Source organism: Pedobacter nutrimenti, from assembly GCF_003208655.1.
GTDB classification, from domain to species: domain Bacteria; phylum Bacteroidota; class Bacteroidia; order Sphingobacteriales; family Sphingobacteriaceae; genus Pedobacter; species Pedobacter nutrimenti.
Map to the genome: position 1 here is coordinate 1 of NZ_QKLU01000007.1, position 115,343 is coordinate 115,343.

Here is a 115,343-nt window from a genome sequence, read left to right on the forward strand (position 1 = left end):
ACTTTAAGCTCTAATGTGATGGGCACACTTCAGTGGTACAAAGACGGTGCAAAAATAGTTGGTGCAACTGGCAGTAAATACATAGTGAAGAGTAGTGGTAAGTACTCACTGACGGTGACCGATACAAACACCTGTCCAAGTGACCCTTCCAATGTGATGACCATTCAGGTAAATCCATTGCCAATGGCACCCGTGATTACCGCAGATAAGCTGGTGTTCTGTGAAAAGGATTCGGCCACTTTAAGTTCCAATGTGACGGGCACACTTCAGTGGTACAAAGACGGCTCAAAAATAGTTGGTGCAACTAAGAATACTTATGTGGTCAAGAGCAGTGGCAAGTACTCACTGACGGTGACCGATACAAACACCTGTCCAAGTGATCCTTCCAATGTGATTACCATTCAAGTAAACGCATTGCCAGTGGCACCTGTGATCACCGCAGATAAACTGGTATTCTGTGAAAAGGATTCGGCTACCTTAAGTTCCAGTGTGACGGGCACGCTTCAGTGGTACAAAGACGGTGCAAAAATAGCAGGTGCAACCGACAGTAAATACATAGTGAAAAGCAGTGGCAAGTACTCACTTACAGTGACCGATACAAACACCTGTCCAAGTGATCCTTCCAATGTGATTACCATTCAAGTAAACGCATTACCAACAGCGCCGGTGATCACCGCAGATAAATTGGTGTTCTGTGAAAAGGATTCGGCGACCTTAACTTCCAATGTTCCCGGCAATCTTCAGTGGTACAAAGACGGTGCAAAAATAGCAGGAGCAACTGGCAGTAAATACATAGTGAAAAGCAGTGGCAAGTACTCGCTGACAGTGACTGATACAAACACTTGCCCAAGCGATCCTTCCAATGTGATTACGATTCAAGTAAATCCATTGCCAGTGGCGCCAGTAGTTACAGCAGGTACGACAACTTTCTGCTCGGGAGGTTCGGTAACTTTAACTTCAGATGTCCCGGCTGGTAATCAGTGGTATAAAGAAGGTGTAAAGATCGATGGAGCAACAGGGAAAACCTATATAGCAAATGAATCTGGTCTATACACTGTATCGGTAAAAAATGTAAACACCTGCACCAGCAATCAATCAGACCCCATAAAAGTTACAGTCGTTGCTTTCCCAGAAAAGCCAGTGATATCACCATCTGGTACAACCAGTTTTTGCGAAGGGAGTAGCGTAGTTTTAAGTTCTTCATCAACAAACGGAAATCAGTGGTATAAAAATGGAATTTTAATGCCAGGAGAAATCGGTCAATATCTTAAAGTCGGTGAGGTTGGAATGTATTCTCTGAAGGTCACCAATTCAACCGGTTGCGAAAGTGAAAGGTCAGTACTTACATCTGTTACAGTTAAACCAGTACCAGTGGGTTTTAATGACCAAATAAACTCATTGAATTGCACCCGGTCATCTTTCAGCTATGATCTTCAGCTCAAAAACATAGACAATCTGTCAAAAGGTGGAAATGCAGTTCCGTCTGAATTTACCTGGACGGTCAGTTCATCAGTAAACGGCGCAGTAAACGGTACAGGTAAAACCATAAGTGCAACATTAATTAATACTACCACATCTGAGCAGGAGGTGGTGTATAATGTAGTTCCCAAAGGCATAGACGGGGGTTGTGAAGGAAAGGCATTCACCATTACTGTAAAAGTACCTGTATGTATAGATCTTTCTATAAGTAAAACAGCAGATAAAAACCAGGTCTCCGCTGTTGGAGAAAAAATCAGATATACCATAACCGTACATAATACCGGAAATGCAAGTCATCATCAACTGAGTTTAAATGATCCTTTGCTGGGCGGGATATTGAACAATCCAAAAGGAGATAACGGAAATAAAATTCTGGAAAAAGATGAAAGTTGGGTATACGAAGGGGTTTATGTAGTTACCCAGAAAGATTTCGATCAAAACGGAGCGCCAACGGAAAACCTGGCTAAAATTATAAATACAGCAAGTGTTAGTTCATTAGAGCAGCCTATTGCAAAAAGTGCTGTTGCAGAAGTTGATTTGAAAATCAATCCTTCAATAAGACTAGTAAAGACCGCGGCATTAAATAAAGATTTTAAAACCATTACTTATACATTTAGAATTCGGAATACCGGAAATGTAACCTTGTATGATCTGAAGTTAAGCGATCCGAAAATAATCAGTTCAGTTGTTTTAAAGCCTGATTTTCTTGCGCCTGGAGCTTCAGTTATGATCCAGGCCGATTACACCATTACCGAAGCAGAAAAAATAGCAGGGAACGTAAGCAATACAGCTTTGGTAAAAGGATATACAAAACCAGGATCTCTTGTTGAGGATATTTCCGGAACAAGAGAGGATAATGATGAGCCAACCATCATAGATATTGTCAGATATCCGATAGCCATTGATGATTTTGCAAAAACCAAGGCTGATGCTGAAGTTCCTGTTCCTGTTGTGGATAATGATAAGCCAAGTCTATTCCCATTGGACAGGTCTACTGTCGAATTGAAGAGTATGCCACTCAATGGTTCAGTTTTACTTCATAAAGATGGCAATCTGACCTATATGCCTAATAAGGGTTATTTTGGTACGGAAAAGTTCACCTATAAAATTAAGGATTCAAACGGTATGTCCTCTAATGTGGCAGTGGTGACCATCAATATTGCGCCTCCGGATCTGGAAATTCCAAACACATTTACACCAAACGGTGATGGGAAAAACGACACCTTCAAAATTAAAGGGCGGGAGAATTATGATGTATTGGATCTTTCTGTATACAACAGATGGGGCGATGAGGTGTACAGAAATAAAAATTATAAAGATGAATGGGACGGGTCGGGACTCAATGAAGGAACCTATTTCTATGTTTTAAAATTAAAAAAAGGCGGATTAGAAGAAACGCGCAAAAGTTGGATACTGTTAAAAAGATAATTAAGTGCAGCAGGTTCGAATTGCTCATAAAAGAATTGCTGCATAGGAAAAAAATAAATACAAACTGATGAAAAGGACATTTTTGAAATATGTACTACTGATGACCATAAGTTATGTATGCTGGTCGGGATCAGCCTGTGCACAGCAAAATATTCAGTTTACCCAATATGTTTTTAATAGCTTAAGCATTAATCCAGCTTATGCCGGCTATAAGGAAGAGTGGTTTGCCCAAATGGCACTTAGGGCTCAATGGCTTGGGGTAGAGGGTGCACCAAAAACAGCTGTGTTTTCTATAGATGGTATTCTTGATCCCCGGGATAGGAAAATGGGACTGGGCTTTCAGATTACCTCAGACCGAATTGGTCCGCAATCGGCCAATTCGGCGACCGTAAATTATGCATATCGTTTGCAATTGGATGCTGATGATACCCAGAGGCTTAGCTTTGGGATTGGTGCCGGCTTGGCACAATATACACTAAAAGGAGACCTGCTTCATTCTATTGATGCCGGAGACCAGGCTTTGCCTGTTGGCAATGATAGCAGTCTTAAGCCCGATATACGCCTAGGTGTATACTACAATTCAAATTTCTTATATATTGGAGCATCAGTAACCGATGTGTTTTTCGGACCAAAAGCAGAAAGTTATGCTTCTACTCCAACTTCTCTGAAAATTGATAGAAGCCGTCATGCTTACCTTATTGCCGGAGGACTGGTTAATCTTAATCCAGATCTAAGATTGAGACCAAGTTTGTTGATTAAGGAAGATTTTAAGGGCCCGACAAGTGCTGATTTAAATATGATGATCATTATCAATGATAAAGTGTGGGTTGGTGCATCCTACAGAACTGATTTGGCCTTATGGAAAAAGCAATATGCAGATTTAAGCAAGCAAAATTCAATATCAGGGGTGGCCCAGTTTTTTATCAGTGAACGTTTTCGTTTAGGCTACTCTTATGATTATGTAACCAGTAAATTGGGTAGCAGCCAAAATGGTTCTCATGAACTCACCTTAGGATTGGCATTCGGAAAAGTACCCCGCTCTATGATTTGCCCACGGGTTTTTTAGATCTTTTTAAATGTATGTAAGATGTTTTCTTTTATAGAAGACTATAGGTCATATAATTTAAATGTCATTGATCAGATTTTTCTAAAAGACTTGATTTGATACGCTTAAACATACTTCTTTCGTCAAGTGAGGCCTCCAGTTGGGATAGAATATGTAAGAGATCAAAACTGGCTGTAGCAAGCCATTTTTTGTTTTCTTCTTTAATAACCTGTAAAACGGGGTTAATCTCTTTATGCATTCGTTTTCCTGACTGCGTTAAAGATATCATACGTCGTCTTGCATCTTTAGGGTCAACAGAGGTTTTAATGAGCCCATTGTGCAGCATCTGTTCCACAAACTGAACTACGGCAGCATGACTGATTTCAAGCGCATCCGCTATTTCAGTAATTCCCATAAGATTTTCACGGCTCAGCAATTCCAGGACCAGGAACCATTTTGCTTCAAATTCCAGGTTTGATTCCTTATAAATTTTGCTTACATCTTGCGATAAACGTTCTCCAAGCCTTTTTAATCGTGTAGCTAAGGCCAGCTCCTGCAATTCATTAACTAAGCTCATACACAAATTTAACAATTTTATCCGGCTCTTCGTTTTTCCTCATCAGCACCCCCTGTTTTTCTTTTTGTAGAGGACCCGTTGCCACCAAATTTATAACTTAAACTTAAAGTACCGGTCCTGGTGTCTCTTCTTACAGTAAAATGTTCACTGTAACCTGTTAATTTTGTGCTGGCACTGGTTTTATTGGTATAAAAGGCATCGCTCAGGTTGAATTTAAGAAAAACTTTCTTATTCCACAGCTGTTTTTGGACCCCAATATTTACAAACCATACTCCATCTACAGCCATAAAACCATAATTGGATTTTGTCTGGTAACTTCCAATGAGTTCCATACTTGTATTGTTGTTGATCAAAATTGAATTGCTGGAATTAAAATTAAAGCAGACCTGGCCTTGGTCAAGTTTTGTATTCAACAGATTTCCGGAATAATTTCCGTAATAGGCCAGAGCTGTATTACTGCTATTGAGCCAGGTTCCCAGGTTTAATGGAAAAGTGAAGCTGAGGTTGTAATAATTGTACTTTGCGAGGTTTCTTCCGGTTTGGATAACGGAATTAGGTTCTGTATCAGGTGAAAGAATCGTTAGTATATTATCCCTGGTTTGACTGTATCCAATTTTGGTGATGAATTTTTGTTTAAAAGTATGTGTCAGTTCAAAGGAGTTTGTAATCTCCGGATTTAGAAAAGGATTCCCTGCAGCAGAGGTTAGCGGATCAAGAAAAACCTTAAATGGGTTTAACTGACGATAAGTAGGCCTGTCGATCCGGCGACTAGCTGATATACCGAGATCATGTTGTTTGTTCAGTGCATAGCCTATGTAACCACTAGGGAAAAGCTGGGTATAGTTACGGTCAAACTGATTTTGATTTATTGTTTGAAAACCATTGGTTATTGTATTCTCAAGTCTTAAACCAATTTGCATACTTAACTTTGCCCATCTTTTGGAAGCATTAAGGTAAGCCGCATTGATGTTTTCTTTATAGATGAAATGATTACTTTTTCCAGGATCTAAAATGTTTTTTCCGGTACTGCGATCAAAAAACATAACATCATTGTCTGATTTGACCCAGCTGCTTTTTATACCTGCTTCCAGTTTAACCCCAAGGGGCTTTATTGGGTGTACATAATCAATCTTAAAAGATTTAATATCCAATTTGCCATTCAGGTCCCCAAAAAGCACATAGGGAGTTTTACTTTGGTTCTGATTGGTGTCAAAGTATTGCGTATTGTAATTCTGCAATTCACCATTGTCATAGCGGGCATAATCCAGGTCGGCGTTAAGCTCCTTTCCTAAAGTATCCAGTATATGCCTGTAGTTTAGGTTTATGCTGCTGTTCTTTTGGGAACGCTGAATGTCTCCCATGGTATTGAAGAAACCTGTTGGTTGTTGTTGAGCAGTAACAGAACTGGCCTTACTATCAGATAAAATATCTCCATTTGTAAATAATCCGTTTGCAGCGAATCCAATAATGATATTTGGTGTAATGTTATAATCTGCACCTAATCTTGCATTGTGATTATCAAATTTATAAGTGAAATAATTATTGTAATTATTGCCACCGGTAACCTGGTCATTGGAATCATAAAAATTTCTGAAACTGATCAGCTTGGTGAAATCATTTCGACGGTTGTAATTATAGGATAAAAATACATTTAGTTTTTTGTGTTTTGCATTCAAATTTAATGAGGGATTGAATTTTGAATAAGCGCCCTGGCCATAACTCATAATGACATTTCCATTAAGACCTTCGTTTTTTCCCTTTTTCAGACGGATGTCTATGATGCCTGAATTACCTGAGGCGTCATATTTGGAAGAAGGATTTGTGATCATGTCTATCTTTTCGATTTGACTGGCAGACATTGACCTCAACATATTGGCCAGGTCCTGACCAGACATAGGGACCAGTTTTCCATCTATCATCACAAGAACCCCTTTTCTCCCCCGCATAGAAATGTTATCATTTTGATCAATCGTTATACCGGGAGCTTTCTCCAGAACCTCAAGGGCGGTGCTTCCGGTTGAGGATATGGACCCGGCCACATTTAATACTGTTTTGTCATATTGCTGTTGAATAAATGGTTTGATTGCTGAAATAGAAACTTCCTTAAGCGTATGGTGGAGGGGGGCTAAATTAATGTTGCCCAGATCCGTATTCTTGTCTAAGGTAATCAGACCAGATTCATATTTGGTAAAAGACATGCTCTGGGAGGTTAAGGTATACCTTCCGGTGGGTATACGGTCAAATGAAAAAATACCTGAATCATTGATGTACTCTACTTTGATCAGCTTTTTATCCACGACATTTAACAGATACAGTGTGACATCATCGGCTTTTAACCTTTGGTCGCTTATAAATTTTCCCTTTATTGAAAAATAAACTGATTTTTCTTGAGCTAAAGCCTTATTTATGTAAGTATTTACATAAATAAATATAATAAATAAATAGATTTTAATTTTATTCATTGTTCTGGTTTAGTTTGGTTTAATATATTTTTAGGATCGTTATTTTAAATATTTATGTAATTACTTACATAAATATTTATGAGACATAAAGATGTTTTGAATGTTACATTGTAGTCAAAAAAATATCAATCTGAGCTTGAATTGGGAATCTGAAGATGTTGTTCAATTATGTACATTACTTGTCCATTTATGAACAATCTCCTCTTAGTATCCTTTTGGAAAAGGGATTTAAGCAAGATTTTTATTTTGGCATTTTTTTAGAACTCGATATTTTGAAGTTAGGGTGGACCCACCAGGCTAATGGGTAAAATATTCAAAAAATAAAAATTAACAGTTCATATGTTCAAACTCAATTTGAAGATTGCGCTACGTAATCTCTACAAAAATAAAGTAAGCACGCTGATTAATATTGCCGGGTTATCCGTTGGAATGGCTTGTTGCATACTTATTTATGTGTTTGTCAGTTATGAATTAAGTTTTGATAAAGGTTTTTTAAAAAAGGACCGTATTTACAGGGTAATTAGTTCTTTTAATTACGCCGGTACAATGGATTACTCCGAAGGTGTGCCTGTCCCTTTTGCGAAAAGTTTACGCGAGGGTTTTGCTCAGGTTGAAAAGGCTGTGCCTTTGCAGATGGGTAATGGAATGTTAAGGGTTAGAGATGAAAATGGAAAAGAAATTATAAAAACCGACAGAAAGGTATTTTACACAGAGCCAGATTTTTTTAAAATTTTTGATGCAAAGTGGCTTTCTGGAAACCCGGAATATTCTTTATCCCTTCCTAATACAGTTGTTCTTTCCAGGCGTACCGCTGAGAAATATTTTGGAACTTGGAAAAGTGCTGTAGGTAAAATTATAGGATTTCAGAATAAAACGAATTTGAAAGTGAGTGGTATTATTGAAGATTTACCTGCCAACTCCAGTTTTCCGCTGAAAATTATTCTTAGTTATACGAGTTATCCAAATCACAGCAGTACAAAGTGGAATGCGATCAGCAGTGGTTCCAATTGTTACCTATTGTTAAAGCAGGGCAGTTCGGTTGAAACATTACAGAAATCGCTGCATCAATTTGCTGCAAAGCGATATAAAAATACAGATATGGTGGGGGAATGTGACCACCTGCTTCAACCCTTAACTCAAATGCACCACGACGAAAGAGTTGGCAATCCTGCCCAAAAAACAGTTTCCCTGAAATACATTATCTCCTTAGGAATCCTTGGGCTGTTTTTATTGCTGACCGCTTGTGTCAATTTTATAAATATGTCAACCGCTCAGTCTATTGCCCGCTCTAAAGAGGTCGGTTTGCGTAAAGTAATGGGAGGTTCCAGAATACAACTGATCCGGCAATTCCTTATTGAAACAGCTGTAACTTCACTTGTCGCATTATTACTGGCCTTTGTGTTGGCGGAGCTTGCTATTCCAAAATTATCCGGCCTTTTGCAGTTCGCTGTTAATTTTAGTCTGTTAAATAATTCTTCCATCTGGTTGTTTAGCTTGCTTTTGATGTTTGCGGTCTGTATTCTGGCTGGATTCTATCCGGCGGTGGTCATATCTGGTTTTAGTCCTATGATGGCCATAAAGAATAAAGCATTAAATATGGGAAGGGGACTAAATATAAGAAAAACGCTAATGATTTTTCAATTTGTGGTAACTGCGATTTTGATCATCGGAACGCTTGTTGTGAGCAAACAAATGCGATACATCAGAGAAAAACCTTTAGGCTTTAATACAGATGCCATAGCTATGGTGGATATTCCTTCTGACAGTTTAAGCGCCATCAAATATGTATTATTAAAAGAAAGACTTGGTGGTATTGCAGGAATAAAGAACCTTAGTTTTTGTAGCGCAGCACCGTCTTCTGAAAATAACTATGAGACAGATTTTTCCTATAATAATGGCCCCAAGTCAAACTTTTCAATCAGCATTAAATCTGTTGATGAAAACTATTTCCAGACCTTTAATTTGAAAATGATTTTGGGAAGGGGCTTAAACAAAAATGTCCAGCTCAGGGAATATGTGGTCAACGAAACTTTACTAAAAAAACTTGGGTTAAAGGACTTTGAAAAGGCCTTGGGCAAAAGTGTCACTGTTGAGGGGCAAAAGGGCCTGATTGTTGGTGTAGTCCAAGATTTTGTAGATCAATCTTTACATGAGCAGATCCTTCCAATTGCTATTTCCACTTCAAAAAGTGACTATAAAAACATTGCCATTAAACTGGAAAAACAATCAGTACCAGAAGTAATGAAAGAAGTAGAGCAGGTCTGGAACAGTTTATTTCCTGATCATGTTTACGGGGCTTCTTTTTTTGGAGACCAGATAGATACTTATTATAGAACAGAACAATTGACAGGTACACTTTTTAAAGTTTTTGCAGGCTTGGTTCTTTTTATTTCTTGTATAGGGCTGTTTGGGCTGGTGTCCTTGATCTCCGTTCAGAGAACCAAAGAGATTGCTGTCCGGAAAGTTTTAGGAGCCAGTATTATTGAATTGATTGCCATGCTAAATCATTCATTTTTAAAAATGATCATTGTGGCAAACCTGGTTGCATGGCCACTAGCCTATATTTTTGTTTCCAAATGGCTTTCGGGTTTTGCCTATCGCATCGAACTCGATATTTGGCCTTTTATAACGGCCATGCTGATCTCGGTCGCAATTGCAATTTTAACTGTAAGCACCAGGTCTTATCAATCTGCTTTAAAAAATCCTGTTGATGCCTTAAAATACGAGTAAGAATAACAAGAGAACTAAACTTTCAAAATTTTTTGAAAGTTTAGTTCTCTTGTTACATTTGTATATGGAACTGGCAGAAGCAAAACAAAAGTTTATAGAGGCCTGGGGTAAGCTGGGTTCTGAATGGGGGATTAATCGTACCATGGCACAAGTTCATGCATTGTTGCTGGTTTCTCCTGAACCTTTAACGACCGAAGAGGTCATGGAAAATTTAAACATATCCAGAGGTAATGCCAATATGACCCTAAGGGATTTGATGGGTTGGGGACTGGTCGAAAAACAACACAAAGCAGGGGAGCGCAAGGAGTATTTTTTTGCAGATAAGGATACCTGGAACATCGCCAGACAGGTTGCTAAAGAACGGAGGAAGAGAGAGCTGGATCCGGTATTGAAAATTCTTGGGGAATTGACCAAGGTAGAAGGAGACCAGAAAGATCCGGAATTTAAAACATTTAATCAATCCATTACGGATATCAATAAACTGGCGAAAAATGTGGATAAAACATTAGATACCATGCTTAAAGCAGAAGAGAGCTGGTTTTGGGCTTCTATTTTTAAAATCTTCAGGTAAGATTTTTTAAACTTCTATGTTTCAGTTTTTCTAAAAAAAAGATTAGATAAAAGCAAAAATAAGCAAAACGGCGAAGTCCGTTCAAACACAGTAGTTTATGAAACTCGGGGCTAAAGTTGGAAGTCTCTGTACTTTAGTTTTTGGGCTTAAAAAGACAGGGTTAGGTTACTAAATCGTTACTGGTTACCGCCCAACCCCGACTGATATAACAGATTATATTTCAGTCTTTTGCACTTCTTTTCATCTTCCCTTGTAACTCATTGAAATTTAATTTTAAACATTAAACAATTGAGTTATGGAACAGTCGAAAAGGTCAACGTTTAAGCTACTTTTCTACCTAAAGAAAAACGAGCCTAAGAAGAACGGAGCAGTTGCTATTATGGGGCGCATCACAATTGATGGAAAGCCCGCATCTTTCAGCACCAAGCTGGAAATCCACCCTGATAATTGGGATTTGAAACATGGGCGTGTATTGGGGAAAAGTACCCAAGCACAAAGCACCAATAAGAAATTAGATGATGTACGCCTGCGAATTGACAAGCATTACGAGGAATTGCTCAAATACGATGGCTTTGCTTCTGCACAGAAATTGAAGCTGGCATTTTTAGGCGTGGGCGTTATGGAAGAAGCTATTCTAAAAGTATTCCAAGCCCACAACGATGATTTTGCCAAGATGGTTGCTAAAAAGGAACGTTCCCAAAGCACCTACGACAAATATAAAGTCGTGTACAACCATCTTTCCGAATTTATCCAGCTACGCTATTTAAGAACAGACATGGCTTTCAAAGAGCTTACCTCTGACTTTATCCGTGAGTTTGATTTTTACCTGCGTATAGACAAGGAATGCACCCACAATACAGTTTGGGTTTATACGATGCCTGTATTGCGAATGGTAGAGCTGGCAATGAAAAAGGGTATGATACGCAATAACCCTTTCGAGGATTACGAAATTACCATGAAAGAAACCGACAGGGGGTTCTTACTGAAAGAGGATGTAGAAAAGATTATGCTTTGCAGTCTTCCCAAACCAAAGTATGAACTTGTACGTGACCTGTTTATTTTCAGTTGCTTTACCGGGCTTTCTTATGCAGACATCAAAAAACTGAAACGGAGCAATATTCAGAATTTCTTTGACGGACACCAATGGATTATCAGCCGCAGAAAGAAAACCGATGTTTCTTCCAATGTGAGGTTATTGGAAATACCCAAGAAAATCATTGAAAAGTATTTGGGTACAACTAAGGACGAGTTTGTGTTCCCTATTCCGTCAAACGCTACCTGCAATGCTCATGTACTTAAAATCACGGAAGCCGCAGGAGTTGTAACAGAACAAAAAGTTACTTTCCATACAGCCCGACACACGTTTGCCACTATGATACTGACAGCAGGTGCATCACTTGAAAGCGTACAAAAGATGATGGGGCATACAAACATTACCACTACTCAAATCTATGCCAAGATACTTAACGAAAAAGTAGGTATGGATATGGACATTGTTGCAAGAAACCTAAAGGCAATGGAGGTTTCATTTAGTGCCATGCAAACGGAGCCTGTTTCGCAGGAGGAAATTATTTCTAATGCTGTAATTGTTATGGATAAAGAGGAATTGGAAATTGCCATATAGCAAGAGTTTGTAACGTAATGAAAGAGCAGGATTTTACCGTCCTGCTTTTTTTGTTTCCATATCTGACCCCAAAGCACATTTAATGCCCTCCACACATATCTTTTCACTTAAAAGAACTTTGTTGGGTGTTCGGATAAAGCCTATTGAAAAATAACCCTGCATAAGCCCACACAATTATTTTTCAATACCCTTTATGTGGCTTTCACAACCACGCATTGAAAAACAGTGTTTGAATATTCTGTGAATTGGAAGTAGAATTTTCATCCACCTGGAACCATTGCCAATGCCATCTTCATTGCTTCCACGGTTTTTTATTCAAAGAGCCAGTATGCCGTTTTGTTCCGTTTCAAGAGCAAAGGTATTTCCGTGTTCTTAACGCCGCCAAAAGGTCATGCAAGTTTGGAAAAAAATCTCCACCCTTTGGGTAGTATTTATTTTCCAAAACCTTGTGTCGGCTAAACACTAACCTTTTTCTGCTCGTGAAACGAAACATAGCATACTCCGGCTCTTTAGACGAATAAAAAAAATGTCAGGTATGAAGATTAACAGCATTGGAAATGGTAATAGGGAAACGAAACAGCACCTCCTCTCATTACCGAATAAATCAAAAAAAATCAATTCAAAACAATCATTAAAAAATAAAAATCATGGCACACAATCTAAATTTCAACAACAGAACAGGACGTTATTCATTCTTTAGCGTAAAAGAAAAAGCATGGCATGGATTAGGACAAATCGTACAAGACTACCCCACAAGCGAGGAAGCAATAAAACACGCAGGGCTGGATTATGAAGTAGTAAAAAGTCCACTGTACACCACCGGCTCAAACATCATAGAAACTGCACAGGGTATCGAAATAACAGACAATCAACTCCACGTACCGAACTACTTTGCCAATATCCGAAGCGACAACAATGCCGTATTGGGTGTAGTGGGCAAGGATTACCATATCGTACAGAACCGTGAAGCCTTTGCTTTCTTTGACGCAATTATAGGTGGAGGCGATGGCATATTGTATGAAACAGCCGGAGCATTAGGTAATGGAGAACGCATATTTATCACTGCAAAGTTGCCTGACTACATCCGTGTAGGAAACGGTGATGATGTTACAGAAAAATACATCTTCTTAACAACAAGCCATGACGGTAGCGGAAGTATTACCGCAGCATTTACCCCTATCCGCATCGTTTGCCAAAATACCTTAAATGCTTCACTTCGCAACATGAGTAACGTTGTACGCATTAAACACACCGCAGGAGCTAAACAGCGGTTAGAAAATGCTCACAAGGTTATGGGGCTGGCTAACACTCTAAGCAACCAGTTGCAAGATATTTTCAACACATGGGCTAAAGTAAGGGTAACGGACAGAGAAATAAGAAAGCTAATCGAGTTGGCATTATGCCCTAACAAAGAAACCTTAACTCACTTAGAAAAAGGTAACTACGATGAAATTTCCACTGTGTTTAAAAACACTGTTGAAGATGCTTTTGCGTACGCCATGATTAGCGACACACAACAAATGGACACAACCAAAGGTACATTGTTCGGAGCATATAACGCCGTTACAGGTTACTACCAAAATGTACGCAATTACAAGAGTGGGGAAGCGAAGCTGGAAAGCATTGTAATGGGTGGAACAGCACAACTAAAAACACAAAAGGCTTTTGACTTATGCACAGCCTTTGCACAAAACGGGGCAGATATTTTCAGTTTTAATTAATCAATCACAGGCGACCGCCTTTGCAGGCGGTCGCTTTAAAAAATATACATATATGAAAGCATTAAACAAAATGGACAATCTGGATAAAGGAACGTTACTAAGCAAACTGTTTCCCGAAGCGTTACAGGGCATTCAAAACGCAATAGAAAAGCAATGCGGTTACTTTCTGCAAAATGAAACTGCCTTTCGTGAGGGCTGGCATCAAAAAGGGTTTTTCACCGCAGAATTTTGGTACAGACTTGTAGAAAATGCACACAAGACAATTGAGAAAAACGACCGCCAACTATGGAAACGCCCAAATTGGTTTGCAGACCATTTCTTTGACGGACACAACTCATTGTTTACTGTACACTGTCTTATTGAGTATGCAGACAGCGAAGATTGCAACCCTGATTTAACACAGGCGATACACTTGCTTTTTGGAAGTGAGAAGCTATTAAAAATAATCCCAAACGATAATTAAAAACTACGGGCGACCGTCTGCAATGGCGGTTGCTTTTTAAACTGAACAACGATGAAAGTAAGAGATAAAAACGGACAATGCATTGAAGTTACCAATCTTAAAAAAGCTATTCAGCAGGCAAGTTGGTATAAAACGTATCAACACAACCCTCCAGTAGAAAGTGACAAGGAGCGGCAGGCATATTGGGCTGATATGCATGAGAAACTGTTAGCATTAAAAGTAAAACAGTCTTGTAACACTTAGGTCGTTCCTTGCAGTCACCCACATTTATATTTTGTATTTTTGTTTATAACGGATTGGATAGTTTTTGTTAAATTAAATGGTAGAATTATGGTATCATCATTAGTCATAGGAATAATATTTTTGGTAGCAGGCTTGGCGTTACGTTATTGGATTAACCGCAGGAAATTTTACAGGCGAAGCCCTACCGGAGCCGAAGGATTTTCAAGCTATGAAAAATCATTAGCTATAAAGTTCATCGAACGTGTGGGCAAATGGATAGCTTATGCTTTGATTATTTTCGGGCTATTGTCGCTATGGGTATATTCAAGAGAGAAGAAGGAAATAGCAACCAAAAACACGGAGGTACAGAAGCCACGATAATCAACAACTTACTTTATTCAATGGTATAGGTCTTTACAGGCTTGTACCATTTTTTTGTGCCAAACCTTACCACTCAACGCCAAACACGCCCACATTTATAAGACACCTTAAAACCTTTCCTAATTTCCTTTCCTAACATGAAAAAGTGAGGAAAAGATTATGGAAGTGATAGCAATACCGAAATCAGTTCTTAAAGAACTGACCACAGAGCTGGATGAACTGTTACAGCGTACCACAGATGCGAGCAAAGCCTATGTAGGCATTTTCAACGAAGAAAGATGGCTGGACAATCAGGAGGTGTGCCTCATGCTTGGCATAACCAAACGCACCCTGCAATCATACAAAGACAAAGGGATTTTGTCTTTTTCAAAATTGAACCGAAAAAATTATTACAAACTTTCGGATGTACAGCGTTTGCTTGCTCCTGATACCACACACAAAACAAATGAGTATGGAACTTTTTGATACCGATGCCGAAGAAATAGCAAACTATAAAAGAAAGTTTGAGCAGCTCCGTATCCAAACGGAAATGATACTGGAGAACTTTCGCCCGGTAATGAACGGAGAAATTTATTTGTCAGGGGATGATATTTGCAAACTGCTGCATATCAGTAAACGAACTTTACAACAATACCGTGATGACCAAATTTTGCCGTATATACAAATAGGAGGCAAATTAATCTATAAACAATCAGATTTGGTAACGATATTGGAAAAGCATTATATAAAATAAAATGTGGTTAGTGATGATTTCTAAATTTCCTTTTCAGATGATAATATCGAAAGAGTAAGCGATCATACCACAGCGCAAAAAATAATAATCCCACCGGGAGTAAAAGAGTTTGCAACTTGAAATTCGTATAAACCAGCCCCCCTATGATACATCCTAAAAAGAAACAGCTAATAATAGCTAACTTCAAGAAGATGCTTTTATTTAACTGCATCTTTGCTGGTCGGTCTTTATAAAAGAACAACTGTGAGAGTTCAATTCCGAGGTCAGTAAACAATCCTGTTAAATGCGTAGTTCTTACTACCGATTGAGATACCCTCGTCACTAATGCATTCTGTAATCCCATAGCAAAAAGCAGAGCAGACGATAATATAATCGAAAATTTGGGATATTCGTTTGGTACAAAAAATACTGAAGTACTAATTGCTAAAAATATGAATACTTCAATCAATATAGGTATCACATAAGAAGTTTGTGGTTTATATTTTGATACCAATTCCATAATCAGGCTTGAAACGAAAGCACCAAATAAGAAAAAAAGAATGTAAAATAAATATGCAAGAGCCATTTTGTTATTTCTTAAAATAAGTTCTTCAGAAAAATAAGCGAAATGTCCTGTTACGTTGGTTGTTAATGTATGCAATTCTAAAACACCCGTAATATTTACGATGCCAGCAACGCCTGATAATATGGAAGCTAATTTTAGATTATGTGCATAAGTCCGACCTTTACCCTTATGTCTAAACATTTATAAATTTTTTTTATTGCAAACTTACAAAACTGTTTTTCTAATAAGTTTATAGCCATATAAAAAGCATTTCAGCTTTAAAAATGTGTATTTTGGGCAATCCTGCAAGCAAATTATGTATCATTATATTGTCTCTAATTTTCTATTTGATTGAATAACGTTCAGAGATATTGTTTTCGTACAGCCTTGTGGTGCTGTTAAGGATATTCGGCTAACATAGATATATCAAATTTCAAATTGGGTAAAGCTTTGTATTCAAGATTAAGCCCAATAAGACCTACATTATTGTTGTTAGCAACAATTTCTTAAACTAACCCATAACAATATTTAATGCGGCAACTTTTCTCTGAAATAGCCGTAAACCCAAGTCCCTGCAACAGCACTCAGAAGCGTAACGGCAATGACGGTTGCCCCTGTTCCAATTTGAGCAAACAACGGCCCGGGACAGGCCCCGGTAATTGCCCAACCAAAACCAAAAATTAAACCACCGTAGATTTGCCCTTTATTAAACTCTTTGGGTGCAATTTTAATCGGCTCTCCATAAATGGTTTTGATGTTGAATTTTTTAATCAGAAAAACGGAAATCATTCCTGTTACAACGGCACTTCCTATTATTCCATACATATGAAACGATTGCAAACGAAACATTTCCTGAATACGAAACCAGCTAATGACTTCGGCTTTTACGAACACAATGCCAAATAAAATTCCGACAACTAAGTATTTCAAATTATGATACCATTTGTGCTGTAAATGGCTTTCATTTACGCACATTGCGTCCAGCTCTCTTTGTGCTAAATCTTTTTCTGTATCTATATGTTGCTGCATTTTTGTTTTAGTTAATTTCTGTTTTACTTAAAGTGAAAGAATAAAAGGCAAAATCAGGTTCGCCATAATGAAACCGCCCATCATAAAGCTAATGGTAGCAATCAGGGACGGCAGTTGTAAATTGGACAATCCCATAATAGCGTGTCCGCTGGTACAGCCACCTGCATAGCGAGTTCCGAAACCTACTAAAAAGCCACCGCCTACCATCATTATAAAGCCTCTTAATGTAAACAGCGATTGCCAGCTCATAATGTCTTGTGGAACCAGATTATTAAAATGGGTAATGCCATAACCTGCTAAATCTTGTGCTAATTTAGGACTAACCTCAACCGGATTGGGATTAGCCAAAAGGCTAACTGCCAATGCTCCGCCCAGAAATATACCGAATACAAAGAGTAAATTCCATATTTCTTTTTTCCAGTCATATTTAAAAAACAGAATGTTGGCAGGCACGCACGAGGCACAAATGTGTCGTAGAGATGAGCTGATACCAAAGGATTTATTTCCTAAAATCATCAATGCAGGAACAGTTAAGCCGATTAATGGGCCTGCTATATACCAAGCCCAGGGCTGTTTTAAATATTCTATCATTCTTAGTTTATGTATTTGCTATAATCAGTCTTTCTAACTCGTTTGCGGGCACAACGCTCGATTGTCGCCAAAGCGGTTTCCCGTTTTTAAATAAGATAAGCGTGGGTACGCCACGTACCTGATAAGCTGATGCAGCTTGAGGGTTTTTGTCTACATCAATTTTTATGATGTTTGCATTTTCGCCAACACGTTGCTTTACGTCTTCCAATATTGGCGACATCATTTTGCAGGGGCCACACCAAGTGGCAAAAAAGTCCACCAATACAGGTTTGTCCTGATTTATTATTTCCTGAAATGTCATGCTGTTTTTTTTCTGCTTTTTTGAAACATTGAGAATAGAAGGCCACCCATAACTGAACCGTATAAGCTACTGTTAATAGGATTTGAAGTAATAGCACATTGCCCCGAATTGCAACCGACCGTTTTCCAATAGAGATAACCTGCCAATGCCCCTGCAAATACGCCAACTATTGTGAGCAGATTATTTTTAGCGAACTTCTTCATAGCTTACCTCTTCCACTTTCTTGTTGCTTTTTGAAACAGGCGTAGTGCACCCCGATGTGCCACAACAACCGATATTCAATATTGGCATCAGTGAAAACAAAATACCTGCTCCCATAAAAAGCCAATCTTTTGCAATAACGCTTTGCACGATAATAAGGATGCCCAATGCTAACCGCAGTACTCGCATAAAGCTCCAGTTTTCAAAATGTTTTTTCATTTCTCTTTCTTTTTAAGGGTATTGATGCCAAACGGCAGGTATAAAGGGCAAAAGCTCATAAATGAAGTAAGCACAAATGCTATGGCTAAAATACCCAAGATGATTGCCATTATACCGGAAATGGTATTTGTGAAATATAAAACACCTATCACAATCGCAATGAGTATGCGAATTGCTTTGTCTATTGTTCCCATATTCTTTTTCATATCTGATCTATTTGTTGTTTACTAAGTTATTTACGTTGTGCCAGGTTCCGCCATTGATTACATTTTGAATGCCTTTTCTTTCCAGAATACTTTTTGACTGGCTGCTGCGGTTTCCGCTACGGCAAAATACAATGATGCTTTTTTTGTTTTTGAATTTGGATAACTGACTTTGAACTTTATCCAGCGGTATGTTTACCGCACCTTTTACACTACCTGTCGAAAATTCGGCAGGTGTGCGAACATCCACTAAAAAAGCACCTTCTTTTATCGCTTCTGATAGTTGGGTATTGTCTGTTGACGAGAACATATTTTTGAAAATTCCAAACATTGCTATTGTTGTTATGGTGATATAAATTAGCTCAACATTTTACTTTGACATACAAAATCGGTTTTAGGAATACTGGTCTGTGCAATGGCGTTAAAACCACCCTCTACTTCCGTAAAGTTTCTGTATCCTCTTGCCTGTAAAATACTCGCAGCTATCATACTGCGGTAGCCGCCTGCACAATGCAGGTAAAAATGCTCTTTCGGGTTGAGTTCTTTAACCCAATCATTGATATATGCCAATGGTTTGCTGTAAGCATCTTCAACGTGCTCTGCCGTATATTCGCTTTCTTTGCGAACATCAATGACCTTGCTGTTGTCATAATAATCTTTTGAAAATTGGTCGGCCGTAATCCGATTTATGATGTCAGTTTCTTTTGCTGCTTTTATCCAGGTTTCAAAACCATCTTTTAAATGTCCCAGTACATTGTCAAAACCAACACGGCTCAATCGTGTTACGGCTTCTTCTTCCGTACCGTTGTCGGTAACCAACAAAATCGGTTGTTTCACGTCAACAATCATCGCACCCACCCAAGGTGCAAAATCGCCTTTCAAACCTATATTGATAGATTTCGGAATAAAGCCTTTGGCAAAATCCTTATCGCTTCGTGTGTCTAAAATCAATGCTCCTGTATTTTCTGCCGCCGCTTCAAATTCTTCTGCCGAGAGTGCTTTCATTCCGTGGCTCAACACTTCTTCAAAACTGTCATAACCTTTTTTATTCATGGCTACGTTCATACCGAAATAAGCAGGTGGTGGTAATAATCCATCAGTAACGGCTTTGATAAAACTTTCTTTATCCGGCTGGTTTAGCGCATAGTTGATACTTTTCTGATTACCAAGGCTATCAACCGTTTCTTTCATCATATTTTTTCCGCAAGCCGAACCTGCACCGTGTGCCGGATAAACAGTGATATCATCCGATAGTGGTAAAATCTTATGATACAAACTGTCATAAAGCAAACCTGCCAATTCTTCCTGTGTGAGGTTTGCCGCCTTTTGTGCCAGATCCGGTCTGCCTACATCGCCAAGAAAAAGTGTATCGCCACTAAACAATGCTGTTTCATTGCCATTTTCGTCAATCAACAAAAAACAGGAGCTTTCCATTGTATGCCCCGGGGTATGCAATACTTTAATTTTCACGTTGCCCAATTCAAAAATCTGATTGTCTTCTGCTACGATGGCTTCAAACTCTGGCTTTGCCGTAGGCCCGTAAACAATTGATGCATTTGTTTTTTTACTCAGATCAACGTGTCCGCTTACAAAATCAGCGTGAAAATGCGTTTCAAAAATGTATTTGAGCTTCACATCATCTTTTTCCAAACGGTCTAAATACGGTTGCGTTTCACGTAATGGGTCAATAATGGCAGCTTCACCATTGGAAGTAATATAATATGCACCTTGTGCCAGGCAGCCTGTATAAATTTGTTCTATTTTCATTATCCAAATTTTTCTTGTTTATGATTTGATACTGCGAATTTCCGAATATTGGTTTTTCGGTACAGCTACTTTTGTCACATTAGGCAATTTCAGGCGTTAATGTAATTTCTGTTTTCATTGAGTTGGTTACTAAACAGCCAGCTTTTGCTTTTTCGGCAACACGCATGGCCTTATCCATATCGGTTCCGGGATTAATCAATTTTATTACCGGAAACATTTCTGCCTGCGTGATGAGGTATTTTCCTTCTACCATTTCCAATCTGGCAATTGTTTTACAACTAAAGTTTTCGATTTCTACTTTAAAATTAGAAGCAATTGCCAGGAAGGTTGCCATATAGCAACTGTTAATAGCTGCTACAAAAAGATGTTCTGGCGACCATACACCGGGAACGCCATTAGGAAATTCCGGTGGTGTAGCGCATTCAATAGTTTTGTTTAATACCGGCGATGACAGTTCGCCTGTTCTGCCATCTTTCCATTTGATGTTTACTTCGTAAAAATGTGTTTGTGACATAATTTTTGAATTGAAAAAGGACAGTTGACATTGCCCGCTGTAGTGGGTTATATTATTTGTTACAAATTTCTGAAGATTGATTTTCCTGTACAGCTACTTTAGTCACATAAGGGATTTTATTTCACAATGATTTCTTTGATCATAATGTAAATACCCATTGACAGCACAAACCAACCGAAAGCAGGTTTCAATTTTTTACCATCAATTTTTTTAGAGATAAAGCTTCCTATCAGCACCCCGATAATAGCCAGTGCCAAAATTTTGAGAAGAAAAATCCATTCAACCGTTAGATGTGTAGCCGATACAGCAAATCCAAAAAGTGAATTGACCGCAATAATGACCAGTGAGGTTCCGATTGCTTTCTTAATATCTAAATGTAGCAGATTAACCAGGGCAGGGATTATTAAAAAACCGCCACCTGCACCGATAAGCCCGGTAACTATACCCACAAATAATCCTTGGATAATAACTAATGAAGTGCGCTTAGGGGCTGTTTTGGAAGGCAGGCAATCTTCTCCTTTACACTTTTTTATCATACTGTAAGACGCAAAAAACATCAATACAGCAAAAAGCAACATCAAGAAAATGTTTTTGGTAATGATAAAACTGCCGATGCTAAAAATTTCCTGCGGTATGGCGGGAACAATAAAAGCCCTTGTTAAAAAAACGGCTATAATAGACGGGATGCCAAATGCAACAGCCGTTCTAAAGTTAACCAACCCTTTTTTGAAATAAGAGAATGAGCCTACAACGCTGGTAGTTCCAACAATGAAAAGAGAATAGGCGGTTGCTAAAACTGCATCTATATGAAATAAATAGACTAAAACAGGAACGGTAAGAATGCTGCCGCCACCCCCGATTAGCCCTAATGAAATACCTATTAAAATTGATGCTAAATAACCTGCTATATCCATAAGTTTCTGAAATTTCTGCTGCAAAAATGCACCAACTCCAAAAACTGTACAGCTACTTTGGTCACATAAGGGTTATTTTGTTTCTGCCCAATTTTACTTTTCCGTTTTCTTCCAACTGTTTTAGCAGGCGGGAAACAACTGCTCTTGCTGTTCCCAATTCGGAGGCTACTTGTTCGTGGGTAATGTTCAGTGTTTTGTTTCCTGTAAGTGCTACTTTTTTATCCAGCAAATTCAGCATTCTTTCGTCCACTTTTTTAAAGGAAATGGCATTTACGATTTCCAATAACTCTTCAAACCGTTTGTGGTATAAACGGAAAATATAATCCAACCATTGGGGATATTCTTTGATAAATAATGATACTTTATCAACAGGCAAAAACAGAATTTCAGCATCTTCTTCCACCTCGGCTCTTACTTTGCTTATTTCGTTGTGCAGTCCACCCAAAAAAGACATAATACAACTTTCACCCGCTTTAATATAGTACAGCAAAATTTCTTTTCCATCTTCTTCTGTTCGGATCACTTTTAAAGTTCCTTTCGCTACAATCGGAATAGAACGAATGTGTGCATTTTCGTTTAAAATAATATCACCCGCTTTATAAGTCTTTTGTATACTGTGCTTATACAGTTGCTCCACTAATTCAGGCGATGACTTAAATTCTGTTATCTGTTGCAAATCACTCATAGTGCAAAATTAAAAATTTAATTACAGGAAATTGGCTATGGGAAGTCTAATAATCGTATTAATTACATCTATACTTAAATAGGGGTGATTTTTTAGTATATTTGCTATTGAAGATATAAAAAATTTAAAGTGTTTTTGCTTTAAATCTCGATACTAAAAACTGGTAATTTTTAAAAATCCCGAGATAATAAGTAAGAACGCTCATGCTATGGCGTGGGCGCTCGCTTATTCGGGATTAGGCGTACCAGTGCCTTAGTATCGGTAAGTGTGGTTGCCTGCGCCTCTTTTTGTTGCAGGCTTCCAATACTAAAACGGATATTATGGACACTGCAAACAATACCTACCTTGCCTTTCAATTTTCTGCCTCCGAATTATCGGCTTTTGCAGTTGCCAGTGGCATTTTTACCATATCACTTAAAAACGGGAAGATAGTACACTTTTGCCCCAATGATGTCCAACATTTTCATGATTGGCTGACCGCTCATGAAATCAGAGATATACAAAAAGAAGAAAGGACAAAGCCAACCCCTCCATCTACAAATAAAAGCTGGTGGGGACGGATTAAACGTAACAAATAATATTGCAAGATTATGAACAGTAATGAAAAAGCAATTCGCATAGCCATTATAGATAACAACGAACATCTGGGATATACTTCCATAAATCAACTTGAAAATGCTGGCTATATTGTACAATTTCAAGTGAGTGACAGCGAAAAAGCATTAATGAAAATAGATGAAGACGGCGAGCTGCCCGATGTGTGCATCGTCGAAGAAGATTTTGCGGCAGCAAAATTGTTACTCGAAAAACATCCCGATTTAAAGCTATTAATATCAAGTACCGATGATGCAGAGGAAAGTGTTAGAACTATGCTGAAAGCTGGTGTATCGGGCTATATATTGAAATTCGCCGACCCTGATGAGATAATAACCGCCGTAAAAGCATTGAGCAAAGACAGGAAATATGTCAGTGTTGGAATTAGTGAAATAGCAGCAGAATATTTTAGCAGTCACAGCTTATAACGGCACAAATTAAGAACTGCAATAAAAAAGTCGTCCGACTTTTTAGGTCAGACGACTTCTATTTTCCGATTGGTATAGCCGTTCGCTTAGTCTTTATTATTAAATTGAAAACTTATCTGCTTTTCGTTCCCGAAATTGTCGCTTATCCATACATCAAACGACTGCGATACGGCAGATTGTGAGGTGTAATACAGCCGGAACTGTGTCGCTGGCAATTGGTACAAATCATTAGGCATATACGGCGGTTCGCTGTAATATCGCAATGCGCCTTGCCCGTCATATTGGAAATAGCGGATAAAGTATTTTGCATCGTTGAAATTACCACTCCGTTCAATGGTAAACCTTATTTCAACAGTCTGCCCGTTTGCCACATCTCCCGGAACTGGCATCACTTTGACCTCAAACGGATAGTTCTGCTGTATGTCGAGTTCCTCCTTATTACAGGACGATAACACGGCGGCACTTGTAAAGACCAGGAGAAGCAGCCACAAAAATTTATTTCTATTCAAAAATCGTTTCATTGTTATTCTTTTTAAAAGTTAAACCTTAGCCCAATGCCTGCTGATGGGCGGAACTGTTTTAAATCTGTACCCCATAATACTTTGGTACGACCTTGCAGGAGCAGCACAAACCTGTCGGACAGGTATGTTTCCAAAGACAAACGCCCTCCGGCTCCGTAAATAAAATTGTCTTTGTCGAGGACTTTAGAGCCATCATAGAGCGTTGCATCACTCCGGTTAATGGTTTCGTACCCGGCAACAGCAGTAAGCCCCGCATTAAGGTTTGTAGTCTTTCTTGCATCGCCTAAAAGCTGGAGGCTGTACCCCATTTCACCCGTATAGGTTTCAAGAGGTATTTGTACAGTCCTGTAATCGGCAAATTGGTGGGTATATTCTGCACCCCAAATCCAATAGTTTCCAGCTCTGCTATTTACAGTAAGGGTCAAATTCAAAAAGTAATTATCCTTTACTTTCTTAGATAACAATCCGGCGTTTACTTCCAGTCCTTTTTGTCCGGGTGTCATTCGTTGTGCTTGCGTTGCTGTAATGCTCAACACCGCAAGCATTACAGCAAAAATGTATTTTGTCATTGTTTTTTCTGTTTTGGTTACTTAATCTTTAGGTGCATAGCGTTTACCAGCTTGGCGTGTACGAGGTCGGAATTTTCGACCTGTAAGGCTTGCTGCCTGCCGCCATTCTTTTCAAAGATTTCAATTACCAATACCTTATCATCGGTAATGGTGAACTGGTCGAGTAGGAAGACGTTTTGGTCAGTCGTATTGCCCGCAATTTCGGTAAGCGGTTTATACATACGCAACGGGGTCATTGGCTTTTCCTGCACTACGGTACGCTTCGCCACTTTCTTATCTACTACTTTGAAATTCACAAAGTCAATAGCAAACGGAACGTTGCTTGTATTGCGCAACTCTGTATGAAAATAAAATTTGCCGTTGTGTACATAGATGCCTTTCAGTAGAAACTGTACGCCGTAACTTTTGGAGGCTATATGCTTTACAATCCTTTTGTCCTTTTTATAAATGGTTTCCATGAGCAACCCGGCCAGCGATGGCGAATTGCTCCCCAATTCCTCAAACAGCACATCGTTACCGTTTTCCCTGTCTGATGCTTTTTGCATCGTCAGTAAATCATAATTCAGGGTGGTTGGATAAGCACTGTAAAAAACATTGAAGTTGTAGAAACGACCATCATCGGTAATTACAGAAAAATTGGTTTCTTCTTTAAAATCTTTAACGGTAGCCTTTATACGCAGCACGTTTTCGGCATCATCTGCCTTACCTGCAATCAGGTATTCACTGCCCAAATCCACATACCGGATGGCTGCCGGAAAAATCAAATGGGAGGTCTTATTGTACGTTACCTGCATTTCGTAAGGTTCTACTTTACCCATGCTTAATTTGCTTGTATTAGATGCAACCTGCTGCGCATTGGTATTGGCAGTAAAGGCTATTAAACAAGCCATTGCCAAAAGACTTTTAAATATTGCTTTCATTTTATTGCTGATTTTTAGTGTTGAACATTAGTTTTTTGAAACAAGGAAAAGTTGATGACCGGCTTTAACGGTAACTTTCGGTGTTCTTAGTTTTTTAGAGAAGTAGCCCGATATACCCTGCACCACGCCACGGGAAAGGTCGCCTGCCGCCTGCTGCCCTGCAGAGCGGGTCATCATAATGGACGTGCCGGACGTCTGGCTCATGTTGGAGGCTATTTCCGTTAAGGCATTTACTTCAGGCGAATAAGGCACATATAAGCCTTGTTGTCCGTCCAAATCGTACACGGTTATTTCCATAGGGATAATATTGCCCTCAAATTCAATGGACGTTATTTTCAACTGTAACCTACCGCCTGCAAACTTTGCATTTGCTGTTAGCACCGTTCCCGCCGGAATAGTACGACCGGGCGTTTTCGCAGTTTCCATCAAACGCAAGCGCACACCACTTTCATCGGTTACAGTCTGCGTTTCCTGTACTATCGCCCTGATGCTGTTTTTGGGCTGCTGTACCTGCTTACTGGTTCCGGCTGTATAAAATCCCCTGTTACGGGTTTCGTTCCAGTTGGCAAGAAAAGCACTGTCTGTCGGCTCACGGTACAATGCAGACACCGCAGTTTTCCTCACAGGTGAGAACGCTACAAAATGTTCTTTTTGCGTACCGCCACCCTTTACCGGAACCGTTGTATCTACTTTATTGGATTGTGGAACTGTATTTGTTGGCAAGTACTTTGCCGCCATTTGGTACGACTTCTCCATCAATGCCATTTGGTCTTGCACGGTCGTTGTAGCGGGTACATCCTTTTCCGCCAGTTTCTCTTTCAGTTCATCAACCTGTTTGCGGAGTTCCTGCGTTTGATAATCGTTGTTGTCGTAAAATGAACCTAAAGTACTTTGGGCATTGCGATAACTGCTCAAAGCCGGATTGCCCTTAGCAGGCATACCACCTCCGTAAGCAGATCCGTCTTCGTTAACCTCATCCGGATTAGCAGCTTTCTTGTCGGCGGCACTGTCTTCGCTCCAGTAATCGGAAAGGGACATAAGCGCATTGCGTTTTTCCTGTTCTTTCTGTTCCAGCATTTCCTGTTCATACGCTTTTTGCTTATCCGATTGCATTCCGGCATCGGTAGCCTGTGGTACGGCATCATTCAAACCTATATCTACCGCCTTTTTCTTGTCGGAAGATGGTTTGAAGATTAAATACATACAGCCGAGAAATACCACGCCCATAAGGACAAAAATGATTGGCTTTTTTAGCTTTTCGGCTTTGTTCTGCGCACCGTCTTTCGGTGCATCCTGCTGGTTATTCAGGTCGTCATCTTCGACCAGAATACTCACTTTTTTGTTTTCATTATCTTTCATACATCTTATTTTTTAGGATTTTTGAAATACTGTCCTGCGGCGATACCGGGGACTTGTTTTGTTTGATAAGCGGGTTTTCGATATGCTCTATTTTCAGCTTGCTATCGCTTGCGCCAACATCATAGCAGACTTTTGCTATTACTATAATGGACAACAACACATAGCCAGCGAAAAGCAATAGCGTATAGCGGTGCTGTTTTTTTATGGGCAACTCCCGCCACCTGTCATCGAGCCTGTCAAACCACTTGCTGATTTTTGTTCGTAACTTTTTCATTCCTTGACTGTTTTTAGTGCCTGAAACCTTTGCTTTTGGGAACAACTCTTTGCTTAGGCGCATCACTCACCAAAGCGATTGCCTCCCTTACTTTGGGAGCGGTAACCACTGATAGATTTGTGAGTTCCGAATGCTTCAATAATTGCCCGTATTGGTCTTTTCTTGAAACCTCCATTTTTGAGAGGAAGAATTTTCCGTTCAGGTACTTGACCCACATACTGCATTCCACATGGGGCTTGTCTTCACCTGCCCATTGCAGGTAGCCCGTAACCAACAGTACGGGCTTAGGTGCGCCCTCTGTTCCTTTACGACAACTTTCGAGGTATTCGCCTATGCTATCTTTGAGCTTTCCGGGATATGCCCCCTGCGTATGGAAATAGCCGTTATATCCTTTGTCGGTAAGGATTTTGGCGAACGTGTTTAAATCTGATAATGCTTCCATAAAATTGGTTTTAGCGTTCGATAACCTCCATGTCTTTGTTTTCCAGCACGGCAAATTTTTCGATGTTGAAGCCCTGCGGATTGTTGTCCGAACGGACGGAGTTCACGAGGTAGCAAGAGGTAACAAGGCTGCGCCTGGTTACATTGCTTGAACGGATGATGAATTGCTTGGCGTAGGTACGAACCGCATAAGGATAGGTATCGAAATTGCAGACGACACTATCTACTTCGATGCGCTGTTGTACGTTGCCCGAAATGATACGGTTGTAATAGCCCTTTTCCGAAAGGTCTTTGTAGTAATCAAAAGCCGATTTATCTGCGAGATTAAAAGCCCGCTTCATATTGCTTTCGATAGCATTCTTATCGGGTGCGAGCGTAAAAAACAATTCATGGAAACGCCTAACGTGTTCACGGGCTTCCACTGGTCGGTTAATGCTGGCATCCTGTGATAAAGCAAGCATCAATGATTTGCCGTTATCCAATACATAAATCTTTTGTCTTTGTAACTCCGCAAAGCGGTAGGACTGCCAAAGGGCATATCCTACCACTGCAATGCAGAGAATGGCAAAAACAATAGCGTACAGTCTTATCTGTCTAAAACTGTTTTCGATGTTTCTTAATGTTTTAAATTCCATTTTTACGATGATTAATTTTTGTTCAATAGCCTGCCGCCAATGTTGCCCACTGCGGCTCCCGTTCCGGCTCCGGCAAGATTTCCTGTTTTTGCAGCCGTAGAGTTTACGTTACGCATAAAGTTTCCTGCACCGCCTGCCTGTATTACCCAGCCCGCCACCGTTGGGATAGTGAAGTAGCCCACTATGCCTATCAGCATAAAAATGATATACACGGTATTGGAAGTATCGGGGATGTAAGTAGGGTCTGCCAGCATTTCAATATCCCGCTCCAGTATGAGCGATTGTATTTTCGCCAGTATGGAACTGAACATATCGGATATGGGCAGCCACAGATAAACGCTGATATATCGGGTTAGCCATTGCGTGAGCGTGGACTGAAAACCGTCCCAAACGCTTATCGCAAAGGCTATCGGCCCCAATATAGACAGTACGATGAGGAAGAACGTCCGTATCGTATCTATGACCAATGCCGCTGCCTGAAAGAGTATCTCCAGCAGGTCACGAAACCACTCCTTTATGGCTTTCTCCATTTTATAGGCTTGCCTGTCGAGATACATTCCCGTCATGGTAGCCAAATCGGACGGCGACCAGCCCAATTCGTCCAGCTTCTTATCAAATTCCTCGTCGCTTACGAGGTAAGCGGTTTCGGGATTGCGAAGCATGGCTTCCCGCTCCAACTGGTCTTTTTGCTGTTGTAGCTTGTTCAGGTCAAGTACCTGCCCTTCGAGCATGGAGTGCGTGCCTTTTACTACGGGAGACATTACCGCATTGATGGTTCCTAAAACCATCGTGGGAAAAAACATAATGCAAAGCCCGATGGCGAACGGACGGAGCAAAGGGAACACGTCTATGGGTTCTGCCCGGCTCAACGCCTGCCACACTTTCAGCGCAACGTAGAACAGTGCGCCCAATCCGGCAATTCCTTTGGCTATTGCAGCCATGTCTGCCGTCAATGGCATCATTTCATCGTACAGGCTGCGCAGCATTTCGTGAAGGTTATTCCATTCCATAGCTTACCAATATTTTTGTTCTGCGGTTCCGTACAGTTCCAGCACACGCTTGGTGTTGTTCTGTTTCTTCGCCCTCAAAATGCTTACAGAAATATTTTTATTGGTGTAATAGCGTACAAGGTTATGGTAGTCCTTAACCTCTTTGTACACTTTGTCGATTATATCCATACGCTCCTTATCATTTAAGGAAAGCCCGGTCGAGGTAACGATTTGTTTCAACTCTTTCAGCAACTCGGTACTTTCATTCAGAAGCGTAGAATAACCATTAGCAATTGCCGTCAATTCCTGTGGGGTGAAATTGGGGTCGTTCATCATCTTGCCGAAATTCTTCACGTACATTTCGGACACATCGCCCACCAGCAAAACGGTCTGCTGTACCTTGCGGGCATCTTTAACCAGGTTGTTTACGGCTTTCAGTTTGTCGTAATACTCTTTGCCTTGGTCATACACCTTTTTTACCTCATTGAAATTCTTAACCACATTCGATACGGTGGATGAGGTCTGCACGATTTCGTTTGCACTGTTGAGAATGCCGGAGATAAGATTACCGGGGTCAGTTACTACAAATTGTGCTTTAGCGGATGGTGCAACGGCAAGCATAATTGCCGTACACACCAGTAACATTGCTTTTTTCATTGTTTCTGATTTTTAAAAATTAATAACTGTTTGATTTTTTCTTTTCCTGTTGAAAAGCTGCTTTACATTTTCCGACCCATTTTCCTTTTTGGTTCAGGAGGCTTCTTTTGTTGCAGGTCATTGAGCCGGGTAAAAAAGTCTTGCAGGCTTTGAGGTTGGGATGCTGCTGCTTCCTTGCACAGTTTTGCAAAATCCTGTTCCTCTTTGTTGGTGGGGTCGGCTTCAAATATCAAAGCCTTGTTACCACCAATGGGCAGTGTGATTTTCTCCTTTTCCACTTCTCTTGCTTTTAAAATGATTAGTAACTGTTTGCTTTCTCACGTCTTTGGAGGGCAATGCGTTTAATGGCTTGCTCCACGTTACCATCCAGTTCATGGGCAAGCTGCATCACTTCCATTTTTTCGGTTTCCTCCGTGGTGTAGGCTAAGTATTCTTCGAGCGATACCTCTGTGGCGTAAACTGCGGAATGCGTACCGCCCAGCCCAATCCATACTTCTTTGTAAAGCCTTGACGGGTCGTTGTTCATGTTGATGGAAAGGATTTGTGATTTTTCCTTTTCGGTAAGTCCGAGCATCGCCTGAATGTCATCGAACTTGTTCATGTACTTGCGCTGGTCAAGCAGGATTTTGCAGTCGGAGTTGTTGATGATACTTTCTTTCACGATGGGCGACTGGATGATGTCGTCCACTTCCTGCGTAACCACGATGGCTTCACCAAAGAATTTGCGGACGGTCTTAAACAAATACTTGATGTATTCTGCCATACCCTCTTTAGCAATCGCTTTCCACGCTTCTTCAATCAGTATCAGCTTACGCACACCTTTGAGCCTGCGCATCTTGTTGATGAACACTTCCATAATGATGATTGTGACCACGGGAAAGAGGATTTTGTGGTCTTTTATCGCATCAATTTCAAACACGATAAAACGTTTGGAAAGCAGGTCGAGTTGCTTATCGGAGTTCAACAGGTAATCGTATTCGCCGCCCTTGTAGTAAGGTTCCAGTACGTTCAGGAAATTGGCGAGGTCAAAGTCTTTTTCCCTTACCTGCTTTTCTTCCAGTACCGTTTTGTAATCACCCTTTACATATTCGTAGAATCCGTTGAACGATGGGTATTCATCGTTTTGCTTAATGTGGTCAATGTAACCGCTCACGGCGTTTGACAACGCCACTTCTTCCGAACGCTTCGGCGGTTCGTCATCACGCTTCCAAAGCGTAAGGATGAGGGTTTTGATGCTTTCCCTTTTCTCAATGTCAAATACGCCGTCATCGGTATAAAAGGGATTGAACGCAATCGGGTTCTCTTCGGTGTAAGTAAAGTAAACCCCGTCTTCACCTCTGGTCTTTCCTTTAATCAGTTCGCATAAGCCCTGATAGGAATTACCTGTGTCCACGAGCAGGACGTGTGCGCCCTGTTCGTAATATTGGCGCACCATGTGGTTAGTGAAAAAAGACTTACCCGAACCCGATGGCCCCAAGATGAACTTGTTGCGGTTCGTGATGATGCCTTTTTTCATTGGCAGGTCGGAAATATCCAAATGGATAGGCTTACCCGTAAGCCTGTCTGCCATCTTGATACCGAAAGGCGATGGTGAACTTTGATAATTGGTTTCTTCGGTGAAGAAACACAGGGCGGGTTCAATGAACGTGTAAAAACTTTCCTCGCTTGGAAAGTCGGCCGCATTGCCCGGCATAGCCGCCCAATACAGCGTGGCAACGTCAATGGTATTGTGGCGAGGCTTGCACTCCATTAAAGCCAATGCGCTACCGGTATCGTTCTTTAGCTGTTTGAGTTCGTTTGCATCATCCGACCACGCCATTACATTGAAGTGCGCACGGATAGACGAAAGCCCGAAGCTGTGGGCTTCGTTCAGGTACTTTTCAATCCACTCTTTGTTGATTTGATTTGCACGGCTATACCTTGCCAGCGAGTGCATATTCCTTGCGGATTTTTCAAACTTGCGCAGGTTCTCATCGCTGTTATCCAAAAATAAATACTGGTTGTAGATATGGTTACAGCTAAGGAGCAAGCCCACCGGAGCCGCAAAGGACAACAGGCAGTCGCTTCTATCGGTGGACAGCTTTTCATAACGTGTATTTGCTGATACTGTTCCGGGCAAATCGTCTGTATCTGAAAGCGTGTGCAGGCACAATCGCTTATTACCGATGCGCACATCTTCCGTACCGAGTGCCAAATCCTGCAACGGCGTATTGGCTGTCCGTGATAAGGTCAGGTATTGCTCCAACAATCCCTGTTTTTCATTTGCACCGATGATGTCATCTTCTGTCAACCGTTCCAGTTTCACAAACCCGCTGTCGTTGATGATGCGCTCGAATTGCGCCACCGCTTCCATAAATCGGCGGACGGTTTCTTTATCCCTTATTTCTTTCGGGATAAGAACGCCTTTGCAAAGCGAACTAAAGTTGCTTTGCATCCGCATACGCTCTTTGGTTGTCTTCGTCAAAAAGAGGTAGCAGTAATGGTTGAGAAAAGGACGCTCGTTGAAATGTTGCTGGTAGGATTTCGCTAAGAAACTCAATCCGTCCTGTGCAATATCCGGTGCATAATTTTCCTTGATGAACCAATCCTGTTTGTGGATGATGGAGTAATCCGGTAAGGTTTTGATTGCCTTGTGCCATGCGGAGTGTATGGCATCGTACTCCGGTGATGCTACGGTAAACAGTTCCGGCAGGTGTACCCGAAAGCAGGCGGTAATGTCTGCATCTTTTGAAATGACGCAGTTGTGTTCCACCGCCAGTAATGGAAACTTGCTTTCCAGCGTTGTAGTTTTTGCGGTGTTTCTCATACGGCATCGGATTTAGAGGTGAACCTTAAACTGCGATGTACCGCTTTGCGACTGATGATGTATTTGGGATGCTTTTTCTTTGCGCCCAGCTTCATCAACCCGTGTTCGCCGTACTTGCCATTTAATGAGAATGTTTTCCAAACAATCAGTGATGCACCGCCTGCGCCTATGAACAGGCAGATGTAGGAGTTTACGCCTGCCATGTACATAATCATAACAAGGATAAGCACGCCGAGCAAGCCACCTGCGAAGATGAACAGGTATTGTGCTTTCAGCCCTTTGAACTCTACGGTTCTTCCAATGCCTTTGTTGATGTTGTAATTACTCATAGGGCATTGGATTAAAGGAAGAATGAACGCAGGATGGTTGCTGCAACGATTAAGAAGATACACGCACCGAACCAGCTTGCCGCCGTTTTCGATGTGTCCGGGTCGCCACTGCTGAATTTGTTGTAAACCTTTACACCTCCGATTAACCCAACCACCGCACCGATGGCATAAATCAATTTGGTAGCCGGGTCAAAATATCCCGTTACCATTTGTGTTGCTTCCTGAATGCCAGCATTGCCGTTTCCCTGTGCGAACACACCAAATGCCGACAGTAACGCAACGCCTGTCAGCAATACTTTTTTCTTTCTTCTTTCCATAATCTGAATGAATTATTTTGTTTCTACTTCCCGCTTTCTGTGGGCTTTCGGAACAAAAGTGTCAGGAAAAAAGAGGCGCAATAACGATGTGTCTTTCAGTGGAATTACTTGGCAGTGAGTGGCAGTGTTATGAGTAATTGATACCTATGAAATACATATTTTTCAAATCATAGAATTTTATTACTTTTGGACAAATGATGTCCAAGAAGTCAATGTCAACATTAGAAAGAATATCATTTGGCGAGTATGTCCGGTCATTAAGGGGAAAAGCGAATCTTCCTCTTAGAAAAGTCGCAGCGGAATTGAATATTGATACGTCAACATTGAGTAAAATAGAGAAGAATGAACGAAATGCCAATGAACAAATCATTGATGGAATTTCAAGAATGTTCAAAATTGACCAGTCCGAACTAAAGGTTAGATACATTAGCGATAAGATCACTAATCAACTTCTTAATGAGGAAGATGGACTTGAAATCCTAAAAATAGTAGAGAAGAAAATCAAATACTATCGAAGAAAAAAAACTTAGACTTAACTTAAATAGAAATTATGGGAGAATATTCAAAACGTGTAGGAGAAGTAGGCGAAACAGTAGTAGCGGATTTTTTAGCCCTTATAGGATGGATAAATCCTTTAAGAAATGATGATATTGATAGTATTGATACCGAGTTCAGAAAAAGAACAAATGGGATAGATGGATATTTTCATTACGTTAATCCTATGGTGAGCAGCACAATTGAAAATGTCATCTATTCATCAAAATATAGCACAGATCCTTATCCTGTATCACAAGTAACAACACAATTTAAAGAGCGATATCTTGAATTAGCTAAGGCAATTGAATCCTTTAAAAAGTCTGAGTTAAAACAATACACAATAAATCTTCACCAGAACATTGACACACATTTCGATCGAGGTGTTTTGTTTTGGTTGAACAATTCAGGAACAGGTGAGAACGATTTAGTAAGTCGATTATCTCGGATTGAGTTAAATACAGGGGTAAATCACGACGGCATTTTTTTAGTTGACAATAAACGGATTGAGTTCATATATGATTCGATTTGTTTTGCTCAATTGAAATATCGTCTACACAATATTGACTTTGTTTATTTCAACAATGGGCTAAATAATGATGACCGAAATCCACGAAACGGGAGAGTTATGCCGATTCAGTACATTAACTCAAGTATATTACCATTGAGAGCATCAAAGGAGAATGAAACAACTATCATTATAAATGCAATCGACAATTTTGATAGAGATGATTTGATGAAATACATGGGAATAGCAAAAAATATTGGCTGTAATGCACAAGGAGCGACATTAATTGGCTTTCCGGACTATTCAGAAACTGAACATTTGCCAACGGTAAACAACATTAAGCAAATATTCAATGATGCCTCTTTTACTTCGCAGTTAGAAGTAGTAAATTATAATAACCCTATTTTACGTTAGTACTATGGAAAAGTTAGAAGTAAATAAGCATATCCCTTTTGGAGCAACTCTTCAGGACGTTTTAAATCATCCGTCATTATCCGACACAAAATTGAAATACTTGCTCAGACTGCGTGGAATTTATTTAGAGGATTCAAAGAATAATGATACATATCCAATTTTATTGTCAACAATACTTTCTCCGAGTGAATTTGAATATATTAAAGAAAACATTCGAGGAAAAGAATTAAACCAAAAAATTCTTTCAAGACCTTTAGCCTGGCATAATACAGATGATCTCATTAAAGTTGTTCCTGACAAGATTGATTTAAAGGAAATTATAAGAACAGCGGATTCACGACAGGCTGTTATTTCGCAAACCAATTTTGCAATGGTTGAAGGAAATCCAAACAAAGTGAAAATGCAATTTAGATGTCAAACGAATAATTATAATTCTGGCTGGTATAGAACTAAAAATGAGTATGATGGAGAAATTGTCTTAGAGAAGGTACAAGAAAATGACAAGGTATATCTAAGAATGATTTACACCTCTCCTGAAACTCAAACAATTGCGGATTTGGGTGTTAAGCATTTGGTTAATGAGTTTAAAAGTAAAAACTATACTAAACCAAATACAGACGTTGAAAGAATCTTGTATAGCAATTTCACAAATGAAGAAAGGATTAAATTTTTTTTAAGTCTAACTGATAGTTCTGAAATTTTTGAATTTCAAAGAGCCACAGATTTGGATATTGCTCCTGATAGAACTATGGAAATGCCAATTGAAATTGCCAAGTTAATGACGGGTAAAGTAAATACTTTAAAAATAAATGGCGAAACACTACATGAACATTATTTGATTAATGAAAATGAGAATCATAAATATATTGAGTTAGCCTCAGTTGAAGCTCTTTACAATTTTTCCTATCATGCCGCTGAAGGGAACTGCGTAGTTCAATTTGGCTTCAACGGATATTTCAAAAAACGACTTAGCAACATTGAATTTTCAATAGATGTTTCAACCGTTAATCTTAAAGATGAATATAAAGGAGTAAACAAAGATAAAGTGAGGTTATTTTTATTACAAGAATTTGAAAAATTCAAAATGGAAAAATATAATTTACTGAAATCTCAACCACATTCTGTACAACATACGACATAAAAGATGAATAATATAGATTTTACCCAAGTAGAAATAGAGAAAATTATTACGCACCAAATTGGAAATAAATTACGAGATGAAAAATATAGTCTTTCTAATGAAGAATCGCTCTTAGCATCGGACACGAAAAACTATCTTTTAAAATATTTCTTATCCCTTTTAAAAACAGAAGAACTTTACAAATTTACCCATGCAGTAAATATTGAGATGAATGAAGTGTTTACTTTAGCTAAGCAGATATTTTCAGATCCAAATTCTTTTATCTCAAATTCTCAAAGTATAGCAAAATTACTTTATGAACAGTCAATGCACCCCAAAATAAAAGAAGGGCAACTCAATATTTCACTATTCGACAATATAATTATAGAAGATGAGGTTGTTAATGTACTTGGCATTTTCAAATCAGAAACACCTTCTCCATTTATTCAGATGAAGAAGCAAAGATCGAATTATAATATTGTACATGAAATTGGATTCGATTTGAAAAGCATGGATAAAGGCTGTTTGATTTTCAATACAACTGCCGAAACAGGATATAAAATTTTAATTATTGATAATGCAAGCAAATCAAACGAAGCACAATATTGGAAAGATGAGTTTCTTAATGTGAGCATTATCAAGGATGAATACCATCAAACCAACCAATTTTTAGGAATAGCCAAACAGTTTGTAACAAAGCAATTAGATGAAGACTTTGAGTTGAGTAAAGCCGATAAAATTGATTTTTTAAATCGATCTGTGGACTATTTTAAAAAGAATGAGACATTTAATAAAGAGGAGTTTGAAGAGGAAGTGTTTGGAGACAACAATGTTATTGAATCGTTTAGAAAGTTCGATCAAACTTACAGACAGGAAAATGAGGTAGAATTAGCAGATAGCTTCCCAATATCTTCCCAAGCTGTAAAAAAACAATCTCGTGTTTTCAAAAGCGTACTAAAACTTGACCGAAATTTCGACATATATATTCATGGGAATAAAGATCTTATTGAAAAGGGTGTTGAGAAAGATGGTAGGAAGTATTACAAAATCTATTACGAGGAAGAAAAGTAGAAAGTATGGCAAGTATTAAACGTCCAATGTTTGAAGCGCATGTGTTGGAGGGATTATGTAAAACTATTGGAGATGCTTCGGATGGTTTGACAGGTACGGAAATAGGGCAAATTCTATTGAACGCAAACATCCCGGATGTTGACCCTCAAAACACAAAATGGAGAAGACTGTATTCTGCATTTGCTGATTGGCAGAATAAAAATCAATGTTCAAATCATATACTAAGATTTGTGCAAGATGCTTTGCAACCTGTTCGGTATATTGGGAAAGAAGAAATTTTTCATAACCGCAGATTAGAGGTTAATAAACGTTTAGCGTTTATAGGTACAGAACTCACAGAGCAAGGTAAATTCAGATTAGTTGAAAAAGCTACAACAATCGCAGAAGCCGAACAACGTGCCAGCCGCTTAAAACATAAGTTGGAAAGCAGGAATGTTCATGCTGCGATATTTGAATATTGTAAGGCTGAACTATTGGTTGAAAACTACTTTCATTCTGTTTTTGAGGCTACCAAAAGTATTGCAGACCGTTTAAGGAAAATGACCGGGCTTTATGCAGATGGCAATGCTTTAGCAGAAACTTCATTTTCTACCAGTAATCCGTTGGTTAAAATCAATCACTTAAAAACGGATACGGATAGAAGCGAGCATTTAGGATTATGCAACTTGATTAAAGGTATGTTTGGCTTAATTAGAAACTCTACGGCGCACGAACCTAAAATCAAATTTGAAATTACCGAAGACGAGGCTTTGGATATTTTGAATACCATATCCTACATTCATAAAAGACTTGATAAAGCGATATAAACAAAAGGGAGCTGTCTTTTCAGACAAACTCCCCAATGTCGAAACCCTCTAAATCCTTATTCCGCACGTTGGAAGAATTGAAATCCGCTCTGGCGGGGAGGCTTTTATCCAGCAGCTCCGCAATCTTTCGTGAAGCCCCCTCTATGGAGTTTTCGAGCAAGCTAAACAATTCGGTTCCCTGTATTCGCTGAACGATGTCTACCGCTTTTTGTTGAGAGGCAGGTTCCAGCACGTCTTGCTGAAGCAATGCCCCCACGGTTGTCAGTTCCTCGTAGGTAACCCCTGTGGCAAACCCATTGTCGCTGTTCGGTAATCCCTGTTCTTGCCATTCCTCGTCCTCACTCTCAAAATCGGAAACAGGTTCACTCCCAAAAACTTCATCCAATTCCTCCTGCGGAATTTCCCTCGCAAAACCTGCTTCGTTGGTTTCTGCTTCAAAATTATCAGGTATATCAGCCTTTTTATCAAATTGGCGTTTCGTGGCACTTGTTGGCACTATGTGTCGCTTTACAGGCTTTGGCTTGCCCATTATTTCCGATAAATCGGGATTTACCGCAGGATGTTGAGGCTTGCTTTTCACCACCTTTTTGATGATGATTTTATCCTTTGCCAGCAGCACAATAACAATCAGCAGGCAGATAACAATTATTATTTCCATAATCAAATACTTTAAAATATGGGTTTAAATTTCTCATTAAAATCATCGGTGATGGCTTTCTCAAACTGTTCAAAATGGTGTTCGAGAATATTGTCCAAATAAGCATACAGGGGTATTTTATCCTCACCGATAACCTGTACAATACGGGAAAGCCGTTCGTGATATTCCTGCCGGATGTAAATGCTTTTATCACCCCTGCGGGTCATGGTATGACCATTGAGGAAACGCTCACCGTAACTGAACCCGGAAACTTTCTTTTGACGGGTACGCTCCTTAGATGCGGGCTTTTCGTCTATCAACTCCTTTTGTTCTGCCTGGGGTTCCTCCGTTGCTTTTTCAGGCTTTTTTGTTTCACCCGCCATTATGGACATGATGTATGCCTCGTCTATCGGGGCATTTGTTTTTTTCTTATTCTCATTTTCCATAGCCGTTACAATTTGACGGTTCTTAAAAACTCTACCATAAACAAATCCAGCCCGCAGGCTTTCATCAATCTTTCATCGGGAGGTAATAATGTGGAGCGGAAAACGGTCTTTGCGGTAGCTTCGCTTTCCTTGCGAAAGCGTTTGCTGTCTGCAATGCGGGTTTCCATCGTTTGCAGCCCAACTTCATTGATGATATTTCCATAGGCTTCATACAGGTGCGATTTTTCCCGTCCGTCCACCTGGTTCCAAAATAACCGTATCGTTTCGATGCAAGTCTGTCCCCGTTTCATCAAAACATTGGTCAGAACATCGGTAAAGCTCAATGTACTTTCCATCACTACACGGTCTGCCGTGATAGGTGAAAAGATATGTTGCATTCCTGCCAGCGTATTGAGCAAGCCGGGGGTGTTCACAGTTCCCGGTAAGTCGAAGAAAACCACATCCACCGGGACATCGGAAGATTGTAAAAATGCCTCCGCATCCCTTAAAGCATTGTCTGCCTTGCTCTGCAATACCGGATATGCTTTTTTGTTAATGGTCGTGAACTGGCGGTACGCCAGTCTTTTCAGGATTTCGCTTTTCATCACCGTTTTTAAATCCCGTTCCCGCATCTGCCAAAGACTGTGCTGTGGGTAATCACAATCAAATACGACCACGTTATACCCCATGCGGTAATGGAGTATGCTTGCAGTGATGGTGGTAAAAGTGCTTTTACCCACGCCTCCTTTTTGGCTGGAAAAAGCAATGAATCGGGTTTTGTTTTTTGTTTCCATTTTCTATTCTGTTTTAAAATTTAATTCTGTTTGTACTGCCTGCAATCCTGCGGGATGGCTTTCTTGATAGCGTGTTATCCTGCATGAAATAATACTGTCATGCTATCCCGATGGAACTCCGGCTATCAGGCAAACAACCTTTCTGCCTGTCGTGCCGACCATCTTGCATTTCTGCTGTCACGCTTGCAAGCCGTTTCCTTTGTGAGCTGTCATGCCACCTTGCAGCCCAACATGAAAGCCGTCCTGCTTTCTTTCAGGTGTGCCAGCCTGCCGGACTGAATGCTATCAGACATTCTTAGGTTCCTGCAATCTTGTATGCTGTCTTTCTGAACTGCCAACCGGAATGAATGCCTGCCAACACGCTTGCCTGAATGCTATCACAAAGGAGCGGGTTATTTTATCGCATTGCTGCGAAGTGGTAGCTATTGGCGTTCTGTGGCAGTGTTTGGCAGTGTGCAACAGGGTGATGCTTCGGGAAAGCTGCACTTATTTTGTAGTTGCATCAATGCAACAGGAGAATGGAAAAATCATTGGAGATAAGAGGCTATAAGTGGAACGGCTCTAAGTCGTTTTTTTCTGCTTTATCCAATCCGTCCCGCAGGGCGGATTTTCTGTTCAACCGAACAGAGCAAGTTATGTTTTTAGCTGCTTGAAATGCTTTCCGCAGCTAAAAACAACTTGCCATTGCATGGAGCCGGAAAACCCCCTCCGAAGTCGGGGTTTATGGAAATTGTAATGGATAGAGATATGGACGACAAGAAAAGAAATCAAATAAGCAAAGGTGGTCGCAAGCCTAAGAATGACCCTGCAACCCACCGCTATTCGATTAGCCTGAACGATACGGAAAACGCACAGTTCCTTACGTTGTTCGAGCAATCGGGAATGAAAGTAATGGCGCATTTTATTACTGCCTGCATCTTTCAGAAAACAATTAAGACAGTAAAAATTGATATGGATGCCGTAGAATTTCATACAAGGCTCACCAGTTTTTACAGCCAGTTCAGAGCCGTTGGTGTGAACTACAACCAAATCGTGAAGATATTGTACCGCAATTTTTCGGAGAAAAAAGCATCTGCTTACCTCTTTAAACTGGAAAAACAGACGGCAGAAATGGCGGACTTGTGCCGGAAAGTAATTGAACTGACACAGGAATTTGAGAAAAAACACTTGCAAAAATGATAGCAAAGATTGGAAAGGGTGAGCATTTGTACGGTGCTATATCATATAACCAGCAGAAGATTGACAAAGAAAAAGGGCAGGTTTTGTTGCTGAACAAGATACCGGAAACATTGAACAATACTTATTCTACCCATTACCTGCACCAGCAATTTGAGCCCTATTTAGCCGCCAATATCCGAACGGAAAAACCAGTTCGCCACATATCGCTGAACCCTGATCCTGCGGATAAGGTCAGCGATGGGCAGTTTATAAAAATGGCGCAGCAGTATATGCAGGAAATGGGCTATGGCAACCAGCCCTATGTTGTTTTCAAACATACGGATATAGAGCGCACCCACATCCATATTGTGACCGTTGCCGTTGGATTGGATGGCAAGAAGATAGCGGACAGTTACGACCATCCCCGTTCAATGGCAATTTGCAGGAAATTGGAACAGCAGTACAATCTTGTACCTGCAACGGAAAAGCAACGCACGGGGAACGAGCGGGTATTCCACCCGATAGACTACAAAGCCGGGGATGTTAAAAGTCAGATAGCATCGGTGGTACGACATCTGCCAAAGTATTACGGATATGCCAGTTTGGGCGCATACAATGCGTTGCTTTCCCTCTTTAATATTACCGCCGAAGAAGTGAAAGGCGAGCTGAACGGACAGCCCAAAAACGGGCTGGTGTATTTTGCCTTGAACGAACAGGGAGTAAAAGCCAGCAATCCTTTCAAGGCTTCACGTTTTGGCAAACACGCAGGATTGGAAGCCTTGCAGGAACATTTTGCACAATCTAAAGAGCAGATTAAAAATAACCCGGTAAGAGCCATACTGAAAAACAGCATCGAGGTAGCAATGCACACGGCCACCAATGAAACCGATTTTAAAAAGCAACTATTGGAGCAGGGCATCAATACCGTTGTACGCCGCACTGATAAGGGGCGCATATATGGTATGACATTTATAGACCATGAAAGCCGCACAGTTTGGAACGGTTCAGCTTTGGACAAAAAACTATCGGCAAATGTGTTTAACGACTGGTGGAAAGAACAAGTAATGGAACAACGCCAAAATACAGAACATACAAGTACCTCCGCATTGCCAGCCGCAGATAAAAACGTTGTTGAGGAAAAAGAAGAAACTCACAGGCTTTTTGATTTCTTTGATAAAGAACAGCCAACCGATGATACAGGATTGATAGACGGATTGGGCGGGCTATTACCGGAAGCACAGGGCGAGGATTACGAGGAACAGGCTTTTGCAAACCGCATGAAGAAAAAGAAGAAAAACAAAAGACCAGGAAGACGGCAATAAGATTTTGTTCTCTATCAGGAAGCCAGTTTAATGCCAAATAATGCCACTACACGCCATCTGACACCGCTTTCTCTACACCGCTATTCATAGCGGTTACACTTGCATCAAAACAAATTTTTGAATTATGCAAGGAGAAGACGATTTAAGAGGGTTAGCCAAAATAATGGCTTTTATGAGAGCGGTAAGCATCCTCATTGTATTGATGCACTTTTATTGGTTTTGCTATGGGTTCTTTGCCGAACGTGGCTGGACTTTAGAAGTTATAGGCAAGATACTCACCAATTTTAACCGTACCGCAGGGCTTTTCTCACACACGCTTTACACCAAATTTTTTGCATTGGTGTTACTGGCGTTAAGCTGTTTGGGTACAAAGGGCGTGAAAAACGAAAAGATAACATGGACTAAAATCCGTGTTGCCTTAGCCACTGGCTTAGTGCTGTTCTTCCTGAATTTCCCATTGCTGAAATTATCGGCAGGGTTAGCTACTTCGCTTTACATTCTTACAACGGGCGCAGGATATATTGCCCTGCTGATGGCTGGTGTATGGATGAGCCGCTTACTACGCAATAACCTGATGGACGATGTTTTCAACAACGAGAACGAAAGTTTCCAGCAGGAAACCAAACTGATGCAAAATGAATATTCCGTTAACCTGCCTACGAAGTTTTACTACAAAGGCAAATGGAATGACGGTTGGGTTAATGTGGTCAATCCTTTTAGAGCCTCTATTGTGTTGGGTACTCCGGGTTCGGGGAAATCCTATGCTATTGTAAACAACTACATCAAACAACACATCGAGAAAGGGTTCAGTATGTATATCTACGATTTCAAGTTTGATGACCTTTCCACGATTGCCTACAACCACCTGCTAAAGCATACCAACAAGTACAAAATAGCCCCCAAGTTTTATGTTATCAATTTTGATGACCCACGCCGGAGCCACAGGTGCAACCCGCTTAATCCCGACTTTATGACGGACATATCGGATGCTTACGAAGCTGCCTATACCATCATGCTTAACCTTAACAAGTCGTGGATTTTGAAGCAAGGGGATTTCTTCGTTGAAAGCCCGATTATATTGCTTGCAGCAATTATTTGGTTCCTGAAAATTTACGATAACGGCAAGCATTGCACGTTCCCGCACGCCATCGAATTGCTCAACAAAAAATACGCAGACGTATTTACCATACTTACGTCATACCCCGAACTCGAAAATTATTTATCGCCGTTCATGGATGCCTGGTTAGGGGGCGCACAAGACCAGTTACAGGGGCAGATTGCATCGGCAAAAATTCCTTTGTCCCGAATGATTAGCCCGCAGTTGTATTGGGTAATGACGGGGGACGATTTTTCACTGGACATCAACAATCCGAAAGAGCCTAAAATACTGTGCGTTGGCAACAACCCCGACAGGCAAAATATTTACTCCGCAGCTTTGGGTTTATACAATTCAAGGATTGTAAAACTGATTAACAAAAAAGGACAGCTTAAAAGTTCAATTATCATAGATGAGTTGCCAACCATTTATTTCAGGGGATTGGATAACCTGATTGCAACTGCACGTAGTAATAAGGTAGCAGTATGTTTGGGCTTTCAGGATTTTTCACAACTGACAAGGGATTACGGCGATAAAGAAAGTAAGGTAATACAGAATACCATAGGTAATATTTTCTCCGGTCAGGTGGTGGGCGAAACAGCAAAGAGCCTTTCGGAACGCTTTGGAAAAGTGTTGCAGAAAAGGCAGAGCATGACCATCAACCGAAATGATAAGTCCACTTCCATTTCTACCCAAATGGATAGCCTGATACCAGCATCCAAAATTTCAACACTTACGCAGGGCATGTTTGTTGGTGCGGTTTCCGACAATTTCGATGAACGCATCGAGCAGAAAATATTTCATTCTGAAATTGTAGTAGATAATGATAAAGTTGCCGCCGAAACCAAAGCCTACAAGAAGATACCGCAGATATTATCCTTTACCGATGAAAGTGGAGCGGATAATATGAAGCAAGAAATTGAAGCCAACTACAAGCAAGTCAAGCAGGATGTTATGACCATTGTTGAAAGTGAAATGGAACGCATCAAAAACGACCCTGACTTACAACATTTGGTGCAAAAGGAATAAAGAATGATAGTATTGGTTGACAATATCCTTTTCTTGAAGAAATATCGCTAAATAAAAAAATATCACTACCTTTGTTAGCGAATGCTAACTAACATAATTTTGTTAGCGAACGGGTAACATGGAAAAATTCACAAACAGACAAATAGAAATAATGGAAGCCGCAACGGTTCGGATTGATGCTTACGGTATTCAAAACCTGACTATCAAAACGCTGGCTGCCGATATTGGTTTATCCGAACCGGCTTTATACCGTCATTTTAAAAGCAAGAATGATATTTTACTTGGTTTGCTCAACTATTTCATAACAGGAATGAAAAACCGCATAAGTAACATTCCTGTAAATCCTAACGCAACGGCAGGAGATGAATTGAGGGATATTTTTAAATCGCAACTACAAACCTTTACAGATAAACCTGCGATTGTCAGTGTCATTTTTGCGGAAAGTATTTTTCATTATGATGAGGGATTGAGTTATAAAGTTTCCGAAATAATGGAATTAATGCACCAATATGTCAATGCAAACATTGAAAAAGGACAGAAGGTAGGGCAATACGGCAAGCTAATCAATGCCTCCACGCTTACCACTATTATACTTGGTGGAATGAGAATGACGGTTTTGAAATGGAAACTTTCGAGGCATAAGTCTAACCTGATAAAAGACGGTACAGCAGTTTTAGAGGGAATTTTAAAAATGATTGAAAAAAAAATTGAGATATGAAAAAACTACTTGTATTTGGATTGAGCGTTATGCTTTTGTGGAGTTGTAATAATGTTACTGAAAAATCAACGGCACATCAGGAAACAGAAAACCACGCAGAACATCAACACGATGAGGGTTCCAAAGCTATTGAACTCAACAATGGCGAAAAGTGGCTGGTGAACGAAGAAATGAAACCTTTTGTAGTGAAAGGCGAAGAATTGGTAAATACTTATATTCAGGACGGAAAGACTGATTATAAAGCATTGGCTCAACAACTAAAAGAGCAAAACGACCAGCTCGTAAAAAGTTGTACAATGGGCGGCAAAGGTCACGATGAACTGCACAAATGGCTACATCCACATCTTGAAATAATTAAGGCGTTGCAAAATGAAACAGATGCAACCAAAGCAAGTGAAATTGTTTTGCGCCTGCAACATTCGTATCAGCAATATCATCAGTATTTTAATTAAACAACGACTATGGCAACATTTGAAAAAGAAAGCATTTTCAATCTCGAAAATGCAATTGAATACACAAACGGCGGTGTTATCAGCAAACAGGTAACTAAAAGCAAAGGTGGAACCTTGACTTTATTCTCGTTTGACAAAGAACAGGGACTATCGGAGCATAAAACACCTTATGATGCCATTGTGCAGATTTTGGATGGCGAAGCAGAAATAACGATTGCCGGAAAACTTCATCATCTGAAAAAAGGTGATTGTATCATTATGCCGGCAAACATTCCACACGAATTGAAAGCCATTGAACGCTTTAAAATGTTGCTGACAATGATAAAGGAAGAACAATTCATATAACCATATTTAATATCAAACTAAGAATGAAACATATTATAACAACTGAATTTATACTTTATGTAATTGACCAACAGAAAAGTACAGATTTTTACACAAAGCTTTTTCGTATAAACCCTGACTTGAATGTACCTGGAATGACTGAATTTAAACTTTCCGAAAACTGTAAATTGGGACTTATGCCTAATAAAGGAATTGCCAAAATACTTTCGGACAAAACACCACATCCTGACCAAGGAAACGGAATTCCGAGATGTGAGCTATATTTTTATGTTGATAATATTGAACTTGAATTTCATAACGCAATGAAAATAGGAGCTAAACTTATTAGTCCGATAGAAGACAGAGATTGGGGCGACAGCGTTTGCTATTTTACCGATTTAGACGGGCATATTATCGCTTTTGCTCAAAGAATATAAATAAAAAGAAACAAAAAAATTTGCTCAATTATGTTAGTGAACGCTCGCAAACTATTTATTATTCCGTTGATATTTATCGGGTGGAATACTGTTCAGGCACAGGAAGTCTGGACACTGAAACAATGTACTGATACGGCACAGGTCTATAACAAAACCCTGCAAATCAACCGAAACCACATCAGCATCAGCGAACAAAGGGAAAAAGAAGCAAAAGCCAATCTTATTCCGAAAGTTACAGCCAATGCCGATTACAAATATTTTATGGAATTGCCTACACAGCTCATGCCGATGAATGCACTCAATCCGCAAGCACCCGAAGGGCAATTCAGAGATTTGCAATTTGGTGTTCCTCACAACATCAATGCAAATGTGCAGTTGGCAATGCCGTTGTATAATCCGCAGGTTTATGGAGTGATTGAGAATACAAAAATTGCCAACAAACTGACACTGCTTCAATTTCAAAAATCGGAAGAGCAGGTTTTATACGACATCACTATGCTGTATTACAACGCTCAAATATTGAAACATCAATTGGATTTTTTGGAAAGCAATATGCTCAACACCCAAAAGCTATTAAAGAATATGGAACTTTTGAAAAAACAGTTATTGGCAAAGGGAACAGATGTGAGTAAAGTGAAATTGCAAACCGAACAGTTAAATACCCAAAGGGAAAACGTCCACAACAAATACATTTCAATTCTAAATGCACTAAAACTGAATATCGGTATCCCATTGGAGCGAAATATTACCGTTGTTTCTGAAATCGAACAGCGAGCCTTAACTAAAAATAATGTAGAAAACATATTGGATTTGAAAATTATTCAGACACAAAACAAACTATTGAACAGCGAATTGAGTACGTTGAACAAATCACGATTTCTACCCTCGCTTAATTTGATTGCCTCCTACGGAACAACAGGTTTTGGCTACGACAAAACCCCAAATGACTTTCTGAAATTTTATCCCATAGGCTTTGCAGGTTTGCAACTGACTTACCCGCTTTTCAACGGAACAGTTACACAGCGAAAAATAAATCAAAAAAAACTGGAAATCAGCAATAACGAATTGCAGGCTCAACTGATTGGCGATAAAAACAAAATGGAAACTGAAAATGCTTTAAGGCAAAGAACGATTGCACAGCAAACAGTCATCAATACCGAAAATCAAATCACTTTGGCTCAATCTATTTATGAGCAAACCATTTTACAACAAAAGCAAGGTACGGCAACACTTACCGATGTTTTATTGGCTGATAATACACTTCGTGAAGCACAGCAAAATTACCTGTCGGCAGTTATAGATTATCTGAAAGCGGATTTGGAGCTAAAAAAGCTGGCAGGAACAATTAAGAATTAAAATAACGGATAAAAAATCAGGAATATGAATTGGAAAAAAATAATCGGGATAATTGCTTTGATTGCGGTAATAGCACTTGTGTTTTTTAAGTTGAAAAACAATAAAGAAACCACCGAAAGCAAGGTGTATCAATATGACAAAGAAAAACCTATTACTGTAAATGCTGACACCATTCGTTTGCAGACTATTGATGATGCAAATACTTATGCAGGTACTTTTGAGCCGAATAAGGAAACAAAAATCAGTGCGGATATACAAGGAAAAATCAATGCTGTTTTGGTAGATGTTGGAAGTAGTGTAAGCAAAGGACAAACACTTATTCAGTTGGATAACTCGTTGTTGAAGCTACAACTGCAAGCAGTTGAAGTACAGATTGAGGGTTTGGAAGACGATGTAAAACGATACACCATTTTAACAGAAGCCGATGCCGTTCAAGGTGTGCAGTTGGAAAAGGCAAAATTGGGATTGAAAGCTGCAAAAGTTCAGAAAGCGACTTTATTGGAGCAAATCAGTAAAACCACTATAAAAGCACCTTTCAACGGTGTGGTAACTGCCAAGCTCAATGAGGAGGGTGGTTTTGCAGCACCGGGTATTCCGTTGCTACAAATTACGGATATAAGCACTTTACGCTTTACGGTCAATGTTCCCGAAAATGATTTGGTGCAGTTTCAAAACAATCAGACTTATAAAATTAGTGCTGATGTTTATCCCGACATTTCCCTTTCGGGCAAAGTAACAATGACAGGAAGTAAAGCCAATATGGGCAATAGTTTTCCTATACAGTTTCAGGTTGCCAACACCAACAACTTAACCATAAAATCGGGAATGTTCGGTAAGGTAAATCTTTCTGACACCAAGCAAGAACAAGGTATTCTTATTCCGACATCTGCCATTACAGAAGAAAATGGAAAAGCGAAAGTATATATCATAAAAAACGGAAAAGCCGTATTGCAACCGATAACCATATCAAGAAATATCGGCAATAAAACGATTGTATCAGGCGGATTGGCAACAGGCGATATTGTTGTAACGAATGGCTTTATCAACCTGTTTGACGGAGCGAATATTACGATTAAATAAAATCAGCGAAAATGAATATTACAGAAATATCAATCAAACGTCCCTCGCTGATTATCGTACTTTTCAGCGTATTTGCCCTGTTGGGAATTATCGGCTACAAGAATTTGAGCTATGAACTGATGCCCGATTTTAATCAGCCTGTTGTGGTTATCAAAACCGTTTATCCCGGTGCAGAACCCAACGAAGTGGAAACTTCCGTTTCCCGAAAAATTGAAGATGCACTTTCTAATCTGGAGGGCGTAGATTATTTGCTTACCAAATCATTACCCAATGCTTCAATCATCATAGCCAATCTGAAATACGGAACGGATTTGGACAAAACAATGCAGGACGCTCAACGCTACATTGACAATATCCGAAAGGACTTGCCTAACGATATTCAAAACCCTGTAATGAGCAAAGTATCGCCTAATGATTTGCCGATAATGTCGGTAAGTGCAACAAGCAATTTAGAGCCGACTGACTTTTACCAAAAAATGAAAGACGATTACCTGCCACAAATCCAACAACTAAAAGGAGTAGCAGAGATTGCCATTTTAGGCGGAGAAGAACGGGAAATTCAAATCAAGGTGGATAAAGAAAAATTGAAGCTCTATAAAATTTCTTTGTACCAGGTAGTGGAAGCCGTCAATCGTTCAGGTATTGATTTACCTGCGGGAAAATTACAAACCGATACAGAAAATAATTCAGTTAGGTTAGTTGGCAAATTCAATACTATCAATGATATTCAGAATGTTCAGGTCGCAATGCCTTTTCCAAACAGTCCTGTTTATGTGAAAGATATTGCGGAAGTAACAGACGGCATTAAAGAAATTACTTCGTATAGCCGTTACAACAGTAAAAACGGTATTGGCTTAATGATAAAGAAACAAGGCGATGCCAATGCCGTTGATGTTTCAAAACTGATTAGGGAAAAATTTCAGTCCATTGAAAAACAAAATGCCAATGCAGATGTAAAATTTGTAGTTACGGACGATAGCACCGATAACACCATTGCAGCCGTTAACTCGGTGGTGTTTGACTTGATTTTAGCCGTGATTTTAGTGTCGTTGGTAATGTTGCTGTTTCTGCGAAGTTTCAGAAACTCACTGATTGTTTTAGTTGCCATTCCGACTTCCTTAATTACCGCTTTTGCCGTGATGTGGCTTTGGGGCTATACGCTCAATCTGATGACTTTGCTGGCGATGTCTTTAATCATCGGCATTTTGGTGGACGATGCTACCGTAGTTTTAGAAAATATCCAACGCCATTTGGATATGGGTAAAGAAAAAAGAACGGCAGCTATGGACGGAAGAATGGAAATCGGTTTTTCGGCATTGTCTATTACATTGGTTGATGTGGTGGTGTTCTTGCCGATTTTGTTCTTACAGGTTTTTGTTGCCGATATGCTCAAACAGTTTTCGGTAGTAGTTATCACTTCTACGCTTACAAGTTTATTGGTCGGGTTTACTTTAACGCCTTGGCTGGCTTCACGCATCGGGAAAAAAGAAGATTTGCAACCGACTAATTTCTTTAATCGTTTTTTGCTTTGGTTTGAACATCAGTTAGACCAATTCATCAATTGGTATGGCAGAACATTGAATTGGGTTTTACATCACAAACTCATTTTTACAGGATTTGTTTTGTTGCTGTTCGTAGGAACGGTAGCAATGATGAAGCAGGGAATTATTGGAAAGGAACTCATTTCCACAGGCGACCAAGGGAAATTCCGTTTGGCATTAGAGTTTGATAAAAGTACTTCCATTCAGCAAAACAATTTGGTTTCAGAAAAAATAGAAAACTATATTCTGAAGCAACCCGAAGTTTCAACTGTTTTCAGCAATGTAGGCGGACCAAGCACAGGTATCGGAAGTTTGGGAGTTGGTTCTGCCAATAAAACTGAATTTACTATTCAGCTAAAATCCAGGAAAGAAACAAATAATCTCTCTACCGAAACCTTTATGCGGAAATTGCGAACTGATTTGCAAAAAGAATATTCAGGCATCAATTTTTCAATGATAGCATTAGGCTTAATTCCACGTTCTGCACCGATAGAAATTACATTAAGCGGAAGCGACTTAGACCAGGTAATGCAGACAGGTAATGACTTAAAAACAGTTATTGAAAAAATACCCGGAGCAGATAATGTGCGGCTTTCGGTAGAAGCAGGAAGCCCTGAATTAAAAGTCATTCCTGACAAAGACAAAATGCAGCGTTTAGGATTGAACACGGCTTATGTGGGAATGAATTTGCGTACCGCTTTTACAGGAAATGACGATGCCACTTTAACGGAAAACGGAACAGAATATCCTGTACGGATTTGGTTGGATAAATTCAGCCGTAAAAATTATGATGATGTAAACCAACTCAACATTATAAATCCAATGGGCATTCCGATTGAAGTTTCACAGTTTGCAACTATTGAAAGAGATAATTCGCCTTCGCTTTTAGAACGAAAAGACCGGCAACCTGCCGTTACATTAACTTCCGATGCACTCGGCAGACCTTCGGGAACAGTAGCAGACGATGTAGTGGCATATCTCAAAAACAATCCTTTACCCAACGGCATACAAATGACTTGGGGAAGCGATATTAAACGGCAAAACGACAGTTTCGGGGCTTTGGGTTCGGTATTGCTGATTTCATTCTTACTGATTTATTTGATTATGGTAGCCTTATACGACAGTTACATTTATCCTTTTGTTGCCCTGTTTGCCATACCCGTTGCAGCAATCGGAGCATTTTTAGCCTTGAATTTATCGTTAAGCAATTTGAGCTTATTTGCTTTGCTCGGCTTGATTATGCTAATGGGATTGGTAACAAAAAATTCCATCTTGATTGTGGACTTTACCAACCATTTGAAGGCAGAAGGAAAACATTATCAGGAAGCATTGATTACCGCAGGAAAAGAACGTATGCGACCCATTTTGATGACGACTTTATCAATGGCAATAGGAATGTTGCCCATAGCATTAGCCAGCGGAACAGCAGCCGAATGGAAAAACGGTTTGGCGTGGGTAATCATTGGCGGTTTGCTTTCTTCATTAGCATTGACGGTTTATTTAGTGCCAATGGTGTACTACGGAGTAGATAGAATGAAAGAAAAATTGGGTTCAAATAAAAAACAATAATAAATGAAAGCAACAATTTTTATTATACTGACAGTTGGGTTATGTTTTTTTCTCTGTTCATTTTCGGAAAATCAGGCAGAAACCTACACCTTGACCGTTAAGGTAGAAAATTTACGAAATTCAAAGGGTGTTGTTCAATTCGCCCTCTATAACAAAGATAATTCAATCCCCGATGAAGATTACAAAAAATATTACCGATTAGAGAAAGCGAAAATTGTAAATGGCAAATCTGAAATTACTTTTAAAAGCCTGCCCCAAGGGAGATATGCCGTAAATATTTTACACGATGAAAACAATAACGGAAAGATTGATAAAGGTTTGCTTTTACCCAAAGAGGGAATTGGATTTTCCAATTATCAGTCAATAGGTTTACGAAACAGGCCTAATTTTTCCAAAGCAAGTTTTGAATTGAACGCAGACAAGACAATTGACGTAACAGTAATTTATATGTAAACAAATGAAAGATGTTTTATGGGGTGGACATATAAACACATAGAGAAAGTAAACTTAATTCTTTGGGGATTGAGGTTGTAGAACCCCTTTGAGATAAAACGTCAAAAGAGCAATAAATGACTTTTTTAAACCAAAAATTCAAGCAAAAATAATTGTTACACAACCGGATAAATTAAGCAAGTATTTAAGAGTTATTCTGGGGTAATCAATTAATTACAAAAGTGATAATTTGAATGACAGAATATTTTAAGAAAATATCAGATGAATTAGATGAAGAAATAAAAGAATTGGCATACGAGCAGGGAAATGTCTTAGCTTCCTATGAGAAAGCAATTGAACTCATTTTAAGCAAGACTACTGAACTGAAAGAATATGTATTGAAAACTGGATTTGAAAACGAGCAGGAAGAAATACATTTTTTCAAATATCAGAAACCAGCCATTATCGCTCAACTCATTTATTACAATGCCATCTATAAAATTGAGGCAAGAAAACCCTATGGAACGAAATCTATAAGAAAATACCTCAACAAAGAACTCAAAAAATTAAAGAGGTTCTTTGATAATAACCTCGATTTCTATAAGTACTATCGTAGCAATAATTCCTTTCTTGATGAAAATTTTTTTGTGCGGGGTAAGCACGATATTAAGTTATGGCTGGACACTTATTACTTTCAATCTGACCAAACCTTTTCCACTTCACATGACTATAAGGTTGCCAAGATAATCGCCAACGACTTGATACAGGTGTATATCGAAGACCAACTGTACAGCAAAACCCAAGACAGTAAATCAGTAGCCACGCAAAAGCTGAATTGGACGGGAAGTAAAACCGCCATGATAGAGCTAATTTATGCACTGAATTGTCAAGGCGTTTTCGATAACGGCAATAGCGATATAAGACTGATAGCGCAATATTTTGAGAATACGTTTAATATCGAATTAGGCAATTTCTATCAAACGTTTTTGGAATTGCGAACCCGAAAAATAAACCGGACAAAATTTCTTGATGAACTCCGGGACGGGCTTTTAAAGAAAATGGATGAACAGGACGAAAAGTAGGACCAGTCACCAAAAGTAATATCTCCCAAATCATTCCTATTTTGGAATGATTTTTTCATTAATTCAATTCATATTGTTTAACAAAAATAGCAAATTTTGGGTTTTCCACCAGTGTTTATAGTTCCAATTTTTTCTGTTATGGCATATAAAATGGCTACATATATTGAATTTATTTTGAACAATTTAAAATAGCATATACCAGTAAATAGCATTATATTTTTAAGTACCTTTGCTTCAATGAGGAAGATGATAGCCATATTTTTTTTATCAGTCTATCTGACTGCTTTTACACCTTTCAAAGAGGTGTGGAAGTTGCCTGTGCTGATAGAGCATTTTATGGAGCATCGTGCGCAAGATCCTTCTATTTCTGTTTTGGCCTTCCTGGATATGCACTATATGCACGGCAGTCCACATGATGCCGATTATGACCGGGATATGCAATTGCCTTTTAAAATGGTTGCACACACCTCTTTAGTCACCTTTGTTATTCCATCTGTATCTACACATTTTCAAATAGTCCCTCCTTTTTACAATAAGAAAGAAAAACCGCTTTTATACAATTCAACAGCGTATTCTTTCAACTACCAAAATTCTATCTGGCAGCCTCCGAGAGCCTGTTAATGTTTTTTTTCTCACAGAACGTTCCTGTTTTGATTTAACAGCACTACAACAATAGTCTGGACGCTATTCTTATGTTGAATAAGATAGCCATTCTGTTTGCAATACTATCTCAAAGTAGTATTGTGAACTGTAACTGATGTTTTGTCTCTTTTAGATTGTCTATACTTTCTGCAAGGGGCTAAATAATCTTGCTACATACTATTGTTCCGATGTGCGGCTAATCATTGCGCAGGTATTCTTCTGTGAGCCAAATTATCGTTAACAAATTCCAGAAGAAATTTATGCTAAATAGAATTATTGAGTTTTCCGTAAGGAACAAACTCATTGTAGGGCTATTGGTAATCGCCCTGATAGTCATAGGTGCTTATCAAACCACCAGATTACCTATTGATGCTGTGCCGGATATTACCAATAACCAGGTGCAGGTCATCACCATTGCTCCTTCTTTCGGAGCCACTGATATTGAAAGACTGGTAACCTTTCCCATCGAACAGGCAAACAGCAATATTTCCGGCTTAAAGGAGATCCGCAGCTTTTCCCGGTTCGGGCTTTCGCTGGTAACCATTGTTTTTGAAGATGGTATTGATATTTATTGGGCAAGGCAGCAGGTGGCGGAACGTCTGCAACAGGTGCAAAGCCAAATCCCCCCAGGCATCGGTACACCGGCATTAGGCCCCATATCAACGGGATTGGGAGAAATATATCAATATGTGGTACGTCCGAAAAAAGGTTTTGAAAAAAAATACGACATCACCGAACTGCGTACCATTCAGGACTGGATTGTGCGCCGCCAGTTATTGGGCGTAAAAGGCGTAGCCGAAGTCAGCAGTTTTGGCGGCAAGCTGAAGCAATATGAAATAGCCGTAAACGCCGACAAATTACACGCCCACGGCATCAGCATCAAAGATGTGTTTGCTTCACTGGAAGCCAACAACCAGAATACGGGAGGCGCTTACATCGAAAAAGGCCCCACCGTCCTGTATATCCGTAGTGAAGGGCTGATAGGCACTATTGAAGATATTCAGAACATAGCCATTACAAACAGACCCGATCAGCCACCACTTTTTATTCGTGACGTTGCTGCTGTAAAAATGGGCTATGCCACCCGTTACGGCGCTGTGTGCTATAATGACGAGGGCGAAGTGGCCGGTGCCGTGGTGATGATGCTGAAAGGCGAAAACAGCAGCCAGGTCATTAAAAACGTAAAAGAACGCATCGCCCAAATTCAAAAGACACTGCCCCAGGGTGTGGTGATCGAACCGTTCCTTGACCGCACAAAGATGGTCAACAATGCTATCGGAACCGTTGAGCATAACCTGATGGAGGGTGCGCTCATTGTTGTGTTTGTGCTGGTGATATTTCTTGGAAATATCCGTGCGGGTTTATTGGTTGCATCGGTTATTCCGTTGGCTATGCTATTTGCCATCTGTATGATGAACCTGTTTGGCGTAAGCGGTAATCTGATGAGCCTCGGTGCGCTGGATTTCGGCCTGATCATCGATGGCGCGGTAATCATCGTGGAAGCGGTAATGCACCAGATAGCACATAATAAACATTTCCGACAGATAGGTGGCATTTCCAAAGAAGAAATGAACGGAACCGTTACCACTGCCGCCGGTAAAATGATGAACAGCGCCGTGTTCGGGCAGATCATCATCCTTATTGTTTATCTGCCTATTCTTTCCTTACAGGGCATAGAGGGCAAGATGTTCAAGCCGATGGCGCAAACCGTGGCCTTTGCCTTATTGGGTGCATTTTTACTATCACTTACCTATATTCCAATGATGAGCTCGCTGGTACTGAAAAGAAAAAGCAGTACAAAAGTGAACTATTCCGACCGGATGATGGCGGCCATTGAAGCATTTTATCAAAAGATGTTACTCCGGGCATTGCGGCTGCCCAAACTTATCCTTTCATTGGTTGCAGTACTTTTCATTGTTTCAGTTTTTATTCTTTCCCGTTTGGGTGGCGAGTTTATTCCCTCCCTGGAAGAGGGTGATTTTGCCGTAGATACCCGTGTGCTTACCGGCAGCAATTTGAACACAACAATCGAGCATACGCAGAAAGCCGCACACCTTTTAAAGACAAAGTTCCCGGAAGTAATAAAAGTGGTTACCAAGATTGGCAGCGGTGAAGTACCTACCGACCCTATGCCAATGGAAGCCAGTGATATGATGGTGATCCTGAAAGACAAAAAGGAATGGACTTCCGCAAAGACATTTCCCGAACTGGCAGAAAAAATGAGTAAGGCGCTACAGGATGTTCCGGGCATCACCGCAGGTTTTCAGTACCCGGTGCAGATGCGTTTTAATGAACTAATGACCGGTGCCAGGCAGGATGTGGTATTAAAGATTTATGGGGAGAACCTGGATACACTGGCTGCTACAGCAGCACAGTTGGGAAAAGTGGTGAATACCGTACAAGGAGCGGAAAACCTTTATGTGGAACCGGTTACAGGAATGCCGCAGGTAATTATTCAATACAACCGGCCGCTTATTGCACAGTATCATTTGTCCATTGCCGACATCAACAATATAGTAAACACGGCATTTGCCGGGCAAAGCAGCGGGCTGGTTTTTGAAGGTGAAAAACGTTTTGATCTGGTGGTTCGACTGGATGCCAATGACCGCAAGCGACTGGAAGATGTAAAACGTTTGCTGATACCTACCGCCCAGGGCAACCAAATACCACTTTCGCAACTGGCCGATGTACAGATCAAGGAAGGGCCTAACCAGATACAGCGTGAAAATGCCCAGCGCCGTATCATAGTCGGTTTCAATGTCAAAGGCCGGGATGTGCAGAGTATCGTGAAAGAACTTCAGCAAAAAGTAGCGCAACAAGTAAAATTGCCCGTAGGGTATCACATTACTTATGGAGGTTCTTTTGAAAATCTGAACCAGGCCAAAGAGCGGCTGATGATTGCTGTTCCGGTGGCATTGGTGCTGATTTTCATCCTGCTTTTCTTTGCTTTCAGGTCTGTTAAAGAGAGCCTGCTTATCTATACAGCCATTCCTCTGTCCATTATCGGTGGTGTATTGCTACTGGCTGCCCGTGGTATGCCGTTCAGCATTAGTGCCGGTGTTGGGTTTATTGCCCTGTTTGGTGTGGCAGTACTGAACGGGATTGTACTTATTTCGGAGTTCAAACGCATTAAAAACGCAGGTTTGACCAACATTTCCCGCATCGTGGTTTATGGCACTAAAATCAGGTTACGTCCCATCCTGATGACCGCAAGCGTTGCATCACTGGGCTTTTTGCCGATGGCTTTGAGCAACGGAGCAGGAGCCGAAGTGCAGCGTCCGCTGGCAACAGTTGTAATCGGCGGATTACTGATTGCTACGCTGCTTACTTTGTTTGTGCTTCCGCTATTGTATATCCTGTTTGAAAAAGGCATCAAAATCAAAAACAAAGCGGTCGTTATACTGTTCATCGGCTTGCTATCTGCCGGAACAGTAAGCGCACAGACACCGGTTAGCTTAGATGAGGCGATCCATATTGCCATAAAGAACAACCTCCAGGTAAAAAATGAAAAACTGGTTTCGGAATATAGTAAAGCCCTGGTAAAATCGGGTGCCAATATCCCTCAAATGGCGGTTACGGCTGATTTCGGTCAGATCAACAGTGCGTATAATGACACCCGGTTTGGCGTGTCGCAGAGTTTTGCATTTCCTTCTGTTTACCAAAAACAAAACAGGGTTCTTGAAGAAGAATACAAGCAGAGCCTGCTGAATATTTCACTGAAAGAATATGAGTTGAAAAAAGCCGTAACCCAAACATTTTTCACCCTCCTTTATTGGGAAAAGAAAGAAGCATTACTGCTTGGGGCAGATAGTTTGTACAGTGGATTTTATGAAAAGGCAAAACTGCGCTTGCAAAATGGCGAAAGCAATATATTGGAAAAAACAATTGCAGAAAGCCAGAAAGCAGCTATCGCCATACAGTTGCAGCAGGTAAGGCAGGAGCTGAATACAATGGGCATCCGTTTGAGGTTCCTGTTGAACACAGATACCCCTATGCAACCGGCAGATGACAGTAAAATACCTGTTTTATCTTCTAATTCCGGCAACGATCATCCTTTATTGCAAATATTAAAACAACAGCAAGCTATTGCGATAGCACAGACCAAAGCTGAACGGGCAAAACTATTGCCTGATCTGATGCTGGGTTATAACAACAACAGTTTTAAAGGCACAGGTCCCGACAATAATTCCTATGGCACGGCTAACCGGTTCCATTCCGTACAGATTGGCATTGGCATTCCTGTTTTTGCGCAGGCGCAAAAAGCCAGGGTGAAAGCATCCCGTATAGCTGAAAATATTGCAGAAGGTCGGCTTGCAGCCGAAACGGCCGCATTGAAGAGTAAATACGAGGAACTGCTTTCCGCCTATGATAACAATATAGCTATTGTCAGGTATTTTGAAACCACCGGGCTGAAAAATGCAGCTACCATCGTTGCTACAGCGCAGAAGCAGTTCCTGGGTGGCGAAATCAATTACCTGGACTGGGTAATGCTGATGAACCAGGCTATTGCAATACGGAGCAATTATGCCGATGCGGTCAATACGCTTTGCCAGTCCATTATATCCATCAATTATCTCAATCTAAATCCATAATTATGCTTTTATCAGCAATCCATATAAAAAAATCAGCCCCATTAAAATGTGTCTTACTGTTGGCTGTCCTGGCATTTTCCCAATGCAAAAACAAATCTGCGGATGCCGAGAAGCCAGCCGTCAAAGGAGAAAACAATGTGGTCATATTAACCGATGCACAACTGAAAAACGCACCGGTAACCACTACACAGCTTTCCGACAGGAATATTGCCACCCAATTAAAGCTCAATGGCAAGATAGACGTGCCACCCCAAAGTTTGGTTTCGGTAAGTGTGCCGCTGGGAGGTTATCTGAAAAATACCAAACTATTACCGGGAATGCAGGTAAAAAAGGGCGAAGTAATCGCTGAACTGGAAGACCCGCAATACATCCGGTTGCAGCAGGATTACCTTCAGGCGAAATCAAAACTGCATTTTGCACAACTGGATTACAACCGCCAAAAAAATCTGAATGAAAACCAGGCGGCGAGCGATAAAGTAATGCAACAGGCACAGGCAGAAATGGCTGGTCAGCAGATACAGCTCAATGCACTGGCGCAGCAACTACGACTCATTAATATTAATCCTGATAAACTTTCAACAGCCACGATAGCTAAGGGTATCCGCATTTACAGCACCATCAATGGTTTTGTAAGCAAGGTGAATGTGAACATTGGTAAATACGTCAACCCTTCAGAAGTATTGTTTGAACTCATTAATCCCGATGATATTCATTTGAATTTGAGGGTATATGAGAAAGATATCAGCCATTTGAAAATCGGTCAGCAGGTAATTGCCTATACCAATAACGACCCCGGTAAAAAAATACCTGCTGAAATTATTTTGATCAGTAAGGACATCGGAATGGACGGAACCGCTGATGTGCACTGTCATTTTCACCAGTATGATAATGGACTATTACCCGGAATGTACATGAATGCGGTCATAGAACTTCAATCCACTTTTTCACAGGCATTGCCCGAAGAAAGCATTGTTGATTTTGAAGGGAAAAGCTATGTGTTTGCGGTAAGCGGTAAGCAAAAATACACCATGCTGCCGGTTACACCTGGCACACAGGAAAACGGTTTCGTTCAGATACTGAACAGCGGTGAGCTGGCAGGAAAAAACATTGTGGTACAGAACGCTTATACGCTATTGATGAAACTCAAAAATGCAGCAGAAGATGAATAGCTGCTATTGATAAATTAAATCACAATCTTAAAAATTAATAAAATGAAAAATGTAAGTGTAGCCATCCTACTGGCGTTATTTTCAAACATAGCCTTTTCGCAATCACGTTTCGATCAGGCTAAAAAAGAAGCTGCTGAAAAAAAGGAGCTGATCGTACTCAATTTTTCCGGGTCGGACTGGTGCGTTCCCTGCATTAAGCTCCATAAGAATATTATAGAAACCGAAGCATTTCAAAAACTGATTTCGGATAACGCTGTGATATATCTCAATGCCGATTTCCCGAGAAGCAAAAAGAAACAGCCGACACAGGCCGTTAAAAAAGAAAATGCAGAACTGGCAGACCAGTACAATCCGAACGGGATATTCCCTTATACGCTTTTGTTGGATGCAGAGGGTAAAATCTTAAAGACCTGGGAAGGATTGCCGGCCCAAAGTGCGGACGCTTTTACAGGTGAAATACGGAATTTCTACAACAAAAAACATTAAGATGCTACAGGAATTTCGCAAACCCCAAAGGCTGATGGGCAATGCTTTTGAAATTACCGTTGTGGATACCGATGAGCGGCAGGCACTGGAGCATATTGATGCCGCCATAGCCGAAATCCAACGGATTGAGCAATTACTCACCACTTATAAGGAAGACAGTCAAACCAACCTCGTTAACCGCAATGCGGGGGTGCAGCCTGTAAAAGTGGATGCGGAAATGTTTAACCTGATTGAACGGAGTATCCGCATCAGCCAGATTACAGATGGTTATTTTGATATTTCTTACGGTGGCATAGATAAAAGGCTCTGGAACTTCGACAAGGAAATGAAGGAGCTTCCTGATCCCGGATCTGTTAAAGAACACCTGAAACTGGTCAATTACAGGAACATCCTTTTAGACCCCGAAAAACAAACCGTTTTCCTGAAAGAGAAAGGTATGCGTATCGGTTTCGGGGGAATTGGAAAAGGCTATGCTGCCGAGATGGGCAAACGATTATTGCAGCAACGTGGTGTCCAATCCGGTGTTGTCAATGCTTCGGGTGACCTTACGGTTTGGGGAAGCCAGGCAGACGGTAAACCCTGGACGATTGGCATTGCCAATCCCGATAATGCAAGATTGCCATTTTCGTACCTGAATATAACGGATACGGCGGTAGCCACTTCAGGTAATTACGAAAAATATGTCATGATCGGAGGCAAACGGTATTCCCACACCATTAATCCCAAAACAGGAATACCCGTTTCCGGGGTCAAAAGTGTGACCATTATCTGCCCGAATGCAGAAATAGCTGATGCAATGGCTACGCCTGTAAGCATCATGGGCATCGATGCAGCGCTAAACCTTATTAACCAGATCCAACAGGTTGAATGTATCATCATTGACGATGCCAACCGCATTTATTCATCCAAAAAAATCAATTTAAAATGAAACAATTATCAAGTAAAATATTTTTAAAAGCTGCTGCTTTTATGGCAGTTTGCGCTTTGGTTTCCTGTACAACAGTAAAAGAATACCAAAAGAATAAGCTGAATGATGCCGAAATGGTACTCGGCAATCGCACCATCGAAAAAACCGAACTCAATTTTCAATCCTACCGTGAAGGCTCATCCGGTGCCAATGCAGGCAAATCTGGTGGAGGCTGTGGCTGTAATTAACCTAAAAAGAGAAAAACAATGAAAAGAATATTTTTAACAGCAGCAGCTCTTATGGCGTTATTGCATTCCCATGCGCAGACTACGCCTGTTGATACCAGCCATATATCCCGAAAATTAAAAGTTGATGAAATTAACCTGGTATCCAGCTATTATCATCAGAATGGCAATAACTCGGCAGTGACGGGTGGTATCGGTTCTGAAAGGTTGACGGATATTTCCAATGTCATAGACGTTACACTCGTTAAATATGACAGAAAGAACAGGAAAAATAAATTCAGGCTGGATGTAGGTGTAGATCATTATACCTCTGCTTCTTCCGATAGGATCGACCTGAAAGCCAATTCTTCCGCATCTCACGCCGATACAAGGTTTTATCCTTCGATTGGCTGGACGAGAGAAAATGAAAGTAAAGGCAGCACACTGATGGGTGGAGTTTCCTATTCCGGGGAATTTGACTACCAGTCTTTAGGTGCCAATATTGGCTTTGCACAGAAAACAGCCAATAAAATGGGTGAATTTACAGCCAAGTTCCAGGCTTATTTGGATCAGGTGACACTTATAGCGCCGATTGAATTAAGACCAAACTATAGTCCGGGAACTGGTGGAAGGGAACATGAACAATATGGTACCAGCGGGCGGAACACGTTTGCACTTTCACTTGCCTATTCGCAGATTATCAATCCAAACTTTCAGGTGGAACTGCTTACGGACGTTGTGCAGCAGAGTGGCTATCTAAGTCTGCCTTTTCACAGGGTATATTTTTCGGATGGTACCGTACATCAGGAAACCCTGCCCGATAAGCGTTTTAAAATCCCACTGGGGCTACGTGCCAATTATTTTCTGGGAGATCAATTTATCATCCGTACCTATTACCGCTATTACACGGACAGTTGGGGTATAAAATCACATACGATCAGTTTGGAAACTCCGATCAAATTATCACCTTTTGTTTCAGTCAGTCCGTTCTATCGTTTTTATACGCAAACAGGGGCAAAATATTTTGCGCCTTATCAGGCACATGGGGTATCGGATGAGTTTTATACCAGCAATTACGACCTGTCCAAATTCAATAGCAATTTCTTTGGTGCAGGCATACGTTACAACCTGCCCAATGGGCTTTTGGGCATACAACAGATCAATATGCTGGAATTACGATATGGTCATTATACCAAGTCGGTAGGAATGGCATCGGATATTATTTCGTTAAACATCAGGTTCAAATAAAAAATAATTAAAATAAAATGAAAAAATCAATCTTAAAAAAGATAGTAGCAGCCATAGTGCTGCTGCTTATCATCATTCAGTTCTTTGGAACAGAAAAAAATAGCAGTATTGTAGCCTCTGAAAATGCAATTACCAGGCATTATAGCGTACCTCCGAAAGTACAGGGATTGCTAAAAACAAGCTGTTACGACTGTCATTCCAATAACACCACTTATCCCTGGTACAACAATGTGCAGCCGGTAAAATGGTGGCTGGCCAGTCATGTTACTGAAGGTAAAAAGCATTTGAATTTTGATGAGTTTAATACCTATCCTGCAAAGAAGAAGCTACACAAACTGGAGGAAGTGGTAGAAACGATTAACAGAGATGAAATGCCGTTAAACTCTTACACGCTTATTCACGGCAATGCAAAACTTTCTGATGCAGACAAAAAAGAGATAGAGGCGTGGGTGAATACAGTAAAAAAAGAAATTCAATAAATCATTTAATAAAAGGAAAACAAATGGCAAATAGTAAACAAACAGGAACACTGGATAATTATCTTGACAATCACTATATGCACAAAAGCAACTGGCTGCGTGCGGCGGTATTGGGTGCCAATGACGGCATATTGTCTGTTGCCAGTATCGCTATTGGCGTAGCAACAGCCAGCAGTACAAGAGAGCCAATTATTTTAGCGGTTTTGGCAGGTCTTGTTGCCGGGGCATTGTCAATGGCTGCCGGAGAATATGTATCGGTAAGTTCGCAGACCGATCTGGAGAAAGCGGATATAAAAAGAGAGCAGCAGGAACTGGATGAAATGCCCGAAGTCGAATTGCAACGGCTAACAGAAATATACCAGAAACGGGGACTGAAAAAGGAAACCGCTCAACTTGTTGCCAAAGAATTGACGGAACACAATGCACTTGAAGCACACCTTAGGGATGAGCTTGGCATCAATGAAATCACACAGGCTAACCCCATTCAGGCGGCATTGGCATCGGGCGCAGCGTTTACGGCAGGCGGTATTTTACCCTTAGCAATAACACTGTTTTCTCCTGTAAAGAATATGGAATATGTTCTTTACATCTTTTCCATTGTATTTCTGGGTATTCTCGGTGCATTTGCTGCACGCACCGGTGGTTCAGCAATAGCAAAAGCAGTTGTTCGGATTACGCTTTGGGGAACTATTGCAATGGTATTGACCGCTCTGGTGGGGTATCTTTTTGGAGTAAAAGTATAATAGAGTTACAAGCCTTGGAAAAGAAGCGTTTTTCAGGGCTTAATCTTTCGTTAGTTCTTGCTTTTCATTTTTTTTAGCCACAAAACCACTGTCCATACGGCAGTGACGCCAAACAGAATAAAAAGCGGTACATAATAGTTTGCAAAGACACTGTGAAAATAACTGCCTGCAATGATATAAATACTGGCAATGCAAAGTTTAAATGGGATAAATTCTTTGTTTGCCCAGGTGGTTTTTTTATTGAAGAAGCTCATGTTTTATCAATTTATATATAACAAAATTATTGAAAGCAAAACACAGGAACAAAGAAAGCATATGTATTTTTAAAGATTAATATCTAATTGTTTATGTCATATAATATACCCGACCATCTGAAAGGTCTTAACGATAGCGAAGTAGCCGCTTCTAGAAGGCAATACGGCTACAACAAAATAGACGGTGTTCATACAAGCACGGTGCTGGAATTGCTGATGAATATACTCAAAGAACCAATGCTCATACTGCTCTTTGCCATTTCAGCCATTTACCTCATCGTAGGCAATTATGGTGAAGCCCTTTTTATGTTGCTGGCAATCGTTGTGGTTTCCGCCATTTCATTATACCAGGATACCCGTAGCAAAAAAGCACTGGAGGCATTGGAAAAACTGAACGAGCCATTGAGTAAAGTTATCCGCAATGCACAGGTTATTGAAATTCCGACCCACGAAATTGCGGTAGGCGATCTCTGCATTACCGAAGAAGGAAAAACGATTAACGCCGATGGCGAGATTATGCACAGCAACGACTTTTCCGTTAATGAAGCCTCTCTGACCGGCGAAAGTCTTTCTGTATTCAAAAGCAGGGAAAGCGAAGACAACAAGGTTTATAGTGGCACATTAGCAGTATCGGGACTGGCTGTATTTAAAGTGGAACAAATAGGCGCAGCAACCCGCCTTGGTAAAATCGGCGTTTCCCTTTCGGGAATAAAAGAAGAAGCCTCGCCTTTGCAACTTCAAATACGCAGCTTTGTAAAAGCTATGGCTATTGTGGGTATAGCTATTTTCGGGATGGTATGTGCCGTTAGCTATTATCATACTCAAGATCTGATTAACAGCCTGCTCAATGGGCTTACGCTGGCAATGTCTGTACTGCCGGAAGAAATTCCCGTAGCATTTACCACTTTTATGGCATTGGGTGCCTGGAAGCTGATGCGTGACGGTATCATTGTCAAACGCAGCAGCATTGTGGAAACATTAGGCAGCACAACGGTGATCTGTACTGATAAAACCGGAACCATTACTGAAAACACGATGCACCTAAAGCATCTTTACGACTACCGGTCGGATAAAATTTTAGATGAGAAAGATTTCAGCGATGTGGCACTTTCTACGCTGATTGACTATGCCATGTGGAGCAGTGAGCCTGCCCCTTTTGACCCGATGGAAAAGACTTTGCACAAAGTATATGAGCAAACACAATCCAACGACCAACGGAAAGCATTTAAAATGATACATGAGTATCCACTGGAAGGGAAACCTCCAATGATGACACATCTTTTTGAAAATGCTGAACAACAACGGATCATCGCTGCTAAAGGTGCGCCGGAAGCCATTCTTAATGTATCCACACTTTCGGAAAATGAAAAAAATAAAATACGGGAGCTTATCAAAAATTTCGGACAACAGGGCTTCCGGGTTTTAGGGGTTGCCAGCACCTCTTTTGAAGGGAATGACTTTCCTTTAAAGCAACAGGATTTCAGGTTTGATTTCCTGGGGCTGGTCGTTTTCTATGATCCGCCAAAGCAAAATATTCAGGAAGTCTTCCGCCATATTTATGACGCTGGCATTAAAGTAAAAGTAATTACGGGTGATAATACTGATACCACCAGAAGCATTGCAGCACAGGCGGGAATTTTAAACACAACCGATGCAGTAGAGGGAAAAGATATTATGGAATATTCGGATGCTAAGCTTATGGAAGCAGCCGAAGATAAAGTATTGTTTACCCGGATGTTCCCTGATGCCAAGCTGGCTGTGGTAAACGCACTAAAAAAGCAAGGTGAAGTAGTGGCCATGCTGGGCGATGGCGTAAATGACGGCCCGGCACTGAAAGCTGCTCATATTGGTGTGGCAATGGGCAGCAAAGGAACTGAAATAGCTAAAGCTGCTGCAGCATTGGTGATTACCAATGACGATTTAGACAAGCTGATTACCGGTATCGCATCCGGTCGAAGAATTTATGCGAACATTAAAAAAGCTATTCAGTATATTATTTCCATTCATATACCGATTATTCTTACGGTTTCTCTGCCTTTGTTTCTGGGCTGGGTATTCCCACAGATATTCACTCCTGTCCACGTGATCTTTTTAGAATTGATAATGGGGCCTACCTGCTCCATTGTATATGAAAACGAACCGATGGAGCGTAACACCATGTTGAAAAAGCCACGAAAAATGACGGATACATTTCTGAACTGGAAAGAGTTGGCTGTTAGCATTGCTCAGGGGTTGATCATAACAGGTGGTGTATTGTTCGCTTATCAATATACCGTGCAAAACGGCGGTAATGAAGAGAAAACAAGAGCGATGGTTTTTACGACCTTGATTTTTGCCAATATTTTATTGAGCCTGGCCAATCGCTCATTCCATTACAGCCTGTTTGAAAGTTTTAAGAACAGGAATAGGCTGTTTGTGGTAGTCAACAGCTTAACCTTTATTCTGCTGTTCGCTATATTATATATTGCACCTTTTGCCAATTTCTTTCACTTAACAGGATTAAATGCAGGCGAATTAGGTACGGCTATTGGCATTGCATCGGTATCTGTATTATGGTTTGAAGTGTATAAATGGGTGAAGCGAGTGAAATAAAGAAACATAGAAATTTTAATTAATACGCCTCGTAAAATGCTAACAGAATAGAGCATCGGCAAAACAATTTGGGTTCTTCTATTAGCAACCAATATCTGGGGCATTTAAAATAATAAAATGGAAAAATTCTATAATGAAACGCTATATAAATTGGAATTTTCAATCAATGAGTTAGAGATTGAAACCGATTGTTCTATACAACAGGTAGAAACTGTGATACACCTTATTCTTAAATGCCTGTCCGAAGTAAAAGAGTATATATTGAAAAGAGGATTTAAGAATACAGATGAGGAAATCCGTTTTTTCAAATATCAGAAACCGACCATTGTTTCAAAACTTATTTACTACAATACCATTTACAAGATTGAAGCAAGAAAACCCTATGGAGCAAAGCCAATAAAAAAATATCTTACCAAAGAACTGAAAAAGCTAAAAAGATTTTTTGATAACAATCTCGATTTCTATAAATACTATCGTAGCAATAATTCTTTTCTTGATGAAAGTTTTTTTGTACGTGGCAGGCACGATATAAAACTATGGTTGGATACTTACTATTTTCAGTCTGACCAGTCCTTTTCCACTTCACACGATTATAAGGTTGCCAAGATAATTGCTAACGACATGATACAGGTTTATGTCGAAAAACAACTATACAGCAAAACCCAGGACAATAAATCGGTAGCCACTGAAAAGTTAAATTGGACGGGAAGCAAAACGGCTATGATAGAATTAATTTACGCACTGAATTGTCAGGGTGTGTTTGATAATGGCAATACCGATATAAGATTAATAGCACAATATTTTGAAAATACGTTCAATATTGACTTAGGGAATTTTTATCAAACGTTTTTGGAGTTACGAACCCGAAAAATAAACCGTACAAAATTCCTTGATGAACTCCGGGACGGTCTTCTAAAGAAGATGGACGAACAGGACGAGAAATAATTGTGTCCATGTTCAGTACTTAGAATATAAATTTCAAATTATCAGATAATGGTAGCAGAGAATATTATTGAATTGACACGGAAATATGTATCTGAACTTTTGTCCGGCAAACTTCCTGATGGTATTTTCTTTCACAATGTAGAGCATACGAAAGAAGTTGTAAAGGCAGCAATTGAAATTGCCCAAGCATGTAATTTTAACCCGAAGCAATTAGAAATTGTTACGCTTTCCGCATGGTTTCACGATTGCGGTTATACAGTGCAGTATATTAACCACGAGGACAGCAGCAAAGCCATTGCCTCCGATTTTTTAACCCGGTATGGCTATCCAAAAGATGATATAGAAAGGGTTTTAGCCTGCATTGAGGCAACACGTTTCCCACAAAATCCCCAATCGCCGGAAGATAACGTTATTGCAGATGCAGATTTGTATCATTTCACAAAACCGGATTACCCCAAATATGAACAGCGATTAAGGAAAGAGTTTGAAATACATTTGGGTAAATCCTGTACAGATGTTGAATGGAACAAAACAAACTATACTTTCTTGCAGAACCATAGTTACCATACGGAGTATGGGCAAACTGTCCTTCAAAAGTCCAAAGAAGTAAACATAGAACGGATAAAACAAATCTTACCGTAGATATGGAAAAAGTAAAAGGGGACTTGCAGATCCCCTTTTACTTTTTATCGCTCCTTTCAGTTTATAATACCCCACGGGGTAAATGAATGCCTTTAACCCGTACAATTGTTTCCGAATTATTCTGCACTTGCTTTTCGGCTTTTTCGGGTTGTTCTTCGCCCGTATCGGTTTCCGGCTTTATGGATAATTGTATTTTCCTTTCAACCGCCGCCAGTTCCGTTTTGAGGTCGCTTAATGCCTGCTCTTTCTTCCATGAGCCATTTACCACTTCCTGAAGAACCGGAAGGTCCTTTTGCAATTCAGCAATTTTCTTCTGTTCCTGCTCTAAGATACCCGGTATCTTTTCGAGCGCATTCAGAAAATTAAAGGATGCTGTTTTCGCATCGGTAGCCATCTTGCCGTTATTGTACGTGTACTTGATATTGCCCTCACCCTGAACAAAGAAACGGTTGTCCTTAATATCCACACCGTCCTTTTGCGAAACCTCTGTTTTTACTAAGAGCGTAAAACCATATAGCGTACCGATTTCCTCATACTGCCCTGCGGTGCGGGCTTTTTCGGAAAGCTGATTGAGTTTTGCCCCAACCTGCTTTACATCGGCGTTTGGTGAAAGCCCAATAAGCTGCACAGGGTTGAGTATTTCGCCCTCTTTGTTTTTCTGTATGCGCTTTTGCAGGTTTCCGAGGTCGAGGCTCATACGGTCGAAACGTGCCTGCGTACTTTCCAGTGTGGCAACAGTATCTTCCAGCTTGTATTTGGAACTAAGTTTGGAACGGTTATGCGCCTGGCGTTCGCTTTCCAGTCCGGCAATCTGCTTCTCCAGCTTTGCTTTTTCTAATAGGTCTGTATTGCCTGAAAGTATCGCCACGTATTCGGAGAAGTTCATGCCCGTTTTCTCGTCCATTCCACCTTCATCAATGGTACGTTTGCCGAGGCTGTTGCTCTTTAATTGCTCGATAAATACCTGCTTATTGTACAGCGTATTGAATTTGTAGCTATCCAGCGATTTTTGAACGGCGTAGATGAAAATATCCACTTTGTTATCGGCAAAGAATTTGGCAATATCATTGCCCTTGCGGATAGCCCTGCCATCCCGCTGTGCAAGGTCTGATGGTCGCCACGGTATATCTAAATGGTGGACAGCAACTGCCCGCTTTTGAGCGTTAACGCCCGTACCGAGCATTTCGGTAGAACCGAACAGCACCCGTATTTTTCCCTCGTTTACATCCCTGATAAGCTCCTTACGTTGTTTCTCATTTTTAGCCTCCTGAATAAACCGTATTTCATGAGCAGGGATACCGTGGTCTTCCACCAGCTTACGCTTGATTTCAGAATAGATATTCCATTCGGCGGGTTTATAAGTGCCGAGGTCGGAGAAAATAAACTGCGTTCCTTTCTGCGCATCGAATTTGTTGTAGTATTTAGCAATATTAGCCGCACAGTGCGAGGCTTTATTGTCGGGGTGGTCTTCATAACCCCGGCTAATCATCCGCATATCCAGCGACATCTTACGTGCGTAGTCTGTCGCAATCAGCATTTTTGCTTTTTCTTCGCTTTCGCTCAGCGGCGGTCTGCCTAATAATTCGGCGTTGCCCGTTTTGGCAAACTCCATCAACTTTTTGATGAAAACCTCCTGTTCCGGTGTCGGTGGGATATGGTACAGTATCTCATTCTTTTCGGGACGGTCTATGCCAATGTCCTTTGCCGTCCGGTAGTCGGTAATCTCCGAATAGAACTGCGCCAGTTCCGGCACTTTGATGAAGAAGCGGAAACGCTCTTTTGATACTATATTGTTCGCTACCGAAAATTCATAATCGGTGGTTTTACGAGCGTAAATAGCTGCCCAAGCATCAAAACAGTTGATGCCCTGTTTTTCCATTGCTTTAGGGCGCAGGTATTTAAAGAGCAAATACAGTTCAGTAAGCGAGTTGCTGATCGTCGTACCTGAAAGGAACGTTGCGCCCAAGTCTTTGTCTGTGCGCTCCTGAATGGTGCGGATGGCAAATAGCAGGTTCAAAGCCTTTTGGCTTCCCGCCATGTTGCCCAATCCCGCTACACGTTCATGTCTTGTGTTGAACATGAGGTTTTTAAAACGATGGCTTTCGTCCACTAAAATGTGGTCTATGCCCATCATTTTAAAGTCCACAACATCGTCCTTGCGGTTTTCGATGTCATGCTCCAGTGTTTTTAACCTAACCTCTAAATTTTGCTTACGAACAATTACCCCTTTGAGCATTCCCCTTGAAACTTCCTTGCCCTGTCTTTCCAAAGCCGCAAGATTTTCTTCCACGCTTTCCAATTCGGCTTCCAAAATCTGCTTTTGCATTTCAGGCGATTGCGGTATCATCCCGAACTGGTCATGCGTTAAGATGATGCAATCCCAATCGTTGTTTTTAATATCGCCGAAAATGCGCAGACGTTTCTGCGGGGTAAAATCTTCTTTGCCGGGATATAATATTTTGGCGTGTGGGTAGGCTTTGCGGTAAGTTTCCGCTATTTCATGCACGTTGGCTTTTAACCCGATGATTATCGGCTTATGTGCCAGCCCCAAACGCTTCATTTCCTGCGCTGCAGTACACATGATGAGCGTTTTACCCGCACCCACTTCATGGTCGCAGATAGCACCGCCGTTCATCTTAATCATCCAAACGGCATCTTTTTGGCTTGGGTAGAGGTCTTCAATGCCCAACGCCTTGCGGTCAAGCCCCGGAAAATCCTGATGGCTGCCGTCATATTGCGGACGAACAAAACAGTTAAAGGTGTCGTTGTATTTATCGGTCAGGCGTTGCTTAAACTCATCGTTCTGCGCAAAAAGCCAATCTGTAAACTCCCTGCGTATCTCATCAATTTTACTGTTCGCCATTTGTATGGCTTCCATATCCCGCACCTTGACTTCTTTATCATCTATAATTACCTTTTTGGTAATGTCGGGCGTGGTATTGACAAGAGCGTGTTTCAGCAGGGTAACGCCGTCAAACGTGCGGCTTTCCGACTTGATGGCGTATTTTTCTGTGATATGGATATTCTTACGGTCGCAATGGATTGAAAAATCATCGGAACTTTCGGAATAATGAATGCGGATTTCGGTATCGAACAGATGCGAAGCAAAACGATTGTAAATGCCCGCTGGTATCCAACGTTCACCGAGGTTAAAATCGAGTTCGTCAAACTCTATCCTGCGGGGCTTGGCTTCTTCGAGTGCTTTAAGACTTTCGGCAGCTTCTTTGCTATCCGGTTGCCCTGCGAGGTACGCCCGTACTTCTGCCGCTTTTTCTACTACGTTGCCCGAAACCCATTTTTCTGCAATCTCATATTCTCTTTGTGCAGGATTGTAAAAGATGCGGCCATGCAGCGCATCTTTTAAATCTTCGCCGGACATTCCGCTTAACTCCGACATATAGTTCAAATCAACCGTTCCGTACTTGTTGAGCGATGCCGCCAACGCTTCATCCGGGTTGTCCGTTGCGAGTGTTGTTGTTGCAAAACTGACAGGCTGGTGGAATATATCTGACTTATGTACCACGCCACCTACCACACGCTCCAAATAAGGTACTTCCTTACCTGCGCTATCGGTTTTAATCAATTTGATATTGTCGGCACTATTCAGATTGCCGTATCTTTTTTCAAAATCATCATACAGGCGGTTCAGTGTTTCCCGTTCTTGTTTGTACTCTTTATGATATTGTGCTTCGTGATTGTAAAGCTGCTGATAGGCATCCCGTAACCCTATATAGGCTTCGGCTCTTACTTTCTGATTGGGAGGCAATAATAGCGGACAGAATACAGCCGTGCCATTGGGTATATCCACATCCCGCAAATGCCCAACAAAACCCTTATCCGTTGCAAGGCAATCATCCCTGTGGAATGATTGCAGTTCGCCGGAATATGGTGCGGGTTCAGGGATGGTATTGTCCGTTGCAGGGGCAGGTTTGTTTTTGGGCAGTTCTTCTATTTCGCCGTTGCTATTGACACTAACAGACGAAAACAAATCGCCAATTACGGCTGATTGCTCACTTGTTCGTGACGTGATTGGAGGCTTTGGCGTTTCCTCTTGTAAACTACGCAAGGGTATATAATCGAACAGCCCCGGCTGTTGGGTGCGACCGCCTACCTTTTTCTTGGTAATGCTCGTTTTTCTTCTGACCTTTTTCGCTGGTGCGAGAACGGCAGATTGTGGCGTATTGTTAAAGAGGTCAAACAAACTCAATTGTACTTCTTCCCGTGTTGACGGCGCATCCGCTACCGCCGTGATGCCTTGCAGTGTACGGCTCATGACAGGTTGTGCCGCCGCAGGATTGGTAAAATTGAATAATGTGGGCTGTGATGTTTTTCCCCTTGCATTGCCGGTAGCTGGCTGCACGGGGGCTGGTTCAGGTACTAAAGTAATACCCGGCTGTATGGTAGGTTCATCCGGCGCAATTCCTTTATAAAGGTTCAGGTTTAAATTGCTTTTAAAATCCGCAGACAGTATTTGCCTGGCTTCTTTTGCAATTTCTTCCACACCGCCACTATGTACATATACGGTGTAGGGCTTACCGTACAGGTCGGTGGATTGAATGATTTCATCGAACACAACGGGAGCGGTATAATGAACAAAGGCATTTACGTGGTCGTTGTGCTTTGTGAGCAGTGTATCGCAAAAATCTTTTTCCAATTCCGTAAGCCCTTGTTTGCCCTCATTCTTTTGAAGTACGATAAGGTCGCTTCCAACTTCAGTTCCTGCATAATCCATAAAAAGATTGTTCGGTAGCCGTACCACCGAAACAAGATTATGCGCTGCCATCAATGCCTCACGGATAGGCTTATTGCTTGGGCTATCCAAAACACCCTGCGAGGTAATGAAAGCGAGCATACCACCATCCCGTATGGTGTCCGTTCCCTTCAGAAAAAAATAATTGTGGATACTTTTTGCTGCCTGCGCTCTTGCAGGGTCATCACCACGCGAATAGGAAAGGTCAAAGACCGAACTTGTGCCAAATGGAATATTGCTGGCAATTACATCGTAGCTGTTCAGTTCCTTTTCCGGTATTTGTTCAAAACCGTTTATTCGGATATTTCTGTCTGGGCAAATCTGTTTAAGGATTTTGCCCGTAAGCAGGTCTTTTTCATAAGCCGTAACCTGCGGCACGTCTTTATCTGTAAAAGACTGAATAAAACCGCCAACCCCTGCTGATGGTTCTAAAAATTTCTGTATCGTTATGCCGTTTTCCTTGAAAATATCGGATAGCATATTTATAATTTCGGGAGGGGTGTAAAACGCCGTCAGTACCGAGCTGCGCATACTGTCCACATAATGTTTGTATTGCTTTTCGTCTGGGGCATTTTCTTTCAGCATCCGGTGGAGTTCCTGCGTTTCCTCAAAATAGGTTCGCTCATAGTCTTTCCATTGCCTTATGTCTGTTGGATGCTCTGCGGGATTTAAGATGAATTTTATCCCGCCGAAACCGCTATACTGCAAAAGCTGCTGCCGCTCGGCTTCGGTAGCTTGGCGTTTTTCCTTTTCTAACCTGAACATGACCCGCAACGCCTCAATATTCAATTTCAGGTGTTCACGTTGATTAAATGCCATAGTCCTCGATATGAATTGCTATGGTTCCCGTGATTTCTGTATAGAGCAGGTCGTGGTCGGTGGTGTAAGCAAAGTCATCCGTTAGCACATATTTGGCAAATACGGGTTCGCAGATTGGCAGCATCTTTAATGCGAACGGGCGGAGTTCTTCGTCCAGCATGATGCTGTTAAACTCATTGCAAACCACTTGAAAAACAGTGTCGAATTTGGAATAGTGAAGTCCCTCAAACAGTATGTAATCTGCGATACGGTTGCATTGCTCTGTGGAGTTTCCCGAACTAAATGCACCCTCGTAGGCGTTTGCCGCCCATTTGGAACGTTGCTCGATAAATCTTTGGTCATGTGCTTTTTCGGGGAAGCTGGTATTTAATAATTCCTGTAACCTTAACGAGAAATAAGAGAGGTCTTTTTGCTGTGTACTCATATTGATTTTGTTTAAAATTTTCAATGAGTAGCTAAAGTATTATGGCAATAAACTGCCACGTCAAAAGCGGTAGCAGTTGGCTTTTAGTGGCAGTTATTGACCGGGTAACGGTCTGCTATATAGGTTGGAAGGATATACTTAAATGGCGTTCAGGAAACTAAGCATTTTGCTTGTTTCTGCGTTCATCTTAGAAAATGCAAACCATTTTTTACCCAAATCTTTTAAAGATGCGCCAATGTGATATAATTCTGTGCCGTCAATAATGAGGAAACGGTCATGCGCATGAACAAAAGTATGAATAGTGATGGGTGGGTATTGGCTGTTGTAACGCTGCAAATCGAGTTGCAACTGATTGCTGATGCTTTTGGTATAGATAGTGGCAGATACGGTTTGTCCACGCTTTCCGAGTAGCGTAAGCACCGTATCGTCCACATAATTGTCAATAAGCACAATTGACCTTTGGGCACTTCTAATAATATCAGCGACAAAGACATAGGCATCGAATATCTGCCCGTCGTAGAAAATACCTTTTTCGCTGTGTAGCTTACCGCTTTCCAGTGCTTTAAATATTTCCTCAAATTTTCCGTCTGCTTCAATTTGTTTGAGTTCCACTTTATCCATCCGGGAGAACAATGCGGCATTGCCGATTAACAACTTCCGCATTTCCACAAAGGCGTTCATAATCTCAATGCTGACCGTTACAGCTATTTCGCTGCGCAAAACAGCGGACAGCATAGCGACCCCTTGCTCGCAAAAAACATAAGGCAGGTAACGCCTGCCGCCGTAATTCAAACTTGAGGTTCCAAGTTGGAACCTCAAGTTTTCAGCTTCTTTTTCGGTTAATTGGAAGCAGAACGATTGGGGAAACCGCTCTATGTTTCTTTTTACGGCTTTGTTAAGATTTTTTGTTTCAACCTGGTACAGGGTTGCAAGGTCGCTGTCCAACATAACCTGTTTGTCCCGTACTGTGTAAATAAGGCTTTCTATATCCTTTCGATTTATGATAGCATTGTTGTTCATTTCTTTTTGCTTGTGGTGTTGGCAAATTCAAAAGAGCTTTCGCAATTATCTTTCAGGATGATAAAAGCATCGAATTTTTTACCCGCTTTACTTTTCATTCCTTTGAGAAGATTGGTCTTTCTTTTGGTTACAAGGTTTTCTATGTCGGCAACGCTCAATTGTACACCGCACACATTGCGAAACTGAAGCCAGTTGCAAGCCTCATTGGGACATTTCACAACCTTATCCCGAATGAGCAGTTTATGGGTTCCACATTTGGGACAGGTTAGGTCTGGGTGATTTTGACTTTCGATAGTTATGCCTAAAATTTCCTGCGTAACAGAAGATGTATAGGTTTTCATTGATTGATGGAAGTCCATAGCATCTGCTTCGTTATTCTCAATCTTTTGCAAAGCCATTTCCCATTCAGCGGTCATGGCAACATCGGCAATTCGCTTATCCTTTACGACTTCATATACCTGCAATCCCTTTTCGGTGGGAACAAGTGATTTTTTATCCCGCCTGATATATTCCCTTTTAAAAAGGGTTTCTATAATGGCGGCTCTTGTGGCTGGTGTACCAATACCGATACCTTGCAGGGCTTTACGTTCATCTTCGTTCGCTATTTCCTTTCCGGCATTTTCCATTGCAGACAACAAATCTGCTTCCGTGTAAAGTACAGGTGGCTTGGTCTTTTTCTCCAGCACTTCAGCACTCTTGATTTTAAGTTCATCGCCCGATTTTAATTCCGGTAATTCCTGCACTGGTTCGCTTTCTTCATCACTAAAATTTCTTTTGATGCCACGCCAGCCCGCTTCTATAATTTTGCTGCCTTTCATTGCAAAATCATAATGCAATGCCTGTAATGTAACGTCTGTTATTTCTTTGGTGCTGGCTTGCGATAAGGCTTCCAGCAAGCGCAGTGCAATCATATCATAGACAGCTTCTTCGTTTGAGGGTAATGCAGAGGGGATGGTTTCGGTGATGAGCAAACCGTGATGGTCTGTTACTTTTACATCGTTCACAATCCGCTTGTTAAAACGACCCCATTTCAATTTCCCTACTGCTTCTTTACAGGAAGTTCTTGCTTCCAGTGACCTTACCAAAGCGGGTATTTCCGCCCAAACATCTTCGGGTATGTATTTGCTCCCGGTACGTGGATAGGTGATGAGTTTCTTTTCGTACAGGGTTTGGGATATGTTCAGCGTTTCTTCGGCGGTTAAAAAGAGCCTTTTGTTTGCTTCCTTTTGCAAGCCCGTCAGGTCAAAAAGTAATGGCGGTTGTTCGGTAACTGTTTTGGTTTCTACGGTTGTAACAGTTGCGACCCCGGTGCGTTCAATAGATTTAAGCGTGTCGTCTGCTAATTTCTTATCGTCCCATTTGGTTTTTGAAAGGCTTTTGAAGTCTGTAAATTCCTTTCGGTGTTCCAACTGTATCTGCCAATATTTTTTGACAGCAAAATTTTTGTTCTCCAAATATCGTTTACAGATGAGTGCGAGTGTAGGCGTTTGCACACGCCCCAGCGAAAACAAACCACGCCCTGCAATGCTCAATGCCTGTGAAGCATTGATGCCTACGAGCCAATCGGCTTGGCTTCGTGCTTGCCCGGCACGGTACAGCCCATCGAAATCACCTCCGGGTTTTAGATTATCAAAACCTTGCCTGATGGCTTTTTCAGTCAATGAACTTATCCATAAACGCTGAAAAGGTTTGCTGCATTTCAGGTATTCATAAATATACCTGAAGATGAGTTCACCCTCACGTCCCGCATCGGTAGCAACAATAATGCTATCGCAACGCCCGATAACCTGTTCAATAATTTTCAACTGCTTTACCGCTCCACTATCGGGAACATAGGCTTTTTCTTTTCGCACTTTGCGTACCGTCAATAAAAAAGGGTTGGGCAATATGGGCAGGGCTTCCTTTTGGAAACCCGAAAACCCATAATCTTCCGGCATTGCCAAACCGACCAAATGCCCGAATGCCCACGTAACCTGATAGCCATTGCCTGTTACGTAGCCATCCTTTTTTTCGGTGGCTCCCAACAGGGAGGCTATTTCACGGGCTACGCTTGGTTTTTCTGCTATAATTGCTTTCATATCTTATCCTTTAGAAATTACATTTTCATTCCTTTTGATTTAGCTGGCTTTGGCGGCTCCTGCTTTTCCTGCTGCTGTTTGTTCACAGGAGCAGTTTGTTGGGGTTTTAAAGGCTCATTGATATTTTTGGTAGCCTCATTGGTTTTACCCTCTGAATTGACGGCAACCTGCGTTTTATGGGTTTCTGCGGGAACAATCTTGTCTTTTAATTTATCCGGGTTTCTAAAACTGAAATCAAACTTGCCTGTTTCGGCATTCAGCGTAACATAGCCCTTGTAAGGCTGTCCTTTCCCGTCTATGAAATCAGAAACATAAATGGTCTTGCCCTCTGTGAGCTTTTTGTATTGCTCATCGTTAAATTCTTTACCTCTGAATAATTTGGGATTTTCCTGTGATTGCGCTTGCTGCTGGCTTTGGGTCTGTTTGTAATTTGCACCCCTTTCAAAAAGGTATTCGGGAAAACGCTTGTCAGCATTATATTGAATATCGCTGCTGAACGTTTTGCCTTTCTGCGAAACCATACCCTCTAAGTAAATGGCTTTGCCCTCATATAAGACTTGCTTTTGCTCCGCGGTGAGTTTTACACCTCCAATATCGTCAGGCACTTTTATCCAATCCTGCCGTAAGGCAATAACTTCCTTTGTCAGTTTATCAATGCTGATAATGGACGGTATTTTTTCTCCGGTCTTGGGATAGGTCAACTCTACCACACGCCCCATGTTCCCGGTTTTGAGCAAATTGTCTTTGTCCTCTTTGGTAAATTCATGACCGAAAAAAGGAGTATGCAGGTTCGGCTCGTGGCGAACGCCATACATTACAAATACAGGCTTGCCGTTTTCTCCGTTTTGAAGCCCCAACCTTGCCTCCGAACGAATTACGGCAGAACCAAAATTGATACCTATGGGATATACCTTATTGGTTTTATAGCCTTTCAACAGCATATCCAATGTGCCGTCTTTTTCAAGCCGCTCTTTGGTTATCCCAATTTGTGCCAGTGTTTTCCAATCAATATCATCTGCCTTAAAACGATGGTCGTTTGTTTCAGGGGTTGCCTGCGTTGTCTGTGTTGCTTGTGTAGTTTCCATATCTTTTTTGTTTTCTTGCTGCACTTCCTTTGGCTCTTTCACTTCATGTTTAGCCATAACTGCCTCGCCCTCTTTGGTAGGGGCGTTTATTTGTTGCTGCATTTTTTGGGCTGTTTCAACGGCTTCCTGTTCAGGAACTTTGAAAAATGAAAAACGGGTGGGGTCTTTGAGCTGTCGCCAAAAGTTGGAGAAGAAGTTGGAGAAAAAATCTCCGCTCTTATCTACCCGCATAAATTCGCTTTGGTTCTTTTTATTGGCATCAACGGTTTTTAATTCGCCATTTTCGTCAATACCTGTAACCGCTTGAATAGTCTTTTTTTCCTTATCCATGACCAGCAAAACATCTGAAAGCTGTTCAGGGGATTGCTGTGGTTTTTGCTGCTGCTCTTGTTGAGGCTGTTCTATTGTCTGCTCGCTCATAATATTGATATTTTAAATTGTTATCGTCCGAAAGTAATTGAACAGGGTACGGCTACGCCGTACCTGTCTTTAGGTGGCACTATTTGTCACCCGTTGTCCTTTGTGCGTTGCAGGGGAACATTGAAACTATCCCTGATGAATTGGTGTACATCCGATAGCTTGTAATACAGCTTTCCGCTAATGGTGTAGTACGGCAGCTTGCCAGACGAACGGTAACGCTGCAAGGAGCGGTGGCTGATTTTCAGCATTTGTAACAGGTCTTGGTTGTCCAGCAGTTCTTCGCCGTCTATGGTATTGCGTTGCTTTTGTATATCTATGATGTGTTGTTTCAGAACATCAAAGCGTTCCATAATTCGCTCCATCCATGCAAAAAATTCCATTCTATCTATGTTCATAGCAGTACGTTTTAATTATTTGCCGGATTTTATTGTTCTTCCTTTTTCGATATAGCTTTTACCCCTTGCCATAAGCTCCTGTATGTATTCCTCGCTGGTTTGCACAGCATGGGCATTGAGCATATTTTTTATGGCTCCTATGGTATAGTAATACTGCCCGTACATTTTGGAGTAGGCTATTTCGCCTTTGGAACGCATACGCCAAAGTGTTTTTTCGCTGATGTGGAGGTACTGACAGACTTCATGGTTATTGAGCCAAAGACTATCATAGCTGGTGTTTTCTGATTTCAGAATAAACTCGCTAATGGATTTAATACGCTCGTTGAGCGACCTCCATGCTTCTTCTTCTATGGTTATAATATTCATTGCACAGTTGCTTAATGTTCACTGTACAAAATTGGAGCGTTTGGCTGGGGCTGTCTTCCGATACGTGTCTATCAAAAAGGCAGTTTTTTTTATTTTTTTGCAATTGATGTAAAGTATTGCTGTATAGGGATTTCTTGCTTTTTACAGTATGAACTAAGAGTGCCGACCAACGGATTTGCCTATATACACATATAGGCAAACGGGCAAAATAAAGGACAGCACCATCAATGCCGTCCTTTATTCCTTAAAATAAAAAAGAAGATTACGCAGTATCTTCCTTGTCCATGTATTCTTCTAAGCTGTATTTCAGTTGGTCTAAAAACAAAGTCCGTGAACCTGCACGGGTCTTCATTCGGTGGAAACTGTTATGAATATCGCTAAGCGAAACACGGAACAGGATTTGAAATACCATACTGATTTTGCGAATACCCAATTTGCCGTGTGAAAGCGCATCGGCGGCATGAAGCGCATAAATCAATTCGATAAGGGCGTTCTTTGATTGTGTCCAAAAAATATCTTTTGTATCGCCATTCTGCAATAGCACATCGGGGCTTTGTTCCGGGCTTAATTTTGTGGTGAGGTAGTTATAGATTAATTCATTGGCTAAGATTTTTGCCACCTTATAATCAAAGTAGGTTGAGAATTGCGGGTCAATTTCAAAAACAAAGCTGTTTAATCCCTCATAGTAATTGATATTGCCCAGCGTATAATAATTTTCGTCCCGGTCGGTTCTGCCGGAACGGTAGTACCTGTAAAAATCTGAATTGCAGATATGCTCTTTATATTCTTGTTTTAACTCCCGGAGTTGTAAAGCAAAATAGCATTGATGCAAATTCCCGTTATCTGCGGGGCAAGCCGTTTCAATCCGGTACACTTTGTTATAGTAAATCAATTTGCCGAGAATGTTCGGCTTAATCAATTTGAAAAAATGGACTTCTTCGGCTTTACTGGCAAAGCCCTCTTTCAACACGTCTTCTTTCACGGCACGCAATAATTCCTGAAGATAGATAGTCATTCTATAAGCCTCATCAATAAAGCTGGACGCTTCGGCAGATAATTTTCTTTCCTGCCTTTGAATTTCGGCAACGATGGTTTGTAAGGGATGTCTCATAGCTACACTCGTTTTATCAGGCTGTATTTATCCAAATACAAATGTTACCCTTAACTGTGAATTAATCCCATGAGATATGCCGAAGTCAGGTAAAATTTTTTCTAAATACGTATAAAAACGCTATTACGGAGCCTATATAAAAAGATATAAAAAAGGGTCGAACCGACCCATATTTTTTTTATATTTGCTACTGATTTACAAGGAAATCGAAAGAAAATGAATGCAATAAGCACCATTACTAAATCGTTACCGACAATGATTTCCCGCCTCGTAAACTACTCATTATAAGCTATATTTAGCTTTTCTAACTTTTTTTTAAAAAAAATCAAAACATAAAAAACATGGGACAGAATACCTGATGTGCAGAGCTATACGGATGTTTTTATTGATAAGGGATAAGCGGATAAAGACAGCCGAGCTATTTATGAGGATTTTTTACCCGGTGATTTCCTTATGCTGGAAAAATAAATTGCTAATTTATATTGAGTAAAACGTTTGCGCAGATAATTCATGTTATACTGTGTACGGAAATACATAATTTGCTTTCTGTAATCAACTCTGGACTTTAGTGCTCCCAAAACATCATGAACAAAATTGTACTCTTTGTTGCAGTTTATTTTTTGAGCTTTTATGCTTTAGGACAATCTCCGAAGGAAAACAGCCGAAGATCATCCATAAATCTTAAATATGGTGCACACCGTTTAGGAAAAAGAGAGGATCTGGATATGAAAAGATGGCGGGCTTATGGATTTGGGCAATTTATCCATTGGGGACTATATGCAATACCTGGTGGAGAATGGAAAGGAAAGGAATATAACGGTGCAGCCGAGTGGATCCGCTCTTGGGAGGGAATGCCCAAATCAGATTACGACTCCCTTTACCTTAAATTTAATCCTGTAAATTTTAGTCCTGATTCATGGGCTAAAATGGCTAGAAAGATGGGGGCACGTTACATTACGTTTACCACCAAACATCATGATGGTTTTTGTTTATGGCCCAGTAAATTCAGTGATTATACCATTTCTAAAACACCTTATCAGAAGGATATTGTAAAAGCGGTTGTGGATGCTTATACCCGTGAGGGAATAGATGTAATTCTGTATTTTTCTGTAATGGACTGGCACCATCCGGGTTGGCGGTATGAATTAAAAACAACGGAAGACAGTGTTGCTTTTGAAGGATTTAAACAGTTTACGCGCAACCAGCTTCTGGAGTTGCTGCAGAATTACCCAAAAATTAAGGGATTTTGGTTTGATGGTACCTGGGATAAATCCTGGGTGAGGCAGGCCCGTTTTGCAGATGAACTGGAAAAGGAAATGCGGAAAGTACATCCCGGTCTGATTATCGGCAGCCGTTTCAGGGCTGATGAAAATGGAGCCCGTCATTTTGATTCAAATGGAGACCTGATGGGAGATTATGAACAGGGCTGGGAAAGAGTGTTACCAAATAAAATTGAAGATGTCCACGGAAATGACTGGGATGCGATCATGACAGTTCCTGAAAATCAATGGGGATACAATAAGTTCTGGAAAGGACATCTGAAGACAGCTTTTGAACTGATTGAAATGACCGCAAAATCAGTTTCCTTGGGAGGTAATTTTGTCTTAAACTTTGGGCCGCAGGCAGATGGGACCATCCGTGTGGAAGAGCAAAAACTTGCCGGAGAAATTGGTGAATGGATGGAACAGAACAAAGAAGCGATATACGATTGTGAATATGCCGGTTTGGAAAAACAGGATTGGGGTTATTTTACAAAAAAAAGAGGGTCTGAGAAAATTTATATGATTGTTTGTAATGTGCCCCTAAGTAGGAACCTCAGAATTAAACTCCCGGAGGGGAAAGGTTTTAAGAATGTTCGTCTGATCAGTCGGCCTGGGCAATTATTGAATTCGGAAAAATTAAATGCAAAGGAATACTTTATCCAGCTTCCCCAAATGGAGGTTAAAAGTCCCATTGTTGTGGAAATGGAATTAATAAGCAAGCAAAATGAAGGAAGTTTTGAGAAAGCAAAAATTTAAAATAATGATGTACATCCTGCTTTTTTCGCAGGCTCTGACAGGCAAAGCGCAGTTCGCAAGACAAACCATTTCTTTGAATGACAACTGGTCCTTCAGAAAGACAAAGGACAGTACTGCAAAGGAATGGATGGTGGTTAAGTTGCCACATACCTGGAATGCGACTGATATGCAGCTTTCTAAAGATTTTTATCAGGGAGAGGGAACGTATAAAAGGGAATTTATATTTGGCCCTGAGTATAAGGACAAGCGTTTGTTTCTTCGTTTTGAAGGAGTTGGACAAGTTGCCACGGTATATGTTAACGGTCAATTGATAGGAACACATAAAGGTGCATATGGAGCGTTCTGTCTGGACATTACTTATGCCGTCAAGTTAGGGATTCCCAATACCATTTTGGTAAAAGCAGACAATACAGCCCGTAAGGATGTGATTCCGGTAAATCACTTTTTATTTGGGATTTATGGTGGGATTTACAGACCGGTTAGCCTTATTGTAACGAATAAGCTGAACATTAGCACAACAGATTATGCTTCCCCTGGAATTTATATTTCTCAAAAAAATGTCAGTGCAGGATCTGCAGACATCAGTGTGGCGGTCAAAATAGAAAATAAAGAAAAGCTAAGCCAGGACATACAACTTAAAACGATTGTTTATGATCGTGCCGGCCGGGCTGTTTTGGAAAAGAGTACATTTGAAAAGATCGGTACACAGGGGAGACAACAAGTTACACAGGAGCTTCAACTCGAAAAGCCACATTTATGGGATGGATTAAATGATCCTTATCTTTATAAAGTACACACACAGATCATCAGGGGTAATAAAGTTATGGATGAAGTGGTCCAGCCGCTGGGGCTTCGCAAATTTGAAATTATTCCGGGGAAAGGTTTTTTTCTAAATGGTAGAGCCTATGCCATGCATGGGGTAAGCCGGCATCAAGACCGGTGGCAGTATGGCAGCGCATTAAGCAATGATCAACATCAGCAAGACTTGGATATCATTAAAGAAATGGGTGCAACCACCATTCGATTTGCACACTATCAGCAAGCCGAATATATGTATGCTGCTTGTGACAGCATGGGTTTTGTGAGTTGGGCGGAAATCCCTTTTGTAAATAAATATACAGGCGAAGAAGGTGACAATGCCCGCCAGCAACTGACCGAGTTGATTCTTCAGAATTACAATCACCCTTCAATTTATGTATGGGGATTGCACAATGAGGTTTATGGTAAAACACCTGCCGATTTTCCTGCTGTGCTGACCAGGGAATTAAATGACATGGCAAAATTAGAAGATCCATATCGTTATACCGCTAGTGTGAGTGGATATGGAGAAATGGAGCGGCCAACAAATCTAAATACAGATATCCAGGGAATGAACCGTTATTATGGCTGGTATGAGGGTAAAATAGGAGATCTGGAGGACTGGGCACATGGTCTGGAAACAAAATATCCCGACAATAAGGTTATACTGGCGGAATATGGAGCTGATGGGAATGTTTTTCAACAGCAGGAAGCATCTGCTTTAGGTGATACCTACGATTACACCTTGCCTTTTTATCCAGAAACCTATGAAACCAAAACCCATGAAATTCAATGGCCGGTTATCGCCAGGCACCCCTATATTGCCGCATCTTACGTGTGGAATATGTTTGATTTTGCCACACCCATGTGGAACAGGGGAAGTATGCCGGCCCGAAATATGAAAGGATTGGTGACTTTTGACCGTAAACTCAAAAAGGATGCGTTTTACTGGTATAAAGCAAACTGGTCAAAAGAACCTGTTTTGTATCTAACCGAAAGGAGAAATGCCCTTCGGAAAAATGAAATTACCAATGTAACAGTGTATTCAAATTCAGGCAGGCCATCATTGTACCTCAATGGTAAAAAAATTGCTGCTCTCCCAGTGCAGGGCAGTAATGATGTCCAGTTTATTTTTAAAGATTTGCATCTTAAAAAAGGAGATAATAAAATCAAAACAGTGGTTTTAAATCAGGGAAAAATGCTTACCGATACCATGGTCTGGACTTTAAAATAATAGATTTGATTTACAAAGGATAAGCTGTTTCACTTTTTGGTTCAGAGAGAACAAAAAAACTTTGTACCGTACTGATATTGGGCAAGGTGGCCAGTTTGTTCCGTAAAAAGACATGATAAGCGTCCATGTCACTGGTAGAAATGCGCAGGATAAAATCGAAAGCACCAGTCATTTGAAAGCATTCCATGACTTCACCAAATTTAGAAACCTCCTGTTCAAATGCATTTAAAGTTTCTGCGGTATGGTCTTTCAAAAAAACATGTGAAAAGGCCAGAAGACTTCTGTTGATTTTTTTTCTGTCAAGAATGGCCACAACCCTTTGTATATAACCCTGCTCTTTTAATTTTCTGATTCTTTCGTGTACCGTGGCAATAGATTTATTGATTTTAAAGGCCACCTCTTTGTTGGTGAGTTGCGCATCCTTTTGTAAAAGCCTTAAAATCTCCAGATCTGTCTGGTCAAGTATGCTCTGCATGTTATTCCGATTTGAAAAAAAAACAGCCGGCTGTTTTTTTTGTGTAATCATTCTGAAAAAAAATAAATAATAATGTATTTATTCCATAAAATTTATGGAAATAAAGGTAATGATTGTTATTATAATTTGAAAGAATGAATTTTACCGAATTATCATAAAAGAGATAATTTAATATCATCATGTCATTAGATACACAAGAAAGCCTTTGTTTAACGGAAAACCTGGAAGAAAAATTTGGCCATTTATGGCACCTGGTTGGAAATACACCAATGATTGAACTGCAATATAAATATCAGGGCAATGCCGGGAAAATTTATGTGAAATGCGAACATTATAATTTGACGGGAAGCATCAAGGACCGTGTTGCATTGTTTACTTTATACAATGCTTATAAAGAGTGCAAAATAAAGCCCGGGGATGTGATTGTTGAAGCGACTAGTGGTAATACTGGGATTGCTTTTGCGGCAATTGGAAAAGCAATGGGACATCCGGTTAAAATCATTATGCCCAATTGGCTGAGTAAAGAGAGAATAGATATTATAAAAAGCATGGGGGCAGAAGTAATCCTGATCAGCAAGGAGCAAGGTGGCTTTCTGGGCAGTATCCAACTGGCGGAATTTATGGCCCGTGAAAACAATAATACCTTTCTTCCACGTCAGTTCGAAAATCAGGATAATCCTAAAGCACATGAACAAACAACAGGCGTAGAAATATGGGAACAGCTTAAGTTAAACAATTTGAGTCCCGATGCCTTTGTGGCTGGTGTAGGTACCGGAGGAACAATTATGGGCGTTGGTAAATACCTGAAATCACAAAAACAAACTGTAAAAATACATCCTTTGGAACCTGCTGAATCACCAACGCTGACGACCGGTTATAAAGTTGGGAGCCACAGGATACAAGGTATCTCCGATGAGTTTATTCCTGAAATTGTAAAGCTGAAAGAACTGGACGAAGTCATTCAGGCGCATGATGGGGATTCGATTTTAATGGCCCAGAAGCTTGGACGTGAACTTGGGCTGGCTGTAGGGATTTCCTCTGGTGCAAATGTGATTGGTGCCATTAAACTTCAGCAGCAACTTGGGTATGACAGTTGTGTGGTGACTGTTTTTTCCGACAGCAATAAAAAATACCTGAGTACAGACCTGATGAAAGAAGAACCATTGAAAGCAGGTTACCTGACCCCGGATACAGAATTTATAGACTACAGGCCAATCTGCCGATTAAAATAAGTAAAACCATGATGACCTTAAAAAAAAGCCGGGCAGGCCTGACCATACTTGCCCTTATCCTTTTATTGTTTTGCGGATTGAACCGGAGCCTTGCTCAGGACACCAGTGCTGCAGATGTTGAATTTACAGAGATCAGCAGTGTACCTGTAGATACGCCACAGAAAGTAACAACATTAGCGAATGGAACAACAGTTCAGAAAAAAGAAGCAGAAAAGCCAGCGGTAATTAAAGAAAAACCAGGGCAAAATGAACAGAAGTCCCTTTGGGCTATTTTTATCACAGGTTTTGTTGGTGGGCTTGCGGCCTTGCTGATGCCTTGCATTTTTCCAATGCTTCCCCTTACTGTTAGTTTTTTTACCAAAGGAAGTGAAAAGGGGAAAGCTTTCAGAAGGGCCGCTTTGTATGGGTTTTTCATTATTCTGATTTATGTCGTGCTTGGCCTTTTGGTGACCATACTGTTTGGCGCCGATGCTTTAAATAGTTTGTCTACGAACGGGATTTTTAATTTCTTTTTCTTTTTATTGCTGGTTGCTTTTGCAGCTTCTTTTCTGGGGGCCTTCGAAATTACTTTACCTTCATCATGGGTAAATAAAATGGATGCCAATTCAGATAAAGGTGGAATAGCTGGTTTGTTTTTTATGGCTGGCACATTGGCCCTGGTTTCATTTTCCTGTACGGGCCCTATTATTGGGACCTTGCTGGTTCAGGCGGCAACAAGCGGTGCATTATTGGGACCAGCTATTGGAATGTTTGGTTTTTCTCTCGCCCTTGCAATTCCATTTGCCCTTTTTGCCTTATTTCCCTCTGCGATGAATGCACTGCCAAAATCAGGAGGCTGGCTCAATAGTGTGAAGGTGGTATTGGGCTTCCTTGAACTGGCCTTTGCCTTGAAATTTCTAAGTAATGTTGATCTGGCTTATCATTGGGAATGGTTTGACCGTGAGATCTTCCTGGTTCTTTGGATCGTTATCTTTGGAATGATGGGGATTTACCTCCTTGGAAAGTTGAAATTCTCTCATGATAGTGATTTGAAGTATGTTTCCGTTCCAAGGTTAATGATGGCCATTGTGGTATTGTCTTTTACAGTATACATGGTACCCGGCTTATGGGGTGCCCCACTGAAATCTATTTCCGCCTTTTTACCTCCTCAACAAACGCAGGATTTTGATTTGTATACCCCAAGTCTTATTCCTGTTAAAGGGCAGCATGGTACAACAGTATCCTCTGGTCCTCATAAATATGCAGAGATTTTTCATTCTCCTTTAAATTTGGATGCTTTCTTTGATTATGAAGAAGGATTAGCTTATGCAAAAAAAGTAAATAAACCAGTTCTGATTGATTTTACAGGGCATGCCTGTGTGAATTGCAGGAAAATGGAAGCGAATGTATGGCCAAACCCGGATGTTTATAAAGTGATTAGTGAGGAATATGTCTTGATCCAGTTGTATGTGGATGATAAAACTGAGGTGGCGTCAGCCGATGTAGTCACTTCTGCACAAGGCAGGATACTGAATACGATCGGAAAAAAATGGAGCGATTTGCAGGCTGCAAAATTTCATGCCAATTCACAGCCATTTTATGTGCTGCTGGATCCAAAAACTGAAAAAATACTGGTGGAACCTCAGGGTGCAGACTACAATCCTGCCAATTACCTTAAATTCTTAAAAAGTGGTTTAGAGGGATTTTCTAAATAAAATTGGGTAAGACGATATGAAAATACGCCTTCAGGGATGCGCCTGACCAGGCTCCCTGAAGGGGGAGCAATCCAGTCAATATTCCCTTAGGAGTATTTTCATATCGATGATAAATCAGTTGCTGTTTTAGGGTTTGTGTTTAAAGGGTAATTGTGTTTATTGTGTAACTAGGTACAGTCTTATTTTTTTGTGTCCTGGATTACATTTTCTTTTAACAGGTAAACCGAAGAATGAGGCAGTTCATCTAGTACCGCATTTTCATCAAGATGCCTAAAACCATTTTCTTTGAAAAAAGGCAGGAACGTATTTGAAGGATGTTCATTCATCCAAACCATTTCGTATGCTTTGCTGACCATCAAACATTTATCAAACAGGGACTTTAAGGTCAGTTCATTGGTATATTCTTTAAGAATGCCAAAACCGGCAATACGGATGGTTCTTTTTCCTGTAGTTATAAGGGGATGCTTGCCTTTGGAGGTTAAGCGTGCATAACCTATGGCTTTGGTATTCTGGTAGACAATCAACCATTGATTGGAAAGACTATTTACCTCTTCTATCAGGTACTTTTCATTAAAATAATTTGATACATATTGCCGGAGCTGGTCCTTTTTTAAGAATGCGCTGTATTGTTCTTCATTCAGTTCTCTTCCCAAAGCCATAAGGTTGTCAATAGATTCTCCTGTGGCAACTGTAAATTTGGTGATGATTTTCTCTTCCATATGATGTGATCTAAAAGATAACAAAGATAGGTCTCTTCAGAAGGTCTGACTGGTACAGTTTGTAAAGGATCAGCTGGTACAGATGAATTACAAATAAAGTTATTGAAGCAAGATTTTATGCGGTATCGCGTAAAAGAGATTATGCAATTAATTCCGGAAAGTTTAGGCTTTAAGACCTTTTAAGTAGTTCATTTTTAATATTTAATGTCATTTTAATTAATGATTAGTTAATCATTAAGACATAAACTGCCTAATAGAATAATTAAAAATGTTTGGTAACGTGTATTAAAAATGGGTGTTTAATTGATTGTCAGGCTTTTAATTAATTTTTGTGCAATTTTAATCGGTTCAATGAATATCAATTCAATTTTATACTTAGTAATCTTACGTTTTGATTAATTTTATGTTGCTTTTTAAAATTTTATATTAACTTTTAATCGCCTGTAAATTAGTGAGTATGAAATTTTTTTATAAATTAATTGTAGAGATGTAGCGCTAATTTAATTTAGAATATTAGTTTTGTGGTAAAATGGGGAAAAATCTACACAAATCAGCAATTTTATTCACTTAGATAATCATATTGACCTTTCAGGTTATTGCTGTGGTAAAGATGTGTTTAAGAATAGGATAATTTAGCATTTGTGAAACGGCTCCCGGTTTAACGAAATAAATTATATAACCATATTTGGCAGATTAAAGATTCTTGCACGTCTTTCTTTTCATCGGTGGTTAACGCTCATTCTTGAATCCTGATCCTTCGACCTATAGCTGGATCCAATGGCTGAATGACTGTCTCGGCTCCGTACAGGAAACACAAACAGGGGAAATGATCTGCTGAATTTAAAATAACGCACAGATCTCAGGTCAGACACAAACAAACTTCAGTAATTTATGAACAAGAAACTTAGGCATCTCCCGGTGGTGCTTATCGGAATGTTATTTGCATTTGGCGCAAACGCTCAGGTAGGTATTGGTACAAACGTTCCTGATGCAAGCGCACAGCTCGAAGTATTGTCCACTTCTAAAGGTTTACTCATTCCAAGGATGACACTTCCTCAGCGTAATGATATCAATAATCCTGCCAATGGTTTGTTAATTTATCAAACAAATAATACACCTGGTTTTTATTTCTTTACCAATGGTCAGTGGCAAAGGCTGGTTAACAATACAGAACTAGGGTCTGGAGGTAATGGAGGAACAAGTAATACTATTTTAAACGGAAGCACAGCGCCGGGAGCAGGTATCGGATCGAATGGGGATTTCTATTTGAATACGGCGACCAGTACTTTATATGGGCCCAAAACCGCGGGCAGCTGGCCGGCAAATGGGACAGTACTGGTTGGGCCCAAAGGAGATCCCGGTTTACCAGGAAATGGAACAGTGACCGCTAAAACGGTAACCTCGGGAGGTACGATTGCCATTGTAAATGGAAAAGATGCTGTTTTAACTGACCTGAAACTAGATCTGGCTGATAATTCTGTAACCTCTGCAAAAATTGTAGACGGGACTATCGAAAACGCAGACCTGAATAAAGCCAATATCCCCCTAAGTGGTTTTGGTGTACCCAATAAAAATATTTCTATGGGGGGCTACAGATTAACCAATCTGGCTAATCCCACTGGTAACCAGGATGCAGCGACCAAAAAATATGTAGACGATAAGCTCGGAGGCGGAGGACAGGACCTGAGCCTAAGTTTTGATGCGGCCTATAATTTATCTATAAGAGGTGGAAACTCGGTGAGTTTAAATGACCTGAACCAGTCTCTCAGCCTTGCCGGGACCATATTATCCATTTCGGGCCCAAGGAACAGTCATGTGGACCTGGCTGGATTACTTGGTGGCGGAAATGGGGGGAACGGAATTGTTTATCATGACAATTCCCTTTCCGGCTATGGTACTTCGGCCAGTCCACTGGCACTTTCGGCGAGCGGGGTAACACCTGGGGTATATAATTCTGCGAACATTACAGTGGATGCACAAGGCCGGATTACAGCAGCAACAAATGGTGTACCGGGTGGAGGCGGAGGGATCACCTCTGTATCGGTGACTTCTGCCAATGGTCTTACCGGCTCAGTGGCCAATCCCAATTCTGCACCCAACATTACCCTGGGAACTTCAGTAGACGGGATATTGAAAGGGAGTGGCGGTGCAATTACAGCTGCCACCACAACAGGCTCTGGTGCCGTGGTGCTGGCCAATTCTCCTGTTCTAACCACACCCGATATTGGCAATGCTAAAGGTAACATTGATGGAACCGCAGCAAATGTAACCGGAGTTGTGGCCATTGCCAATGGCGGTACCGGTGCGACTACCGTTAATGGTGCGAAAACAAACCTGGGACTTGATAAAGTAAACAATACTGCAGATGTCGATAAACCTGTGAGTACAGCTACCCAGGTGGCATTGGATTTAAAAGAAGATAAAGCCAATAAAAGCACCAACATTGTCGTTGATGCAGGTTCAGACCTTAAATATCCTTCCGTAAAAGCAACCAAAAAATACGTAGATGATCAGATCAGCCAGGTCTCTACGGGCGGTGGAGTCGTCGATGCAACGACGACAACCAAGGGTAAACTACAGCTGGCCGGTGACCTGACCGGAACAGCAGATGCCCCGCTGGTGGCCAATGATGCCATTACTACGGCCAAAATTAAAGATGGCAATGTAACTGATGCTAAAATTGCGGGCGTAAGTGGCTCCAAAGTGAATGGGGACATTACAGGTAAAGCTTCTAATGTAACCGGTATTGTGGCCATTGCCAATGGAGGAACGGGCGCAGGTACTGTAGCAGATGCCAAAACAAATTTGGGCCTGGATAAGGTAGATAATACACCAGATGCCAGCAAACCCATCAGTACCGCAACGCAGGCCGCACTGGATTTAAAAGAAGACAAAAGCAATAAAAGTTTCGATGTAACTGCAGATGGTGGATCAGATAACAAATACCCTTCGGTAAAAGCTGTTAAAACCTATGTAGATGCTCAGGCAGGCTCGGTGATCGATGCAACAACAACGGATAAAGGGAAAATTAAACTGGCAGGAGATCTGGGGGGTACAGCAGACCTGCCTAAAGTACTTAATGTAGGCGGAGCGTCTTCAACGGATATTAAAAAAGGCATAGACATGACCAGTGCGGCCACCAGCCAGAATACCCCAGGTACCCTGGTACTCCGTGATGGTGCGGGTAATTTTACGGCAGGGACAATTACCGCAAATTTAACAGGTAACGCTACAACAGCAACCTCTGTTACCGGTACGGTTATGGTTCCAAATGGCGGAACAGGTATTACCTCTTATACACCAGGTAATTTTATCAATGCATTAAATGCGACGACTCTTCAGCAAAGAACGCCTGCACAGGTTAAAACAGATCTTGGGTTGGATAAGGTGAGCAATACGGCGGATGCCGATAAACCAGTAAGTACCGCAACGCAGGCTGCCCTGGATGGTAAGGAAGACAAAGCAAACAAAAGTACCGATGGGACCTTTTCCACCAATTCTGATACCAAATACCCTACAGAACAGGCCACTAAAACCTATGTAGATAAAAAGGTAAATGATGCTGTAATTGGTGCAGGTGGCGTTCCGGATGCCACAACCATTCAATTGGGTAAAGTACAGCTCGCCGGTGATCTGGGCGGTATTGCTTCGGCACCAACTGTTCCGGGCCTGGCCACAAAAGAGCCCATCATTACCAATCTTCCGGTCACAAAAGGAGGAACGGGCATTACTTCTTATACAGCAGGCAACTTTATTTCTGCCCTGAATGCCACCACCCTTCAGCAAAGGACACCGGCGCAGGTTAAAGCAGACCTGGGACTGGGCAATGTAGACAATACGAGTGACGCAAACAAACCGGTCAGTACCGCTACACAAACCGCACTGACTAATAAAATTGACAAATCGGAAAAGGCAGCAAACAATGGGGTAGCCACCCTGGACGGAACGGGTAAAATCCCTACTTCCCAGATCCCGGCCATTTCATTTGCATCTGTAAATGTTTTAAGCAGTGAGGCCGCCATGCTGGCTTTGTCAAATCCCCAGGTGGGCAGCACTGTCATCCGGACAGACATTAGCAAAAGTTATGTACTTGCTGCAACTCCCGGAACAGACATCAGCAACTGGAAAGAAATCCTGACCCCGGGCAGCGGGGTGCAATCGGTAAATGGTCAGACCGGAAGTGTGACCTTAACCAAAACTGATGTAGGCCTGGGCAATGCAGACAATACCAGTGACGTCAATAAGCCAGTGAGCACGGCGACACAGACGGCTTTAAATGGAAAGGAAGACAAATCCAATAAAAGTCTGGATGTGATTGCAGATGCTTTGCTGGACACAAAATATCCATCGGTAAAAGCAATTAAAAAGTATGTCGATGATCAAACTACTGCAGGTGCCCCTGATGCAAGCACTACAGCAAAAGGTCTGGTCCAGTTGACCGGTGACCTTGGGGGAACGGCTACGGCACCAAAGGTCACCAATGTCGGCGGGCTCAGCGCGGCCACTGTTGCAGGCGGCGCCACCCTGGCGAACAATGCCACGAATCTAAATACAGCCAGTACCATTGTCAGAAGAGATGCCTCAGGTAACTTTACTGCAGGGACCATTACCGCTAACCTTCAGGGAAATGCCACAACAGCCACTTCGGTGAGCGGCACGGTACCCGTAGCAAACGGAGGAACGGGTTTAAACACTTTAACACCGGGAAGTTATTTGTATGCGGCGAGTGCAAGCACCGTAGGGCAAAAAACACCTGCGCAGATGAAAACCGATCTGGGGCTGAACAATGTAGACAATACCAGCGATGCCAATAAACCGATCAGTTCAGCTGCGCAAACTGCGCTGAATGGTAAAGAAGATTTGACCAACAAGAGTACAAACGTGACTACAGATGCGACCTCAGATCTAAAATATCCAAGTGTAAAAGCCCTGGTGGCCTATGTGGATACAAAAACTTCTGCAGGTGTCTTCCCGGCGACAGCAACCTCACAGGGAATTATCAAACTGGCGGGTGATTTAGGTGGTACGGCCGACGTGCCCACCGTTCCTGGCAAACAACCCATAAATGCCAATTTAACAGCCATCGCCGGACTGGCAGGGAATGGGCTGATTGCCAAAACGGGAAGCGGAACAGTAGCTGCACGTACCATTACGGGCAGTTCAGATGTCGATGTGACTTTTGGGGACGGTGTTTCCGGGAATCCGACCATCGGCTTAAAAAAGACAGCGGTAACCGCTGGAACCTATACCTCCGCAAACATCACCGTTGATGGGAACGGAAGGATCACTGCCGCATCAAATGGTACAGGTGGTGGAGGTGGAGCTGCAACAAACATCAGCATTACCCCATCGGCAAGCCAGGCCATCATCAACTCCAGTACGGGCAGCGGGGCCACACTGGAAGGCGGATCAACGACAAATGCCAGCCTAATGTTACCAGGTGACAAAGCCAAGCTGAATAAAATTGCAGACATCACATCCGCAGACGCCAATAAAGTGCTGACGGTGAATGGAACAGGAACCGCTGCAACCTGGGTCACGCCGGCAGCAGCAGGAGGAGGAGGTAGCCTGGTTGGTTATAACCCTGGCGGAAATAAAAAATTCTACGCCAGGGCGTCGGCAACTGGCGTAACAGCTTCACTTTCAGGCAATACCATTACCATTACTGTGCCTTCCGGTGTAATTCTGGATTACTTTAAGTTTACAACGAGCTATACTGAACTGGGGAGCCAGAACTTTCTGAATATTGTTATTGTAGATGCCGATAAAAGATGGAACAACAGTGCCGATGATGTCGTTGTTCCAGTGGTGAATATTGTTGATTTTACTGTTTTAAGTCCCTTGATCAACTTAATTGCTTCACCGGCCACGACCAACTTTGCGCTTAATGTAACCGGCTATTCCAACGGAACGATCACTTTACAGACAAACAGTTTAGGTAACCATACAAGTCCAAATGGATTTTATGTCACAATAAGACCTTAAGAATATGAACCAGGGGAAAATATACATCAGTGTTTTGCTTTTAATGTTTCTGGCGGTTATTGGTAAAGCACAATCCATAAAACAATTTAGCGGGCAGTTTACCATCTCTTACATCAATGCCAACGGGAACCTTAGCTATGACATTAATGGTACATTTTCAGACCCTGGAAATACATTCAATGCCAGCCAGGTCAAAGCCGGGGACCGGATCATAGACCCCAATGGAAATACTTTTGAAATCGTAACCGTATCGGTGAGCGGAAGCCTGATCAGTACCCAATCAAAAGCTTTTGACAACAATCCGCCCAATATTGGTACGGGGGTCCTTTACCGGCCAAGTCCCAGGGGGTTTCCAATGACAACGATCAATACACCGGCCACTGTACTGACCACGGCAATGAATACGGCAACAATATCCATAGACGATCACATCCCAAATTATAGTTTTGGTTCTGCTCTGCCGGGGTCGGCGGGAAGTATAGGCGATGTGGTCCTCAATTCGGCCGATCAGGGTATTTACAAACTCGGTGCCAGCGGGTGGATTTCTATTCCCGCAGGTAATATTCCAATAGACTACTCCATGCCGGTCACTTCAGCCCCAGCAGGAAATAAAGGGGACCTGATCATGTCTTACTGGGATAATCTGGTGTATGTTTATAATGGCTCTACCTGGGTGGCCCCAACAGCAGTGTCTTCCCTTCCGGTAATGCCTAAGTACGGAGATGTCTTTTATGTAACCGGTGAGAAAAAACTCTACATGAGAACAAATGATAGCCAATGGGTTGTCATCAGTGCTTCAGTTGGGGGCGGACCGGGTACCAGTCAGCCGACCAGTCCGAAACCCGGTGACCTGTTTTTCAATACAGACAACAATACCTTACTGGTATATACCAAAGACGGCAAATGGGTAGAAGTTTCCATCAACGGGTCTATGCCCGGAGGATCATCCAACCCCGACCCGGCAAAAACCAGAGAGGGCAGTATTTTTTACAATACTTCAGAGCATAAATTATATGTCTATAATGGCACGGCCTGGGTACCTATGGACCTGAGCCTTAAAAGCGGCCAGATTTATATAGGCAATATCTCCAATATTGCCAGTGGAGTTACCCTGAGTGGCGACGCTACTCTAAGTAATACAGGGAGACTGATCCTTAAAGATAAGGCAGTGACGGAGGAAAAGCTGGATAAGGCAAATATTTCCCTGAATGGTTTTGGTAATCCTACAGATCATGTACAAATGGGGGATGGCACGAGCAATTTTAAAATTGTCAACCTGAGCGATCCTACCCAGGACCATGACGCCGCTACTAAAAAATACGTGGATGCACAACTTGCCAATCCAAATTTGCTGACTTTGCCCAATAACAATTTATTTGTGGGTAATAGCTCAAACCTGGCCGTGGCCGTGGCAAAAAACCTGATTCCCTTAAGTGGTTTTGATAAAGCGATGGCCAATGTTTCTATGGGAACAGGTGTTGCGGGTGGAAATTTTAAAATCATCAATATGGCCGATCCAGCATCGGCACAGGATGCAGCGACTAAAAACTATGTAGACACCCGGGTACTTAGCCCTTCCAATCTTTCTCTGGCCACCGGTTCTTTCTTTGTGGGAAACAGTACCAACACGGCTACGGCTACTGCAAAAAACCTGATCCCTTTGAGTGGATTTGGGGCAGCAGCAGCAGATGTTTCCTTCGGGGGCTTTAAACTCAGCAATCTGGCAACACCTGCAGCAGATGCAGATGCCGCCACCAAAGCTTATGTCGATGGAAAAGTAATTACTGGTACCAACTTGAGTTTGACAAAAGGAAATTTCTTTGTTGGGGATGCCAGTGGAAAAGCTGCCGATGTGTTAAAAAATACCATTCCTTTGAGTGGCTTTGGTGCTGCGGCGGATGATGTGTCCATTGGCGGGTTTAAGCTGACTAAACTGAAAACACCTGATGCAGATGATGATGCCTCTACCAAAAAATATGTAGATGACCTCTTTAAAACACCGGCATCCATACTAGCCCTTCCAAAAGACAATATGTTCCTGGGGGATGCCACAGGTAAAGCATTGGCTACGCCTAAAAAGAACATCCCGGTGAGCGGTTTTGCAAAGGCAAACGATGTGCTCTATATGGGAGATGCCACCAAACAATATAACATTAATTTTTTGGCCGATCCGCTATACGATCAGGACGCTGCCACTAAAAAATATGTAGATGCTAAAGTTGCCAGTGCTGGTTCTTCTGTTTTGCCGACAGACAATATCCTTGTCGGGGATGCCAGCAACAAAGCCGTACCTGTTGCAAAAAGTGCTGTTCCCTTAAGTGATTTCGGGGCTGCAACCAAAGACCTGTCTCTGGGTAACGGAACAAGCAATTTTAAGATCAGTAACCTGGCCGACCCTCAGGCCGATAATGATGCAGTCAACAAAAAATATGTAGATGCCCTGAGTACTAAAACTCCAACCGGACCGGTTGCACCAGGTAATGCCAAAGCTGGTGATACCTATTACAACACCACCGATAAACGTTTGTATTTTTACAATGGTACAGACTGGCTTCCATTGGACAATAAACTGGAAAAAGGAGAACTGTTTGTAGGTAATGACAAAGCGGTTGCTGTTTCGACCCCAAAAAATACCATTCCTTTAAGCGGTTTTGGTCCGGCTGAAACGGACATCGCAGTAGGTGCAGGTACTAAAAATTTTAAGATCACCAACCTGGCTGATCCGCAAGCTGATAACGATGCCGCAACAAAAAAATATGTAGATTCCAAAACCACCAAAACCCCAACCGGGCCAACTGCACCGGGCGGAACACCTGTTGCGGGAGATACCTATTACAACACCTCTGATAACCGCCTGTATGTGTACAATGGAAGCAGCTGGGTACCTCTGGACAATAAACTTGCAGATGGCAACCTGTATATTGGAAACCCAGCCGGAATTGCCGTGGCCACTCCGAAAAATAATGTGCCTTTAAGTGGTTTCGGATCTGCCCAGGGCGATGTATCTATGGGAACAGATTTCCGGATCACCAACCTGAAAGATCCTGCAGCGGATCAGGACGCTGCCACTAAAAAATATGTCGATGCCAGCGTGCTGGCCGCAGGAAATGCCGGTAAAGACAATCTGGGTAATCATAGGGCAACCGAGAACCTGAAATTATCTGTTTTTTCGGTGAGCAATGATGGTTTGGATGGAAGAGGCTTAAGTTTTGATACCCCTGGAAATGCCAGTTTCGGACAAGATGTAACGGTAAACGGCAATTTTTATACCCCCTCTGACAACAGACTGAAAAGCCATATTGAAACCCTGAGTAGTGTACTGCAGAAAATTGATCAACTCCGCGGGGTAAGGTTTCAGTACAAGGACCAGCATAAATATGCGGCAGGGCCAAAGATCGGGGTCATTGCACAGGAACTTCAGAAAATTTATCCCGAAATGGTCACCAAAGGAAAAGATGGTTTTCTGAAAGTGGATTATACCCAGCTGACCGGTATGCTCATCCAGGCAGTGAAAGAACAGCAAAAAGAAATTGAGCAATTAAAAACAAGGATGGACCGTCAGCAGGAACAGATCAACAGCATCCTGAAAAAAATGAAGTAAATAATAAAATAAGGAGCAGGCGATTTGAAGACCTTCATACATACCATTAAACTGATGCTAATTTTATTGTTCGCCGGGGCTGCTACAGCTTCGGCTCAGCAGTTTTTTAGGGTCATTGGTGGTATTCCGCACCTTCCTGCCGTAGATCCGGCAGTGGTAGCGGCCCCTGTTCAAGGCATGCTCATTTACAGCACAAAGGACCAGCAGCCACTCATCTATAATGGCACGGCCTGGGAATCCCTTTGCAGTAATAACATTAACGTCAGCACGGTTAAAGATTACTTGGAAGTCAAATCCGGGATCCCTTATCTGTCTGCACTTACAAATGTACCTGCCGGAAACATTTCTGCCGGAGGTGTTTATTATTCGAAAACAGAAAAAACCATGATGATCCACGATGGGAACAACTGGAATTCCGTTGCCAAGCTTACTGGAAAAAGTGTTTTCAGTCAGAGCAGTGGTTTTTCAACCAACAGTGGGCTGAAGATTTCCAAGCTCCCGGTTTTGGGTAGCAATCCTGTACCCCTGGGCCTTTCGGCAGGGGCAATGTATGTGAATACAGTATCCAGGGCCCTGCGGTATTACGATGGTGCCGTCTGGAAAGACATCAGCTGTTTGCCGGTCATTTCCACGGTGCCGCCCAATAACATCACCAATATTGCTGCCCGCAGCGGGGCTGATATTAAAAGCAATGGTGGTTCTGCCATTATCCTTCAGGGAATTTGCTGGAGCACCAGCGCCAATCCCGATACGACGTTAAGCACTAAAACCAGGAACCTGGTTACCGGTAAAGATACCGGTATTTTTCCTGGTTTGATCACCGGGCTGCAAGCCAATACGGTGTACCACGTGAGGGCTTATGCCCTCAACAGCTCTGGTATTGTATATGGGGAAGACTTGATTTTTCGAAGTGCGCCTGCTTCCCTGCCAGACATCATCACCCTGGATATTGACAACTTTTCCCCGGTGATGGCCAATAGCGGAGGAGCGATCAACAGCGATGGAGGTGCCCCGATTACCCTCCGGGGAGTCACATGGAGTACGACTGGGGACCCCAAGGACGATCCGGATGCATTTTTTACCCGGGATGGTTCCGGAGTAGGAACTTTCCCGAGCCGGCTCACAGACCTGGTGCGCAATACCACCTATTATGTCAGGGCCTATGCAGACAACATTGCCGGAAGGGCTTATGGAAACTTGCTGCAGTTTACCACACCCATGGCCACTGCACCGGTCCTGAGCTCACCCAATATTAAAATCACAGACATTACCGATGTTTCTGCAGTCAGTGAAGTGACCATTATCAATAACGGCGGGGAAACCGTTATCGAAAGGGGCGTTTGCTGGAGTACCGACAGGGTCAATTATACCTATAATCCTTCCACTACGGTAAACCCAACAGATATCGGGACTTTTCTTTGTAAAATGACAGGCCTTACTTCAGGAACCCTCTATTATGTAAAAGCTTACGCGAAAAACATTATTGGAACCAGTTACAGCAGTGAAACCAGTTTCATCACCACTTCACTGCCCACCCTGACCACCATAATTCCCTATAATTATGATGCGGCCAGCCATGTCAATGGCTGGTTCCCGGGCTATAACGGTACCATTGCCCTGAGTGGGGGAGACATCAGCAGTAACGGGGTTTCCCTGATTACCAAACGCGGAATTGTCTGGGATACCAATGCTGCGCCAACCATAGATTTGAACACCAAAACCGAACAGAGCATTAATGGCAGTGGGATGGGTACTTTTTACCATTACCTGACCAGCCTGACACCAGGCAGCACATATCACGTGAGGGCTTATGCGACCAATAAACTGGGAACGGCTTATGGCGAAGAAATGGTTTTTAAAACCCCACAGGTACCCATTTTAACCACGACAGCAGCAGGGCCAGTGGCCAATACCAGCCTGAGCAGCGGAGGAAGCATTACTGATGACGGAAGAATGCCGGTACACACACGTGGGCTTTGCTGGGCAACAACAGACAATCCAACGGTCGATGGCCAGCATACGGTAAATGGTAGCGGATCAGGAACTTTTCTGAGCAGCATCACCGGGCTGATGGGCAGTACGACGTATTATATCCGTGCTTATGCCATCAATTATGTAGGCATAGGTTATGGAGCAACCCTTGTGGTCAAAACAGCAGCCCCTCAAAAACCAGCGGTAACGACTTTAGCTGCTTCCAGCACTTCCGGCTCCACTTCTGCAGGTGGCGGAGAGGTCACAGACAACGGCGGGGCCGAAGTGACTTCCAGGGGCTTACTCTGGAGTTCCCAACCCGATTTTACACCAGACCTCTCTTCACCAAATAAAACTACAGAAAGCGGGGGAACAGGTCGTTTTAACAGTACTATAAATGGATTAGAGCCTAATAAAACCTATTACGTGCGGGCCTATGCGGTCAACAGTGCCGGAGCAGCTTATGGCGAGGCCCTTTCCTTTAAAACCTTTACCCTGGCTCAGCTGATTACTACTGAGGCGAGCAGTATTACCAGTACCACCGCAGTGAGCGGCGGGGATATTTTTAGCGACGGGGGTGATAAAGTGACTTCCAGCGGTATTGTCTGGAGTACCAAACCCAATCCAACCAGGGACCTTCCCAGCCGGACACAAGGCGGAACAGGAGTAGGTAGTTTCATACATAGCCTTACTGAACTGATGGGCAATACGACCTATTATGTAAGGGCTTATGCAGTAAACCGGGCAGGAACAGCCTATGGAAATGAAATCACCTTTAACACAGCGCCAGCCATATTGCCAAGCCTGAAAACAGAGGAAGCGACCGAAATTACGGGAAAAACAGTAAAGAGCGGGGGCCGGATCATCAGCAATGGCGGAGCCGAACTGATCATGACGGGTATGGTCTGGAGCCAGACCCAGGGCTTTTTACCCGATACAGTGGTCAACAATAAAACCATTCAGCAGGATGCGGGAAGCTTTATCAGTATGATAAAAGGTCTGCAACCAGGTACGACTTATTATGCACGCGCTTATGCCGCCAATTCCGTTGGTCTGGTTTATGGAAATGAAATTGTTTTTAAAACGGCCAGCCTGGCCACACTGACTACCTTAAAACCTGTGGCTTCTTCCATTACCAGTACCTCTGCCACCAGTGGGGGAACGATCATCAGTAACGGAGGTTCCTATATCCAGAGCAACGGGATTTGCTGGGGCACCAGTCCTAATCCAACCCTGGACGATTCCTTTGTGGTTGCCGGCTCCGGTTCGGGAAGTTTTGCCGCAGACCTTAAAGATCTGATGGGTTCTACAACCTATTATGTGCGCGCCTTTGCCACCAATGCAGCAGGTACAGCTTATGGAAATCTCGAAAGTCTGGTCACCAAAGCACCGGTTCCATTGACCATACAAACTTTGCAGGCCACAAACATCAAAGGAACCAGTGCCAGCAGCGGAGGAAATATACTCAGCAGCGGAGGTGCCCTGGTGAGTACTAGGGGGGTGGTCTGGGCAACGAGTGCCGATTTTAAACCCGATACAGTGGTGAGTAGCAGAACGGCAGATACGGGTTACGATAAAGGAATTTTTCAAAGTAATTTAAAAAAACTGAAACCTGGTACGACCTATTATGTACGTGCTTATGCCAGCAGTATTGCCGGTACAGTTTATGGCAACCTGGTGAGTTTCAGTACACCAAAGCTGGCCACGATCACTACCAATACACCAACATTTGTAAGCAACAATACGGCCCAAACCGGTGGTAACATTAGCGATGCGGGCGGTGCGGAAGTGACCGAAAGAGGGGTGGTCTGGAGTACCATTGCCAATTTTGATCCCGAGGATCCCGGTCTTTCCGGTAGGACCAGTGATGGCGGGGGTACTGGAATATTCAACAGCTATCTGAAAGATTTGCTTTCAGACACCAGATATTATGCAAGGGCATACGCGGTGACCAGCGGGGGGACCGCTTTCGGGCAACAGGTCAGTTTTACCACCGGCGCACCAAAGCTTCCTTCCCTGACCACGACCTTGCCAAGTCAGGTGACCGGTACCACGGCCATAGGTGGAGGGGAAATCACAGATGAAGGTGGTGCAGTTGTACAAAGTCAGGGCGTGGTCTGGAGTACACAGGAAAACTTCGACCCTGTAACAGTTACACAAAACAAAACTGTTCAAAATGGTAGTGGAAAAGGTATTTTTACCAGTAACATTATAGGTTTAAGTCCGGGCACAACCTATTACATCAGGGCCTATGCGACCAATAAAGTGGGTACTGCCTATGGCAACCAGTTCAGCTTTATCAGTAGGCCACCCATTCCAATTACTGTAGTGACCACCAAAGCCAGTAGTATTACCGGAACCAGCGCCACCAGCGGTGGGGAAATTACCCGCAATGATGGTTTACTGGTGAGTACCAGGGGAATCCTATGGAGTGTGTATCCTGATTTTAACCCCGATACCATCACTGTCAATAAAACGGCAGAGACGGGTTACGATAAGGGTGTTTTTACCAGTTATTTGAAAAACCTGACACCAGGCACTACCTATTATGTACGGGCTTATGCGGTGAGCAATGCGGGTACAGCTTATGGAGAAGTGATTAGTTTTGTGACGGCCGACCTGGCCACCATTACCACCAATTCTCCCGGACTGATCACCAATACAACAGCCGATTTTGGCGGGAACATTAGTTATTCAGGCGGTTCTAATGTAACCAGCAGGGGCATGATCTGGAGCACCGTTGAAAACTTTATACCGGATCTTTCCACCACCAATAAAACCTATAATGGTAGTGGTACAGGTAGTTTTACGACCACCATCACCGGACTGGTCGCTGATACCAAATATTACTTCCGGGCTTATGCGGTAAACATTGCCGGTGTTGCTTATGGACAGCAGATCGGCATTACCACTTATCCCCCGGTTTTGCCGGAGCTGACGACCACTGCTGCAGTAAGAATTACCGGAACCAGTGCTTCTTCGGGAGGAAACATTACCGATGAGGGCGGAGTGACCGCCGAGATCAGAGGTGTGGTGTGGAGTCTGGTCCCTAATTTCGATCCGGTAAAAGTCACCACCAACAGGACCACGCAAACCGGGGCTGGTAAAGGTATTTTTGTAAGCAATATTGCCGGACTGCAACTGGGTACTACCTATTACATCCGTGCTTATGCCAGCAACCGGGTCGGTACAGCTTATGGAAATGAACTGAGCTTCACCACGCAAACGGTTGCTTCCATTTCCACCATAGCCATTTCAGCCAATACAGGCACTACCGCCATGAGCGGTGGTCTGATCAGTATGGATGGTGGTGCAGCCGTGCTCCAGCAAGGTGTAGTCTGGAGTACCAGTCCGAATCCGACAACTGGTTTGGTGACCAAAACCAGTGATGCAGGTTCCGGACGTTTCAACAGTAAGCTGACCAACCTGAAACCGGCAACCACGTATTATGTAAGGGCCTATGTGATCAATAGCCTGGGTACTTCCTATGGCAATGAAATTGTATTTACCACTAATCCGGTCCTGGCCAGCCTGACCACAACCGATCCGGCCATTACCTCCAATACCACAGCCAGCAGTGGGGGTACCATTACTTTCGATGGCGGTGCGCCAATTACCGAAAGGGGTATTGTCTGGAGCAGCCAGGCCAATTTCAAACCAGATACCGTTAAAACCAACCGGACTTCAGACGGTCAGGGAGATGGTACATTTATGTCGGATCTGACTGATCTGGTAAAAAGCACCACTTATTATGTTCGTGCCTATGCCACCAATGCTGCCGGTACGGCTTATGGCAATCAGTTAACGGTAACCATATTTGCCACCTCCCCAATTCTGATCACTAAAAAAGTAACCAGTATTGCGGGCTACACTGCTATAAGCGGTGGGATCATAACCAGCGATGGTGGGGCAACAGTAACCAAACGCGGAATTGTCTGGAGTACTTCACAAAATCCAACCATTGCCCTGTCTACCAAAACCAGCGATCCGGATGCAGGTGACGGGACCTTCAGCAGCGCCTTGTCCGGTTTACAGCAAAATACCCTGTATTATGTCAGGGCTTATGCCATAAATGCCATAGGAGTAGCTTATGGTCTGGAAGAATCTTTCTTTACCCTGGCCCTGCCTACCTTAACAGCCACCACAGAAGTCACCAATATCCGTTCTACGACGGCCAGTAGCGGAGGGGAAATTACCGACGATGGACGTACACCAATTCTGAGCAGGGGTATTGTATGGAGTACCTACAGTGGCCCAACCATTAGCCTGGGCACAAAAACCGTAGACAATGTGACCAAAGGAATCGGGGTGTTCAGTGCAAACATGAGCGGACTTGCCCCAAATACCACCTATTATGTCCGTGCCTACGCCAGCAATAGTGTTGGGGTCAATTATGGAAGTGAAAGGGTATTCAAAACCAATATCGTTTCTCTGCCAACACTCACCACTGCTGCGGTAAGTTCTATCCAGGGCACCTCGGCCATGGGTGGAGGAGAAGTCATAGACGATGGTGGAATGCCGGTGGTGACCCGGGGAATTGTCTGGAGCACCAGTACAGGGCCAACCATTGCCCTAAGCACCAAAATTGTAAATGGTACTGCAGGAACAGGAAGCTATAGCAATGTGTTTGCAGGACTGGTTCCGGGAACCACTTATTATGTACGGGCTTATGCGACAAATAGTGTGGGAACGGCCTATGGTAATGAAGTGAGTTTTACCAGTTCTGCGGTACTACCAACATTGAGTAATGTGACCCTTTCCAATGTCAAAATGACCTCGGCCGATGGGGCGGCAACATTAACCTTTAATGGGGGAGCGGCCATAAGCGACCTGGGTTTTGTATGGAACACTGTAGACACCATTCCGGCAACAGGCAACAGGTTTAGCGCTGGACCAAACGGCACAGCCATTTCCGGAACAATCAGCGGTTTGCTGCCAAACACGAAATACTTTGTATGGGCTTATGGAAGCAACACAATAGGTACAGGTTACAGTACAAAATCGACAGTACTTACTACACCAACCCTGCCAACCATCACCACAACAAAGCCAAGTGCCATTACGCAAAGCACAGCCAGTTCTGGTGGTACAGTGACTAATGATGGTGGTGCGGCCGTTACGGCAAAAGGAATTGTCTGGAGCACCGATAAGGATCCGACAACAGATTTGACAACAAAAACACTTAACGGAACAGGACTTGGTGGTTTTGCCAGCAGCATCACCGGTCTGACCAAAGGCACTAAATATTATGTACGTGCCTATGCAGTCAACAGCATGGGAACGGCTTATGGCAACCTCGACAGCCTGAGTACACTGGATATCCCGGTACTGACTACTACACCTGCCAGCAATATTGCCAGTACCTCGGCCAGCAGCGGCGGGGAGATCACCAGCGATGGCGGGACAGCGGTTACCGTAAGAGGCGTGGTCTGGGATAAAGCAAAAGACCCAACCATTGCACTAAGTACTAAAACTTCCAATGGTACAGGAAAAGGAATATTCGTCAGCAGCCTTACACCTTTATCCCTGGCCACTAAATATTATTTCAGGGCTTATGCCACCAATAGTGTAGGTACGGCTTATGGTAATCTGGACAGCTTAAAAACACCGGCGGTTCTTCCTGTGGTCAGTGTGGTTAAGTTATCGGACATGACCGAAACCACTGTAACAGGTACATCGGAAGTCACCTATGATGGCGGGGCCGATGTCACGGCAAGGGGGCTGGTCTGGAATACGACCGGAAATCCAACGCTGGAAAACAGTACAGTTGTACCGGCCGGTACGGGAACAGGTGGCTTCAGCGGTCTGGTGGAAGGACTGGAAGAGGGCCTTACTTTTTACATCAGAGGTTATGCTACCAATAGTGTTGGAACAGGTTACAGTACGGACGTTGCCAGTTTCCAGATCTGTAAACCCGTAACGGTGATCCACAGAGCCGGATTGAACGGAGCTCCTGCGGATAAAACCATTACCTATAAACTGATCAATACCAAATTATCGGGTGCTTCCAAATGCTGGATTACTCAGAACCTGGGGTCTGATAAACAGGCAGCTTCACTTGGCGATGCCACAGAAGCCGCATCAGGCTGGTACTGGCAGTTCAACAAATTACAGGGTTATAAATATGATGCGACTGGTACCCGTACACCAAACAATGCATGGACACCATGGATCAATGGTAACGGAGAAAATTTAAACTGGGTAGCGGCCAATGACCCATGTACACAGCTCATGGGTGGGGGATGGCGCATCCCTACTTCTGCAGAATGGGCGGCGGTCTCTGCTGCACCGCAAAGCTGGACTACAACAGCCATGGCTTATGCTTCAGAACTGAAACTGCATGCTGCTGGAAATACCAATTACACAGGAGGGCTCCTGGCACGCGGAACGGCCATGAGTTACTGGTCATCGACCCAAAATGCCAGTACCGCTTACGGCAATTACTTCAATGGGCTGGGCATGACTACAGCCGATAAAGCCTCGGCATTGCCGCTGCGTTGTTTGCGGGATATGATTATAAAGAGTGTTCCGACGGTGACCAATGTATCGGCTCCTGTTTCGGGGATGACGGTCAATACCGCTGAAGGTGCTGCAACCGTGACTAATGATGGTGGAGTAGCGGTTACCGCAAGAGGACTGGTCTGGAATACCACTGGAAACCCAACATTGGACGATAACGTTATGGCATCAGGTTCAGGAACAGGAGATTTTAAAGCCCTTCTGCTCAATCTGGAAGAAGGCCCGACCTATTATGTCCGTGCTTATGCGACCAATAGTGAAGGAACAGCCTATAGCCCGCTGGTGACCAGCTTTAAAATCTGTAATCCATTTACGGTGATCCACCGGGAAGGATTAAACGGTGCACCGGTAGACAAGACGGTTACTTATAAAACCATCAGCACCAGCGTTTCAGGTGCTGCCCGTTGCTGGATTGCACAGAACCTGGGCGCTGACCAGCAGGCGATCAGCCTGACCGATAATACAGAACTTTCATCGGGCTGGTACTGGCAATTCAACAAAATACAAGGCTTTAAATACGATGTGGTTACTGGTGCCCGTACACCAAATTATGCCTGGGTACCTTGGATTACCAGTAACGGAGAAAATTCAAACTGGGTTGCCGCTAAAGATCCTTGTACACAATTGCTTGGATTGAGCTGGCGTTTGCCAACTTCTACAGAATGGGCTGCAGTATCTGCACCGCCTCAGTACTGGACAGCCACTACACAGGCCTATGCTTCAGAACTGAAACTGCATGCGGCGGGCAGTACCAATACTTCGGGCGGTTTAGGCGGTAGGGGTAGCGGTATGGCTTATTGGTCATCGACTCAAAATGTAAACACCTCTTATGGCAATTATTTCCTAGGAACAGGCATTACCACTGCTGATAAAGCCGCCGCATTGCCGGTTCGCTGCCTGAGGGATATGATCGTTAAAAACCTGCCAACGGTAACCAATGTGGTAGTGCCGGTTTCGGGGATGACTGAAAACAGTGCGGCCGGATCGGCAACAGTTGCCACCGATGGTGGTGCAGCAGTAACCGCCAGAGGGCTGGTCTGGAACACCACCGGAACCCCAACAACCGCCGACAACGTGATCGCGTTGGGTGCAAGCACAGGCGACATTAGCGGTGTACTGAGTGGCCTGGAAGAAGGTCCAACCTATTATGTCCGTGCTTTTGCGACCAATAGTGAAGGAACAGCTTACAGTCCACTGGTGACCAGCTTTAAAATCTGTAATCCATTTACAGTGATCCACAGGGCTGGCTTAAACGGTGCACCGGCAGATAAAACAGTTACTTATAAAACGGTCAGTACCAGTCTTTCAGGAGCAGCCCGCTGCTGGATTACCCAGAATCTTGGATCTGACCAGCAGGCCGGAGCATTGGGAGATGCTTCAGAACCTTCATCGGGCTGGTATTGGCAGTTTAATAAAATACAAGGTTATAAATATGATGCCACAGGTTCCCGTACGCCAAATAATGGCTGGGTTCCATGGATCAACAGCAACGGAGAAAATTCCAACTGGCTGCCAGCCAACGACCCATGTATCTTGTTGCTGGGCACCAGCTGGAGGCTTCCAACTTCAGCAGAGTGGGTTTCGGTGTATACACCACCGCAAAACTGGACCACAACGGCCATGGCTTATGCCTCAGAACTGAAACTGCATGCTGCTGGAAATACCAATTACACAGGAGGGCTCCTGGCACGCGGAACGGCCATGAGTTACTGGTCATCGACCCAAAATGCCAGTACCGCTTATGGCAATTACTTCAATGGTACTGCAGTGACTACTGCCGATAAAGCCTCGGCATTGCCTGTGCGTTGTTTGCGTGATATGATTGTTAAAAGCCTTCCGGCGGTAACCAATGTAGTGGTTCCTGTTTCGGGGATGACGGTCAATACCGCTGAAGGTTCAGCAACAGTGACCGGTGATGGTGGTACAGCGGTTACCGCAAGAGGACTGGTCTGGAATACCACCGGAACGCCGACAACCGATGACAATATCATTGCAGCCGGTTCAGGAACAGGAGATTTCAAATCCCTGCTGAAAGATCTGGAAGAAGGTCCGACCTATTATGTTCGTGCCTTTGCCACCAATAGTGCAGGTACGGCCTACAGCACAGTGGTGACCAGCTTTAAAATCTGTAATCCATTTACGGTGATCCACAGGGAAGGTTTAAATGGTGCACCGGTAGACAAGACGGTTACCTATAAAACCATCAGCACCAGCGTTTCAGGTGCTGCCCGTTGCTGGATTGCCCAAAACCTGGGCGCTGACCAGCAGGCGATTAGCCTGACCGATAATACAGAACTTTCATCGGGCTGGTACTGGCAGTTCAACAAAATACAAGGCTTTAAGTACGATGCGGCAGGTGCCCGCAGTCCAAATAATGCCTGGGTACCCTGGATCACCAGTAACGGAGAAAACTTAAGCTGGGTTGCCGCCAAAGACCCATGTACCTTATTATTGGGTGCGAGCTGGCGTTTGCCAACTTCTACAGAGTGGGCTGCAGTAGCTGCACCGCCTCAGTACTGGACTGCCACTACACAGGCCTATGCCTCAGAACTGAAACTGCATGCGGCGGGCAGTACCAATACTTCGGGTGGTTTAGGCGGTAGGGGTAGCGGTATGGCTTACTGGTCATCGACCCAAAATGCAAACAGCTCTTATGGCAATTATTTCCTGGGAACAGGGATTACCACTGCTGATAAAGCCGCCGCATTGCCGGTTCGCTGCCTGAGGGATATGATCGTTAAAAACCTGCCGACTTTAACCAATGTGGTAGTGCCGGTTTCGGGGATGACTGAAAACAGTGCGGCCGGATCGGCAACAGTTGCCACCGATGGTGGTGCAGCAGTAACCGCCAGGGGGCTGGTCTGGAACACCACCGGCACCCCAACAACCGCCGACAACGTGATCCCTTTGGGTAAAAATACTGGCGACATCAGTGGTGTACTGAACAGTCTGGAGGAAGGTCCGACCTATTATGTCCGTGCTTTTGCGACCAATAGTGAAGGAACAGCTTACAGTCCGCTGGTGACCAGCTTTAAAATCTGTAATCCATTTACAGTGATCCACAGGGCTGGCTTAAACGGTGCGCCTGCAGATAAAACAGTCACGTATAAAACGGTCAGCACTAGTCTTTCAGGAGCAGCCCGCTGCTGGATTACCCAGAACTTGGGATCTGACCAGCAGGCTACAGCATTAGGAGATGCCACAGAAGCTTCGTCGGGCTGGTACTGGCAGTTTAATAAAATACAAGGCTTTAAATACGATGCGGCCGGTGCCCGTACGCCAAACAATGGCTGGGTCTCCTGGATCACCAGCAATGGAGAAAGTTCCAACTGGGTAACAGGCAATGACCCATGTACTTTGTTGCTGGGTACCAGCTGGAGGCTTCCGACTTCAGCAGAGTGGGTTTCGGTGTATACACCACCACAAAACTGGACCACAACGGCCATGGCTTATGCCTCAGAACTGAAGCTGCACGCGGCAGGAAATACCAATTACACAGGAGGACTCCTGGCACGTGGAACGGCCATGAGTTACTGGTCATCGACCCAAAATGCCAGTACCGCTTATGGCAATTACTTCAATGGTACTGCAGTGACTACTGCCGACAAAGCTTCGGCCTTGCCTGTACGTTGTTTACGTGATATGATTGTTAAAAGCCTTCCTTCGGTGACCAATGTCACTGTGCCTGTTGCCGATATGACGACCAGCTCGGCCAAAGGTTATGCCACCGTAACGCTCGATGGTGGGTCAGCGGTTACCGCAAGAGGATTGGTTTGGAATACCAAAGGAAATCCAACGATAGCGGATAAAGTGATTGCATTGGGCGTAAATACAGGTGACATCAGTGGCGTGATGCAAAACCTGGAAGAAGGCCCAACCTATTATGTACGCGCTTTTGCAACCAACGCTGCAGGTACCACCTACAGTCCACTGGTCACCAGCTTTAAGATCTGTAATCCATTTACCGTGATCCACAGAGAAGGTTTAAATGGTGCACCTGTAGATAAAACGGTTATCTATAAAACCATCAGTACCAGTGTTTCTGGTGCTGCCCGTTGCTGGATCGCGCAGAACCTGGGTGCGGATCAGCAGGCAGGTTCTTTTGCTGACAATACAGAAACTTCATCGGGCTGGTACTGGCAGTTCAACAAAATACAGGGCTATAAATATGATGCGCCTAGTGGTGCCCGCACACCAAATTATGGCTGGGTTCCATGGGTCGGATCTAACGGAGAAAACTCAAGCTGGGCCACAGCCAAAGACCCATGTGCCTTGTTATTGGGGGCAAGCTGGCGCTTACCAACTTCTACAGAATGGACTGCAGTGTCTGCACCGCCTCAGTACTGGACAGCCGCTACACAAGCCTATGCTTCAGAACTGAAACTTCATGCGGCGGGCAGTACCAATACCTCGGGTGGCCTGGGCGGAAGGGGCAGCGGAATGGCTTACTGGTCATCGACCCAAAATGCAAACACCTCTTATGGTAATTACTTCCTGGGAACAGGTGTTTCCACTGCGGATAAGGGCGCTGCATTACCAGTTCGTTGCTTAAGGGATACCATTGTGGCCAGTAAACCAGCGGTAACCAATGTCATGCTGCCTACTGCAAAAATGACTTCCAGCACGGCCGAGGGCTCTGCAACCATTGCCCTGGAAGGAAGTGCTCCGGTAACCTCAAGAGGACTGGTCTGGAATACAACCGGTAACCCGGTTCTTTCAGATTTTAGCCTGGCTTTGGGCAGCGGTACAGGTCCGGTTACCGGAACCCTGACCGGGCTTACAGAAGGCCCGACTTATTATGTCCGGGCCTATGCAACCAATAGCGAAGGCACCATATACAGTCCGGTGGTCAGCAGTTTTAAAATCTGTAATCCTTTGACCGTTTCACATACTGCAGGGACTGTCGCCCCGGTAGATAAAACGGTGACTTATGGAACGGTCAGCAGCAGTGTTTCCGGTGCGGCCAAATGCTGGATCACCCAAAACCTGGGTGCCGATCAGCAGGCCACAGCATTGAATGATGCAACTGAAGCCTCTGCCGGCTGGTACTGGGCCTTTAACCGCGTCCAGGGTTTTAAATTTGATGCTGCCGGCAGGACCCCTACCGCAGCACAGAAAGCCTGGGTAAATTCCAACGGGGAAAATTCCAGCTGGACAGCGGCAAATGATCCATGTACCCTGCTTTTAGGTGCAGGGTGGCGCTTGCCAAGTTCGGCAGAATGGGTTGCCGTGTACTCACCACCTCAATACTGGACCACACAAGCCCTGGCTTATGCTTCAGAATTAAAACTGCACGCGGCCGGAAATACCAATTATGCCGGAGGGCTGCTGTCAAGGGGAACGGCCATGAATTACTGGTCCTCTACCCAGAACGCAAGTACCGCTTATGGAAATTGTTTTAGCGGTACACTGGTCACAACGGCCGATAAAGCTTCTGCTTTACCCATTCGCTGTTTAAAAGATTAAAATTGAAATGAAAATGATCCGTAAAAAATATACAAACAAATCCTGCCGGCTGCTCCTGGCATTGATGGGGCTGGGCGGTGTTTCTGCCTCAGCGCAACAGCAGGACCTGAACTTAAAAATCCATTTGTCCGGTGTCTATAAAACAAAGATCAGCCTGCTTACCTTAAATAACCTGGCGGCCAAACCCGTAATAGAAAAAGCGGATGTCAAAAACGGAGAAACCGTTACCTTGAAAATTTCAAGGGAGCTGCTGCCGGCAGAATTTGTCCTACGTTTTGATTATCAGGAAAAAGAAGGCAGCAATCCTTATCCCGGAGAGAAACAGATCATCCTTAACAAACAGGATGTGGAACTCTGGGCAAAGCCCAAAGCCCTGAACCACTCCGACAGTACGTATTTTCAAAAGGAAGAAACCGAGAACAGGCTTTTCGCCAGTTTCACCGAGCAGCAGGCAAAACAAAAGGTACAGCTGGGGCTTTTACAGAACTTTCTGATGAATTATGACCAACCCCAATCGGCATTTTTTATACAGGGCGCCAAAGAATATGAAAACAGAAGACAAGTGTATAACCAATGGATCCTTGACCAGGTCCGGCAGCATAAAAACACTTTTGTCAGCAGCACTTTTATTTTTCAGTATGCCTCTCCGGTGGAGTGGAAAGGTACAGAAAAAGACAGGCTGAACAGCGTGATTGCACATTATTTTGACGACATGGACTTTAAAGATGCCGCGATGATCAGAACTGCAGGCCTGAAGGACTGGATGAACAATTATGTGAACATGTATGGCACCATGGCCACTACGATCCCGCTTCGGGATTCTCTTTTCACCCTGGCTGGGCGAAGGGCTATAGAAAAAGCGAAAAAAGGAGATCCGCTGGTCTATGGCTGGATGGTGGATTATTTTTATGCAGGTTACGAAAGTTTTAACATGACTTCTGGTATAAAAATGCTGGAACCTTATTTAAATGACCCGGCCTGTCTGACCAAAAAAAGAAGAGCCATAGAACAACGGCTTAAAGGCATAGAAAGCCTGGTTGCCGGAAGCATTGCCCCGGATTTTAACTGGAAACTGGCTTCGGGTAAAAGCATCCGTTTTCACGAATTTAAAACAGAAGCAAAATATAAACTGGTGTTGTTCTGGTCGGCCGAATGCCAGCATTGTAAGGAACTGATGGAAAAATTATATCCCTGGTACCTGCAGGCTTCCAGGAGCGAGATGATGGAGGTGTTTGCCATCAGCCTGGACGAAACTGAAACAGAAATTCCGGCCTGGGAACAAGAAAAATTAAAGCTGCCTGCCTTTAAACATAAACGTGCAGAACAAGGGATCCGGAGCCCCGAGGCTGCGGACTATTTTGTGCTGTCTACGCCAACAATGGTGCTGGTGGACAGCAAGAGTAATAAAATCGTGTCCCTGCCCGAAAGCGTGGAACAGCTGCAGGCCGGAATGAAATAAAGTATAGGATAAAAGAAATGAAAAAATTAGCATTGATACCTGCCATTTTACTGCTCATGAGCGGGCTGAGGTTAAGCGCACAATTGAAGGTGGGTTCCGAAGGTATGCTCATTCAGGATGGAACAGTGTTTTTTTCCGAAGGCTTGACCCTGGTCCCTTCGGGTAGCCTGGCATTGAACAACCTTAGCCTGGTTAGAAATTCGACAGTGGTCATCTGGCCCAAATTCAACAGCATTCAGCGCATGCACCGTTTCAGTAAGCCGGTCGCTTTTAAAGGAGAACTCTCCATGAATTACCTGGAAGAAGAACTGAACGGCAATGAGGCTAAAAAACTAAGCCTGGCCTATGCCAAGGTGACCAGTACCAATTACAAGGATTTTCAGACGGTGAAAGAAAGTGTGGTGGACCCGAAAGCCCGGTACATCGGACAACTGTTTACCGAGGCCATTAACCTGTCAGACCTGACGGCGGTAAACCTGGAACCTGCGACCGATCCTTATAAGGAAATAGAGGCGAATAATATGATTACCCCAAATGGTGATGGGGTGAACGATACCTGGGTGGTTAAAAACATCCATTTATTTCCTAACAACGAACTGCGCATCTTTGACCGGGAAGGCCGGATTGTTTTTATGATGTTTGGTTATGACAATTCCTGGAACGGGCAGTTTAACGGAAATCCCTTACCTGAAGATACCTATTATTACATTTTAACCTTTGACTCCGGAAGATCGAAAAAAACGGGTTTTATTTCTATCGTCCGGGATTAAAACCACAAAATACAATACGAAAATTGAATACCTACATGACAAAAAATATACGTTTAACCGGAATCCTGTTGCTACTGGCCCTTTGCTGGTCATCCGTAAGAGTCTCTTCACAGATCATTCCGCTGGGGGTGCAGTATTATGAAAACCAGTATATGGGGAACCCGGCATTTGCAGGTTGGGGTGGTGGCCTCACCCTGAACCTGAGCTACCGAAACCAGTGGAAATCCATTCCAGGATCACCGGTCACCATGGCCTTTACCGGTGATTATGGAAAAGATAAGGTAGGGCTGGGCTTGAGCCTGTATTCCGATAAAGCGGGGCTCATTAGCAGGACCCGGGCAGTAGGTACCTATGCCTATCACCTTCCTTTAAACGATGATAAACAATATGTTCATTTTGGGATATCCCTGGGTATGATGAACGAGCGTCTGGATATGCCCAATATCATCGCAGATCCCAATGACCAGTCGGCAGGCCGCTTCAATGAAAGAAAAACTTATCTGGATGGAGATTTTGGAATTGCCTATACCAATGAAAAAGTTACCTTGCAGGGCGCTTTGCCAAACCTAAAAAAACTGTTGAAAAAAGACGACAACAATACCGTAGACCGCACCACTTATTTATTGGCCTTTGCTTATAAAATCGGTAACCCCGCAGAGGCTATTGCACTGGAACCAAAAATCAGTTTCCGTGCAGCCAAAGACATTGAGAACATCTGGGACCTGGGGACCAACCTGAAGTTTCCCGGTGATATGATTTCGGTGATGGGCATGTACCACAGCAATAAAAGCTCTACTTTTGGAATTGGGTTAAACTATAAGGAATTCCTGATTCAGGGGTTTTACACCAGTCAGCTGGCTGCA

93 protein-coding genes (1 of these 93 running past the window's edge) are annotated in these 115,343 nt (G+C 42.3%); 52 read left to right on the forward strand and 41 right to left on the reverse strand.

Annotation, left to right across the window (positions count from 1 at the left end; translation table 11 throughout):
• The coding region (locus B0O44_RS18220; protein WP_146229868.1) for a DUF7507 domain-containing protein at positions 1-2,907 on the forward strand (2,907 nt) is incomplete at its 5' end.
• A 67-nt stretch (positions 2,908-2,974) separates the two neighbouring features.
• The gene (locus B0O44_RS18225; RefSeq protein WP_211321411.1) at positions 2,975-3,973 is read left to right on the forward strand and encodes a PorP/SprF family type IX secretion system membrane protein; all 999 of its coding nucleotides are present in this window, start codon (positions 2,975-2,977) and stop codon (positions 3,971-3,973) included.
• Positions 3,974-4,037: 64 nt separating this feature from the next.
• Here the strand turns inward: B0O44_RS18225 and B0O44_RS18230 are convergent, their stop codons facing one another.
• Both B0O44_RS18230 and B0O44_RS18235 read right to left on the reverse strand, forming a co-directional pair.
• A complete protein-coding gene (locus B0O44_RS18230; protein ID WP_110833613.1) occupies positions 4,038-4,529 on the reverse strand; it encodes a MarR family winged helix-turn-helix transcriptional regulator in 492 nt (163 codons plus the stop codon).
• Between the two features lie 17 nt (positions 4,530-4,546).
• Positions 4,547-6,826 (reverse strand): outer membrane beta-barrel family protein, encoded by a 2,280-nt coding sequence (locus B0O44_RS18235; protein ID WP_170123368.1) that lies wholly within the window; start codon positions 6,824-6,826, stop codon positions 4,547-4,549.
• A 504-nt stretch (positions 6,827-7,330) separates the two neighbouring features.
• On the opposite strand from B0O44_RS18235, the gene B0O44_RS18240 reads away from it, so the two are divergent.
• The 9 genes from B0O44_RS18240 (at position 7,331) to B0O44_RS18285 (ending at position 15,436) form a co-directional block, all read left to right on the forward strand.
• Positions 7,331-9,721: an ABC transporter permease gene (locus tag B0O44_RS18240; protein WP_110833615.1), complete on the forward strand. Its 2,391-nt coding sequence runs from the start codon at positions 7,331-7,333 to the stop codon at positions 9,719-9,721.
• A 64-nt stretch (positions 9,722-9,785) separates the two neighbouring features.
• Positions 9,786-10,292 (forward strand): GbsR/MarR family transcriptional regulator, encoded by a 507-nt coding sequence (locus B0O44_RS18245; RefSeq protein ID WP_110833616.1) that lies wholly within the window; start codon positions 9,786-9,788, stop codon positions 10,290-10,292.
• A 295-nt stretch (positions 10,293-10,587) separates the two neighbouring features.
• A complete protein-coding gene (locus B0O44_RS18250; protein WP_078794938.1) occupies positions 10,588-11,916 on the forward strand; it encodes a site-specific integrase in 1,329 nt (442 codons plus the stop codon).
• 647 nt (positions 11,917-12,563) lie between these two features.
• Entirely contained in the window at positions 12,564-13,637 is a 1,074-nt protein-coding gene (locus B0O44_RS18260) for a DUF932 domain-containing protein (protein WP_054281033.1), read from the forward strand.
• A 52-nt stretch (positions 13,638-13,689) separates the two neighbouring features.
• Positions 13,690-14,100: a hypothetical protein gene (locus B0O44_RS18265; protein WP_054281032.1), complete on the forward strand. Its 411-nt coding sequence runs from the start codon at positions 13,690-13,692 to the stop codon at positions 14,098-14,100.
• A gap of 51 nt (positions 14,101-14,151) precedes the next feature.
• The gene (locus B0O44_RS18270; protein WP_054281031.1) at positions 14,152-14,343 is read left to right on the forward strand and encodes a hypothetical protein; all 192 of its coding nucleotides are present in this window, start codon (positions 14,152-14,154) and stop codon (positions 14,341-14,343) included.
• Positions 14,344-14,430: 87 nt separating this feature from the next.
• Positions 14,431-14,703 (forward strand): hypothetical protein, encoded by a 273-nt coding sequence (locus B0O44_RS18275; RefSeq protein WP_054281264.1) that lies wholly within the window; start codon positions 14,431-14,433, stop codon positions 14,701-14,703.
• A gap of 159 nt (positions 14,704-14,862) precedes the next feature.
• Complete coding sequence (locus tag B0O44_RS18280; RefSeq protein WP_054281030.1) at positions 14,863-15,168, forward strand: helix-turn-helix domain-containing protein; 306 nt, start codon at positions 14,863-14,865, stop codon at positions 15,166-15,168.
• Positions 15,155-15,436 (forward strand): helix-turn-helix domain-containing protein, encoded by a 282-nt coding sequence (locus tag B0O44_RS18285; protein ID WP_054281263.1) that lies wholly within the window; start codon positions 15,155-15,157, stop codon positions 15,434-15,436. Before B0O44_RS18280 ends, B0O44_RS18285 begins: the two co-directional genes overlap by 14 nt.
• Before the next feature lie 7 nt (positions 15,437-15,443).
• Here B0O44_RS18285 and B0O44_RS18290 read toward each other — a convergent pair whose 3' ends face one another.
• The 12 genes from B0O44_RS18290 to B0O44_RS18345 form a co-directional block, all read right to left on the reverse strand.
• Complete coding sequence (locus B0O44_RS18290) at positions 15,444-16,181, reverse strand: YoaK family protein (RefSeq protein ID WP_054281029.1); 738 nt, start codon at positions 16,179-16,181, stop codon at positions 15,444-15,446.
• Positions 16,182-16,508: 327 nt separating this feature from the next.
• Positions 16,509-17,009, reverse strand: coding sequence for a DUF6691 family protein (locus tag B0O44_RS18295; RefSeq protein WP_054281028.1), 501 nt, complete (start codon positions 17,007-17,009; stop codon positions 16,509-16,511).
• Positions 17,010-17,036: 27 nt separating this feature from the next.
• On the reverse strand, positions 17,037-17,600 hold the full coding sequence (locus B0O44_RS18300) for a YeeE/YedE family protein (RefSeq protein ID WP_054281027.1): 564 nt from the start codon (positions 17,598-17,600) through the stop codon (positions 17,037-17,039).
• 7 nt (positions 17,601-17,607) lie between these two features.
• Entirely contained in the window at positions 17,608-17,901 is a 294-nt protein-coding gene (gene trxA, locus B0O44_RS18305) for a thioredoxin (protein WP_054281026.1), read from the reverse strand.
• Positions 17,898-18,104 carry a DUF6132 family protein gene (locus B0O44_RS25240; protein ID WP_054281025.1) on the reverse strand — a complete coding sequence of 69 codons (207 nt, stop codon included), beginning with the start codon at positions 18,102-18,104 and terminating at the stop codon, positions 17,898-17,900. Before B0O44_RS25240 ends, trxA begins: the two co-directional genes overlap by 4 nt.
• Positions 18,088-18,321 carry a hypothetical protein gene (locus B0O44_RS18315; protein WP_054281024.1) on the reverse strand — a complete coding sequence of 78 codons (234 nt, stop codon included), beginning with the start codon at positions 18,319-18,321 and terminating at the stop codon, positions 18,088-18,090. The genes B0O44_RS25240 and B0O44_RS18315 overlap by 17 nt, the downstream gene beginning before the upstream one ends.
• A complete protein-coding gene (locus B0O44_RS18320) occupies positions 18,318-18,527 on the reverse strand; it encodes a YgaP family membrane protein (RefSeq protein ID WP_072188815.1) in 210 nt (69 codons plus the stop codon). The genes B0O44_RS18315 and B0O44_RS18320 overlap by 4 nt, the downstream gene beginning before the upstream one ends.
• Before the next feature lie 7 nt (positions 18,528-18,534).
• Positions 18,535-18,834 (reverse strand): rhodanese-like domain-containing protein, encoded by a 300-nt coding sequence (locus B0O44_RS18325; RefSeq protein WP_245943701.1) that lies wholly within the window; start codon positions 18,832-18,834, stop codon positions 18,535-18,537.
• A 47-nt stretch (positions 18,835-18,881) separates the two neighbouring features.
• The gene (locus B0O44_RS18330; RefSeq protein WP_054281021.1) at positions 18,882-20,291 is read right to left on the reverse strand and encodes an MBL fold metallo-hydrolase; all 1,410 of its coding nucleotides are present in this window, start codon (positions 20,289-20,291) and stop codon (positions 18,882-18,884) included.
• A gap of 79 nt (positions 20,292-20,370) precedes the next feature.
• A complete protein-coding gene (locus B0O44_RS18335; RefSeq protein ID WP_054281020.1) occupies positions 20,371-20,805 on the reverse strand; it encodes an OsmC family protein in 435 nt (144 codons plus the stop codon).
• Between the two features lie 116 nt (positions 20,806-20,921).
• Positions 20,922-21,719 (reverse strand): sulfite exporter TauE/SafE family protein, encoded by a 798-nt coding sequence (locus tag B0O44_RS18340; protein ID WP_054281262.1) that lies wholly within the window; start codon positions 21,717-21,719, stop codon positions 20,922-20,924.
• A gap of 61 nt (positions 21,720-21,780) precedes the next feature.
• Positions 21,781-22,404, reverse strand: coding sequence for a Crp/Fnr family transcriptional regulator (locus tag B0O44_RS18345; RefSeq protein WP_054281019.1), 624 nt, complete (start codon positions 22,402-22,404; stop codon positions 21,781-21,783).
• 320 nt (positions 22,405-22,724) lie between these two features.
• Between B0O44_RS18345 and B0O44_RS18350 the strand changes: the two genes are divergently transcribed.
• On the forward strand, positions 22,725-22,982 hold the full coding sequence (locus tag B0O44_RS18350; RefSeq protein ID WP_054281018.1) for a hypothetical protein: 258 nt from the start codon (positions 22,725-22,727) through the stop codon (positions 22,980-22,982).
• Positions 22,983-22,994: 12 nt separating this feature from the next.
• A complete protein-coding gene (locus tag B0O44_RS18355; protein ID WP_054281017.1) occupies positions 22,995-23,426 on the forward strand; it encodes a response regulator in 432 nt (143 codons plus the stop codon).
• 86 nt (positions 23,427-23,512) lie between these two features.
• On the opposite strand, the gene B0O44_RS18360 is transcribed toward B0O44_RS18355, so the two are convergent.
• From B0O44_RS18360 to B0O44_RS18420, 13 genes are all read right to left on the reverse strand, one after another.
• Entirely contained in the window at positions 23,513-23,947 is a 435-nt protein-coding gene (locus tag B0O44_RS18360) for a DUF3872 domain-containing protein (protein ID WP_054281016.1), read from the reverse strand.
• Between the two features lie 11 nt (positions 23,948-23,958).
• Positions 23,959-24,516 carry a conjugal transfer protein TraO gene (locus B0O44_RS18365; protein WP_054281015.1) on the reverse strand — a complete coding sequence of 186 codons (558 nt, stop codon included), beginning with the start codon at positions 24,514-24,516 and terminating at the stop codon, positions 23,959-23,961.
• A gap of 17 nt (positions 24,517-24,533) precedes the next feature.
• Complete coding sequence (gene traN / locus B0O44_RS18370) at positions 24,534-25,436, reverse strand: conjugative transposon protein TraN (protein ID WP_054281014.1); 903 nt, start codon at positions 25,434-25,436, stop codon at positions 24,534-24,536.
• Positions 25,437-25,463: 27 nt separating this feature from the next.
• The gene (traM, locus tag B0O44_RS18375) at positions 25,464-26,795 is read right to left on the reverse strand and encodes a conjugative transposon protein TraM (RefSeq protein ID WP_054281013.1); all 1,332 of its coding nucleotides are present in this window, start codon (positions 26,793-26,795) and stop codon (positions 25,464-25,466) included.
• The gene (locus tag B0O44_RS18380; RefSeq protein WP_054281012.1) at positions 26,785-27,069 is read right to left on the reverse strand and encodes a nitrogen regulatory IIA protein; all 285 of its coding nucleotides are present in this window, start codon (positions 27,067-27,069) and stop codon (positions 26,785-26,787) included. Before B0O44_RS18380 ends, traM begins: the two co-directional genes overlap by 11 nt.
• Positions 27,070-27,082: 13 nt before the next feature.
• A complete protein-coding gene (locus B0O44_RS18385; protein WP_054281011.1) occupies positions 27,083-27,511 on the reverse strand; it encodes a hypothetical protein in 429 nt (142 codons plus the stop codon).
• A 10-nt stretch (positions 27,512-27,521) separates the two neighbouring features.
• Positions 27,522-28,145, reverse strand: a complete 624-nt coding sequence (gene traK, locus B0O44_RS18390) for a conjugative transposon protein TraK (RefSeq protein ID WP_054281010.1) — start codon at positions 28,143-28,145, stop codon at positions 27,522-27,524.
• A gap of 11 nt (positions 28,146-28,156) precedes the next feature.
• The gene (traJ, locus tag B0O44_RS18395) at positions 28,157-29,155 is read right to left on the reverse strand and encodes a conjugative transposon protein TraJ (RefSeq protein WP_054281009.1); all 999 of its coding nucleotides are present in this window, start codon (positions 29,153-29,155) and stop codon (positions 28,157-28,159) included.
• Between the two features lie 3 nt (positions 29,156-29,158).
• Complete coding sequence (locus B0O44_RS18400) at positions 29,159-29,791, reverse strand: DUF4141 domain-containing protein (protein WP_054281008.1); 633 nt, start codon at positions 29,789-29,791, stop codon at positions 29,159-29,161.
• Between the two features lie 62 nt (positions 29,792-29,853).
• A complete protein-coding gene (locus B0O44_RS18405) occupies positions 29,854-30,069 on the reverse strand; it encodes a hypothetical protein (RefSeq protein ID WP_054281007.1) in 216 nt (71 codons plus the stop codon).
• A 20-nt stretch (positions 30,070-30,089) separates the two neighbouring features.
• A complete protein-coding gene (locus B0O44_RS18410) occupies positions 30,090-32,597 on the reverse strand; it encodes a TraG family conjugative transposon ATPase (protein ID WP_054281006.1) in 2,508 nt (835 codons plus the stop codon).
• Entirely contained in the window at positions 32,594-32,926 is a 333-nt protein-coding gene (locus tag B0O44_RS18415) for a DUF4133 domain-containing protein (RefSeq protein ID WP_054281005.1), read from the reverse strand. Before B0O44_RS18415 ends, B0O44_RS18410 begins: the two co-directional genes overlap by 4 nt.
• Before the next feature lie 11 nt (positions 32,927-32,937).
• A complete protein-coding gene (locus B0O44_RS18420) occupies positions 32,938-33,243 on the reverse strand; it encodes a DUF4134 domain-containing protein (RefSeq protein WP_054281004.1) in 306 nt (101 codons plus the stop codon).
• A 212-nt stretch (positions 33,244-33,455) separates the two neighbouring features.
• Between B0O44_RS18420 and B0O44_RS18425 the strand changes: the two genes are divergently transcribed.
• The 5 genes from B0O44_RS18425 to B0O44_RS18445 are packed head-to-tail and all read left to right on the forward strand — an operon-like array spanning position 33,456 to position 37,696.
• A complete protein-coding gene (locus tag B0O44_RS18425; RefSeq protein WP_054281261.1) occupies positions 33,456-33,773 on the forward strand; it encodes a helix-turn-helix domain-containing protein in 318 nt (105 codons plus the stop codon).
• Between the two features lie 20 nt (positions 33,774-33,793).
• Positions 33,794-34,699 carry a GapS4a family protein gene (gapS4a, locus tag B0O44_RS18430; protein WP_054281003.1) on the forward strand — a complete coding sequence of 302 codons (906 nt, stop codon included), beginning with the start codon at positions 33,794-33,796 and terminating at the stop codon, positions 34,697-34,699.
• Positions 34,700-34,703: 4 nt separating this feature from the next.
• Complete coding sequence (gene gapS4b, locus B0O44_RS18435) at positions 34,704-35,840, forward strand: GapS4b family protein (RefSeq protein WP_054281002.1); 1,137 nt, start codon at positions 34,704-34,706, stop codon at positions 35,838-35,840.
• A gap of 3 nt (positions 35,841-35,843) precedes the next feature.
• Positions 35,844-36,890: a nucleoid-associated protein gene (locus tag B0O44_RS18440; protein WP_054281001.1), complete on the forward strand. Its 1,047-nt coding sequence runs from the start codon at positions 35,844-35,846 to the stop codon at positions 36,888-36,890.
• Between the two features lie 5 nt (positions 36,891-36,895).
• Complete coding sequence (locus tag B0O44_RS18445; RefSeq protein ID WP_054281000.1) at positions 36,896-37,696, forward strand: TIGR02391 family protein; 801 nt, start codon at positions 36,896-36,898, stop codon at positions 37,694-37,696.
• A gap of 19 nt (positions 37,697-37,715) precedes the next feature.
• Here B0O44_RS18445 and B0O44_RS18450 read toward each other — a convergent pair whose 3' ends face one another.
• From B0O44_RS18450 to B0O44_RS18460, 3 genes are read right to left on the reverse strand one after another with little or no spacing between them, the layout of a single operon-like run.
• Entirely contained in the window at positions 37,716-38,354 is a 639-nt protein-coding gene (locus tag B0O44_RS18450; protein ID WP_054280999.1) for a hypothetical protein, read from the reverse strand.
• Positions 38,355-38,365: 11 nt separating this feature from the next.
• A complete protein-coding gene (locus tag B0O44_RS18455) occupies positions 38,366-38,779 on the reverse strand; it encodes a DUF3408 domain-containing protein (protein WP_054280998.1) in 414 nt (137 codons plus the stop codon).
• Positions 38,780-38,784: 5 nt separating this feature from the next.
• Positions 38,785-39,552, reverse strand: a complete 768-nt coding sequence (locus B0O44_RS18460; RefSeq protein ID WP_054280997.1) for a ParA family protein — start codon at positions 39,550-39,552, stop codon at positions 38,785-38,787.
• Between the two features lie 747 nt (positions 39,553-40,299).
• Between B0O44_RS18460 and mobA the strand changes: the two genes are divergently transcribed.
• From mobA to B0O44_RS18565, 21 genes are all read left to right on the forward strand, one after another.
• Positions 40,300-40,731 (forward strand): conjugal transfer protein MobA, encoded by a 432-nt coding sequence (gene mobA / locus B0O44_RS18465; protein WP_054281260.1) that lies wholly within the window; start codon positions 40,300-40,302, stop codon positions 40,729-40,731.
• Positions 40,728-42,032, forward strand: a complete 1,305-nt coding sequence (gene mobB / locus B0O44_RS18470) for a conjugal transfer protein MobB (protein WP_054280996.1) — start codon at positions 40,728-40,730, stop codon at positions 42,030-42,032. The genes mobA and mobB overlap by 4 nt, the downstream gene beginning before the upstream one ends.
• Before the next feature lie 124 nt (positions 42,033-42,156).
• Entirely contained in the window at positions 42,157-44,157 is a 2,001-nt protein-coding gene (gene mobC / locus B0O44_RS18475) for a conjugal transfer protein MobC (RefSeq protein ID WP_054280995.1), read from the forward strand.
• A gap of 118 nt (positions 44,158-44,275) precedes the next feature.
• Positions 44,276-44,875 (forward strand): TetR/AcrR family transcriptional regulator, encoded by a 600-nt coding sequence (locus tag B0O44_RS18480; protein ID WP_054280994.1) that lies wholly within the window; start codon positions 44,276-44,278, stop codon positions 44,873-44,875.
• Positions 44,872-45,327, forward strand: a complete 456-nt coding sequence (locus tag B0O44_RS18485; RefSeq protein WP_054280993.1) for a hypothetical protein — start codon at positions 44,872-44,874, stop codon at positions 45,325-45,327. The genes B0O44_RS18480 and B0O44_RS18485 overlap by 4 nt, the downstream gene beginning before the upstream one ends.
• A 9-nt stretch (positions 45,328-45,336) precedes the next feature.
• Complete coding sequence (locus B0O44_RS18490; RefSeq protein WP_054280992.1) at positions 45,337-45,672, forward strand: cupin domain-containing protein; 336 nt, start codon at positions 45,337-45,339, stop codon at positions 45,670-45,672.
• Positions 45,673-45,695: 23 nt separating this feature from the next.
• A complete protein-coding gene (locus tag B0O44_RS18495) occupies positions 45,696-46,088 on the forward strand; it encodes a VOC family protein (protein ID WP_078781138.1) in 393 nt (130 codons plus the stop codon).
• Between the two features lie 30 nt (positions 46,089-46,118).
• The gene (locus B0O44_RS18500) at positions 46,119-47,444 is read left to right on the forward strand and encodes a TolC family protein (protein WP_072188814.1); all 1,326 of its coding nucleotides are present in this window, start codon (positions 46,119-46,121) and stop codon (positions 47,442-47,444) included.
• Positions 47,445-47,468: 24 nt separating this feature from the next.
• Positions 47,469-48,524, forward strand: a complete 1,056-nt coding sequence (locus tag B0O44_RS18505) for an efflux RND transporter periplasmic adaptor subunit (RefSeq protein ID WP_054280989.1) — start codon at positions 47,469-47,471, stop codon at positions 48,522-48,524.
• Positions 48,525-48,535: 11 nt separating this feature from the next.
• Positions 48,536-51,634 carry an efflux RND transporter permease subunit gene (locus B0O44_RS18510; RefSeq protein ID WP_054280988.1) on the forward strand — a complete coding sequence of 1,033 codons (3,099 nt, stop codon included), beginning with the start codon at positions 48,536-48,538 and terminating at the stop codon, positions 51,632-51,634.
• A gap of 3 nt (positions 51,635-51,637) precedes the next feature.
• Positions 51,638-52,087 carry a DUF2141 domain-containing protein gene (locus tag B0O44_RS18515; protein WP_054280987.1) on the forward strand — a complete coding sequence of 150 codons (450 nt, stop codon included), beginning with the start codon at positions 51,638-51,640 and terminating at the stop codon, positions 52,085-52,087.
• Between the two features lie 233 nt (positions 52,088-52,320).
• Positions 52,321-53,148, forward strand: coding sequence for an RteC domain-containing protein (locus tag B0O44_RS18520; RefSeq protein ID WP_054280986.1), 828 nt, complete (start codon positions 52,321-52,323; stop codon positions 53,146-53,148).
• A gap of 237 nt (positions 53,149-53,385) precedes the next feature.
• Positions 53,386-53,769 carry a hypothetical protein gene (locus B0O44_RS18525; RefSeq protein ID WP_072188813.1) on the forward strand — a complete coding sequence of 128 codons (384 nt, stop codon included), beginning with the start codon at positions 53,386-53,388 and terminating at the stop codon, positions 53,767-53,769.
• 281 nt (positions 53,770-54,050) lie between these two features.
• Positions 54,051-58,382, forward strand: coding sequence for a CusA/CzcA family heavy metal efflux RND transporter (locus tag B0O44_RS18530; protein ID WP_054280983.1), 4,332 nt, complete (start codon positions 54,051-54,053; stop codon positions 58,380-58,382).
• 2 nt (positions 58,383-58,384) lie between these two features.
• Positions 58,385-59,551, forward strand: a complete 1,167-nt coding sequence (locus tag B0O44_RS18535) for an efflux RND transporter periplasmic adaptor subunit (RefSeq protein WP_054280982.1) — start codon at positions 58,385-58,387, stop codon at positions 59,549-59,551.
• Positions 59,552-59,593: 42 nt separating this feature from the next.
• On the forward strand, positions 59,594-60,037 hold the full coding sequence (locus B0O44_RS18540; RefSeq protein WP_054280981.1) for a thioredoxin family protein: 444 nt from the start codon (positions 59,594-59,596) through the stop codon (positions 60,035-60,037).
• A gap of 1 nt (position 60,038) precedes the next feature.
• Positions 60,039-60,965, forward strand: a complete 927-nt coding sequence (locus B0O44_RS18545) for an FAD:protein FMN transferase (RefSeq protein WP_054280980.1) — start codon at positions 60,039-60,041, stop codon at positions 60,963-60,965.
• A complete protein-coding gene (locus B0O44_RS18550; RefSeq protein WP_054280979.1) occupies positions 60,962-61,192 on the forward strand; it encodes a DUF4266 domain-containing protein in 231 nt (76 codons plus the stop codon). The genes B0O44_RS18545 and B0O44_RS18550 overlap by 4 nt, the downstream gene beginning before the upstream one ends.
• Positions 61,193-61,210: 18 nt before the next feature.
• On the forward strand, positions 61,211-62,416 hold the full coding sequence (locus B0O44_RS18555; RefSeq protein WP_054280978.1) for a DUF3570 domain-containing protein: 1,206 nt from the start codon (positions 61,211-61,213) through the stop codon (positions 62,414-62,416).
• A 17-nt stretch (positions 62,417-62,433) separates the two neighbouring features.
• A complete protein-coding gene (locus B0O44_RS18560) occupies positions 62,434-62,895 on the forward strand; it encodes a heme-binding domain-containing protein (protein WP_054280977.1) in 462 nt (153 codons plus the stop codon).
• 23 nt (positions 62,896-62,918) lie between these two features.
• Positions 62,919-63,638 carry a VIT1/CCC1 transporter family protein gene (locus tag B0O44_RS18565; protein WP_054280976.1) on the forward strand — a complete coding sequence of 240 codons (720 nt, stop codon included), beginning with the start codon at positions 62,919-62,921 and terminating at the stop codon, positions 63,636-63,638.
• 50 nt (positions 63,639-63,688) lie between these two features.
• Here B0O44_RS18565 and B0O44_RS18570 read toward each other — a convergent pair whose 3' ends face one another.
• On the reverse strand, positions 63,689-63,892 hold the full coding sequence (locus tag B0O44_RS18570) for a hypothetical protein (protein WP_054280975.1): 204 nt from the start codon (positions 63,890-63,892) through the stop codon (positions 63,689-63,691).
• A 93-nt stretch (positions 63,893-63,985) separates the two neighbouring features.
• On the opposite strand from B0O44_RS18570, the gene B0O44_RS18575 reads away from it, so the two are divergent.
• The 3 genes from B0O44_RS18575 to B0O44_RS18585 all read left to right on the forward strand — a co-directional run bounded on the left by B0O44_RS18575 (position 63,986) and on the right by B0O44_RS18585 (position 68,071).
• Complete coding sequence (locus B0O44_RS18575; RefSeq protein ID WP_054280974.1) at positions 63,986-66,484, forward strand: cation-translocating P-type ATPase; 2,499 nt, start codon at positions 63,986-63,988, stop codon at positions 66,482-66,484.
• 117 nt (positions 66,485-66,601) lie between these two features.
• Positions 66,602-67,429: an RteC domain-containing protein gene (locus tag B0O44_RS18580; RefSeq protein ID WP_054280973.1), complete on the forward strand. Its 828-nt coding sequence runs from the start codon at positions 66,602-66,604 to the stop codon at positions 67,427-67,429.
• Between the two features lie 48 nt (positions 67,430-67,477).
• Positions 67,478-68,071, forward strand: coding sequence for an HD domain-containing protein (locus tag B0O44_RS18585; protein ID WP_054280972.1), 594 nt, complete (start codon positions 67,478-67,480; stop codon positions 68,069-68,071).
• A gap of 61 nt (positions 68,072-68,132) precedes the next feature.
• On the opposite strand, the gene B0O44_RS18590 is transcribed toward B0O44_RS18585, so the two are convergent.
• The 8 genes from B0O44_RS18590 to B0O44_RS18625 all read right to left on the reverse strand — a co-directional run bounded on the left by B0O44_RS18590 (position 68,133) and on the right by B0O44_RS18625 (position 80,539).
• Positions 68,133-73,640 (reverse strand): N-6 DNA methylase, encoded by a 5,508-nt coding sequence (locus B0O44_RS18590; protein ID WP_054280971.1) that lies wholly within the window; start codon positions 73,638-73,640, stop codon positions 68,133-68,135.
• Positions 73,630-74,064 carry a DUF1896 domain-containing protein gene (locus B0O44_RS18595; protein WP_054281259.1) on the reverse strand — a complete coding sequence of 145 codons (435 nt, stop codon included), beginning with the start codon at positions 74,062-74,064 and terminating at the stop codon, positions 73,630-73,632. The genes B0O44_RS18590 and B0O44_RS18595 overlap by 11 nt, the downstream gene beginning before the upstream one ends.
• Positions 74,065-74,202: 138 nt before the next feature.
• Positions 74,203-75,084 (reverse strand): ORF6N domain-containing protein, encoded by an 882-nt coding sequence (locus B0O44_RS18600; RefSeq protein WP_054280970.1) that lies wholly within the window; start codon positions 75,082-75,084, stop codon positions 74,203-74,205.
• Positions 75,081-77,162, reverse strand: a complete 2,082-nt coding sequence (locus B0O44_RS18605) for a type IA DNA topoisomerase (RefSeq protein ID WP_054280969.1) — start codon at positions 77,160-77,162, stop codon at positions 75,081-75,083. Before B0O44_RS18605 ends, B0O44_RS18600 begins: the two co-directional genes overlap by 4 nt.
• 17 nt (positions 77,163-77,179) lie before the next feature.
• Entirely contained in the window at positions 77,180-78,667 is a 1,488-nt protein-coding gene (locus B0O44_RS18610) for a DUF3945 domain-containing protein (protein WP_054280968.1), read from the reverse strand.
• Positions 78,668-78,753: 86 nt separating this feature from the next.
• The gene (locus tag B0O44_RS18615; RefSeq protein WP_054280967.1) at positions 78,754-79,062 is read right to left on the reverse strand and encodes a helix-turn-helix domain-containing protein; all 309 of its coding nucleotides are present in this window, start codon (positions 79,060-79,062) and stop codon (positions 78,754-78,756) included.
• 15 nt (positions 79,063-79,077) lie between these two features.
• Positions 79,078-79,428: a helix-turn-helix domain-containing protein gene (locus B0O44_RS18620; protein WP_054280966.1), complete on the reverse strand. Its 351-nt coding sequence runs from the start codon at positions 79,426-79,428 to the stop codon at positions 79,078-79,080.
• Between the two features lie 262 nt (positions 79,429-79,690).
• Positions 79,691-80,539 (reverse strand): RteC domain-containing protein, encoded by an 849-nt coding sequence (locus B0O44_RS18625; RefSeq protein ID WP_054280965.1) that lies wholly within the window; start codon positions 80,537-80,539, stop codon positions 79,691-79,693.
• 584 nt (positions 80,540-81,123) lie between these two features.
• Between B0O44_RS18625 and B0O44_RS18630 the strand changes: the two genes are divergently transcribed.
• On the forward strand, positions 81,124-82,557 hold the full coding sequence (locus B0O44_RS18630; RefSeq protein ID WP_170123369.1) for an alpha-L-fucosidase: 1,434 nt from the start codon (positions 81,124-81,126) through the stop codon (positions 82,555-82,557).
• 4 nt (positions 82,558-82,561) lie between these two features.
• Entirely contained in the window at positions 82,562-84,589 is a 2,028-nt protein-coding gene (locus tag B0O44_RS18635; protein WP_211321412.1) for a glycoside hydrolase family 2 protein, read from the forward strand.
• Positions 84,590-84,599: 10 nt separating this feature from the next.
• Here B0O44_RS18635 and B0O44_RS18640 read toward each other — a convergent pair whose 3' ends face one another.
• The gene (locus B0O44_RS18640; protein WP_449415920.1) at positions 84,600-85,115 is read right to left on the reverse strand and encodes an Lrp/AsnC family transcriptional regulator; all 516 of its coding nucleotides are present in this window, start codon (positions 85,113-85,115) and stop codon (positions 84,600-84,602) included.
• A 128-nt stretch (positions 85,116-85,243) separates the two neighbouring features.
• Between B0O44_RS18640 and B0O44_RS18650 the strand changes: the two genes are divergently transcribed.
• Together B0O44_RS18650 and B0O44_RS18655 are read left to right on the forward strand one after the other, a co-directional pair.
• On the forward strand, positions 85,244-86,296 hold the full coding sequence (locus B0O44_RS18650) for a PLP-dependent cysteine synthase family protein (protein WP_110833620.1): 1,053 nt from the start codon (positions 85,244-85,246) through the stop codon (positions 86,294-86,296).
• Between the two features lie 11 nt (positions 86,297-86,307).
• Entirely contained in the window at positions 86,308-87,990 is a 1,683-nt protein-coding gene (locus B0O44_RS18655; RefSeq protein WP_110833621.1) for a protein-disulfide reductase DsbD family protein, read from the forward strand.
• Between the two features lie 179 nt (positions 87,991-88,169).
• Here B0O44_RS18655 and B0O44_RS18660 read toward each other — a convergent pair whose 3' ends face one another.
• A complete protein-coding gene (locus B0O44_RS18660) occupies positions 88,170-88,709 on the reverse strand; it encodes an N-acetyltransferase (protein WP_110833622.1) in 540 nt (179 codons plus the stop codon).
• A gap of 891 nt (positions 88,710-89,600) precedes the next feature.
• Here B0O44_RS18660 and B0O44_RS18665 point away from each other — a divergent pair.
• The 6 genes in view from B0O44_RS18665 to B0O44_RS18690 are tightly spaced (at most 35 nt apart) and all read left to right on the forward strand, a layout consistent with a single transcriptional unit that may run on beyond the window.
• A complete protein-coding gene (locus B0O44_RS18665) occupies positions 89,601-94,694 on the forward strand; it encodes a beta strand repeat-containing protein (RefSeq protein ID WP_146229869.1) in 5,094 nt (1,697 codons plus the stop codon).
• A gap of 4 nt (positions 94,695-94,698) precedes the next feature.
• Positions 94,699-98,295: a tail fiber domain-containing protein gene (locus tag B0O44_RS18670; RefSeq protein WP_110833624.1), complete on the forward strand. Its 3,597-nt coding sequence runs from the start codon at positions 94,699-94,701 to the stop codon at positions 98,293-98,295.
• Between the two features lie 24 nt (positions 98,296-98,319).
• Complete coding sequence (locus B0O44_RS18675; protein WP_146229870.1) at positions 98,320-112,251, forward strand: hypothetical protein; 13,932 nt, start codon at positions 98,320-98,322, stop codon at positions 112,249-112,251.
• 13 nt (positions 112,252-112,264) lie between these two features.
• Positions 112,265-113,710 (forward strand): TlpA family protein disulfide reductase, encoded by a 1,446-nt coding sequence (locus B0O44_RS18680; RefSeq protein ID WP_245943706.1) that lies wholly within the window; start codon positions 112,265-112,267, stop codon positions 113,708-113,710.
• Between the two features lie 17 nt (positions 113,711-113,727).
• Entirely contained in the window at positions 113,728-114,480 is a 753-nt protein-coding gene (locus tag B0O44_RS18685; protein WP_110833627.1) for a gliding motility-associated C-terminal domain-containing protein, read from the forward strand.
• 35 nt (positions 114,481-114,515) lie between these two features.
• On the forward strand, positions 114,516-115,343 hold the 5' portion of the coding sequence (locus B0O44_RS18690; protein ID WP_110833628.1) for a PorP/SprF family type IX secretion system membrane protein. Its footprint extends 90 nt past the window's final position; the window shows 828 of its 918 coding nt (coding positions 1-828); its start codon is at positions 114,516-114,518; its stop codon lies beyond the right edge, outside the window.

What these genes read in the sequence shown, in the direction of transcription:
- B0O44_RS18630 (WP_170123369.1), top strand. Translation starts at nt 81,124, where the DNA reads ATGAACAAAATTGTACTCTTTGTTGCAGTTTATTTTTTGAGCTTTTAT.
- B0O44_RS18560 (WP_054280977.1), top strand. Translation starts at nt 62,434, where the DNA reads ATGAAAAAATCAATCTTAAAAAAGATAGTAGCAGCCATAGTGCTGCTG.
- B0O44_RS18340 (WP_054281262.1), bottom strand. Translation starts at nt 21,719, where the DNA reads ATGGATATAGCAGGTTATTTAGCATCAATTTTAATAGGTATTTCATTA.
- B0O44_RS18580 (WP_054280973.1), top strand. Translation starts at nt 66,602, where the DNA reads ATGGAAAAATTCTATAATGAAACGCTATATAAATTGGAATTTTCAATC.
- B0O44_RS18510 (WP_054280988.1), top strand. Translation starts at nt 48,536, where the DNA reads ATGAATATTACAGAAATATCAATCAAACGTCCCTCGCTGATTATCGTA.
- gapS4a (WP_054281003.1), top strand. Translation starts at nt 33,794, where the DNA reads ATGGGAGAATATTCAAAACGTGTAGGAGAAGTAGGCGAAACAGTAGTA.
- B0O44_RS18420 (WP_054281004.1), bottom strand. Translation starts at nt 33,243, where the DNA reads ATGGAAAGAAGAAAGAAAAAAGTATTGCTGACAGGCGTTGCGTTACTG.
- B0O44_RS18520 (WP_054280986.1), top strand. Translation starts at nt 52,321, where the DNA reads ATGACAGAATATTTTAAGAAAATATCAGATGAATTAGATGAAGAAATA.
- B0O44_RS18500 (WP_072188814.1), top strand. Translation starts at nt 46,119, where the DNA reads ATGTTAGTGAACGCTCGCAAACTATTTATTATTCCGTTGATATTTATC.
- B0O44_RS18275 (WP_054281264.1), top strand. Translation starts at nt 14,431, where the DNA reads ATGGTATCATCATTAGTCATAGGAATAATATTTTTGGTAGCAGGCTTG.
- B0O44_RS18565 (WP_054280976.1), top strand. Translation starts at nt 62,919, where the DNA reads ATGGCAAATAGTAAACAAACAGGAACACTGGATAATTATCTTGACAAT.
- B0O44_RS18260 (WP_054281033.1), top strand. Translation starts at nt 12,564, where the DNA reads ATGGCACACAATCTAAATTTCAACAACAGAACAGGACGTTATTCATTC.
- B0O44_RS18525 (WP_072188813.1), top strand. Translation starts at nt 53,386, where the DNA reads ATGAGGAAGATGATAGCCATATTTTTTTTATCAGTCTATCTGACTGCT.
- B0O44_RS18620 (WP_054280966.1), bottom strand. Translation starts at nt 79,428, where the DNA reads ATGAATATTATAACCATAGAAGAAGAAGCATGGAGGTCGCTCAACGAG.
- B0O44_RS18610 (WP_054280968.1), bottom strand. Translation starts at nt 78,667, where the DNA reads ATGAGCGAGCAGACAATAGAACAGCCTCAACAAGAGCAGCAGCAAAAA.
- B0O44_RS18575 (WP_054280974.1), top strand. Translation starts at nt 63,986, where the DNA reads ATGTCATATAATATACCCGACCATCTGAAAGGTCTTAACGATAGCGAA.
- B0O44_RS18585 (WP_054280972.1), top strand. Translation starts at nt 67,478, where the DNA reads ATGGTAGCAGAGAATATTATTGAATTGACACGGAAATATGTATCTGAA.
- B0O44_RS18650 (WP_110833620.1), top strand. Translation starts at nt 85,244, where the DNA reads ATGTCATTAGATACACAAGAAAGCCTTTGTTTAACGGAAAACCTGGAA.
- B0O44_RS18230 (WP_110833613.1), bottom strand. Translation starts at nt 4,529, where the DNA reads ATGAGCTTAGTTAATGAATTGCAGGAGCTGGCCTTAGCTACACGATTA.
- B0O44_RS18640 (WP_449415920.1), bottom strand. Translation starts at nt 85,115, where the DNA reads ATGATTACACAAAAAAAACAGCCGGCTGTTTTTTTTTCAAATCGGAAT.
- B0O44_RS18325 (WP_245943701.1), bottom strand. Translation starts at nt 18,834, where the DNA reads ATGTTCTCGTCAACAGACAATACCCAACTATCAGAAGCGATAAAAGAA.
- B0O44_RS18280 (WP_054281030.1), top strand. Translation starts at nt 14,863, where the DNA reads ATGGAAGTGATAGCAATACCGAAATCAGTTCTTAAAGAACTGACCACA.
- B0O44_RS18350 (WP_054281018.1), top strand. Translation starts at nt 22,725, where the DNA reads ATGGACACTGCAAACAATACCTACCTTGCCTTTCAATTTTCTGCCTCC.
- B0O44_RS18615 (WP_054280967.1), bottom strand. Translation starts at nt 79,062, where the DNA reads ATGAACATAGATAGAATGGAATTTTTTGCATGGATGGAGCGAATTATG.
- B0O44_RS18540 (WP_054280981.1), top strand. Translation starts at nt 59,594, where the DNA reads ATGAAAAATGTAAGTGTAGCCATCCTACTGGCGTTATTTTCAAACATA.
- B0O44_RS18315 (WP_054281024.1), bottom strand. Translation starts at nt 18,321, where the DNA reads ATGAAAAAACATTTTGAAAACTGGAGCTTTATGCGAGTACTGCGGTTA.
- B0O44_RS18605 (WP_054280969.1), bottom strand. Translation starts at nt 77,162, where the DNA reads ATGAAAGCAATTATAGCAGAAAAACCAAGCGTAGCCCGTGAAATAGCC.
- B0O44_RS18555 (WP_054280978.1), top strand. Translation starts at nt 61,211, where the DNA reads ATGAAAAGAATATTTTTAACAGCAGCAGCTCTTATGGCGTTATTGCAT.
- B0O44_RS18505 (WP_054280989.1), top strand. Translation starts at nt 47,469, where the DNA reads ATGAATTGGAAAAAAATAATCGGGATAATTGCTTTGATTGCGGTAATA.
- B0O44_RS18365 (WP_054281015.1), bottom strand. Translation starts at nt 24,516, where the DNA reads ATGACAAAATACATTTTTGCTGTAATGCTTGCGGTGTTGAGCATTACA.
- B0O44_RS18570 (WP_054280975.1), bottom strand. Translation starts at nt 63,892, where the DNA reads ATGAGCTTCTTCAATAAAAAAACCACCTGGGCAAACAAAGAATTTATC.
- B0O44_RS18455 (WP_054280998.1), bottom strand. Translation starts at nt 38,779, where the DNA reads ATGGAAAATGAGAATAAGAAAAAAACAAATGCCCCGATAGACGAGGCA.
- B0O44_RS18600 (WP_054280970.1), bottom strand. Translation starts at nt 75,084, where the DNA reads ATGAACAACAATGCTATCATAAATCGAAAGGATATAGAAAGCCTTATT.
- B0O44_RS18300 (WP_054281027.1), bottom strand. Translation starts at nt 17,600, where the DNA reads ATGATAGAATATTTAAAACAGCCCTGGGCTTGGTATATAGCAGGCCCA.
- B0O44_RS18495 (WP_078781138.1), top strand. Translation starts at nt 45,696, where the DNA reads ATGAAACATATTATAACAACTGAATTTATACTTTATGTAATTGACCAA.
- B0O44_RS18680 (WP_245943706.1), top strand. Translation starts at nt 112,265, where the DNA reads ATGATCCGTAAAAAATATACAAACAAATCCTGCCGGCTGCTCCTGGCA.
- B0O44_RS18515 (WP_054280987.1), top strand. Translation starts at nt 51,638, where the DNA reads ATGAAAGCAACAATTTTTATTATACTGACAGTTGGGTTATGTTTTTTT.
- B0O44_RS18535 (WP_054280982.1), top strand. Translation starts at nt 58,385, where the DNA reads ATGCTTTTATCAGCAATCCATATAAAAAAATCAGCCCCATTAAAATGT.
- traK (WP_054281010.1), bottom strand. Translation starts at nt 28,145, where the DNA reads ATGGAATTTAAAACATTAAGAAACATCGAAAACAGTTTTAGACAGATA.
- traM (WP_054281013.1), bottom strand. Translation starts at nt 26,795, where the DNA reads ATGAAAGATAATGAAAACAAAAAAGTGAGTATTCTGGTCGAAGATGAC.
- B0O44_RS18485 (WP_054280993.1), top strand. Translation starts at nt 44,872, where the DNA reads ATGAAAAAACTACTTGTATTTGGATTGAGCGTTATGCTTTTGTGGAGT.
- B0O44_RS18635 (WP_211321412.1), top strand. Translation starts at nt 82,562, where the DNA reads ATGATGTACATCCTGCTTTTTTCGCAGGCTCTGACAGGCAAAGCGCAG.
- B0O44_RS25240 (WP_054281025.1), bottom strand. Translation starts at nt 18,104, where the DNA reads ATGAAGAAGTTCGCTAAAAATAATCTGCTCACAATAGTTGGCGTATTT.
- B0O44_RS18415 (WP_054281005.1), bottom strand. Translation starts at nt 32,926, where the DNA reads ATGAGTAATTACAACATCAACAAAGGCATTGGAAGAACCGTAGAGTTC.
- B0O44_RS18530 (WP_054280983.1), top strand. Translation starts at nt 54,051, where the DNA reads ATGCTAAATAGAATTATTGAGTTTTCCGTAAGGAACAAACTCATTGTA.
- B0O44_RS18290 (WP_054281029.1), bottom strand. Translation starts at nt 16,181, where the DNA reads ATGTTTAGACATAAGGGTAAAGGTCGGACTTATGCACATAATCTAAAA.
- B0O44_RS18590 (WP_054280971.1), bottom strand. Translation starts at nt 73,640, where the DNA reads ATGGCATTTAATCAACGTGAACACCTGAAATTGAATATTGAGGCGTTG.
- B0O44_RS18425 (WP_054281261.1), top strand. Translation starts at nt 33,456, where the DNA reads ATGTCAACATTAGAAAGAATATCATTTGGCGAGTATGTCCGGTCATTA.
- trxA (WP_054281026.1), bottom strand. Translation starts at nt 17,901, where the DNA reads ATGACATTTCAGGAAATAATAAATCAGGACAAACCTGTATTGGTGGAC.
- traJ (WP_054281009.1), bottom strand. Translation starts at nt 29,155, where the DNA reads ATGGAATGGAATAACCTTCACGAAATGCTGCGCAGCCTGTACGATGAA.
- B0O44_RS18295 (WP_054281028.1), bottom strand. Translation starts at nt 17,009, where the DNA reads ATGCAGCAACATATAGATACAGAAAAAGATTTAGCACAAAGAGAGCTG.
- B0O44_RS18655 (WP_110833621.1), top strand. Translation starts at nt 86,308, where the DNA reads ATGACCTTAAAAAAAAGCCGGGCAGGCCTGACCATACTTGCCCTTATC.
- B0O44_RS18685 (WP_110833627.1), top strand. Translation starts at nt 113,728, where the DNA reads ATGAAAAAATTAGCATTGATACCTGCCATTTTACTGCTCATGAGCGGG.
- B0O44_RS18335 (WP_054281020.1), bottom strand. Translation starts at nt 20,805, where the DNA reads ATGTCACAAACACATTTTTACGAAGTAAACATCAAATGGAAAGATGGC.
- B0O44_RS18285 (WP_054281263.1), top strand. Translation starts at nt 15,155, where the DNA reads ATGGAACTTTTTGATACCGATGCCGAAGAAATAGCAAACTATAAAAGA.
- B0O44_RS18660 (WP_110833622.1), bottom strand. Translation starts at nt 88,709, where the DNA reads ATGGAAGAGAAAATCATCACCAAATTTACAGTTGCCACAGGAGAATCT.
- B0O44_RS18400 (WP_054281008.1), bottom strand. Translation starts at nt 29,791, where the DNA reads ATGAAAAAAGCAATGTTACTGGTGTGTACGGCAATTATGCTTGCCGTT.
- mobA (WP_054281260.1), top strand. Translation starts at nt 40,300, where the DNA reads ATGGACGACAAGAAAAGAAATCAAATAAGCAAAGGTGGTCGCAAGCCT.
- B0O44_RS18240 (WP_110833615.1), top strand. Translation starts at nt 7,331, where the DNA reads ATGTTCAAACTCAATTTGAAGATTGCGCTACGTAATCTCTACAAAAAT.
- B0O44_RS18550 (WP_054280979.1), top strand. Translation starts at nt 60,962, where the DNA reads ATGAAACAATTATCAAGTAAAATATTTTTAAAAGCTGCTGCTTTTATG.
- traN (WP_054281014.1), bottom strand. Translation starts at nt 25,436, where the DNA reads ATGAAAGCAATATTTAAAAGTCTTTTGGCAATGGCTTGTTTAATAGCC.
- B0O44_RS18355 (WP_054281017.1), top strand. Translation starts at nt 22,995, where the DNA reads ATGAACAGTAATGAAAAAGCAATTCGCATAGCCATTATAGATAACAAC.
- B0O44_RS18440 (WP_054281001.1), top strand. Translation starts at nt 35,844, where the DNA reads ATGAATAATATAGATTTTACCCAAGTAGAAATAGAGAAAATTATTACG.
- B0O44_RS18345 (WP_054281019.1), bottom strand. Translation starts at nt 22,404, where the DNA reads ATGAGTGATTTGCAACAGATAACAGAATTTAAGTCATCGCCTGAATTA.
- B0O44_RS18265 (WP_054281032.1), top strand. Translation starts at nt 13,690, where the DNA reads ATGAAAGCATTAAACAAAATGGACAATCTGGATAAAGGAACGTTACTA.
- B0O44_RS18670 (WP_110833624.1), top strand. Translation starts at nt 94,699, where the DNA reads ATGAACCAGGGGAAAATATACATCAGTGTTTTGCTTTTAATGTTTCTG.
- gapS4b (WP_054281002.1), top strand. Translation starts at nt 34,704, where the DNA reads ATGGAAAAGTTAGAAGTAAATAAGCATATCCCTTTTGGAGCAACTCTT.
- B0O44_RS18490 (WP_054280992.1), top strand. Translation starts at nt 45,337, where the DNA reads ATGGCAACATTTGAAAAAGAAAGCATTTTCAATCTCGAAAATGCAATT.
- B0O44_RS18245 (WP_110833616.1), top strand. Translation starts at nt 9,786, where the DNA reads ATGGAACTGGCAGAAGCAAAACAAAAGTTTATAGAGGCCTGGGGTAAG.
- B0O44_RS18410 (WP_054281006.1), bottom strand. Translation starts at nt 32,597, where the DNA reads ATGAGAAACACCGCAAAAACTACAACGCTGGAAAGCAAGTTTCCATTA.
- B0O44_RS18625 (WP_054280965.1), bottom strand. Translation starts at nt 80,539, where the DNA reads ATGAGACATCCCTTACAAACCATCGTTGCCGAAATTCAAAGGCAGGAA.
- B0O44_RS18380 (WP_054281012.1), bottom strand. Translation starts at nt 27,069, where the DNA reads ATGAAAAAGTTACGAACAAAAATCAGCAAGTGGTTTGACAGGCTCGAT.
- B0O44_RS18595 (WP_054281259.1), bottom strand. Translation starts at nt 74,064, where the DNA reads ATGAGTACACAGCAAAAAGACCTCTCTTATTTCTCGTTAAGGTTACAG.
- B0O44_RS18250 (WP_078794938.1), top strand. Translation starts at nt 10,588, where the DNA reads ATGGAACAGTCGAAAAGGTCAACGTTTAAGCTACTTTTCTACCTAAAG.
- B0O44_RS18330 (WP_054281021.1), bottom strand. Translation starts at nt 20,291, where the DNA reads ATGAAAATAGAACAAATTTATACAGGCTGCCTGGCACAAGGTGCATAT.
- B0O44_RS18225 (WP_211321411.1), top strand. Translation starts at nt 2,975, where the DNA reads ATGAAAAGGACATTTTTGAAATATGTACTACTGATGACCATAAGTTAT.
- B0O44_RS18360 (WP_054281016.1), bottom strand. Translation starts at nt 23,947, where the DNA reads ATGAAACGATTTTTGAATAGAAATAAATTTTTGTGGCTGCTTCTCCTG.
- B0O44_RS18270 (WP_054281031.1), top strand. Translation starts at nt 14,152, where the DNA reads ATGAAAGTAAGAGATAAAAACGGACAATGCATTGAAGTTACCAATCTT.
- B0O44_RS18545 (WP_054280980.1), top strand. Translation starts at nt 60,039, where the DNA reads ATGCTACAGGAATTTCGCAAACCCCAAAGGCTGATGGGCAATGCTTTT.
- B0O44_RS18320 (WP_072188815.1), bottom strand. Translation starts at nt 18,527, where the DNA reads ATGAAAAAGAATATGGGAACAATAGACAAAGCAATTCGCATACTCATT.
- B0O44_RS18385 (WP_054281011.1), bottom strand. Translation starts at nt 27,511, where the DNA reads ATGGAAGCATTATCAGATTTAAACACGTTCGCCAAAATCCTTACCGAC.
- B0O44_RS18445 (WP_054281000.1), top strand. Translation starts at nt 36,896, where the DNA reads ATGGCAAGTATTAAACGTCCAATGTTTGAAGCGCATGTGTTGGAGGGA.
- mobB (WP_054280996.1), top strand. Translation starts at nt 40,728, where the DNA reads ATGATAGCAAAGATTGGAAAGGGTGAGCATTTGTACGGTGCTATATCA.
- B0O44_RS18480 (WP_054280994.1), top strand. Translation starts at nt 44,276, where the DNA reads ATGGAAAAATTCACAAACAGACAAATAGAAATAATGGAAGCCGCAACG.
- mobC (WP_054280995.1), top strand. Translation starts at nt 42,157, where the DNA reads ATGCAAGGAGAAGACGATTTAAGAGGGTTAGCCAAAATAATGGCTTTT.
- B0O44_RS18450 (WP_054280999.1), bottom strand. Translation starts at nt 38,354, where the DNA reads ATGGAAATAATAATTGTTATCTGCCTGCTGATTGTTATTGTGCTGCTG.
- B0O44_RS18460 (WP_054280997.1), bottom strand. Translation starts at nt 39,552, where the DNA reads ATGGAAACAAAAAACAAAACCCGATTCATTGCTTTTTCCAGCCAAAAA.
- B0O44_RS18665 (WP_146229869.1), top strand. Translation starts at nt 89,601, where the DNA reads ATGAACAAGAAACTTAGGCATCTCCCGGTGGTGCTTATCGGAATGTTA.